The organism is Pseudomonas sp. RA_35y_Pfl2_P32 (assembly GCF_963970735.1).
Classification (GTDB): domain Bacteria; phylum Pseudomonadota; class Gammaproteobacteria; order Pseudomonadales; family Pseudomonadaceae; genus Aquipseudomonas.
Genome location: NZ_CAXAQF010000001.1, coordinates 283538 through 397294, shown reverse-complemented (window position 1 = coordinate 397294; position 113757 = coordinate 283538). Strand labels below are relative to the sequence as shown.

General features: G+C 59.5%; 116 protein-coding genes (2 of these 116 only partly in view). 47 read left to right on the top strand and 69 right to left on the bottom strand.

Features of this window, described 5'->3' with window-relative positions; translation table 11 throughout:
• Both AACY45_RS01930 and AACY45_RS01925 read right to left on the bottom strand, forming a co-directional pair.
• Positions 1–438 carry the 5' portion of a substrate-binding periplasmic protein gene (locus tag AACY45_RS01930; protein WP_339543887.1) on the bottom strand. It extends 357 nt beyond the left edge of the window, so only the first 438 of its 795 coding nucleotides appear in the window; it begins with the start codon at positions 436–438; its stop codon lies beyond the left edge, outside the window.
• 104 nt (positions 439–542) lie between these two features.
• Complete coding sequence (locus AACY45_RS01925) at positions 543–1166, bottom strand: TetR/AcrR family transcriptional regulator (protein WP_339543886.1); 624 nt, start codon at positions 1164–1166, stop codon at positions 543–545.
• Between the two features lie 176 nt (positions 1167–1342).
• Here AACY45_RS01925 and AACY45_RS01920 point away from each other — a divergent pair, with 176 nt between their 5' ends.
• From AACY45_RS01920 to ppnP, 8 genes are all read left to right on the top strand, one after another.
• On the top strand, positions 1343–3136 hold the full coding sequence (locus tag AACY45_RS01920) for an acyclic terpene utilization AtuA family protein (protein ID WP_339543885.1): 1794 nt from the start codon (positions 1343–1345) through the stop codon (positions 3134–3136).
• A gap of 12 nt (positions 3137–3148) precedes the next feature.
• Positions 3149–4018 (top strand): SDR family oxidoreductase, encoded by an 870-nt coding sequence (locus AACY45_RS01915; protein WP_339543884.1) that lies wholly within the window; start codon positions 3149–3151, stop codon positions 4016–4018.
• 3 nt (positions 4019–4021) lie between these two features.
• A complete protein-coding gene (atuC, locus tag AACY45_RS01910) occupies positions 4022–5638 on the top strand; it encodes a geranyl-CoA carboxylase subunit beta (RefSeq protein ID WP_339543883.1) in 1617 nt (538 codons plus the stop codon).
• Positions 5639–5662: 24 nt separating this feature from the next.
• Positions 5663–6820: a citronellyl-CoA dehydrogenase gene (gene atuD / locus AACY45_RS01905; RefSeq protein WP_339543882.1), complete on the top strand. Its 1158-nt coding sequence runs from the start codon at positions 5663–5665 to the stop codon at positions 6818–6820.
• Positions 6817–7614 carry an enoyl-CoA hydratase/isomerase family protein gene (locus tag AACY45_RS01900; protein WP_339543881.1) on the top strand — a complete coding sequence of 266 codons (798 nt, stop codon included), beginning with the start codon at positions 6817–6819 and terminating at the stop codon, positions 7612–7614. Before atuD ends, AACY45_RS01900 begins: the two co-directional genes overlap by 4 nt.
• A gap of 69 nt (positions 7615–7683) precedes the next feature.
• Positions 7684–9645: an acetyl/propionyl/methylcrotonyl-CoA carboxylase subunit alpha gene (locus AACY45_RS01895; protein ID WP_339543880.1), complete on the top strand. Its 1962-nt coding sequence runs from the start codon at positions 7684–7686 to the stop codon at positions 9643–9645.
• Between the two features lie 70 nt (positions 9646–9715).
• Positions 9716–10264 (top strand): exonuclease domain-containing protein, encoded by a 549-nt coding sequence (locus AACY45_RS01890; protein ID WP_339543879.1) that lies wholly within the window; start codon positions 9716–9718, stop codon positions 10262–10264.
• Positions 10265–10337: 73 nt separating this feature from the next.
• A complete protein-coding gene (ppnP, locus tag AACY45_RS01885) occupies positions 10338–10622 on the top strand; it encodes a pyrimidine/purine nucleoside phosphorylase (protein WP_095168189.1) in 285 nt (94 codons plus the stop codon).
• 71 nt (positions 10623–10693) lie between these two features.
• Here the strand turns inward: ppnP and AACY45_RS01880 are convergent, their stop codons facing one another.
• Together AACY45_RS01880 and AACY45_RS01875 are read right to left on the bottom strand one after the other, a co-directional pair.
• Positions 10694–11500 (bottom strand): MOSC domain-containing protein, encoded by an 807-nt coding sequence (locus AACY45_RS01880; protein WP_339543878.1) that lies wholly within the window; start codon positions 11498–11500, stop codon positions 10694–10696.
• Between the two features lie 145 nt (positions 11501–11645).
• Positions 11646–12581 carry a chemotaxis protein CheV gene (locus tag AACY45_RS01875; protein ID WP_339543877.1) on the bottom strand — a complete coding sequence of 312 codons (936 nt, stop codon included), beginning with the start codon at positions 12579–12581 and terminating at the stop codon, positions 11646–11648.
• A 550-nt stretch (positions 12582–13131) separates the two neighbouring features.
• On the opposite strand from AACY45_RS01875, the gene AACY45_RS01870 reads away from it, so the two are divergent.
• The 3 genes from AACY45_RS01870 (at position 13132) to AACY45_RS01860 (ending at position 15392) form a co-directional block, all read left to right on the top strand.
• Positions 13132–13602 (top strand): hypothetical protein, encoded by a 471-nt coding sequence (locus AACY45_RS01870; protein WP_339543876.1) that lies wholly within the window; start codon positions 13132–13134, stop codon positions 13600–13602.
• Between the two features lie 240 nt (positions 13603–13842).
• Positions 13843–14736, top strand: a complete 894-nt coding sequence (locus tag AACY45_RS01865; protein ID WP_339543875.1) for a sensor histidine kinase — start codon at positions 13843–13845, stop codon at positions 14734–14736.
• Positions 14733–15392, top strand: a complete 660-nt coding sequence (locus AACY45_RS01860) for a response regulator transcription factor (RefSeq protein WP_339543874.1) — start codon at positions 14733–14735, stop codon at positions 15390–15392. The genes AACY45_RS01865 and AACY45_RS01860 overlap by 4 nt, the downstream gene beginning before the upstream one ends.
• Positions 15393–15400: 8 nt before the next feature.
• On the opposite strand, the gene yegS is transcribed toward AACY45_RS01860, so the two are convergent.
• A complete protein-coding gene (gene yegS, locus AACY45_RS01855) occupies positions 15401–16294 on the bottom strand; it encodes a lipid kinase YegS (RefSeq protein WP_339543873.1) in 894 nt (297 codons plus the stop codon).
• A 309-nt stretch (positions 16295–16603) separates the two neighbouring features.
• Between yegS and AACY45_RS01850 the strand changes: the two genes are divergently transcribed.
• Positions 16604–16795 (top strand): hypothetical protein, encoded by a 192-nt coding sequence (locus tag AACY45_RS01850; RefSeq protein WP_339543872.1) that lies wholly within the window; start codon positions 16604–16606, stop codon positions 16793–16795.
• Between the two features lie 42 nt (positions 16796–16837).
• Here AACY45_RS01850 and AACY45_RS01845 read toward each other — a convergent pair whose 3' ends face one another.
• Positions 16838–18025 (bottom strand): molybdopterin molybdotransferase MoeA, encoded by a 1188-nt coding sequence (locus tag AACY45_RS01845; protein ID WP_339543921.1) that lies wholly within the window; start codon positions 18023–18025, stop codon positions 16838–16840.
• A 22-nt stretch (positions 18026–18047) separates the two neighbouring features.
• A complete protein-coding gene (gene moaB / locus AACY45_RS01840; RefSeq protein ID WP_166590180.1) occupies positions 18048–18587 on the bottom strand; it encodes a molybdenum cofactor biosynthesis protein B in 540 nt (179 codons plus the stop codon).
• Between the two features lie 81 nt (positions 18588–18668).
• Here moaB and mobA point away from each other — a divergent pair, with 81 nt between their 5' ends.
• Together mobA and AACY45_RS01830 are read left to right on the top strand one after the other, a co-directional pair.
• Positions 18669–19271 (top strand): molybdenum cofactor guanylyltransferase MobA, encoded by a 603-nt coding sequence (mobA, locus tag AACY45_RS01835; RefSeq protein ID WP_339543871.1) that lies wholly within the window; start codon positions 18669–18671, stop codon positions 19269–19271.
• A 76-nt stretch (positions 19272–19347) separates the two neighbouring features.
• Positions 19348–19569, top strand: a complete 222-nt coding sequence (locus tag AACY45_RS01830) for a YgdI/YgdR family lipoprotein (protein ID WP_166590178.1) — start codon at positions 19348–19350, stop codon at positions 19567–19569.
• A gap of 100 nt (positions 19570–19669) precedes the next feature.
• Here AACY45_RS01830 and AACY45_RS01825 read toward each other — a convergent pair whose 3' ends face one another.
• The 5 genes from AACY45_RS01825 to AACY45_RS01805 form a co-directional block, all read right to left on the bottom strand.
• Complete coding sequence (locus AACY45_RS01825; protein WP_339543870.1) at positions 19670–20560, bottom strand: pseudouridine synthase; 891 nt, start codon at positions 20558–20560, stop codon at positions 19670–19672.
• 84 nt (positions 20561–20644) lie between these two features.
• Entirely contained in the window at positions 20645–20974 is a 330-nt protein-coding gene (locus AACY45_RS01820; RefSeq protein ID WP_339543869.1) for a transcriptional regulator, read from the bottom strand.
• A 71-nt stretch (positions 20975–21045) separates the two neighbouring features.
• The gene (locus AACY45_RS01815; protein WP_339543868.1) at positions 21046–21477 is read right to left on the bottom strand and encodes a LexA family protein; all 432 of its coding nucleotides are present in this window, start codon (positions 21475–21477) and stop codon (positions 21046–21048) included.
• A 105-nt stretch (positions 21478–21582) separates the two neighbouring features.
• Positions 21583–21819, bottom strand: a complete 237-nt coding sequence (locus AACY45_RS01810) for a glutaredoxin family protein (protein ID WP_339543867.1) — start codon at positions 21817–21819, stop codon at positions 21583–21585.
• A 76-nt stretch (positions 21820–21895) separates the two neighbouring features.
• A complete protein-coding gene (locus AACY45_RS01805; protein ID WP_339543866.1) occupies positions 21896–23104 on the bottom strand; it encodes an ammonium transporter in 1209 nt (402 codons plus the stop codon).
• A 324-nt stretch (positions 23105–23428) separates the two neighbouring features.
• Here AACY45_RS01805 and AACY45_RS01800 point away from each other — a divergent pair, with 324 nt between their 5' ends.
• From AACY45_RS01800 to AACY45_RS01765, 8 genes are all read left to right on the top strand, one after another.
• Positions 23429–23743, top strand: a complete 315-nt coding sequence (locus AACY45_RS01800; RefSeq protein ID WP_339543865.1) for a DUF883 family protein — start codon at positions 23429–23431, stop codon at positions 23741–23743.
• Between the two features lies 1 nt (position 23744).
• A complete protein-coding gene (locus tag AACY45_RS01795) occupies positions 23745–24134 on the top strand; it encodes a phage holin family protein (protein WP_095168154.1) in 390 nt (129 codons plus the stop codon).
• Complete coding sequence (locus AACY45_RS01790) at positions 24131–24472, top strand: hypothetical protein (RefSeq protein ID WP_166590170.1); 342 nt, start codon at positions 24131–24133, stop codon at positions 24470–24472. Before AACY45_RS01795 ends, AACY45_RS01790 begins: the two co-directional genes overlap by 4 nt.
• A gap of 115 nt (positions 24473–24587) precedes the next feature.
• Entirely contained in the window at positions 24588–25919 is a 1332-nt protein-coding gene (locus AACY45_RS01785) for a deoxyguanosinetriphosphate triphosphohydrolase (protein WP_339543864.1), read from the top strand.
• A gap of 263 nt (positions 25920–26182) precedes the next feature.
• On the top strand, positions 26183–26581 hold the full coding sequence (locus AACY45_RS01780; protein ID WP_339543863.1) for a response regulator: 399 nt from the start codon (positions 26183–26185) through the stop codon (positions 26579–26581).
• Positions 26582–26836: 255 nt separating this feature from the next.
• Entirely contained in the window at positions 26837–27463 is a 627-nt protein-coding gene (locus AACY45_RS01775) for a response regulator transcription factor (protein WP_339543862.1), read from the top strand.
• A gap of 8 nt (positions 27464–27471) precedes the next feature.
• Positions 27472–31092 (top strand): transporter substrate-binding domain-containing protein, encoded by a 3621-nt coding sequence (locus AACY45_RS01770; protein WP_339543861.1) that lies wholly within the window; start codon positions 27472–27474, stop codon positions 31090–31092.
• 125 nt (positions 31093–31217) lie between these two features.
• Positions 31218–34166, top strand: a complete 2949-nt coding sequence (locus AACY45_RS01765; protein WP_339543860.1) for an HD domain-containing phosphohydrolase — start codon at positions 31218–31220, stop codon at positions 34164–34166.
• Here AACY45_RS01765 and AACY45_RS01760 read toward each other — a convergent pair whose 3' ends face one another.
• Positions 34167–34649 carry a GAF domain-containing protein gene (locus AACY45_RS01760; RefSeq protein ID WP_339543859.1) on the bottom strand — a complete coding sequence of 161 codons (483 nt, stop codon included), beginning with the start codon at positions 34647–34649 and terminating at the stop codon, positions 34167–34169.
• The gene (locus AACY45_RS01755) at positions 34646–35536 is read right to left on the bottom strand and encodes an ATP-binding protein (protein ID WP_339543858.1); all 891 of its coding nucleotides are present in this window, start codon (positions 35534–35536) and stop codon (positions 34646–34648) included. Before AACY45_RS01755 ends, AACY45_RS01760 begins: the two co-directional genes overlap by 4 nt.
• Before the next feature lie 161 nt (positions 35537–35697).
• Between AACY45_RS01755 and AACY45_RS01750 the strand changes: the two genes are divergently transcribed.
• Positions 35698–38019 carry a hybrid sensor histidine kinase/response regulator gene (locus tag AACY45_RS01750; RefSeq protein ID WP_339543857.1) on the top strand — a complete coding sequence of 774 codons (2322 nt, stop codon included), beginning with the start codon at positions 35698–35700 and terminating at the stop codon, positions 38017–38019.
• Here the strand turns inward: AACY45_RS01750 and AACY45_RS01745 are convergent.
• The 3 genes from AACY45_RS01745 to msrB form a co-directional block, all read right to left on the bottom strand.
• Positions 38003–38464 carry a MarR family winged helix-turn-helix transcriptional regulator gene (locus AACY45_RS01745; RefSeq protein WP_339543856.1) on the bottom strand — a complete coding sequence of 154 codons (462 nt, stop codon included), beginning with the start codon at positions 38462–38464 and terminating at the stop codon, positions 38003–38005. The two genes, AACY45_RS01750 and AACY45_RS01745, sit on opposite strands and share 17 nt — an antisense overlap.
• Positions 38461–38946, bottom strand: coding sequence for a glutathione peroxidase (locus tag AACY45_RS01740; protein ID WP_339543855.1), 486 nt, complete (start codon positions 38944–38946; stop codon positions 38461–38463). The genes AACY45_RS01745 and AACY45_RS01740 overlap by 4 nt, the downstream gene beginning before the upstream one ends.
• A gap of 151 nt (positions 38947–39097) precedes the next feature.
• Positions 39098–39493: a peptide-methionine (R)-S-oxide reductase MsrB gene (gene msrB, locus AACY45_RS01735; protein ID WP_339543854.1), complete on the bottom strand. Its 396-nt coding sequence runs from the start codon at positions 39491–39493 to the stop codon at positions 39098–39100.
• Positions 39494–39717: 224 nt separating this feature from the next.
• Here msrB and AACY45_RS01730 point away from each other — a divergent pair, with 224 nt between their 5' ends.
• A complete protein-coding gene (locus AACY45_RS01730; RefSeq protein WP_339543853.1) occupies positions 39718–40929 on the top strand; it encodes a pyridoxal phosphate-dependent aminotransferase in 1212 nt (403 codons plus the stop codon).
• Between the two features lie 315 nt (positions 40930–41244).
• Positions 41245–42132: a protease HtpX gene (gene htpX / locus AACY45_RS01725; protein WP_095168127.1), complete on the top strand. Its 888-nt coding sequence runs from the start codon at positions 41245–41247 to the stop codon at positions 42130–42132.
• A 170-nt stretch (positions 42133–42302) separates the two neighbouring features.
• Here the strand turns inward: htpX and AACY45_RS01720 are convergent, their stop codons facing one another.
• Positions 42303–42959, bottom strand: a complete 657-nt coding sequence (locus AACY45_RS01720; protein ID WP_339543852.1) for a thiopurine S-methyltransferase — start codon at positions 42957–42959, stop codon at positions 42303–42305.
• A 103-nt stretch (positions 42960–43062) separates the two neighbouring features.
• Between AACY45_RS01720 and AACY45_RS01715 the strand changes: the two genes are divergently transcribed.
• Positions 43063–43830, top strand: a complete 768-nt coding sequence (locus AACY45_RS01715; protein ID WP_339543851.1) for a DODA-type extradiol aromatic ring-opening family dioxygenase — start codon at positions 43063–43065, stop codon at positions 43828–43830.
• Between the two features lie 90 nt (positions 43831–43920).
• Here the strand turns inward: AACY45_RS01715 and AACY45_RS01710 are convergent, their stop codons facing one another.
• Positions 43921–45594 (bottom strand): DEAD/DEAH box helicase, encoded by a 1674-nt coding sequence (locus AACY45_RS01710; protein WP_339543850.1) that lies wholly within the window; start codon positions 45592–45594, stop codon positions 43921–43923.
• A gap of 421 nt (positions 45595–46015) precedes the next feature.
• Here AACY45_RS01710 and AACY45_RS01705 point away from each other — a divergent pair, with 421 nt between their 5' ends.
• Entirely contained in the window at positions 46016–46807 is a 792-nt protein-coding gene (locus AACY45_RS01705) for a crotonase/enoyl-CoA hydratase family protein (protein WP_339543849.1), read from the top strand.
• A gap of 54 nt (positions 46808–46861) precedes the next feature.
• Here AACY45_RS01705 and AACY45_RS01700 read toward each other — a convergent pair whose 3' ends face one another.
• Positions 46862–47617, bottom strand: a complete 756-nt coding sequence (locus AACY45_RS01700; RefSeq protein WP_339543848.1) for a spermidine synthase — start codon at positions 47615–47617, stop codon at positions 46862–46864.
• Positions 47618–47773: 156 nt separating this feature from the next.
• Here AACY45_RS01700 and AACY45_RS01695 point away from each other — a divergent pair, with 156 nt between their 5' ends.
• Positions 47774–49120 carry a class II 3-deoxy-7-phosphoheptulonate synthase gene (locus AACY45_RS01695; RefSeq protein WP_339543847.1) on the top strand — a complete coding sequence of 449 codons (1347 nt, stop codon included), beginning with the start codon at positions 47774–47776 and terminating at the stop codon, positions 49118–49120.
• Here the strand turns inward: AACY45_RS01695 and AACY45_RS01690 are convergent.
• Positions 49002–50348, bottom strand: a complete 1347-nt coding sequence (locus AACY45_RS01690) for a winged helix-turn-helix domain-containing protein (protein ID WP_339543846.1) — start codon at positions 50346–50348, stop codon at positions 49002–49004. The genes AACY45_RS01695 and AACY45_RS01690 overlap by 119 nt on opposite strands.
• A gap of 74 nt (positions 50349–50422) precedes the next feature.
• Positions 50423–50647 (bottom strand): DUF1127 domain-containing protein, encoded by a 225-nt coding sequence (locus AACY45_RS01685; protein ID WP_339543845.1) that lies wholly within the window; start codon positions 50645–50647, stop codon positions 50423–50425.
• A 97-nt stretch (positions 50648–50744) separates the two neighbouring features.
• Between AACY45_RS01685 and AACY45_RS01680 the strand changes: the two genes are divergently transcribed.
• Entirely contained in the window at positions 50745–51599 is an 855-nt protein-coding gene (locus AACY45_RS01680) for a LysR substrate-binding domain-containing protein (RefSeq protein ID WP_339543920.1), read from the top strand.
• Here AACY45_RS01680 and AACY45_RS01675 read toward each other — a convergent pair.
• Positions 51589–52338 carry a sulfite exporter TauE/SafE family protein gene (locus AACY45_RS01675; RefSeq protein WP_339543844.1) on the bottom strand — a complete coding sequence of 250 codons (750 nt, stop codon included), beginning with the start codon at positions 52336–52338 and terminating at the stop codon, positions 51589–51591. The genes AACY45_RS01680 and AACY45_RS01675 overlap by 11 nt on opposite strands.
• A 106-nt stretch (positions 52339–52444) precedes the next feature.
• Here AACY45_RS01675 and AACY45_RS01670 point away from each other — a divergent pair, with 106 nt between their 5' ends.
• The 3 genes from AACY45_RS01670 to AACY45_RS01660 all read left to right on the top strand — a co-directional run bounded on the left by AACY45_RS01670 (position 52445) and on the right by AACY45_RS01660 (position 54563).
• On the top strand, positions 52445–53401 hold the full coding sequence (locus AACY45_RS01670; protein ID WP_339543843.1) for a LysR family transcriptional regulator: 957 nt from the start codon (positions 52445–52447) through the stop codon (positions 53399–53401).
• Positions 53402–53470: 69 nt separating this feature from the next.
• Positions 53471–53932: a MarR family winged helix-turn-helix transcriptional regulator gene (locus tag AACY45_RS01665; RefSeq protein WP_339543842.1), complete on the top strand. Its 462-nt coding sequence runs from the start codon at positions 53471–53473 to the stop codon at positions 53930–53932.
• Positions 53933–54143: 211 nt separating this feature from the next.
• Entirely contained in the window at positions 54144–54563 is a 420-nt protein-coding gene (locus AACY45_RS01660; RefSeq protein WP_339543841.1) for an organic hydroperoxide resistance protein, read from the top strand.
• Between the two features lie 75 nt (positions 54564–54638).
• On the opposite strand, the gene AACY45_RS01655 is transcribed toward AACY45_RS01660, so the two are convergent.
• Both AACY45_RS01655 and earP read right to left on the bottom strand, forming a co-directional pair.
• Entirely contained in the window at positions 54639–55208 is a 570-nt protein-coding gene (locus AACY45_RS01655) for an elongation factor P (RefSeq protein ID WP_002554550.1), read from the bottom strand.
• A gap of 48 nt (positions 55209–55256) precedes the next feature.
• Positions 55257–56390 carry an elongation factor P maturation arginine rhamnosyltransferase EarP gene (gene earP / locus AACY45_RS01650; protein ID WP_339543840.1) on the bottom strand — a complete coding sequence of 378 codons (1134 nt, stop codon included), beginning with the start codon at positions 56388–56390 and terminating at the stop codon, positions 55257–55259.
• 122 nt (positions 56391–56512) lie between these two features.
• Between earP and AACY45_RS01645 the strand changes: the two genes are divergently transcribed.
• Both AACY45_RS01645 and AACY45_RS01640 read left to right on the top strand, forming a co-directional pair.
• On the top strand, positions 56513–56914 hold the full coding sequence (locus AACY45_RS01645) for a hypothetical protein (protein WP_339543839.1): 402 nt from the start codon (positions 56513–56515) through the stop codon (positions 56912–56914).
• A 2-nt stretch (positions 56915–56916) separates the two neighbouring features.
• Positions 56917–57399, top strand: a complete 483-nt coding sequence (locus AACY45_RS01640; RefSeq protein ID WP_339543838.1) for a GreA/GreB family elongation factor — start codon at positions 56917–56919, stop codon at positions 57397–57399.
• 5 nt (positions 57400–57404) lie between these two features.
• On the opposite strand, the gene cysB is transcribed toward AACY45_RS01640, so the two are convergent.
• The 5 genes from cysB to AACY45_RS01615 all read right to left on the bottom strand — a co-directional run bounded on the left by cysB (position 57405) and on the right by AACY45_RS01615 (position 61360).
• Positions 57405–58379, bottom strand: coding sequence for an HTH-type transcriptional regulator CysB (gene cysB, locus AACY45_RS01635; RefSeq protein WP_339543837.1), 975 nt, complete (start codon positions 58377–58379; stop codon positions 57405–57407).
• 113 nt (positions 58380–58492) lie between these two features.
• Complete coding sequence (locus AACY45_RS01630) at positions 58493–58993, bottom strand: universal stress protein (protein ID WP_339543836.1); 501 nt, start codon at positions 58991–58993, stop codon at positions 58493–58495.
• Positions 58994–59087: 94 nt separating this feature from the next.
• Positions 59088–59993, bottom strand: coding sequence for a 5'-nucleotidase (locus AACY45_RS01625; protein ID WP_339543835.1), 906 nt, complete (start codon positions 59991–59993; stop codon positions 59088–59090).
• 21 nt (positions 59994–60014) lie between these two features.
• Positions 60015–60977: a putative 2-dehydropantoate 2-reductase gene (locus AACY45_RS01620; RefSeq protein ID WP_339543834.1), complete on the bottom strand. Its 963-nt coding sequence runs from the start codon at positions 60975–60977 to the stop codon at positions 60015–60017.
• Positions 60974–61360 carry a thioredoxin family protein gene (locus tag AACY45_RS01615; protein ID WP_339543833.1) on the bottom strand — a complete coding sequence of 129 codons (387 nt, stop codon included), beginning with the start codon at positions 61358–61360 and terminating at the stop codon, positions 60974–60976. Before AACY45_RS01615 ends, AACY45_RS01620 begins: the two co-directional genes overlap by 4 nt.
• Between AACY45_RS01615 and AACY45_RS01610 the strand changes: the two genes are divergently transcribed.
• Complete coding sequence (locus tag AACY45_RS01610) at positions 61359–61802, top strand: PilZ domain-containing protein (protein ID WP_339543832.1); 444 nt, start codon at positions 61359–61361, stop codon at positions 61800–61802. The two genes, AACY45_RS01615 and AACY45_RS01610, sit on opposite strands and share 2 nt — an antisense overlap.
• A gap of 132 nt (positions 61803–61934) precedes the next feature.
• A complete protein-coding gene (locus AACY45_RS01605) occupies positions 61935–63011 on the top strand; it encodes a 3-deoxy-7-phosphoheptulonate synthase (RefSeq protein ID WP_339543831.1) in 1077 nt (358 codons plus the stop codon).
• 61 nt (positions 63012–63072) lie between these two features.
• On the opposite strand, the gene AACY45_RS01600 is transcribed toward AACY45_RS01605, so the two are convergent.
• Positions 63073–63354 (bottom strand): GNAT family N-acetyltransferase, encoded by a 282-nt coding sequence (locus AACY45_RS01600; RefSeq protein ID WP_093422070.1) that lies wholly within the window; start codon positions 63352–63354, stop codon positions 63073–63075.
• 634 nt (positions 63355–63988) lie between these two features.
• Here AACY45_RS01600 and oprI point away from each other — a divergent pair.
• Positions 63989–64240: an outer membrane lipoprotei OprI gene (gene oprI / locus AACY45_RS01595; RefSeq protein ID WP_003172710.1), complete on the top strand. Its 252-nt coding sequence runs from the start codon at positions 63989–63991 to the stop codon at positions 64238–64240.
• A 121-nt stretch (positions 64241–64361) separates the two neighbouring features.
• Here the strand turns inward: oprI and AACY45_RS01590 are convergent, their stop codons facing one another.
• From AACY45_RS01590 to AACY45_RS01580, 3 genes are all read right to left on the bottom strand, one after another.
• Positions 64362–65330, bottom strand: a complete 969-nt coding sequence (locus tag AACY45_RS01590; RefSeq protein WP_166590141.1) for a L,D-transpeptidase family protein — start codon at positions 65328–65330, stop codon at positions 64362–64364.
• A gap of 99 nt (positions 65331–65429) precedes the next feature.
• Positions 65430–65723 (bottom strand): hypothetical protein, encoded by a 294-nt coding sequence (locus tag AACY45_RS01585; RefSeq protein ID WP_027620143.1) that lies wholly within the window; start codon positions 65721–65723, stop codon positions 65430–65432.
• A gap of 58 nt (positions 65724–65781) precedes the next feature.
• Entirely contained in the window at positions 65782–66387 is a 606-nt protein-coding gene (locus AACY45_RS01580; protein ID WP_339543830.1) for an arylesterase, read from the bottom strand.
• A gap of 10 nt (positions 66388–66397) precedes the next feature.
• Between AACY45_RS01580 and AACY45_RS01575 the strand changes: the two genes are divergently transcribed.
• From AACY45_RS01575 to greB, 3 genes are read left to right on the top strand one after another with little or no spacing between them, the layout of a single operon-like run.
• Positions 66398–67081 carry an ABC transporter ATP-binding protein gene (locus tag AACY45_RS01575; protein WP_339543829.1) on the top strand — a complete coding sequence of 228 codons (684 nt, stop codon included), beginning with the start codon at positions 66398–66400 and terminating at the stop codon, positions 67079–67081.
• On the top strand, positions 67081–69585 hold the full coding sequence (locus tag AACY45_RS01570; RefSeq protein ID WP_339543828.1) for an ABC transporter permease: 2505 nt from the start codon (positions 67081–67083) through the stop codon (positions 69583–69585). Before AACY45_RS01575 ends, AACY45_RS01570 begins: the two co-directional genes overlap by 1 nt.
• A 34-nt stretch (positions 69586–69619) precedes the next feature.
• Entirely contained in the window at positions 69620–70117 is a 498-nt protein-coding gene (gene greB, locus AACY45_RS01565; protein WP_095168093.1) for a transcription elongation factor GreB, read from the top strand.
• Positions 70118–70120: 3 nt separating this feature from the next.
• Here the strand turns inward: greB and AACY45_RS01560 are convergent, their stop codons facing one another.
• The 3 genes from AACY45_RS01560 to AACY45_RS01550 all read right to left on the bottom strand — a co-directional run bounded on the left by AACY45_RS01560 (position 70121) and on the right by AACY45_RS01550 (position 72635).
• A complete protein-coding gene (locus tag AACY45_RS01560; protein WP_339543827.1) occupies positions 70121–70429 on the bottom strand; it encodes a class I SAM-dependent methyltransferase in 309 nt (102 codons plus the stop codon).
• A 246-nt stretch (positions 70430–70675) separates the two neighbouring features.
• A complete protein-coding gene (locus AACY45_RS01555) occupies positions 70676–71110 on the bottom strand; it encodes a DoxX family protein (protein WP_339543826.1) in 435 nt (144 codons plus the stop codon).
• A gap of 103 nt (positions 71111–71213) precedes the next feature.
• Positions 71214–72635, bottom strand: a complete 1422-nt coding sequence (locus AACY45_RS01550; RefSeq protein ID WP_339543825.1) for a transglycosylase SLT domain-containing protein — start codon at positions 72633–72635, stop codon at positions 71214–71216.
• 233 nt (positions 72636–72868) lie between these two features.
• On the opposite strand from AACY45_RS01550, the gene AACY45_RS01545 reads away from it, so the two are divergent.
• The 3 genes from AACY45_RS01545 (at position 72869) to AACY45_RS01535 (ending at position 75723) form a co-directional block, all read left to right on the top strand.
• Complete coding sequence (locus AACY45_RS01545) at positions 72869–73681, top strand: TatD family hydrolase (RefSeq protein WP_339543824.1); 813 nt, start codon at positions 72869–72871, stop codon at positions 73679–73681.
• An 88-nt stretch (positions 73682–73769) separates the two neighbouring features.
• The gene (locus AACY45_RS01540; RefSeq protein WP_339543823.1) at positions 73770–75251 is read left to right on the top strand and encodes a methyl-accepting chemotaxis protein; all 1482 of its coding nucleotides are present in this window, start codon (positions 73770–73772) and stop codon (positions 75249–75251) included.
• Positions 75252–75360: 109 nt separating this feature from the next.
• Positions 75361–75723 carry a terminase gene (locus tag AACY45_RS01535; protein WP_339543822.1) on the top strand — a complete coding sequence of 121 codons (363 nt, stop codon included), beginning with the start codon at positions 75361–75363 and terminating at the stop codon, positions 75721–75723.
• A gap of 2 nt (positions 75724–75725) precedes the next feature.
• Here AACY45_RS01535 and AACY45_RS01530 read toward each other — a convergent pair whose 3' ends face one another.
• The 3 genes from AACY45_RS01530 to AACY45_RS01520 form a co-directional block, all read right to left on the bottom strand.
• A complete protein-coding gene (locus AACY45_RS01530; protein ID WP_339543821.1) occupies positions 75726–76523 on the bottom strand; it encodes an acyl-CoA thioesterase in 798 nt (265 codons plus the stop codon).
• Between the two features lie 223 nt (positions 76524–76746).
• Positions 76747–77514, bottom strand: coding sequence for a CHAD domain-containing protein (locus tag AACY45_RS01525; RefSeq protein WP_339543820.1), 768 nt, complete (start codon positions 77512–77514; stop codon positions 76747–76749).
• Between the two features lie 88 nt (positions 77515–77602).
• Entirely contained in the window at positions 77603–77881 is a 279-nt protein-coding gene (locus AACY45_RS01520) for a hypothetical protein (RefSeq protein WP_339543819.1), read from the bottom strand.
• 213 nt (positions 77882–78094) lie between these two features.
• Between AACY45_RS01520 and AACY45_RS01515 the strand changes: the two genes are divergently transcribed.
• Positions 78095–79132, top strand: coding sequence for a patatin-like phospholipase family protein (locus AACY45_RS01515; RefSeq protein WP_339543818.1), 1038 nt, complete (start codon positions 78095–78097; stop codon positions 79130–79132).
• A gap of 22 nt (positions 79133–79154) precedes the next feature.
• Here AACY45_RS01515 and AACY45_RS01510 read toward each other — a convergent pair whose 3' ends face one another.
• The 6 genes from AACY45_RS01510 to kdpF form a co-directional block, all read right to left on the bottom strand.
• Complete coding sequence (locus tag AACY45_RS01510) at positions 79155–79847, bottom strand: response regulator (RefSeq protein ID WP_339543817.1); 693 nt, start codon at positions 79845–79847, stop codon at positions 79155–79157.
• A 48-nt stretch (positions 79848–79895) separates the two neighbouring features.
• Entirely contained in the window at positions 79896–82547 is a 2652-nt protein-coding gene (locus AACY45_RS01505; protein WP_339543816.1) for a sensor histidine kinase KdpD, read from the bottom strand.
• A gap of 65 nt (positions 82548–82612) precedes the next feature.
• Complete coding sequence (gene kdpC, locus AACY45_RS01500; protein WP_339543815.1) at positions 82613–83164, bottom strand: potassium-transporting ATPase subunit KdpC; 552 nt, start codon at positions 83162–83164, stop codon at positions 82613–82615.
• A 54-nt stretch (positions 83165–83218) separates the two neighbouring features.
• Positions 83219–85276, bottom strand: coding sequence for a potassium-transporting ATPase subunit KdpB (kdpB, locus tag AACY45_RS01495; protein ID WP_339543814.1), 2058 nt, complete (start codon positions 85274–85276; stop codon positions 83219–83221).
• 22 nt (positions 85277–85298) lie between these two features.
• Positions 85299–86993 (bottom strand): potassium-transporting ATPase subunit KdpA, encoded by a 1695-nt coding sequence (gene kdpA, locus AACY45_RS01490; RefSeq protein ID WP_339543813.1) that lies wholly within the window; start codon positions 86991–86993, stop codon positions 85299–85301.
• Positions 86994–87001: 8 nt separating this feature from the next.
• Positions 87002–87091 (bottom strand): K(+)-transporting ATPase subunit F, encoded by a 90-nt coding sequence (gene kdpF, locus AACY45_RS01485; RefSeq protein WP_095168066.1) that lies wholly within the window; start codon positions 87089–87091, stop codon positions 87002–87004.
• Between the two features lie 276 nt (positions 87092–87367).
• Here kdpF and rfbC point away from each other — a divergent pair, with 276 nt between their 5' ends.
• Both rfbC and AACY45_RS01475 read left to right on the top strand, forming a co-directional pair.
• Positions 87368–87913 carry a dTDP-4-dehydrorhamnose 3,5-epimerase gene (rfbC, locus tag AACY45_RS01480; protein ID WP_339543812.1) on the top strand — a complete coding sequence of 182 codons (546 nt, stop codon included), beginning with the start codon at positions 87368–87370 and terminating at the stop codon, positions 87911–87913.
• Between the two features lie 176 nt (positions 87914–88089).
• On the top strand, positions 88090–88257 hold the full coding sequence (locus AACY45_RS01475; protein ID WP_071554261.1) for a DUF2897 family protein: 168 nt from the start codon (positions 88090–88092) through the stop codon (positions 88255–88257).
• 52 nt (positions 88258–88309) lie between these two features.
• Here AACY45_RS01475 and AACY45_RS01470 read toward each other — a convergent pair whose 3' ends face one another.
• Both AACY45_RS01470 and AACY45_RS01465 read right to left on the bottom strand, forming a co-directional pair.
• Positions 88310–89161, bottom strand: coding sequence for an urea carboxylase-associated family protein (locus tag AACY45_RS01470; protein WP_339543811.1), 852 nt, complete (start codon positions 89159–89161; stop codon positions 88310–88312).
• Between the two features lie 15 nt (positions 89162–89176).
• On the bottom strand, positions 89177–89830 hold the full coding sequence (locus AACY45_RS01465) for a GntR family transcriptional regulator (protein WP_339543810.1): 654 nt from the start codon (positions 89828–89830) through the stop codon (positions 89177–89179).
• 176 nt (positions 89831–90006) lie between these two features.
• Between AACY45_RS01465 and AACY45_RS01460 the strand changes: the two genes are divergently transcribed.
• Positions 90007–90564 (top strand): TetR/AcrR family transcriptional regulator, encoded by a 558-nt coding sequence (locus AACY45_RS01460; protein WP_339543809.1) that lies wholly within the window; start codon positions 90007–90009, stop codon positions 90562–90564.
• A 9-nt stretch (positions 90565–90573) separates the two neighbouring features.
• Here the strand turns inward: AACY45_RS01460 and AACY45_RS01455 are convergent, their stop codons facing one another.
• The 21 genes from AACY45_RS01455 to rpsA all read right to left on the bottom strand — a co-directional run.
• The gene (locus tag AACY45_RS01455; protein ID WP_339543808.1) at positions 90574–91368 is read right to left on the bottom strand and encodes an SDR family NAD(P)-dependent oxidoreductase; all 795 of its coding nucleotides are present in this window, start codon (positions 91366–91368) and stop codon (positions 90574–90576) included.
• A gap of 219 nt (positions 91369–91587) precedes the next feature.
• A complete protein-coding gene (locus AACY45_RS01450; protein ID WP_339543807.1) occupies positions 91588–91923 on the bottom strand; it encodes a ComEA family DNA-binding protein in 336 nt (111 codons plus the stop codon).
• Between the two features lie 113 nt (positions 91924–92036).
• Positions 92037–94031, bottom strand: a complete 1995-nt coding sequence (locus AACY45_RS01445; RefSeq protein ID WP_339543919.1) for a polysaccharide biosynthesis protein — start codon at positions 94029–94031, stop codon at positions 92037–92039.
• 86 nt (positions 94032–94117) lie between these two features.
• Complete coding sequence (locus AACY45_RS01440; RefSeq protein ID WP_339543806.1) at positions 94118–95152, bottom strand: MraY family glycosyltransferase; 1035 nt, start codon at positions 95150–95152, stop codon at positions 94118–94120.
• A gap of 2 nt (positions 95153–95154) precedes the next feature.
• Complete coding sequence (locus AACY45_RS01435; protein WP_339543805.1) at positions 95155–96117, bottom strand: UDP-glucose 4-epimerase family protein; 963 nt, start codon at positions 96115–96117, stop codon at positions 95155–95157.
• Positions 96114–97244, bottom strand: a complete 1131-nt coding sequence (locus AACY45_RS01430) for a glycosyltransferase family 4 protein (RefSeq protein ID WP_339543804.1) — start codon at positions 97242–97244, stop codon at positions 96114–96116. Before AACY45_RS01430 ends, AACY45_RS01435 begins: the two co-directional genes overlap by 4 nt.
• Positions 97241–99199 (bottom strand): asparagine synthase (glutamine-hydrolyzing), encoded by a 1959-nt coding sequence (asnB, locus tag AACY45_RS01425; RefSeq protein ID WP_339543803.1) that lies wholly within the window; start codon positions 99197–99199, stop codon positions 97241–97243. The genes AACY45_RS01430 and asnB overlap by 4 nt, the downstream gene beginning before the upstream one ends.
• A gap of 176 nt (positions 99200–99375) precedes the next feature.
• Entirely contained in the window at positions 99376–100464 is a 1089-nt protein-coding gene (locus AACY45_RS01420; protein WP_339543802.1) for a glycosyltransferase family 4 protein, read from the bottom strand.
• A gap of 84 nt (positions 100465–100548) precedes the next feature.
• Complete coding sequence (locus AACY45_RS01415) at positions 100549–101484, bottom strand: glycosyltransferase family 2 protein (RefSeq protein WP_339543801.1); 936 nt, start codon at positions 101482–101484, stop codon at positions 100549–100551.
• Positions 101474–102694, bottom strand: a complete 1221-nt coding sequence (locus tag AACY45_RS01410; protein ID WP_339543800.1) for a hypothetical protein — start codon at positions 102692–102694, stop codon at positions 101474–101476. The genes AACY45_RS01415 and AACY45_RS01410 overlap by 11 nt, the downstream gene beginning before the upstream one ends.
• Positions 102651–103913: a flippase gene (locus tag AACY45_RS01405; protein ID WP_339543799.1), complete on the bottom strand. Its 1263-nt coding sequence runs from the start codon at positions 103911–103913 to the stop codon at positions 102651–102653. Before AACY45_RS01405 ends, AACY45_RS01410 begins: the two co-directional genes overlap by 44 nt.
• 148 nt (positions 103914–104061) lie before the next feature.
• On the bottom strand, positions 104062–105087 hold the full coding sequence (locus AACY45_RS01400) for an NAD-dependent epimerase/dehydratase family protein (RefSeq protein WP_339543798.1): 1026 nt from the start codon (positions 105085–105087) through the stop codon (positions 104062–104064).
• A 566-nt stretch (positions 105088–105653) separates the two neighbouring features.
• Positions 105654–106931 carry a Vi polysaccharide biosynthesis UDP-N-acetylglucosamine C-6 dehydrogenase TviB gene (gene tviB / locus AACY45_RS01395; RefSeq protein WP_339543797.1) on the bottom strand — a complete coding sequence of 426 codons (1278 nt, stop codon included), beginning with the start codon at positions 106929–106931 and terminating at the stop codon, positions 105654–105656.
• Between the two features lie 382 nt (positions 106932–107313).
• Complete coding sequence (locus AACY45_RS01390; RefSeq protein WP_339543796.1) at positions 107314–108378, bottom strand: LPS O-antigen chain length determinant protein WzzB; 1065 nt, start codon at positions 108376–108378, stop codon at positions 107314–107316.
• Between the two features lie 132 nt (positions 108379–108510).
• A complete protein-coding gene (rfbA, locus tag AACY45_RS01385) occupies positions 108511–109401 on the bottom strand; it encodes a glucose-1-phosphate thymidylyltransferase RfbA (RefSeq protein WP_339543795.1) in 891 nt (296 codons plus the stop codon).
• On the bottom strand, positions 109398–110291 hold the full coding sequence (gene rfbD / locus AACY45_RS01380) for a dTDP-4-dehydrorhamnose reductase (RefSeq protein ID WP_339543794.1): 894 nt from the start codon (positions 110289–110291) through the stop codon (positions 109398–109400). The genes rfbA and rfbD overlap by 4 nt, the downstream gene beginning before the upstream one ends.
• Entirely contained in the window at positions 110288–111364 is a 1077-nt protein-coding gene (gene rfbB, locus AACY45_RS01375; RefSeq protein ID WP_339543793.1) for a dTDP-glucose 4,6-dehydratase, read from the bottom strand. The genes rfbD and rfbB overlap by 4 nt, the downstream gene beginning before the upstream one ends.
• 214 nt (positions 111365–111578) lie before the next feature.
• A complete protein-coding gene (locus AACY45_RS01370) occupies positions 111579–111821 on the bottom strand; it encodes a lipopolysaccharide assembly protein LapA domain-containing protein (protein WP_339543792.1) in 243 nt (80 codons plus the stop codon).
• 27 nt (positions 111822–111848) lie between these two features.
• Positions 111849–112145, bottom strand: a complete 297-nt coding sequence (gene ihfB, locus AACY45_RS01365; RefSeq protein ID WP_007899751.1) for an integration host factor subunit beta — start codon at positions 112143–112145, stop codon at positions 111849–111851.
• A gap of 170 nt (positions 112146–112315) precedes the next feature.
• Positions 112316–112597: a hypothetical protein gene (locus AACY45_RS01360; RefSeq protein ID WP_339543791.1), complete on the bottom strand. Its 282-nt coding sequence runs from the start codon at positions 112595–112597 to the stop codon at positions 112316–112318.
• A gap of 210 nt (positions 112598–112807) precedes the next feature.
• Positions 112808–113757: the 3' portion of a 30S ribosomal protein S1 gene (gene rpsA / locus AACY45_RS01355; RefSeq protein ID WP_014337228.1), read on the bottom strand. The gene runs 745 nt beyond the window's last position; only the last 950 of its 1695 coding nucleotides appear in the window; its start codon lies beyond the right edge, outside the window — the gene reads right to left on this strand; its stop codon occupies positions 112808–112810.

Below are 113757 nucleotides of genomic sequence, written 5' to 3'. Positions count from 1 at the left end.
GTGATAGCCGTTGAACAGGGCGAGCCGTTTGTCCCGCAGGTCGGAGAAATAACTTTGCTCACGCTCGGGACGCCGTTGCGAGACGAAAATCTCTGCATCCTCCAGGCCCATGTCGACGGCGGTGTGCGGGACATCCTTCCAGCCCCACTGGGGATTCTCGAAGATCGCCACGTCGATCCGGCCCTGCTTGAAGTCACCGAAGCGCCGCGGAATGGAGGTAGGCACCTGGACAAATTGATAGTCGCTTTGCAACTGATTGAGGGCGACGATCAGTTGCGCGAGTAGGCCGGTGTCGGCACCGGATTCGGGGCGAATGGTGTAGGGCGGGAAATGCGCCGCGCCGATGCGCACCAGTTGTGCGGCCGAACTCGGCGCTACCGACAGCACACCCAGCGCCATCAACAACATCCGCGAAGCCATCCGAACTGGCGAATACATCAACCCACACCACCCCTGAAAATAGACCCACCTGAATTAAGCTAGGCGGTTTCGCCCACTAAGACAACGCGATGGTGGCTATTTAATGCATTTTGCCCAAATCATCATGCTTGCGTCAGCACCAGGATCAGCGCCTCATCGGCCAACTGGTCGAGGTTCATGCTGCCATCAGGGCGAAACCAGGTGGTGGTCCAGGACAACGCCCCCGTCAGGAAACGTCGGGTGATGAACAAGTCTCCGCGAATCAGGCCGGCGTCCTTGGCCTCCCCCAGCACCTGCAGCCAGATCTGCTCGTAGATGTCCCGCAGCGCCAGCACTTGGGCCTGCCCGTCTTCGGACAACGAGCGCCATTCGTAGACCAGCACCGCCATCGCCTCGCCACTACCGCCCATGATCGACTGCAACTCGCAGCGGATCAGCGCCAGTACCCGCTCGCGAACGCTGGTTGCCTGCGCCAGGGCGGCGCGCATCAACGCGGTGTTGTAGCGAATGGTTTCCTCCATCACCGAACGCAGGATCTCGTCCTTGCTCTTGAAGTGATGAAAAATGCTCCCGGACTGAATCCCCACCGCGCTGGCCAGGTCGCGCACGGTGGTGCGTTCATAACCCTTGTTGCGAAACAGGTGGGCCGCCATCTGCAGCAGTTTGCCGCGAGCACTGTCCGGATCGGTCAATTGCCCGTTGTCGACCAACTCGCGCATTACCAGCAGAGCTTTTTGCTCGTCCACCCAATCTCTCCTACAGTCGCTCGAACCCAGTGCACACACCACAAATGCCGTGGCTGGCGCGGGCAATTTAAGCCGCCGAAGGAAACCAAGCAAGCGCTCGGGTAAAAGTCCCGCCCGGGATTTACAAACCAAGCGCTTGCTTGGTAGTCTCGAACCACTTCTGTCGGAGGCTTGCCATGAACAAGACGGTTCGTATCGGATGCGCCAGTGCCTTTTGGGGGGATACCTCGACCGCTGCCGCCCAACTGGTGGAAGGCGCCGCCCTGGACTACCTGGTCTTTGACTACCTGGCAGAAATCACCATGTCATTGCTGGCCGGGGGGCGCATGAAAGATCCCCAGGCCGGCTACGCCAGCGACTTCGTCGAGGTCCTCAGCCCGTTGCTCGGGCAAATTGCCGAACAGCGCATTCGGGTGATCAGCAACGCCGGCGGGGTCAATCCTCTGGCCTGTGCCGCCGCCTTGCAGCGCGCCTGCGACCAGGCCGGTGTACCCCTGAAGATCGCCGTGCTGCTGGGCGATGACCTGCAACCGCAGTTCAAGCAACTGGCCGCCAGTGGCGTGCGGGAGATGTTCAGCGCCGCGCCCTTGCCGCCCGTTTGTGTATCGACCAACGCCTACCTCGGTGCTCCCGGCATTGTCGAAGCCCTGCGCCTGGGGGCGGACATCGTCATCACCGGCCGGGTCGTGGACAGTGCAGTGGTCAGCGCGGCGCTGGTGCATGAGTTCGACTGGTCGTGGCACGACTACGACCGCCTGGCCCAGGCAGCACTGGCCGGGCACATCATCGAATGCGGCGCACAGTGCACCGGCGGCAACTTCACCGATTGGCAGCAGGTGCCGGACTACGAGCACATCGGCTTTCCCGTGGTCGAGGTCAGCGCCGACGGCCAGTTCACTGTCAGCAAGCCCGAAGGCTCCGGTGGTTTGGTCACGCCCTTGAGCGTGGGCGAACAATTGCTGTACGAGATCGGCAATCCACGGGCCTACCTGCTGCCGGACGTGATCTGCGATTTCAGTCAGGTCAAACTCCAGCAGCAGCAGGGCCCGAACCGGGTCCAGGTCCACGGCGCCAAAGGCCTGCCGGCACCGGCGCAGTACAAGGTCAGCGCCACCTACCCGGATGGTTTCCGTTGCACCGCCAGTTGCCTGATTGCCGGAATCGACGCCGTGGCCAAGGCGCGCCGCGTGAGCGAGGCGATCATCAACAAGACCGGGCAAATGTTCAGCCAGCGCGGTTGGGCGCCCTACAGCGAAGTGCACATCGAACTGCTCGGCAGCGAGGCCACCTATGGCCCCCACGGGCGCCGCCAGGACAGCCGCGAAGTGGTGATCAAACTGGCGGTGCGGCATCCGAACAAACAGGCACTGATCCTGTTCTCCCGGGAAATCGCCCAGGCCGCTACAGGCATGGCGCCGGGCCTGACCGGCATTGTCGGCGGTCGCCCTACTGTCTACCCGCTGATCCGCCTGTTCTCGTTCCTGATCGACAAAAACGCCTGCACCCTGCAGGTCGACCTGCAAGGCCAGCGCCACCCTTGCGTCCTGCCCACCCTAGACCCCCTCGATAGCACCGCCCTCCCCCTGCCCTTTGCTGCGCCTAAACCCCAGGGCCGTGCCGATGCCAGCGTGGCGCTGGTGAAGCTGGCGGTGGCGCGCTCCGGTGACAAGGGCAATCACAGCAACATCGGGGTCATGGCCCGCGCGCCCGAATACCTGCCGTGGATCGCCGAAGCGCTGACACCCGAGGTGGTCGTCGACTGGATGAGCCACGTGCTCGACCCACTCCACGGGCGAGTCGAGCGCTGGTACCTGCCAGGCAGCCACAGCCTCAATTTCCTTCTGGAAAACGCCCTTGGCGGCGGTGGCGTGGCCAGCCTGCGGATCGATCCACAAGGCAAGGCGTTCGCCCAGCAACTGCTGGAAATCCAGATTCCGGTGCCGCAAAGCATCGCTGACCAAGTCAACTAGAGGGCTGTCGCCGTGGCTTTTGATTCGATCTTCAAACCCGAGCTGTTTGCCGGTCAAACCATCATTGTCACCGGTGGCGGCAGTGGCATCGGCCGCTGCACCGCCCACGAACTGGCAGCCCTTGGCGCCCACGTGCTGCTGGTGGGACGCAAGGCGGAAAGACTGCAGCAGGTCGCCGCTGAAATTACCGCAGACGGTGGCCAAGCCAGCTGGCAAGCCTGCGACATTCGTGAGGAAGACGCGGTCAAGCAACTGGTGAGCGAGCTGATCAAGGCCCATGGCCCGATTCACGGCCTGGTCAACAACGCCGGCGGCCAATACCCGGCACCACTGGCGTCGATCACCCAGAAAGGCTTCGAGACGGTGATGCGCACCAACCTGGTGGGCGGTTTCCTGATGGCCCGGGAGGTGTTCAACCAGTCCATGTGCAAGACCGGCGGCGCCATCGTCAACATGCTCGCCGACATGTGGGGCGGCATGCCGGGCATGGGCCATTCGGGGGCGGCGCGCTCGGGCATGGACAACTTCACCAAGACCGCCGCCTTCGAATGGGGCTACGCCGGAGTCCGGGTCAATGCCGTGGCCCCAGGCTGGATTGCCTCCAGTGGTATGGACACCTACGAAGGCGCGTTCAAGGCGGTGATCCCGACCCTGCGCGAACATGTGCCACTCAAGCGCATTGGCAGCGAATCGGAAGTCAGCGCCGCCATCGTGTTCCTGCTCAGTCCGGCAGCGGCCTTTGTCAGCGGCAGCACCCTGCGCATCGACGGTGCGGCCAGTCTCGGCAGTCGGGCGTGGCCACTGCACAAGGCCCAGCACAGCGAGTCCTTCAATGGCTTTCACCGCGCCTTCCTGCCCGATGTACTCAAGGATGAGGACTGAGCAATGCCCATGATCGAATCCCAACTCGCCCCCCACAGCCCGCAGTTCGCGCAGAACCGCGAGGCAATGTTGGCCAGCATCGAGCAGGTCCGCCAACTGGAGCGCAATCTGCTGGCCAAGGCCGCCGAGGCCAAGGCGAAATTCGACCGGCGCGGGCAACTGCTGCCGCGCGAACGCTTGAACCTGTTACTGGACCCCGGCGCGCCGTTTCTCGAACTGGCGAGCCTGGCCGGCTATAAATTGCACGACGACAAGGACGGCAGCCAGGCCGGCGGCGGCTTGATCGCCGGGATTGGCTATGTGTCCGGGGTCCGGGTGCTGGTGGTGGCCAACAACAGCGCGATCAAGGGCGGGACCATTTCCCCCAGCGGCCTGAAAAAATCCCTGCGCCTGCAACAGATCGCCATGGAAAACAAACTGCCGGTGATCACCCTTGCCGAAAGCGGTGGCGCCAACCTCAATTACGCCGCCGAGATTTTTGTCGAAGGCGCACGCAGCTTCGCCAACCAGGCGCGGATGTCGGCCATGGGGCTGCCGCAAATTACCGTGGTGCACGGCTCCGCCACCGCCGGCGGCGCCTACCAACCCGGACTGTCGGATTACGTGGTGGTGGTGCGCGGCAAGGCCAAGCTGTTTCTCGCCGGCCCGCCGCTGCTCAAGGCCGCCACCGGGGAAATCGCCACCGATGAAGCCCTGGGCGGCGCCGAAATGCACGCGCAGACCGCCGGCACCGCCGAGTACCTGGCCGAGAACGATGCCGATGGGGTGCGCCTGGTGCGCGAGATCGTCAGCCTGCTGCCGTGGAATGCCCGCCTGCCGCAGCCCACCCGCCCCGACTTCGATGAACCGCTGTACCCCATCGAGGACCTGCTGGGGCTGATTCCCGCCGACCCGAAAAAACCCTACGACGTACGTGAAATCATCGCGCGGATCGCCGACGGTTCGCGCTTCCTGGAGTTCAAGGGAGAGTTCGATCAGCAGACCCTGTGCGGTCATCTGAAAATCCAGGGGCGGCCCTGTGGCTTGATCGGCAACAACGGCCCGATCACCCCGCAAGGCGCGAGCAAGGCGGCGCAGTTCATCCAGCTGTGCGATCAGAGCCAGACCCCCCTGCTGTTTTTCCACAACACCACCGGCTTCATGGTCGGCACCGAGTCGGAGCAGCAAGGGGTGATCAAGCATGGCGCCAAGTTGATTCAGGCCGTGGCCAACGCCCGGGTACCGAAACTGACGCTGGTGGTCGGCGGCTCCTACGGTGCCGGCAATTACGCGATGTGCGGCCGCGGTCTCGACCCGCGCTTTATCTTCGCCTGGCCCAACAGCCGTACTGCGGTGATGGGCGGCGCCCAGGCCGGCAAGGTGTTGCGCATCGTCACCGAGGCCAGGCAGCTCAAGGATGGCCTGGTCCCGGACCCGAAAATGCTCGACATGCTGGAGCAGGTCACCGCGCAGAAACTCGACAGCCAGTCCACCGCCCTCTACGCCAGTGCCAACCTGTGGGATGACGGGCTGATCGACCCACGGGACAGCCGCACGCTGCTGGGCTACCTGCTGGATATTTGCCAGGAGGCCGCGGTTCGTCAGCTACAACCCAACAGTTTTGGTGTCGCCCGGTTCTAGTCCGGCCAAAGGAGAACAACAACAATGATCTTTACCCAGGAACACGAAGCCCTGCGCCGCACCGTACGCCAGTTTGTCGACAGCCAGATCAACCCCTACGTCGATGAGTGGGAGAAGGCCGGGCGTTTCCCGATCCACGAGATTTTTCGCCAGGCCGGCGAGCTCGGTCTGCTGGGTATCAGCAAACCGGAAAAATTCGGCGGCATGGGTCTGGACTACAGCTATTCGATCGTCGCGGCCGAAGAATTCGGCACCATACATTGCGGTGGGATTCCCATGTCCATCGGTGTGCAGACCGACATGTGCACCCCGGCGTTGGCGCGCTTCGGCTCCGATGAGCTGCGCGAGCAATTCCTGCGCCCGGCCATCAGCGGCGAACAGGTCGGCTGCATTGGCGTCTCGGAAGTCGGCGCCGGCTCCGATGTCGCCGGGCTGAAGACCACCGCACGCAAGGACGGCGACGACTACGTGATCAACGGCAGCAAGATGTGGATCACCAACTCGCCGAGTGCCGATTTCATCTGCCTGCTGGCCAACACCTCCGACGATAAGGCGCACATCAATAAGTCGCTGATCATGGTGCCGATGAACACGCCCGGCGTCAGCCTCGGTTCGCACCTGGACAAACTGGGCATGCGCAGCTCGGAAACCGCCCAGGTGTTCTTCGATGACGTGCGCGTGCCGCAACGCTACCGCATCGGCCACGAAGGCGCCGGGTTCATGATGCAAATGCTGCAATTCCAGGAAGAACGCCTGTTCGGCGCGGCCAACATGATCAAGGGCCTGGAGTATTGCGTCGACAGCACCATCGAGTACTGCAAGGAACGCAAGACCTTCGGCAATGCCCTGATCGACAACCAGGTCATCCACTTCCGCCTGGCCGAACTGTCCACCGAGATCGAGTGCCTGCGGGCGCTGGTCTATCAAGCCACCGAACAGTACGTCAAAGGCCAGGACGTCACCCGCCTGGCGTCCATGGCCAAGCTCAAGGCCGGTCGCCTGGGCCGGGAAGTCAGCGACAGTTGCCTGCAGTACTGGGGCGGCATGGGCTTCATGTGGGACAACCCGGTGGCCCGCGCCTACCGCGATGTGCGCCTGGTGTCGATCGGCGGGGGGGCCGACGAAATCATGCTGGGGATCATCTGCAAACTGATGGGCACCCTGCCCGGGAAGAAAAAATGACCGCCCTGCCCGATTGCCAGACCCTGCTGCTGGAACTGCACAGCGGCGTGTTGCACATCACCTTGAACCGCGCCGATTGCCGCAACGCCATGAGCCTGCAGATGGTCGCCGAGTTGCATGCGGTGCTGGCGGCGGTCCGCGATGACCGCCAGGTACGCGCGTTGGTGCTGGGCGGCGCCGGCGGGCATTTCTGTGCCGGCGGTGACTTGAAGGACATGGCCAACGCCCGAGCCCAGGGCGCAGACGCCTACCGTGAACTGAACCGAGCCTTCGGCGCGCTACTGGAAGAAGCCCAGCACGCGCCCCAGGTGCTGATCTGCGTGTTGCAGGGTGCGGTGCTCGGCGGCGGCCTGGGCCTGGCCTGTGTCAGCGACATCGCCTTGGCCGACCACAAGGCGCAGTTCGGCCTGCCGGAAACCAGCCTGGGGCTGCTGCCAGCGCAGATCGCGCCCTTTGTGGTGCAGCGCATCGGCCTGACCCAGGCCCGGCGCCTGGCCCTGACGGCAGCGCGGTTTGATGGGCATGAAGCACGGCGCCTGGGGCTGGTGCATTTTGTCGAGCAGGATGCGCAAGCCCTGGCCGAACGCCTGGACGCCGTACTCGAACACGTCCTGTGCTGCGCGCCGGGGGCCAATGCCGCGACCAAGGCCCTGCTGCTGGCCAGCACCGAACAACCATTGGGGCCACTGCTCGACCAGGCTGCCGAGTGGTTCAGCACTGCGGTGACAGGCGCAGAAGGTGTCGAGGGCACCCTGGCGTTTGTACAGAAACGCAAACCTGGTTGGGCGCCCTGAACACATCGCGCTCCGTCCGCTCGCGATAACGCCCTCAAAGACGCCGCATTCACCAAGGGGAACCCGACCATGCCCACCCTGCGCAAAATCCTCATCGCCAACCGCGGTGAAATCGCCTGCCGTATCCAGCGTACCGCCCAGGCCCTGGGCTATCGCACGGTGGCCGTCTTCAGCGATGCCGACGCCGGCGCCCTGCATGTCCGGATGGCCGACGAAGCCGTGCACATCGGCCCCGCAGCGGTGGCCCAGTCCTACCTCAATGCCCAGGCAATCCTCGACGCCGCACGGCGCAGCGGGGCCGACGCGATTCACCCCGGTTACGGCTTCCTCTCGGAAAACGCCCCGTTCGCCCAAGCGTGCGCCGACGCCGGGCTGACCTTTATCGGCCCCAGCCCCGAGGCCATCGAACTGATGGGCAGCAAACGCCTGTCGAAGATCGCCATGCTCGCCGCTGGCGTGCCGTGCATCGCCGGCTACCAGGGCGCCGAGCAGGACGATCAGACCCTGGTGCGCGAAGCCGAGCGCATCGGCTATCCGTTGATGATCAAGGCCAGCGCTGGCGGTGGTGGGCGCGGCATGCGCCTGGTGCACGAGGCCGGCCAGCTACCGGAGCAACTGCGCACTGCGCGCTCCGAAGCCCTGAATGCCTTTGGCAGTGCCGAGCTGATTCTGGAACAGGCACTGGTTGCTCCGCGTCACGTTGAAATCCAGTTGTTCGGCGACCAGCACGGCCACCTGATCTATCTTGGCGAGCGTGACTGTTCCATCCAGCGCCGCCATCAGAAAGTCATCGAAGAGACGCCTTGCCCGGTGATGACCCCGCCGTTGCGCCAGGCCATGGGGGAAGCCGCACTCACGGCGGCGCGTGCGGTCAATTACGTCGGCGCCGGCACCGTGGAGTTTTTACTCGACAGCCGTGGGCACTTTTACTTCCTGGAAATGAACACCCGGTTGCAGGTCGAACACCCGGTCACCGAACTGATCACCGGCCTGGACCTGGTGGCCTGGCAACTGCAGGTCGCCGCCGGATTGCCCCTGCCATTGCGCCAGGAGCAGGTCGAACTCAAGGGGCATGCCATGGAGGTGCGCCTGTATGCCGAAGACCCGGCGCAGGCTTTCATGCCGCAGACCGGGCGCATCCACCACTGGTTGCCAGCGCTGCAAGAAGGCGTGCGCATTGACCATGGCCTGCTCGAAGGCCAGCAGGTCAGCCCGTACTACGACCCCATGCTGGGAAAAATCATCGCCTATGGCGCGACCCGCGAAGAGGCCCGGCGCAAACTAGTGCGGGCCGTCGAAGACACGGTCCTGCTGGGGGTGCAGACCAATCAGCGCTTGCTCGCCGCCTTGCTGGACCATCCGCAGTTCATAGCCGGCGAGTTCAGCACCGGTTTTATCCCCGAGCATTTCAGCGCTCACCCTAGCTTGCACCCCCACACCCCCAGCGCTGAAGAGCTGGCGATCGCCGCGGCCTTGTTCTACCAACAGTCCGCCCAGGTACACTCCACCAGGCTCACGGGCTGGCGCAACAATGCCAGTGCCCCACTGCAACAGCAGATCGGCCTGCAGGATGCCCGTTGGCCTGCGCAAATAACGGTGCTGGCCGAGGGCCAACTGCGCATTGAGGTGGCCGGGCAAACGCTGCACGTGAAGCGGCTGGAGATCAGCCCGCACTCAGCCTATCTGGAACTCGATGGTCTGCGCCGGCGCTGTGCCTATGCCTTGGTCGATGGCCAACTCTGGCTGGGTACCCGCCCCGGCGCCCTGCTGCTGCAGGACCAGACCCTGGCACCGGTGCGGGGCCAGGCCACTGCCAGTTGCGGAACCCTGAAAGCGCCGATGGACGGAGCGATCGTCGACGTGCTGGTCAGCGAAGGCGCACAGGTCAGCAAAGGCCAATTGCTCCTGGTGCTGGAGGCGATGAAGATGGAACACCCGCTCAAGGCCGGCATCGATGGCGTGATCAAATGCTTGCAGGTCAGCCCCGGCGACCAGGTGAAAAATCGTCAGATTTTGTTGGAGGTTGAATAAGCCTCTAGGCGGATCCGCCGGGGTTGGCTACGCTCAGCCTCATCAGTACGCGGATATCAGGAAAGCTGCGATGCCTCATTGGCTGGTAATTGATCTCGAAGCGACAACTGATGACGGCGGCTGGCCTATCGAAGAGATGGAAATCATCGAAATCGGTGCCACCCTGGTCAACCGCCAGGGCCGCGAGCTGGACCACTTCCAGCGCTTCGTCCGGCCGTTGCGACGGCCCTTGTTGACCCCCTTTTGTCGAGAGCTGACCCACATCACCCAGGCCAACATCGACGCGGCCCAACCGCTGGCAGATGTCTGGCTGCAGTTCGAACGCTGGCTGGGCCAGCATCACACTCGCCTGGAGGGCTGGGTCAGTTGGGGCGACTACGATCGCAAACAGTTGCTCCAGGAATGGCAGCGCCTGCAACTCGACAGCGCCCTGGCCCGAGTGCCGCACATGAACCTCAAGCAACGCTTCGCCAAGGCCCGCCGCCTGGAGCGGCCACTGGGCCTCAACGCGGCCCTGCAACTGGCCGGCCTGCAGTTCAGCGGGCAACAGCACCGGGCCCTGGAGGATGCGCGCAATACTGCCCGTTTGTTACCGCTGACCCTGCCCGCCACGCCGTGAGAGCAACAGGTGACGGGCGAAAAGGCCTTGTGCATACTGACCGGCCTTTTTAGCCCTTTTCGAGGAATCGCCCATGTTCAAAGTCAACGAGTACTTCGACGGCACCGTCAAGTCGATTGCTTTCGGCACTGCCGAAGGTCCGGCCACCATCGGCGTCATGGCGGCGGGCGAATACGAATTCGGCACCAGCCAGCGCGAAATCATGCACGTGGTTTCCGGTGCCCTGACCGTCAAACTGCCTGACAGCGACGATTGGCAAACCTTCGCCGCCGGCAGCCAGTTCAATGTTCCGGCCAACAGCAAGTTCCAGCTCAAAGTGGCGGTCGACAGCGCCTACCTGTGCGAATACCGCGGCTAAGCGTTATCGCGGCACCATAAAAAATGCCCGTGTCCTGCGACACGGGCATTTTTCGTTGTGCACCCAGGGGATTACTCGAGAATCGTCACTGGCATGCCGACTTCCAGCCGACCATTGCCGTCATTGACCAGGTTCTGCCCGAACATCGCGCCATCTTCTTGCGCGCGGTACTTTTGCAAGGTTGCCAGCGGCTCGCGGTCAGCACTACGTTCACCGGTCTGCGGGTCGATGGTGGTCAGGATGCAGCGCGAGCACGACTTGACCACCCGGAACTCGACATCGCCAATGCGAATCCGTTTCCAGCCGTCTTCGGCAAACGCTTCGCCGCCCTCGATCACCAGATTGGGCCGGAACCTGAGCATCTCCAGGGGACGGCCGACCCGTTGCACCAGGTCATCGAGCGAAGCCTGGCCAATCAACAGCAGAGGGAAGCCATCGGCGAAGGCGACTTTATCGTCCTCCTTGCCATAGCCGGCCTGGGTGGTGCGGGCCAACGCCTCGGGGACTTGCACCAGGCGCGTCGGCTTGCCGATGAACGCGCTGACCCAGGCAGCCGCGGCGTCACCGGCGTCAGGGACCCGCAAGGTGTCGCGCCAGATGGTCACGCCACGCCGTTCGGCGTCGTCCACCGGCAGGGCCACGTCAATCGGCGAATGCCCGGGCGCCGCCAGTGTCAGGCCACCCGTGGCATTCCACAGGGCGGACAATTGGCTCATCTCGGCGACCGCCCGTTGCGTCAGAAACCGCCCACTGGCCTCGTCCACCAGCATCCAGCGGCGGTCACCGGCCAGCCCCAGCTTGTCCAGGTGCGCCTGTTGCAGGACTTCACCCTTGGCGGACTTGAGTGGATAACGGTACAGCGCGCTCAGACGCAACATGGCCAGCTCCCTGATGGACAAAAACGCCACCCTATACGAGCTTGATCGCCGAATCAAAGGCCGGGCGGCTGCCAATGCCTTGTAGGCACTGATTTCGTGGCGCCTGCATCACCAGCAGGCGCGCGCGCCCTGGGCCTTGGCCTTATCAGGCCGGGACTTCGTCGAGCATCAACCGCTGGCGCACCACGTCCACCAGTTTGTCGGGCTGAAACTTGGAAAGGAAGTTGTCGCAACCGACCTTCTTCACCATCGATTCGTTGAAACTGCCGGACAGCGAGGTGTGCAGCACCACGTACAGCCCCCGCAAACGTGGGTCGTTGCGGATCTCGGTGGTCAGGCGGTAGCCGTCCATTTCCGGCATTTCCGCGTCGGTGAAGACCATCAGCAGCTTCTCGGTCATGTCCACCCCACTGTCGGCCCAGGTCTTGAGCAGCTTCAAGGCCTTCAGACCATCGCTGGCGATGTGCATTTTCACCCCCAACTGGCTGAGAGTGTCGCGCATCTGCGCCAGTGCCACGTTGGAGTCATCCACCAGCAACACTTCACGATGACGGGCTCGTTCCAGCACCGGATCCTCGAGCTTCGCGCGCGAGACCTTGGTGCTGTAGGGCACGATCTCGGCCAGGACTTTTTCGACGTCAATGATCTCCACCAACTGCTCGTCGACTTTGCTGATGGCGGTCAGGTAGTGCTGGCGACCGGCGCTGGTGGGTGGCGGCAGAATGGCTTCCCAGTTCATGTTGACGATGCGGTCCACGCCGCCGACCAGGAACGCCTGCACCGAACGGTTGTACTCGGTGACGATAATGGTGCTGTTGGGACCAGGTACCAGAGGACGCATGCCAATGGCCTGGGACAGGTCGATCACCGGCAGAGTCTGGCCACGCAGATTGACCACGCCACAGACAAATGGATGACGATGGGGCATCAACGTCAGCTTGGGCAGTTGCAGGACTTCCTGCACCTTGAAGACGTTGATCGCGAACAACTGCCGACCGGCCAGGCGGAACATGAGGATTTCCAGACGATTCTCACCCACCAGTTGGGTGCGTTGATCTACCGTGTCGAGAATGCCGGCCATTATGACTCCTGGGTTTTACCGATGAATTCACTCAGGCAAGGTATCGGCGGCTGCCAGCACTTCTTGACCCTGGCGTATCGGGCTTGGTGAAAAATTTGATGCCACATTGACATCATGCTCTACTGAACGAGCCTTCGCCGGTGCCAGACGCTCAGAGACTAGCGCGCGCCCATCAGCCTTCCCTGCCGCGCATCAGGGAAACCCCTAGATGCAATCAGGACTCGCCTGATATTCGTGATATCCATTAGCCATTAATGTGACGGCATTCTCATTGCATGAATGGAGTCAGGCTTTTGTTGTTGATTGCGGAGCCACCGCCAGGCCCTCTTTACCCCCCGTCAAAACATTCAGCGAGAGCCTCACGACGCCGTGCCGCCGTTGTTCGTTGTGCCCCCCCTCCCGTCAACGCTGCGGCCCTGTGTGCAATTAATAGGGACTTGCCGGAAAAACCGGAACCGTCCTACAGACTCTGTGCATTTGCAGACAGTAACTTAGCCCCGTTCACCAGACGCCCGATTGCCCTACCTGACTCGAAGTCGTGGAGAAAAGCATGTTGATCGAACGGAATAACTGGAACCCCCGTCTGCCTGAGTTCCTGATTGAAGCCGAAACCCTGCTGGCAAAATCGGAAGAGTGCCTGGCGCACCTGCAGTTGATCAAAAACGACCCGGACGCCATCCATTGCCTACTTGGCACCTTGCTCACCCTGGCCAATCGCGCGGACGTCCTGGCGCTGGGTGCCATCTGTGCATTCGCCCGCTCCATTCACGCCGTGCTCAGCCGGGGACAAGGACAGATCGAACTGCATGACCAGGCACTTGGTACGTTAAAGGCGTGTTTGACGCTGATCGCCTGGCAGCTGGAACTGGTCGATCTGCATACCGGCGAATTGCGCCTCGACAGCACCGAGCAGGCGTCTTTGCTCGAGGCTTTCGTGGCGCAAATCGACTGCGTGCCCGTTCCGCTCGGCGCGCCGACCAGCGGCTTGGCCTACCCCCCCATGGCTGCCAGGCGGGCCTGAGGTACGTCATCAAGATGACGTCGGGATGACATGCGCAAGCGCGACCAACCGCACCTGAGGTGGTAACATGCGCACCAATTAATTGACGCTACAGAAATGACACTCTGAACCCCGGCCCCTGGCGGCGGGAAGTGCAAGGCTCTACTTTGCCCCTCAGACTGCTCTGATTTGCAGCCGCCCGCTCCAGTCAATCACCCTGACCGGCCAGCCCACAGCGAACATTCATGGGTTCCCTGCGCCATGCACGCCAGCCTCAAATCAGTCATGAACTGGCGCCCCTCCCGACAGGCAATACACCGCTTGACCCTGCTGCTTTGCCTGGGCACCGCATTGGGTTGCCTGCTGGCTTACTCCCTGTCCAGCCCGGTACCACTGACCTTGCTGGTGTTGAGCCTGGTGGCGGCAATCGGCGTATTGCGCCAATACCTGCGCTTGCGCAGCGCCATCAAGTTTCAGCCCCAGGAGCTGGCGGACCGCTTGCTGCAGGTCCAGGAAAACGAACGTCATCGCCTCAGCCGTGAATTGCATGACGACATCGGCCAGTTGCTCACCGCAGCAAAACTGCAAAACGAATGGCTCAAGCGCCGCCTGCCGCCAGAACTGCACAGTCACTGCAGCCTGCTCGGCGAAACCCTGGAGGACACCCTGGCCAAGGTGCGCGACATCTCCGCCGTACTCAACCCTCGGCAACTGTCGAGCCTGGGCCTGGAAGCCAGTTTGCGCGCCCATCTGCTCAAGACGCTGGCCAACAACAACCTGCACTGGAGCCTGGAATGCCAACAGCCATTGGCAGGCATTCCAGAACAAATGGCGGTCGCGGCGTTTCGCGTCAGCCAGGAAGCCATCACCAATGTGCTACGCCACGCCCAGGCCGAGAATCTGCTGATCCGTTTGCAACGTACGCCTCAGGGATTGGCACTGTTGGTCAGTGATGATGGCGTGGGCTTTTGTCCTGCCGCGTGTCCCCGCCGCGAAGGACAACGCGGCATGGCGGGCATGGCGGAGCGGGTCGAGCAGTTGGGCGGCCAGTTGAACATCACCAGCAAACCGGGCAAGGGGACACGGATCGACGCCCTTTTCCCCTGGGCACCCCGCACACTCGAACGAGCGGCCACGAATAAGGTTCCCCATTGACTTGTAACTTGCTACTGGTGGATGACCACTCGCTGATCAGGGCCGGCGTGCGGGCGCTGGTCATGGATATTCCCGGCTACGCAGTGATTGGTGAAGCCGACGATGGGGCCCAGGTGCTCGAGATGGTGGAGGTCTTGAACCCGGACATCATTGTCCTCGACCTCTCGATGAAGCAGGTTGGCGGGCTCGACGCGCTGCAAAGGCTCAAGGTGGTTCATCCGAAGAGCAAGGTGCTGATCCTGTCGATGCATACCGACCCGACGCTGATCATGCGCGCCCTGGAGTCCGGCGCTCATGGCTACCTGCTCAAGGACACCACGGCCACGGAGCTGGCACACGCCCTTGAAGCCCTGCGCAATAACGAGCGCTACCTGAGCCCGGCCATCGCCCACACTGTGATCGACCAGGCGCTGGCACGGGCGCACAGCCCTCAGGCAGCCACCGTCGATAGCCATAACCTGACCGCGCGGCAACTGGAAATCCTGCGGCTGATCGTGCGCGGCAAATCCACTCGCGAGATTGCTTCCGGCCTGGGGCTGAGTATCAAGACCGTGGAAACCCACCGCTCGCAAATCATGAAGCGCCTGCAGATCTACGAGGTGGCGGGGCTGGTGCTGTTTGCCGTGCGCGAGCGCATCATCAGCCTCGACGACTGACCCGGCTCTCACGCTTTGAGCAGCGGCGAATCCGCAGGTAGATGCACACGCAAGGCGCCAGGACGCACCGAAAAGCGCAGGCTCTCGCCTTCCAGTGGCTCACCGTCAAGATTGATGTAGAGCCCTTCCGAGACCTTGATCTCGACCCATGGCAGGCGTGCGCGGACAAACATGTTGTCGATGCCCCAACCGTCCGCCAGGAGGTCCTTGAGCGTGCCCACGACATCCTGCGGGGCCGGAAGGATGCTGACATCCAGTAGGCCGTCGTTGGCCAGCGCCTGCGGACACAACTCATGCCCACCCCCGGCCTGCCGGCCATTGCCGATCCCCAGTGCCAGTAGTTGGCCGTGCCAGTGAAAATCGGGACCTTGCAACTCGCCATAGGCGGCATGCAACTCGCTGAAGCGCGAGAGTCCGGTGAACAGGTATGCCGCCCCGCCCAGCATCTTCTTCAAGTCTTCAGAGGTGTTCGCCGTCACCTGGCTGCCAAATCCGCCCGTCGCCATATTGAGAAACACCTGACCACTCACTTCCCCCAGGTCGATTGGTTGCGCCGGTACGTCCAGCAACGCCAGAGCCTCTCGCGGTAGCAGGGAAACCCCGGCCGCCCGCGCAAAGTCATTGGCGGTGCCCAACGGCAGCAGCACCAGGCTGGCTTGATCGGCCTGCGCCGCCAGGGCTTCAGCGATATCGCGCAAGGTGCCATCGCCCCCTCCGGCAATCAACCGGGTATAGCCCGCAGCCAGCGCCTCTTGCACCAGACGCTGGGCATCACCGGCCTCCCATGTCAGGCGCACCGCCAACTCCCAGCCTTGCTCGCGCTTTTCCTCAACCGCCGAGCGGACCTCTTCGTTGAGTGCCTGCTTACCATGCAAAATCAATAGCGCCTTGCGCTCACTCATCGTCATCTCTCCGGTTGATCAAAGGCCTCTGGCCAATGTTGACCGCACACGCGACTGAAAGAGCCCTGGGACGCGATAGGTTTCGAGTTTTTTCTTACAGCCTGTGACGAATCAGCCTAATTGACGCTGAATTGATATTGGAACACCTTGTGTCCAGGCACCTCAGGAACAGATTGGTAATACACAAGGAAGTGAATGCTTATGAATGGCCCCGTCCTCCAGGCTCTGACCCGCTCCACTGCAAAAACACCTGCATCGCCGGCCTCTACGGCGACCCGCTGCACGTCCATAAAAGCCAAAGGAAGCGACATGGAACCTCGTATCGCAGAACTGGAGACCCATCTCAAGTCCCTGCACAAGGACCTGCACCAGGCTCGGGGCGAGTTACAAGCCATCAGGTACAGGCTTGCCTACTCGACCGGCACCCTTATCGCGATCATCGGCCTCGTCAGCTGGATTGCCAACAGCCGTTTCGATCAACTGCTGACGCGGCTCAACTGAGCAGCCACCCGGCCCAGGCTGCTGCCTGGGCCGGGTGGCTGCTCAGCCAAGCACTTCACTCAATGGAATGAAGTTCACCCAATCACCTTCGACCAGAGTGCGCTCTTCCAGCACCTCGACCAGCCCTTCGGCCCACGCGGCACTGCGCAAGACGCCGGAGCTCTGGTTGCGGTAGATAATCGCCCGCCCCTGCTCCAGGCGTCCGCGCAGGTACTCGCGACGGTTGCCGGCCTTGGGCCAGGCAAACCCAGCCGGAACCTGGAACTGCAGCGGGGTCACATCCCTCACGCCCTGGCGCCGCAACAGGTAGGGCCGCGCCAGTAAGGCGAAGGTCACCAGGGTCGACGCCGGATTGCCCGGTAAACCGATCACCGGCACACCTTGAAAGTGCCCAAACGTCAGGGGCTTGCCGGGTTTGATCGCCAGTTTCCATAACGCCAGCTCTCCCGCCTCGCGCAGTGCGATGCCGAGAAAATCCGCTTCGCCGACCGACACACCGCCCGTGGAGAGGATCAGGTCGACGCTGCCCAGTTGCGCAAGGCGCTCGCGGGTGGCCAGCAGGTTGTCCGGCAGAATGCCCCCGTCCAGCACCTCGCAACCCAGACGCTGCAACCAGCTGCACAGCAGCACCCGGTTGCTGTTGTAGATCTGCCCAGGCCCCAACGCCTGCCCCGGCTCCACCAACTCGTCCCCGGTCGACAGCACTGCGACCCGCACTTTGCGAACGACCCTGAGCTCGGCATTGCCCAATGAGGCCGCCAGGCCGAGTTCGATCGGCCCCAGGCGAGTACCGGCACTCAGCACCTGTTCGCCCACTGTGGTTTCCTGACCTTGTGGGCGGATGTTCTGCCCGACGTGCAGGGGCTCGCGAAAGCGCACACGCTGATCAGCCAGGACCTCGGTGTTTTCCTGCATTTCAACGCAATCCGCGCCGGCCGGCACCGGGGCGCCGGTGAAGATTCGCGCGCAGGTGCCGGGGGCAAGCGGCTCGGGGGCCATCCCGGCAAAGATTTTCTGGCTGACGGGCAAGGGTTCGCCTGTCCAGTCGGCGACGCGCAAGGCGTAGCCGTCCATGGCACTGTTGGGCCACGGCGGCAGATCGAGGCTCGAAAGCAGATCCTCGGCGAGCACACGCCCCTCGGCGGCCGCCAGCGGCAGGCGGTCGCACTCGACAATCGGTGAGGCCTCGGCCATCTCCAACAGGCGCGCCAATGCCACCTCGACCGGCATCAAGCTGCCGGTCTTGCCTGGCTTACCCACGGGATTCACAAGGTGCCGCCTGCTTCAAATGGGCGACAAAGTTGCACGGCCGATGACGGACGTCCAACTGCTCAGCAAGGATTCCATCCCACCCAGTGCGTACCGCGTTGGTGGAACCCGGCAGGCAGCACACCAGGGTGCCATTGGCCAGGCCGGCCAGCGCGCGGGACTGCACCGTCGAGGTGCCGATGTCCGCCACCGATATCTGGCGAAACAACTCGCCGAAACCGTCGACCTGCTTGTCCAGCAGGCAACTGACAGCTTCCGGGGTGCTGTCGCGTCCGGTGAAGCCCGTCCCGCCGGTAATCAACACCACTTGCACCACGTCGTCGGCAATCCAGGTAGCCACTTGCGCACGTATTTTGTACAAGTCATCTTTGAGCAACACCCGTGCAGCCAGATGATGGCCGGCAGCGCCCAGACGGTCGACAAAGACCTGTCCCGAGGTATCGGTTTCCAGCGTGCGAGTGTCGCTGACAGTCAGCACCGCGATGTTCAGCGGGGCGAAAGGTACATCAGCCTTGGCTTTCATAGGCTCGTCCAGTTGTAGGAGAAACAGCCCGGTGTTATATCACAGCGCCCCCTTTTTTTGCCGCCCCGATGGAGTAGCGCCATGCCCTTGACTGTTCAGTTGCCGCCCTGCTCCGTCCTGTTGCTGGCGGGCGGACGCGGCCAGCGCATGGGTGGCCAGGACAAGGGGTTGCTGGAGTGGCAGGGCCGGCCATTGATCGCCCATCTGCACCAGTTGACGCGCGGTTTGACCGATGACCTGATCATCTCCTGCAACCGCAATCGGCAGCAGTACGCGGCCTATGCCGACCAACTGGTGCAGGACGAGATTGCCGACTTCCCGGGCCCACTGGCGGGCATTCGCGCGGGTCTGGCGGCGGCCCGGCACCCCCATCTGCTGGTGCTGCCGTGTGATGTGCCGCGCATTGATGCCGAGCTTCTGTACGACATGCGCGAAGTCGCCAGTCAGAATCCGGCCACACCTTTGATGCTGCGCCAGGGTGAACACTGGCAGCCGTTGCTGTGCGTGATCCCGGTAGCGCTTGCCGAGGCGTTTGAACGCGCCTGGAATACCGGCGAACGCAGTCCTGGGCGTATCATGCGTAATCTGGGCGCGTTGGCCTTGCAGTGCCCGGAGCAGGATCAGCGCCTGGCCAACCTCAATACGCCTGAGCTGTTAAGCCTGCACGCCCGCATACCAGAATGACGGCGCCAAGGAACTTGCCGACGTGCAACACGTCTCAACTTCAGTATTTAAAAGAATTCATTTGCGGAGATATCTCATGACTCAACGGACCCTCGCCACTTTCATGCTTGCTCTGGGCCTGGCCACCCTTGCTGGTTGCTCCTCGCCTGCAGTCATCACCTTGAATGACGGTCGCGAAATCCAGTCTGTCGATACCCCTAAATTCGATTCCGACTCGGGCTTCTACGAGTTCGAACAGCTGGACGGCAAACAGACCCGCATTAACAAGGATCAGGTTCGCACCGTTAAAGACCTGTAAGCCTCGGCCTATACGGGTTGCACGACAATGCCCGCCCTGCGCGGGCGTTGTCGTATCTGGGAGGAGGAAAAACCTGCTGCGCGACAAATGTGGCGAAGCTTCACCAGGCCAGTCTGATCCGACTTTCGAAAACCCGCTCCACGCCGCTCAGCGGATCGCTGAAGCGCAACCCCTTGGCCAGCAGCTTCAACGGGTTGGCGTAGTCGTCCTCGACATCCTTCAGTACCTGTGGATAGAACGGGTCATTACAGATGCTCGCCCCCAGCGCCGTCATGTGCACCCGCAACTGATGCTTCTTCCCGGTGACCGGGGACAAGCCGTATCGCCAAAGGTCGCCGTTCTTTTCCAGGACCTGCACCGCCGTTTCAGTATTGCTCGCCCCGGGGCCTTCCTGCATGCGAAAGAAGGGTTCGCCATCCACCAGCCGGCTTTTGTGTACCAAAGGGAATGTCAGTTGGGGCAACGCCTGGGCAATGGCTTCGTAGTATTTGTCGATCTGCCGGGTTGGAAACAACGACTGATACGCCGAGCGGCTTTGCGGATTGGCGGAAAACAGCACCAACCCGGCGGTGTGTCGATCGATGCGATGCAATGGCACCAGGTGGGGATTGTCCAGGCGACGAATCAAGCGGCGCAGCAGGGTCTGCTCGACGTATTCCCCTGCAGGTGTCACCGGCAGGAAATGGGGTTTGTCCGCCACGACCAGGTGTTCATCGGCATACAGGATCGTTTCCAGCACCGGGATGGCCTTTTCGTCCGGCACTTCGCGAAAGTAGTGGATTCGCAGGCCTTCTTTGTAGGCCAGGTCCAGGGCAATCGCCTGGCCCTGAGCATCCAGGACACGACCACGGGCGATCCGGTCCAGCCACTGTTCGCGCCCGATGGCACTGAAGTGTTCGCACAGGCAGTCAAGCACGGTAGCCCAGGACCCCGGAGGCAGGTACAGCGTGCTGGCCTGGCTGTGGGCGGCGGAAAACGATGAAGAGGACATACACAAGCTCTGGCCGTTAATGCAGGCGGGCATTATCCAATAACCGCCGGAACCTACCTAGGGGAGATTGCATGCCGTCCCGGATCAGGCACCACAGGCTGCCACCGACTCGCGCAAGGCCGCAGCCTCGGTGAACTCTTTCAACCAGCGCAGAACCTCCACCGCTTCCCAGCGCCCGGGGTCATAAAGTGCGTAGAGCAACCCCTGATAACCCACCACATCCAGTTGCCGGTGATAGCCAGCGCGCTGAAACAAGGCTTCGATCTCCGCGAAGCAGGTATTGAAATGCAATTTGTTGAACGGGGTCTTCCCTTCTGTCACCAGGCCATCGAGCCGTAGCTCCAGGACCGCCTCACGCACCACGTCAGCCGACATCCGGTTCACGCTGGCTTTCAATTGTTCAACATTGACCATGCTGCATCACTCCTGTTTCGTCTGCGCCCGCTGATGCCTGACGCTTTATGCAAAAGCCTGCTGGGCCGCCCTCAGCCACGTCCCACATAGCTGATCACCCAGAGCACCACGCCCCAGATCGGGGCCGGATCGAGATCGTCGAAGGCAACCGAGGCCACCGAGGGCCGGGCGGCCTTGAGCAGCAGCCCACCCTTGGGATCGGCTGCCAGCAAGCGTACGCAATATTCGTTGTCGCCATCGAGGTGAGCCACCACGTATTGATCCTGAACCGGCCTGATCGAACGATCGACGATCAGGCGGTCACCGGGATAGATACCAAAGCCCAGCAAGCTGTCGTCTTCCACCAGCACTGCACGTACCTGGGGCGCGTCCAGGCCGACGATCCGGTCGAGGGAGAAACTCTGGCCGCGATCTTCGACGGCACAATGCACGGCGCTGAGGCTTAGCTCATCGGCATCGGGCAAGTGCAGGCGTTGGGTACTGGCGAGCAAGGTGAGGGACATGGCGGCCTCCCGAATAACTGTATGCGCATACAGTAAACGAAATTCAGGACTGACGCCAATCCATGACGGGGGTGACACGACAAACGGAGCGCCTGGCGCCAGGGTTCAGCCCAGGAAGGCGACGACTTGATCAGCGTCGAAGGGCCAGCCCAGCTCCGCGCCGGTATCGACCCGGCGCAGCACCGGGATCCGCAGGCCATAGGCCTCGAACAGTGCGTCGCTGTCGGCGATGTCCACCAGCTCCACCAACAGGCCGTGCTCCACCAGCGGCATCAGTTCCTCTTCGGCGACTTCACACAGGTGGCAGCCAAGGGTGCCGAACAATTGGCATTCAGGGGGCATGACAGACGGACCACGAAAGAATGGGTGTTCATTCTAGGCCGGCCACCCCAAACCGTCGAGCGCAGGGCGTCCGCCATCAGTCCTGACTGACCGCGCCGATCTTGTGGATCGACAGGTCAGCACCGTAGTACTCCTCTTCCTGGCTCAGGCGCAGTCCGTGCAGGCGCTTGATCACGCCGTACACCAGCAGCCCGCCGAGTAACGCGATGACGATGCCCAGCGCCGTACCGATCAGTTGACTAATCAGGCTGACGCCACCCAGGCCGCCCAATACTGTCTGGCCGAAGATCCCACAGGCGATGCCACCCCAGGCACCGCACAGGCCGTGCAGCGGCCAGACACCCAGCACATCGTCGATCTTCCATTGGTTCTGCGCCGCAATAAAACACCAGACAAACAGGGCACCGGCAATGGCTCCGGTGACCAATGCGCCGACCGGGTGCATCAGGTCGGAGCCAGCACAGATCGCCACCAACCCGGCCAGCGGACCGTTATGCAGGAACCCGGGGTCGTTGCGCCCGACGACCAAGGCCGCCACGGTGCCGCCGACCATCGCCATCAACGAGTTGACCGCGACCAGGCCACTGACCCCTTGCAGCGTCTGCGCACTCATGACGTTAAAGCCAAACCAGCCAACGATCAGAATCCACGAGCCAAGGGCCAGGAACGGAATGCTCGACGGCGCAAACGCCACCAGTCGACCCTCGCGGTAGCGCCCGTTGCGTGGCCCGAGCAGCAGCACTGCCGCCAGGGCCAGCCAGCCGCCCATGGCGTGCACCACCACGGAACCGGCGAAGTCATGGAAGCTGGCGCCAAACTGTTCCAGCAACCAGGCCTGCAGGCCGAAATTGCCGTTCCAGACCATGCCTTCGAAAAACGGGTAGATAAACGCCACGATCAACGCCGTCGCGCACAGTTGCGGAACGAAACGCGCCCGCTCGGCAATCCCTCCCGAAATGATCGCCGGAATGGCCGCTGCAAAGGTCAGCAGGAAAAAAAACTTCACCAGGCCATACCCGTGATCGGCACTGAGCACGGCGGCCGGTTGCAGGAAATTGACGCCGTAGGAAATCCAGTAGCCTATAAAGAAGTAGGCCAGTGTCGAGACCGCAAAGTCGCTGAGGATCTTCGACAAGGCATTGACCTGGTTCTTTTGCCGAACCGTACCCACCTCAAGGAAGGCGAAGCCGGCATGCATGGCCAGGACCATCACCGCGCCGATCAGAATGAACAGGGTATTGGAGCTATGGACCAGGGTGTCCACTGCACTTTGCAAATTTTCCATGGGGTTGGCTGACCTTCAAACCGCAAATAGCACCAAAGCAGTTCGTCGAGCCTGGGCATGCACCAAGTTGATACCTTTCCGGGTCTGGACCCGGTATGACGGCGAACCGTTTTGGCGCAAAGACTTCAACGCGATCAATCGTTGCCTAGATGTTGCCGCGAGTTTCGATTATTTGAGTTATGGTTTTCGCCAGGCATGCCCGTTTCAGGACAATGGAAGCGGCCGGCGCACCAAGACATAGCAAAAGCTGTACCAGTCATTTGCACTGAACCTTAGTGCAGGGCCCATACTCGAACCTTTGACACGCCACTTATGGAGATCACCATGGTCAGCAAAACAGCAAAGTCTGCTCAAGAAATTCTGATGGATGATTTTCAGACTCTGGTCAGCGACACCGAACGCTTGCTGGAGCACACCGCGACCCTGGCAGGCGATCAAGCCGACGAATTGCGTGGCCAGATTCATCAGAGCCTGTTGCGTGCCCGTGAAACCCTGCAACTGACCCAGGACTCCCTGACCGAACGCGGTAAAGCCGCGGTCACGGCCACCGAAGACTATGTCCAGGCCAACCCTTGGCAGTCCGTCGGGATTGCCGCCGGTGTCGGCTTCCTGATCGGTCTGCTGGCGACACGGCGCTGATATGGCTATCGGTGAATCCGGCTCGTCCGAGACTGGTACTGGCTCCTCGCCGCGACGCCTGGGCGCGGCTTTTCTGGGCTTGCTGCACAGCCACGTAGAGCTGTTCGGCATTGAATTGCAGGAGCAGAAAGCCCGCACAGTCAGCCTGCTGCTGTTTGCCGGCCTGGCCTTGGTGTTCGCCCTGCTGTTGTTGGTGGGAATTTCGGCGCTGGTGATGATTCTGCTCTGGGATACTTACCGGCTGACCGCGATCATTGGCCTGTGCGTGTTCTATGCGGCGGCCGCGCTGTTTTGCGGGATGCGCCTGAAAGCGGCGATTTTTGACGAGTCCTCGCCGTTCCACGCGACCCTCGAAGAACTGGCCAATGACCGGGAGCGCCTGCTGCCATGAACCTGCCTGAAATCCCGAAGAACAGTTCGCGCAAGGAAATGCGCAAGGCCCTGCTACGCCTGCGCATGGAAATGCATCGCCAGGAAATCCGTCACGAGTCGCAACAATTGTTGCAGCCCCTGCAGCGTGTACGCGGGATGGGCCAGAGTTTTCAAGACGGCCTGGGCATCAAGCATGCGCCACTGTGGGGGGTCGCCGCGGTCACACTGCTGGGCTTCCTCACGGGCAAGGGCGCCAAGGGCGGCGGCATCCGCAGTGCCACCCGGCTGGTCAGGTTGGGCACTACACTTCTGCCGCTGATCCGACTGGTGCTACAGGGCGCCTCGCGCAAAAACTGATGGGCACTCCATCGGCGTCCCGAGCGACCCTCTCCCCCGAGAGGGTCGCTCGGGCTTGCAGCCTGGCGCTTGAACCGGGAAGCTAGCGCATCAGTCACCTACGGAGAGATCAGCCTTGGATTGGCAGACCCTGCTTAACCGTGAACGCCTTGGCAAACCGGTGCACAGTCCGGAAGAGCTCGGTCGCAGCCCCTTCCACAAAGACCATGACCGGGTAATTTTCTCCGGGGCTTTTCGTCGCCTGGGCCGCAAAACCCAGGTCCACCCGGTCCACAGCAACGATCACATCCACACGCGCCTGACCCACTCGCTGGAAGTCAGCTGCGTGGGCCGCTCGCTGGGCATGCGAGTCGGTGAAACCATCCGCAGTGCGCTGCCCGACTGGTGCGAGCCCAGTGACCTGGGGATGGTGGTGCAATCGGCCTGCCTGGCCCATGACATTGGCAACCCACCCTTTGGCCACTCCGGCGAGGACGCCATTCGTTACTGGTTCCAGCAGGCCGCCAACAAGGGCTGGCTGGATGCAATGACTGAAGTCGAACGCAACGACTTCCTCAATTTCGAGGGCAATGCGCAAGGCTTCCGGGTACTGACCCAGCTGGAGTATCACCAGTTCGATGGCGGTACCCGACTGACCTACGCCACTCTCGGGACCTATCTCAAGTACCCTTGGACCGCGCGGCATGCCGATTCACTGGGTTACAAGAAACACAAGTTTGGCTGCTATCAGAGCGAACTGCCCCTGCTCGAACAAATTGCCCAGAAGCTGGGCCTGCCGCAACTGGAGGAACAACGCTGGGCCCGGCACCCCCTGGTCTACCTGATGGAGGCCGCGGATGACATCTGCTATGCGTTGATCGACCTGGAAGACGGCCTGGAAATGGAGTTGCTCGAGTACGCCGAGGTCGAGTCGCTGTTGCTGGGGCTGGTGGGCGATGACCTGCCTGAAACCTACCGTCAACTTGGCCCCAATGACTCACGTCGGCGCAAGCTGGCGATATTGCGCGGCAAGGCCATTGAACACCTGACCAACGCCGCGGCGCAGGCCTTCGTCGAGCAACAGGACGCCCTGCTGGCGGGAACGCTGCAAGGTGACCTGGTGGAGCACATGCATGGCCCGGCCAAACGTTGCGTGTTGAATGCCAAGGACATGGCCCGCAAGAAGATCTTCCAGGACAAACGCAAGACCCTGCACGAAATCGGCGCCTACACCACGCTGGAGATACTCTTGAACGGGTTTTGTGGCGCCGCGCTGGAGCAACACGGCGGAGGTACGGCCTCGTTCAAGAACCGACGCATACTCGACCTGCTGGGAAACAACGCGCCTGACCCACACGGTCCACTACACGCCTCGTTTCTACGCATGATCGACTTCATTGCCGGCATGACCGACAGCTATGCCAGCGAAATGGCCATGGAAATGACCGGACGCTCTAGCCGACCGTAATCCCTTCCATCCGTCGCGCCCGCTTATGGGGCCGCGACGGGTGATTACAATCGCTGGCTTATTCGAAGAATCTTCCTACAACTTGCACTGAATCGAATGACCGTTGAGGCATCGGCATACATACAACTTCACTTCTACGCTGAAGACTATGATCAAGCGATTATTCAACGGTAGATGTTCAGCAACAAAAAAAAGATAATCCTGACCCTATTAAAGCGCAACGCTGTAGCCCCCAAGCCCCTTCAGTCGCCCAGGAAAGTTAAATGTTCACTTACAACTTGCGCATCCTCCTGGTGGAAGACCACCCCTTTCAACTCATGGCTACACTCTGCCTACTTAACAGTTACGGCTTCACCCAAGTGACTACCGCAGACACTGCCGACAATGCCCTGCAAAAGATGAACCAGGCACATCCGCCCTTCGAACTATTACTCTGCGACCAATGCCTTCCGGATCTCACTGGCCTGAAACTGATTGGTATTGCGAGCCTGCAGGGGCTTATACAGCAAGCCATACTCCTGAGCAGCCTTAATAGCCACGAATTAAACACGTTGAAAAAAGCCGCCGATGAACAGCGCTTGCCCTTACTCGGCTACCTGGCGAAACCGCTACAAAAAACCGAACTTATAAACCTGCTGGCGCCAGACCCGAGGAACCGCTGAGCATCTTCAGCACGGGCAGTACACCGCACGGACTTTCCCCGCCTATTTGAAATCCCTCCTATTGCAACTTACAAGGATAAACATTGGCCACCGACAGCATACTTCTTCCTGATATTCCTCCCCGCCGCGTAATCCCTCGCCTTCTCTTATGTAGGACTCGTCCTATATTGCACTCTCTCCCCCCTCGGTTCATACGTCGCTCCTGCTATCTGAGCTAATGTGCTCGCTTTATTCGCGCACGTATGGGACTTGATTATGAACACCGTTTTTATTGTCGACGATCACCCCGTCATTCGCCTCGCTGTTCGTATGTTGCTAGAACATGAAGGTTACAAAGTCGTCGGGGAGTCTGATAACGGCGTCGATGCCATGCAAATGGTTCGCGAATGCATGCCTGATCTGATCATTCTCGATATCAGCATCCCTAAACTGGATGGCCTGGAAGTTCTTTCGCGCTTCAACAGCATGAACACGCCCCTCAAAACCCTGGTACTGACCGCACAGAGTCCGGAACTTTTCGCCATTCGCTGCATGCAATCCGGCGCATGCGGGTACGTCTGCAAACAGGAAGACCTGAGTGAACTGGTAAGCGCCATCAATGCCGTATTTTCCGGTTATCACTACTTTCCCAGCCAGGCATTGAACCCATCTCGCAGCAATGACGAATTGTGCGCTGAACTCGACTTGTTCAGGTCCGTCAATGACCGCGAACTGATGGTCCTGCAATTGTTTGCCCAAGGTCGCAGCAACAAGGAAATTGCCAAAGGGATGTTTCTCAGTAACAAGACTGTCAGCACCTACAAAAAAAGGCTCATGCAGAAACTCAAGGCAAAATCCCTGGTGGAACTCATCGAAATGGCAAAACGAAACGCTTTAGTGTGAGAGACAGGATGCCCAGGTCTTTAAAGGACTATTTGTTGTATTTGAGTGTCGGCTTTTGTCTGAGTACCTCTGTCTGCCTGGCAGACCCCGAAACCGGAATTTACTCGCTGCTCAGTCGCTCGACCGCCAGCCCCACGGATGTGCAACTGGAGCCTTCGCAACGACAGTGGATCCAGGACAGAGCCGAACTGATCCTGGGGGCTTCGGCGCCCGACTATCCGCCGTTCGACTTGACGACCCGTGGCCAGGACTATGAAGGATTCACCGCCGATTACGCGGGCATCATCGGCAAAAGCCTGGGCCTGCCTATCAAGATCCGGCGCTACCCTTCCCGGGAAGCAGCCATCCAGGCACTGGAAAACGGCGAGGTCGACCTGTTGGGCACGGCCAACGGCTATGAAGCCAGACAATCGAACATCGCCCTGTCGATCCCCTACGCCGTTGACCAACCGGTCCTGGTCACCCGGGAGACCGAAACCCGCTCGCTGACCGAGGGCCTGGCAGGCATGCGCTTGAGCATGGTCTATCACTACCTCCCTCTGGAAGAGGTCACGGCCCTGTACCCCAAGGCCATCATCACACCCTACCCGTCCTTTCAGAATGCGATCAATGCGGTGGCCTTCGATCAGGCCGACGTGTTTCTGGGCGATACCATTTCCACTCACTTCACGATCAACAAGGGCTATCTGAAAAACGTCAGGATGGCCAACTTCGGCAAACACGAGGCCTACGGTTTCAGCTTTGCCGTCAAGCAGGACAACCAGGATTTGCTGAACCTCATCAACGAAGTCCTGGCAAGGGTGCCGGCCCGCGAGCGGGAAAACATCGCCAAACGCTGGAGCGCCGGCAGTGACATCCTGCTGACGGACCGCAAACTGCAGTTGAGCAACCGTGAAGAACGCTGGCTGGCGCAACATCCAGTGGTGCGAGTCGCCGTCAACGATGGGGCTGCACCACTGACCTTCTTTAATGCCGATGGCAGCTTGCGGGGGATAACCGCCGACTTGCTGGAACTGATCAGGCTGCGTACCGGGTTGCGTTTCGAGCTTCATCGCAGCCCAAGCGAACGCGCCATGATCAACCTGATAGAGGAGGACCGCGTCGACCTGATTGCCGCCATTGCTCCCAGTGTCGAGCGCGAGGCACGCCTGAGCTTCACCCGGCCCTACCTGGAGAGCTCCTATGTACTGCTGAGCAGCAAGAAACCCGGCAGTCCGACGGATCTCGAGCAACTGCGCGGCAAGCGCCTGGCAATCACCGAAAACAATCCATTGCGCGACTACCTGCAGCGTGAGCACCCAGCCATCCACCTGGTGCAAACGCAGGACGCCTTCAGCGCCGTGGAGTTGCTTGCCAAGGGCCAGGTGGAAGGCGCGGTTGAATCCCTGATCATTGCCAACTACTTCATCGCTGCGCAATTGTTCGAGGACCAAGTGCAGATCAGCGCAACGGTCGGCACACAACAAGCCACGGTTTCCCTGGCCACCGCCCGCGGTGCACTCGAGTTGAGCACCATCCTCGACAAGGCCCTGCTGAGCATCGCCCCGGACGAACTGGGGATCATCAACAGCCGCTGGCGTGGCTACATGGGTCCCGCCAGTGGGACCTGGCACAACTACCAGCGCCAACTGTCCCAACTGGTGATCGGCAGCAGCCTGGTACTGCTGATGCTCCTGGCCTGGAATGCCCACATGCGCCGGCAGATCAGGCAGCGACAAAAGGCAGAGCGGGCCCTCAATGACCAGCTTGAGTTCATGCACACGCTGGTCAACGGAACGCCCCACCCCATCTACGTGCGTGACCGCCAGGGGGTCCTGCAAAGTTGCAATGACAGTTACCTGCAAACCTTCTGCGCCAAGCGCGAGGAGGTGATCGGCAAAACCGTCATGCAAGGCGCCATGAGCAACGCCTTTGAAGCCAAGGAATACCAGGCGGACTATCAGCGTGTGGTGGCCGAAGGCGTGCCGATGCTGCTCGATCGTACCCTGCATATTGGCAGCACCAAGCTGACGATCTATCACTGGATCCTGCCCTACCGGGACTCCACGGGAGAGGTCCAGGGCATTATCGGCGGCTGGATCGACATCAGCGACAGACGCCAACTATTCGATGATCTCAGGTCCGCCAAAGAACGCGCCGATGAAGCGAACCGCGCCAAGAGTACCTTCCTGGCCACCATGAGCCACGAAATCCGGACGCCGATGAATGCAGTAATCGGCATGCTCGAACTGACCCTCGAACGTGACGAGCATAACCTGCAGAATCGTCCCGCCATTGAAGTGGCCTACAACTCGGCCAAGGACCTGCTGGAGCTCATCGGTGACATTCTCGACATTGCCCGAATCGAATCCGGTCACTTGAGCCTGGCGCCCGAACGGGTCAATCTCGGCGAAACCCTGGAAGCGGTGGTACGGGTCTTTGACGGACTCGCACGACAAAAAAAACTCGCGCTGAGCCTCGACTTTCCCGACGCGATTGCGCAGCCGGATGTGCTGACCGACCCTCTGCGCCTGAAACAGATAGTGTCCAACCTGATCAGCAATGCCATCAAATTTACCGAACAGGGAGACGTCAGCATCAGTGTCCGGTTGTTGCCGGTCGAGGGGGCCGAGCACCGACAGATGGTCATGTGCATCACCGACACCGGGGTCGGCATCAGTGCGCACGACCAGCGCTTGTTGTTCGCACCCTTTGCCCAGGCGCAACACCCCGGGCAAATGGCCAGGAGTGGGGCGGGCCTGGGCCTGGTGATCTGCCGCAACCTGTGCGAAATGATGGGTGGCAACCTGCAACTGAGCAGCCAGTCAGGCGTCGGCACCGAGGTGCGGGTTGAACTGCCCATGACGCCACTGCCCGATGCATCCGCGCAGGAACGGCTACCGGCGCTGGTCGCACCGGTCCAGGACAGCTTGAGCGTGCTGGTGGTCGATGACCACCCGGCGAACCGCCTGTTGATGAGCCAGCAACTGGGGTTCCTGGGGCATCGATGGGTCACGGCGAACAATGGTGCAGAAGGATTGCTGGCCTGGCAGGAGGGCCATTTCGACCTGGTGATCGCCGACTGCAACATGCCAGTGATGAATGGCTATGAACTGGCCCAGGCCATCCGCAGGATCGAGTTCGATGAGCAACGTCCACCGTGCACAGTGCTCGGTTTCACCGCCAACGCCCAGCCAGAGGAAAAGCCTCGATGCCGCGAGGCGGGAATGAACGATTGCCTGTTCAAGCCCATCAGCCTGGCGACACTCAGCCAATGCCTGGAGACCCTGCGGCCGCTCAATGCAGAACCGGCCTTCAGCCTGCAGAGCCTGCAAGCACTGACCGGTGGCGACCCCTCGCTAGTGCGGCGTCTGCTCACCGAACTGCTCAACAGCAATCGCCTCGATCGACAAGAACTGCTCGATTTGTCGCCAACCAGCGGGCGCGAGTCATTCATCGACATTGCCCACAAAATCAAAGGCGCGGCACGCATCGTCCAGGCGGCAAGACTGATGGACAGCTGCGAGGCGCTTGAAAGGATGTGTCACGAAGCATTCGCCGAGGCCAGACTGGCGACCTGCACCGAAGCGATACACCAGGCCATGCTGGAACTGGAGAAAGCGCTGCAACGAGAGATTGCTCAGCAATGACCGGCCTGACACTTCCCGGGCCGCAGCCCTGGCCCTTGGGCAGTCTCAAGGATTCACGGCAGACCGTTGCACCATTAACTATGCTTATTCGCTGAGCCGTGCGTATCGACTAAGGAGAGCCCGCAATGCCCAGCCCACCACGCCCGGACGAGCGCCGATTGCCATTACACGTGCATATCAGCGTGATGTTCACCCTGTTGCTGCTGTTCACGGGCGTTGTGCTGGGGATTTTTAATTATCGACAAACCACCGAGATCATCCTCTCCAGCAGCGAGAAGTTGTTCGAACGCATCGACCAGGATGTGCGCAGGGACCTGCAAACCACCTACCAGCCCATTCGGCGACTGCTGAGCCTGTTAGCGGAAGGCGCCGCGATTCAGGGGACGGACCTGGCGCACCGATTGCCCCTGCTCAAACCCTTCAGCCAGTCCCTCAGGGACAACACCGAGCTGGCATCCCTCTACGTCGGTTACGCCGACGGCGATTTTTTCATGGTCCGGCCATTGCGCAGCGATGAACTGAAGAAAAACCTGCGGGCACCGGATGCCGCCGCCTTTCAGGTCTGGAGCATCGATCGCGACAGCCTGACCGGGCAAACCCGCTCACAATCACTGTTCTATGACGCGACGTTGAACCAGATCGGGCGCCTGGACAATCCGCAGGAGGCCTATGACCCGCGCACCCGGGCCTGGTTCGACGGGGCCAACAGCAGCGACGAGCAGATCACCACCGAGCCCTACATCTTCTTTTCGACCCACAACATCGGTACTACGCTCGCCCGCCACAGCGGCCCCAACGCCGTAGTGGGTGCCGACCTGACCCTGGCCCAATTATCCGCCACCCTGGCCAAGCACCAGGTGACACCCGGCACCGAAGTCGTCCTGTTCGACGGCGACGGCAATGCCGTCGCCTACCCCGACAGCCGCAAGCTGATCGTCGATGATCAAAAGGCCCATCTGGCCAAGGTCAAGGACTTGAGCCCGGCCCTGGCAGCCCTGTGGTTGCATCCGGCCAGCGGCAATCGCCTCGAGGCCGGCAATCGCCAATGGATCTTCGCCCGCAGCAGCATTCAGGAAGGTGGCCCGCGCGGGCTGAATCTGGCGGTGATGGTTCCTGAAGAGGAGTTGCTGGTCAATGCCTATCGAATGCGCTGGCAGGGCGCCCTGCTGACCCTGGCCATCTTGTTGCTGTGTGTCCCCCTGGGCTGGCTGACCTCCCGCATCCTGGTCAAGCCACTGCGCGTACTGGTGCAGGAAGCCGATGCGATCCGCAGTTTTGATTTCAACTACCCGGTCGCGCGCCGCTCGCCGGTGCTGGAAGTCGACCAGCTCAGCGTTTCCATGGCCCGCATGAAAGAAACGTTGGCCAGCTTCTTTGAAATCACCGACAGCCTGTCGGCAGAAACCCGCTTCGAGCCGCTGCTGCTACGAGTCCTGGCGGAGACCGTGAAGATTGGCCAGGCCCAGGCGGGGCTGATCTACCTGCGGGAAAATGAAGGCAACCGCCTCGAGCCCCATGGCTTGTTCATCGAGGGTGAATCCCGCGACCTTTCGGCGTTCAACATCAAGGGGCACGACCCCGACGACACCCACGCCCCTGCCTGGCTGCACCCACTGGCGAGCCAGAACGCCCTGGTGACGACCCTGGGATTCGAGCAGGCAGATGACCTGCAAGGTGTACTGCTGGCACTGCAGTGCCCCAGCGTGCACCTGATCGGCATTCGCCTGCACAACCGCCATAACGAAACCGTCGGCGCTCTGGTCCTGCTGCTGGCCGACAGCGGCGCCCAAGCGGACCAGGAGAAGCTGCGCCCCGACCGGATCGCCTTTATCCAGGCGGTCTCCGGCGCTGCGGCCGTCAGCATCGAAAGCCAGCGCCTGCAGCACAAGCAAAAACAGCTGCTGGACGCCTTCATTCAGTTGCTGGCAGGGGCGATTGATGCCAAGAGTCCCTATACGGGCGGCCACTGCCAACGGGTGCCCGCACTGACCCTGATGCTCGCCCAGGCAGCTGCCGCGAGCCAGGCACCGGAGTTCGAGCGCTACAATCCCACCGATGATGAGTGGGAAGCCTTGCACATTGCCGCCTGGCTGCATGACTGCGGCAAAGTCACCACTCCCGAATACGTGGTCGACAAAGCCACCAAGCTCGAGACCCTCACCGACCGCCTGCATGAGATCCGCACCCGCTTCGAGGTACTCAAGCGCGATGCCTGGATCGACTACTGGCAGGGCCTCGCCCAAGGGGGTGACGGGCAGTCACTGGCCGATGCGCGCGACACCCACCTGGCCACCCTTGACGACGATTTTGCCTTTATCGCCCGCACCAACCTGGGGGGCGAGGCCATGGCCGAGGCCGATCTGCAACGCCTGCACACCATTGCTCAACGCACCTGGACCCGCACGCTGGATGACCGGCTGGGGCTGTCCTGGGAGGAAAACCGCCGCCAGGCGCGCACCCCGGCGCCCATGCTGCCGGTCAGCGAGCCGTTGCTGGCTGATAAACCCGAGCACCTGTTCGAGCGCAACAGTGCCGAGTTGATGCCCACGGACAATCCCTGGGGCTTCAAACTCGACGTACCGCCGTACAAATACAACCGCGGCGAGCTGTACAACCTGAGCATCACCCGCGGCACGCTGACCCGCGAGGAACGCTACATCATCAACCATCACATGGTGCAGACGATCCTGATGCTCAGCCACCTGCCCTTCCCCGGCCACCTGAGCAACGTCATGGAGATTGCCGCCGGGCATCACGAAAAAATGGACGGCTCTGGTTATCCGCGGCAACTCACACGGGAACAGATGAGCCTGCCGGCGCGGATGATGGCGATTGCCGACATCTTCGAAGCGCTGACCGCCGCAGATCGCCCCTACAAGAAGGCCAAGACCCTCAGTGAGGCCTTGGGCATCATGGCGTTCATGTGCCGTGATGCCCATATCGACCCACAGCTTTTTGCGCTTTTTCTCGAGGAGCAGATCTATCAGCAGTACGCCGACAGATACCTTGAGCCGGCACAAATCGATGCCGTGGACCGGCAAAGCCTGCTCGCCAAAGCAGGCCTGGCTACTTGATCAGCAGTCGGTCAGGCGCAGGAAGATCGCCGCCAGTTGCTCAATGCCCACCTGGTCAGCAACGCTGAAGCGCGCCAGAGAGGGGCTATCCAGGTCCAGCACGGCAATCAGTCGACCGTCCTTGACCAGCGGCACCACCAGTTCACTGTTCGAGGCGCTGTCACAGGCAATATGCCCGGCGAAGGCATGCACATCCTCCACCCGTTGAGTCGTGAGCGTGGCCGCAGCGGTGCCGCAAACACCCCGCCCAAAGGGGATCCGCACACAGGCAATCTGGCCCTGGAACGGCCCGAGCACCAGCTCTTCATTGCGGTTGAGGTAGAACCCCGCCCAGTTCAGATCATCGAGCTGATGGAACAGGAACGCCGAGAACTGCGCGGCGTTGGCGATAAAATCTCGCTCATCGGCCAGCAAGGACTCCAGCTGTGCGCACAGCAGGCCATAACCCTCCAGGCCCGCACCGCTCTTTTGCAAATCGATCATGCCTGCTGCTCCAACAACTTGAGGCCAACCCAATAGCGGGCAAACTGGTAGGCACAACGCCCGTTGCGGTTACCGCGGCCGGTGGCCCAGCGCACCGCGAGGATATCCAGCTCTTCATCACGCTGCCAGGTCAGCCCGGCCTTGGCGGCCAACTCGCCAACCCAGTGTTCGACCACGTTGAGGAAGTGCTCCTGGGTGAAGGGATAGAACGACAGCCACAGGCCAAAACGATCCGACAGTGCGATCTTGTCCTCCACCGCCTCACTGGGGTGCAGTTCGCCGTCGACCCTTTTCCAGTTTTCGTTATCGCTTTCCTTTTCCGGCACCAGGTGGCGGCGGTTGGAGGTGGCATACAGCAGGACGTTGTCCGGGGCCTGCTCCAGCGAACCGTCGAGCACACTCTTGAGCACCCGGTAGTCGCCCTCGCCCGCCTCGAAGGACAGGTCGTCACAGAACAGCACGAAGCGTTGCGGCAACTTGGCAATCTGCTCGACCACCCGCGGCAGGTCCGCCAGGTGATCACGCTCGATCTCGATCAAGCGCAGCCCGCCCTTGGCGTGCTCGGCCAACAGCGCGCGCACCAGCGAAGACTTGCCCGTTCCCCGCGAGCCCCAGAGCAACGCATGGTTAGCAGGCAGGCCATCGAGGAACTGGCGCGTGTTGCGGCCCAACTGCTCCAGTTGCTTGTCGACCCCGATCAGGTCGCTCAGGCGCATGTCCAGGCTGACCTGAAGCGGTAGCAGATAACCGCTGCGCCCCTCGCGCTGCCAGCGGGCAGCCAGGCAGTGTGTCCAGTCGATGGCACTGCGCGGCGCTGGCAGCAGCGGCTCGATACGAGCCAGAACCGCATCAGCGCGTTCAAGAAAGGCATTCAATCGAGAGTCCACGTCTTCTCCTCAAGGCAGTTCACAGTAATGATGGGCAGACCGACCCGGTCCTGGCGCCAGCCGCCCCGAGTCGCGAGCCAGAGCGCTGCACGCGTGGGCAAAACCCGGTAACGATCAGCTATGCTTGGCCCAGAAGGGAAACGAAAGTGGTTCAGCACCCGATGGATATCACGTTCACTAACCGCCTGTCCTATAAGCAAGCCAAGCTCACCGTGCTGGTCGGTTTTGTCCTGGGTATGCTGCTGAGTCTGCTGCAAATAGGCATCGATTATGCCAGCGAAGATGCTTCCATCAACCGGGAAATATTGTCGTTGCTGGAAATCAGCCACAGTCCCGCCTCCCGGATCGCCTACAACATCGACGCGGAACTGGCCCAGGAGTTGACCCTCGGCCTGTTGCGCTCCCCAGCGGTGATTGGCGCGCGCCTGACCGACAATAACAATACCGTGCTGGCCAACGTCAAACGTGCCCCTTCAGCCAGTAGCTACCGAGTGATCAGCGACTTCCTGTTTGGTGCCGATCGCCAGTTCAAGGAGCGGCTGTTCCTCGAGCACTTGCCCGATGAGTCCCTCGGTACCCTGGAACTGGAGGTCGACACCTACGCCTTCGGCAGCCGATTTTTGCGCCGGGCCGAAGTCACCCTGCTCAATGGTTTCGCCCGCAGCCTGATCCTCAGCGGCATTCTCCTGGCGTTGTTCTATGTGATGCTGACCAAGCCGCTGGTACGGGTCATTCGCGAACTGAGCACGCGTGACCCGCGCCTCCCCGAGCAACCGCCACTGGAATGCCCGACGCACCACCAGAACGATGAAATCGGGGTGCTGGTCAAGGTGGCCAACCAGCAATTCGAAAGCATGACCACGGAAATCCAGCAGCGGCGCGCCGCCGAAAATCGCCTGACCGACTACCTGGGGCAACTGGAGTCCATCGTCTCGTCGCGGACCGCCGAGCTGAAAGCGATCAATCAGCGCCTGACGTCCTCCAACGAGGAACTGGAGATTGCCCGCCAGACCGCCCTGGACATGGCGCAGACTCGCTCGGTGTTTTTGGCCAACATGAGTCATGAGATCCGCACGCCCCTCAACGGCCTGCTGGGCATGATCGCCTTGTCCCTGGACAGCCCCTTGAATGCCGAGCAGCGCCAACAACTGTCGATTGCCCACGACTCCGGCAAAGTGCTGGTGGAACTGCTCAACGATATTCTCGACCTGTCGAAATTCGATGCCGGCCAACTAGAACTCGAACACATTCCCTTCGACCTCGGCTCATTGATCGAAGACACCGCCAACCTGCTTTCGCAGAACGCTGCGCCCAGTGTCGAACTGACCTGCCTGATCGATCCGCAATTCCCCGCCCAGGTGATCGGCGACCCGACTCGGGTGCGGCAGATCGTCAGCAACCTGCTGTCCAATGCCCTCAAATTCACCCGCTTTGGCCGAGTCGATGTGCGCCTCAGTACACGGGAAGATGGCGTCAGGATCGAAGTCTGCGACACCGGCATCGGCATTGCCCAGGATGCCCAGGTCAAGATCTTCCAGCCCTTTACCCAGGCCGGCGCCGGCATTACCCGCCAGTTCGGCGGCACCGGGCTGGGGCTGGCCCTGACCTTCAACCTGTGCAATGCCATGCAGGGACGCCTGAGCATCAGCTCGGAATCGGGGTTTGGCAGCCAGTTCTGCGCCGACCTGCCACTGCCCCTACACACGCACGCCAGCCCTGTGGCCCGCCTGCACGGTAACGTCGTGGCCATCACCCCGGCCAGCAGCGGCCTGGCCGAATTGTTGCGCAGCCTGCTGCCCGGATGGGGACTGGACTACCAGCAGCGCAGCCTCGATGACGCTTTGCATGGACTCGACCCGGATGTACTGATTACCGACTGCCCGCAATGCCTGTTCGGATTGCGTCCGACCGTCAAGGCGCCCATCTTGCTGGTGACGGCCTACGGCAACTTCATGCCCAGCGAAGAAAGCGCTGCCCTCGCCCCCCTGCAACAACAAGCCCGCCCGCTGGCGCGTAATGCGTTGTACCAGACCTTGCGTCGCGCCTTGAATGTGGCAAGCGGCGGGGATAGCCCTGCGCCCGATCACCCGCCATCACCTCCACGTCGTGGGCGAATCCTGTTGGTGGAAGACAATCCGGTCAATCAACTGGTGGCCAAAGGCATGCTGAGCAAACTGGGCAGCGACGTGATTGTGGTGTCCCACGGCGCCGAGGCACTCGACCAACTGGAACTCGGCCACTTCGACCTGGTGCTCATGGACTGCAACATGCCGGTCATGGACGGCTATGAAGCCAGCCGGCATATCCGGCGCAGCGGCCGCTGGCCGGACCTGCCGATCGTCGCCTTGACCGCCAATGCCATGCCCGAGGAACGGGAGCGCTGTCGCGCGGCTGGGATGAACGACTACCTGGCCAAACCCTTTCGCCGCGAGGAACTGGCCGCGTTGCTGGACCTGTGGATACCGCTCAGGAAAGCCCCTTGATCTGCGCCAGCAACTGATCGAGGCCCGCGCGCAATTGCGTCAGTTGCTGCAGGTCGATGCCGCTGTCGCACAGTAACCTGGCCTTGAGCGGCCCGACCTGCTCTCGCAGGGCAACACCGGCTGGCGACAAGCTCAGGTGCACTTCACGCTCGTCCCGCGCCGAGCGCTGGCGCTGCACGAACTGCATATGCTCCAGGCGCTTGAGCAAGGGCGTCAGCGTTCCGGAATCCAGCGCCAGGCGTTCGCCCAACGCCTTGACGGTGGGTTGCTCAGGCGGCTGTTGCTGCCACTCCCACAACACCAGCATCACCAGGTACTGCGGATAGGTCAGGCCCAGGGGCTCGAGCAAGGGCTTATAGCCCCGGATCACCGCCCTGGAGGCCGCGTACAGTTTGAAACAGAGCTGGTTATCCAGCGCCAGCGAATCAACGGACAGGTCATTCATTTGAGCAGGACTTCAATCTCGCGCGTCAGGTCCTGGGGTTTGGTCGCGGGGGCAAAACGCTTGACCAACTTGCCGTCCTGACCAATCAGGAACTTGGTGAAGTTCCATTTGATGCCCTGGGACCCCAACACCCCGGGTGCGCGCTGCTTCAACTGGACAAACAACGGATGGGCGTCACGGCCATTGACGTCGATTTTTTTGAACAGGGGAAAGCTGACGCCGAAATTCAGTTCGCAAAACTCGGAGATCGCCTCCTCGTTGCCCGGCTCCTGCTTGCCGAACTGATTGCAGGGAAAACCGAGCACCACCAGGCCTTGATCCTTATAGGTCTGCCACAACGCTTCCAGTCCCTTGTATTGCGGGGTGAAACCACACTTGCTGGCGGTGTTGACCACCAGCACCGCTTTGCCGGCGTAGTCGGCGAGGGTCTTTTGCTCCCCCTTGATCGTAGTGCATGGGATGTTGAGCAGGTTGTCGGTCATGGGGGGCTCCGGATAGTAGGCGGTGACAATAAACATAGCGATCAATTGGATTGCGTGCAATTTAATTAACCGAAAGCCGACCGGCACTACCGGCTGGCTAGCGAGCATTGGTTGCCTGGGGCAGACTTTCGCCGGCCAGCCAGCGTCTACCTCATTCGCGCGGGACCAAGTCCAGGCACACGGAGTTGATGCAATAACGCAGGCCAGTAGGCGGCGGGCCATCCGGGAACACATGCCCCAGGTGCGCCTCGCATTTGGCGCAAACCACTTCAGTGCGGATCATGCCGTGGCTGACATCGCGGATTTCGACCATGGCACTGGCGCCGATCGGCTCATAGAAACTCGGCCAGCCGCAGCCGGAATCGAACTTTGCCCGGGAGTCGAACAGCGGTTCATTGCAGCAGATGCAATGATAGACACCCGCGGTTTTGGTCGCGTTGTACTTGCCCGAGAACGGTCGCTCGGTGCCCTTGAGACGGCACACGTTGTACTGCTCCGGATCGAGCATGGCCCGCCACTCTTCCAGGGTTTTCTGGATCTTTTCCATCGTCCTACCTCAGCAACTGAAAAAGCCCGATCTGTACCTTTTCCACGGATCGGGCGGCACGTATGATTGCGCCTCGTCAAACGCCAGTCTGGCAGCCGCGTTACACGCATTCAAACGGATTTTGGTGCACCGCTCCGAGGCGCCGGGCTCGTGTGAGAACGCAGGATTCCCAGTACGGTAGTGCATACAACGTCTGGATCGTTCATTTTCGGGAACACATCGCCATGCAGGTCAGCAAATCGAACAAGCTCGCCAACGTCTGTTATGACATTCGCGGCCCGGTGCTCAAGCACGCCAAGCGCCTGGAAGAGGAAGGCCATCGCATCCTCAAGCTGAACATCGGCAACCCGGCGCCCTTTGGTTTCGAAGCGCCTGATGAAATCCTCCAGGACGTCATCCGCAACCTGCCGACCGCCCAGGGCTACAGCGACTCCAAAGGCCTGTTCAGCGCTCGCAAGGCCGTCATGCAGTACTACCAGCAGAAGCAGGTCGAAGGTGTCGGTATCGAGGACATCTACCTGGGCAACGGCGTTTCCGAACTGATCGTGATGTCGATGCAGGCCCTGCTCAACAATGGCGACGAAGTACTGGTTCCAGCGCCCGACTACCCGCTGTGGACTGCCGCGGTGAGCCTGGCCGGCGGCAACCCAGTGCATTACCTGTGCGACGAACAGGCCGACTGGTTCCCTGACCTGGCGGACATCAAGGCCAAGATCACCCCCAACACCAAGGCCCTGGTGATCATCAACCCGAACAACCCGACCGGCGCGGTGTACTCGCGCGAAGTCCTGATGGGCATGCTCGAACTGGCTCGCCAGCACAACCTGGTGGTGTTCTCCGACGAAATCTACGACAAGATCCTGTACGACGACGCTGTGCACATCTGCACCGCCTCGCTGGCGCCGGACCTGCTGTGCCTGACCTTCAACGGCCTGTCCAAGTCCTACCGGGTGGCGGGTTTCCGTTCGGGCTGGATCGCCATCTCCGGGCCCAAGCAACACGCCCAGAGCTACATCGAAGGCATCGACATGCTGGCCAATATGCGCCTGTGCGCCAACGTGCCGAGCCAGCATGCGATCCAGACGGCACTGGGCGGCTACCAGAGCATCAACGACCTGGTGCTGCCCCAGGGGCGTCTGCTGGAGCAACGCAACCGGACCTGGGAGCTGCTCAATGACATTCCGGGCGTCAGCTGCGTGAAGCCGATGGGGGCGCTGTACGCCTTCCCGCGGATCGACCCGAAAGTCTGCCCGATCCACAATGATGAAAAATTCGTGCTCGACCTGCTGCTCTCGGAAAAACTGCTGGTGGTGCAGGGCACGGCGTTCAACTGGCCATGGCCTGACCATTTCCGCGTCGTGACCCTGCCCCGCCTCGACGACCTGGACATGGCCATCGGCCGGATCGGCAACTTCCTGAAATCCTACCGCCAGTAACCGACCTGCTGCCGAGGCGGGTACTCACCCGTCCTCGGTGATTGATTCAGCAACATATCCCCCGCCTTTCGACTACCCTCTGCGCCTTGTGTGCTGGCGCGGCCTCAATTGTGGCTGCAACCCAATAGCCACGGGCATTGCGCAGGGAAAAACCGGCCCAATATTGCGTGAGGTGATACGAGAAATGTCCTGCAACCCACTAGAATCTGGCTGTAGGACACAGTTTGAAATAGTCACTCGGTTGAATAGCCCGGTGCAGCACCTTATATACCCCGCAGTAAGCTACATCTTTAGCATGAGGAGATTTCTACAACCATGATGCGCATCCTGCTGTTTTTGGCCACTAACCTGGCGGTCGTGCTGATTGCCAGCATCACCCTGAGCCTTTTCGGCTTCAACGGGTTCATGGCGGCCAACGGGGTTGATCTCAACCTCAATCAGCTGCTGATTTTCTGTGCGGTCTTTGGTTTCGCCGGTTCCCTGTTCTCGCTGTTCATCTCCAAGTGGATGGCGAAGATGAGCACCAGCACCCAAATCATCAGCCAGCCGCGCACTCGCCATGAACAATGGTTGTTGCAAACCGTTGAGCAACTGTCCCGCGAAGCCGGGATCAAGATGCCTGAAGTCGGTATTTTCCCGGCTTACGAGGCCAACGCGTTTGCCACCGGCTGGAACAAGAACGATGCACTGGTCGCAGTCAGCCAGGGCTTGCTCGAACGTTTCTCGCCAGACGAAGTGAAAGCGGTCCTGGCCCACGAGATCGGCCACGTAGCCAACGGTGACATGGTCACCCTGGCGCTGGTCCAGGGCGTGGTGAACACTTTCGTGATGTTCTTTGCGCGGATCATCGGCAACTTTGTCGACAAGGTGATTTTCAAGAACGAAGAAGGCCAAGGCATTGCCTACTACATCGCGACCATCTTCGCGGAACTGGTGCTGGGCTTCCTGGCCAGTTCGATCGTCATGTGGTTCTCGCGCAAACGCGAGTTCCGTGCCGACGAAGCCGGTGCCCGCCTGGCCGGTACCAGCGCCATGATCGGCGCCCTGCAACGCCTGCGCTCTGAACAAGGCCTGCCAGTGCACATGCCGGACACCCTGAATGCCTTCGGCATCAACGGTGGCCTCAAGCAAGGGTTCGCTCGCATGTTCATGAGCCACCCGCCGCTGGAAGAACGTATCGACGCACTGCGTCGTCGCGGTTGATCAGACCAGCGTAACAACAAAAAGGCCCGCAGCGATGCGGGCCTTTTTTGTTTGCCTTGAGGACAGGGTTGCTTGCCAGGGCCCTTCGCGAGCAGGCTCGCTCCCACCCTGGCGGGTGTCCCGTCCAATGTGGGGCCTGCTCGCGATAGGCCGGCACAGGCAACACAAAGCTAACGAGGAGAGATCCGGTACACCCGCTCCACCAGCCGTGTCACCCCGGCCTGCAGGAACTTCCAGCTTTCACCCAGCACATCCTGCTCCTGCAGCACCTGCAGGCACCAGAAGCGACCCAACGACTGCTGCACCTCGTCATCCTTCACGGCAAACGGTGGCCCTGGCAGCTGTGCCTGATCGTAATCAAGGGTTACCAGTAATCCCCGAAACTCGGCCGGCAAGATCTGTTGCAGGTGCGCGCCATAACGCTCGCGCATCGGCGGCGGCAAGGCAATCAGTGCCGCTCGATCGTACAGCGCGGCACAATCGATCACATCGTGCGCCGCCAGTGCAAAAAAATCGCCACACCACAGCTCGATGGCCCCGGCACGATAGACCTTGAACGCCCCCACTTCGCTCACCTCAGGCGCCAGCTGCTGCTCGCTGAAAAAGTCTTCGACGGCCTTCTGCGAAATTTCAATCCCGAGCACCTGGTGCCCCTGCCCTGCCAGCCATAGCAGATCCAGACTCTTGCCACACAGCGGGACCAGCACCCGCACCCGCGCAGGGATCGCCAGGTCCGGCCAGTGGCGCTGCAAATACGGATTGACTTGTGGCAGGTGAAAACCGATCTGGTTCGAAGCCCATTTCTTGTGCCAAAACTCCGGCTGCATAAATCACCCTGAAAATTCGATCAATTTGCCCTAAAACTTATATTAGATTTAGATCAATGATCTGACTGAAGATGCAGCCATCTTACCGCTCAGGATCTCTCCCATGTTCCCCAGCCTGTTTATCTCCCATGGCTCACCTATGCTGGCGCTGGAGCCCGGCGCCAGTGGACCGGCACTCGCGCGCCTGGCCAGCGAGTTGCCAACCCCCACGGCCATAGTGATCGTCTCCGCGCACTGGGAAAGTCGAGACATACGGGTCAGCAGCGGCGCACAGCCAGAAACCTGGCACGACTTTGGTGGCTTTCCTGCCGCCCTGTTCGCCGTGCAGTACCCCGCACCCGGTCAGCCCGAGCTGGCGGCACAGGTCGCCGAACGGATCATGGCTGACGGCCTGCCGGCGCAGCTCGACGGGCAGCGCCCGTTCGATCATGGGGTCTGGGTGCCGTTGTCGCTGATGTATCCGCGTGCCGACATCCCCGTGGTGCAGGTATCGCTGCCAAGCCACGCCGGCCCGGTGCTACAGACCCGGATTGGCCGCGCACTGTCCAGCCTGCGCCAACAGGGCGTGCTGCTGATCGGCTCCGGCAGCATCACCCACAACCTGCGGGAACTGGACTGGCATGCCGGCCCCGAAAGCATCGAGCCTTGGGCCCGTGAGTTCCGTGACTGGATGATCGACAAGCTGGCGGCCGACGATGAAGCGGCACTGCATGACTACCGCCAACAGGCGCCGAACGCGGTACGCAGTCACCCGAGTGACGAACACTTGTTACCGCTGTATTTTGCCCGCGGTGCCGGGGGGGCGTTCAGCGTGGCGCACACAGGTTTCACCCTGGGCGCGCTGGGCATGGACATCTATCGGTTTGGTTGACCACTGAACCTCGCCGGCAAACAGCAGGCAAAAAAAATCCCCGAACCAGTCGGGGATTTTTTATCGCAGATCAATCAGCCCGAGGGCGGATCAATCTTCGCGGTAGCGGCGCAGTTTCAGCTGCTTACCGGCAACACGAGTGTCCTTCAGCTTGGTCAGCAGTTTCTCCAGACCATCTTCCGGCAGCTCTACCAGCGAGAAGCTGTCACGCACCTGGATGCGACCGATTGCTTCGCGCGCCAGGCCACCTTCGTTGAGGATGGCGCCCAGCAGGTTCTTGGCGGCGATACCGTCACGCGCACCCAGCGCGGTACGGCAACGAGCACGACCTTCGGCCAGCGGGATCGGCGCACGACGCTCACGATCACCACGGTCCGGACGATCACCGGTACGCTCTGGACGGTCGCCACGCGGTGCATTGTTCGGCACCAGAGGACGTTCCTTCTCGATCGCGGCCAGGGTCAGCGCTTGACCGTTGGTAGCCTTGCGCAGCAGGGCTGCGGCCAGGGCACGTGGGCTGCAACCGATGTCGGCGGTCAGGCGATCGAGCAGATCACCGTGGGTCGACTCGGCATCAGCCACCAGCGGCGCCAGGCTGTTGGTCAGTTTCTTGATGCGCGCATCGAGAACGGCCTGAGCGTCCGGCAGGCGAACTTCAGCCACTTTCTGCCCGGTTACACGCTCGATCACTTGCAGCATGCGGCGCTCACGCGGAGTCACCAGCAACAGTGCACGACCTTCGCGACCGGCACGGCCAGTACGGCCGATACGGTGAACGTAGGATTCCGGATCGTACGGCATGTCAACGTTGAACACGTGAGTGATGCGCGGAACGTCCAGGCCACGAGCCGCAACGTCGGTCGCCACAACGATGTCCAGACGGCCATCCTTGAGGGAGTCGATCACGCGCTCACGCTGGTTCTGGGCAATGTCACCGTTCAGCGCAGCGGCTTTGTAGCCTTTGGCTTCCAGGGCGCTGGCCAGGTCCAGGGTCGCTTGCTTGGTCCGCACGAACATGATCAGTGCGTCGAAATCTTCCACTTCCAGCAGGCTCAATACAGCCGAGGTCTTCTGGTCAGCGTGAACCAACAGGTGAGCCTGTTCGATCGCGGTAACGGTCTGGGTCTTGGTCTGGATCTTCACGTGTTGCGGATCGCGCAGATGGCGTTCGGCAATGGCACGGATCGATTGCGGCAAGGTGGCCGAGAACAGTACGGTCTGACGGGTCGGTGGCAAGGCCTTGAAGATAACTTCCAGGTCGTCCATGAAGCCCAGTTTGAGCATTTCGTCGGCTTCGTCGAGAACCAGGTGGTTCACGGTCGCCAGTACTTTTTCGTCGCGACGCAGGTGGTCGCACAGACGGCCCGGAGTGGCGACAACAATCTGTGCGCCATTACGGATTGCTTTCAATTGTGGGCCCATCGGCGCGCCGCCGTAGACAGCCACAACAGTTACGCCTGGCATTTGCTTGGCGTAGGTTTCAAAAGCGGTTGCAACTTGCAGCGCCAACTCTCGGGTTGGCGCCAGGATCAGGGCTTGCGGCTCGCGCTTTGCAGGATCGATGCGATGCAGGATTGGCAGGGCGAACGCAGCGGTTTTACCCGTACCGGTTTGCGCCTGACCAATCATGTCGTGACCGGCCATAATGATCGGGATCGATTGCTGCTGAATAGCCGAAGGCTCTTCGTAGCCGGTCGCGATGACGGCTGCCAGAATATTCGGATTAAGATTAAAAGCGGCGAAGCCGCCGGTTTCCTGGGTCATGGGTCTGCCTCTAAGTGCATCCGCAAAGACCCATGCTCCAAAGCTGCGCGTGCCGTGTTGAGACTCAAGAGTCGCCCTGGCAGCTTTGTCGGCGGGGATTTGCGAAAACGAATGAATGAAAAGAATCGTCAAGGAAGAGTCCGCAGTGCGGACGTGCAGCCGAAGCTGACTTCGGGGAATTGCTCTGCCTAAACGCGGCCCGGCTAAAGGCCGGCGCGCACTATACCGGAATTCCCTCAAAAAGGGAGCTTTTTTTATCGGCAAACGCCTGTGAACGCAGGAGTGTCACAGCTTTTGTGGATATTCGCGCGACGGTCTATTTTTCAAAGGCCCGGCCCTGCTGGTCATCACGCTAAAACGGTTCATCTTGCAGGCCGGGACCTTTGGTCCGATACCTCCTTCCCTCCCGAGGATTTACCCCATGAATCAACCGGATAAGAGTCGTGTCAGCCGAGAACGACGGGGGCATGTCCTGCTGATCGGGCTGGATCGGGTCGCCAAGCGCAACGCATTTGACCTGGACCTGCTGAACGCCCTGAGCCTGGCTTATGGCGAATACGAAGCCGACCCCCAGGCCCGGGTCGCAGTGGTGTTTGCCCATGGCGAACACTTTACCGCCGGCCTGGACCTGATGAGTGCCAGCGGCTCACTGGCAAAGGGCTGGCAGGTTCCGCCTGGCGGCTGCGATCCGTGGGGGGTGTTCGTCGGGCCGAGGGTCAGTAAACCGGTGATTGTGGCTGCCCACGGCTATTGCCTGACCATTGGTATCGAGCTGATGCTGGCGGCGGACATCAACCTGTGCGCCAGCAATACCCGCTTTGCGCAGATGGAAGTCCAGCGCGGGATCTTTCCCTTCGGCGGCGCCACCTTGCGCCTGCCTCGACTGTCGGGCTGGGGCAATGCCATGCGCTGGCTGTTGACCGGTGACGAGTTCGACGCCCACGAAGCATTGCGCCTGGGGTTGGTGCAGGAGGTCATGGCCAGTGAGGATCTGCTGCCGCGCGCCATTGAACTGGCCGAACGCATCGCCCGCCAGGCACCGCTGGGGGTTCGAGCGACATTGCAGTCGGCGCGCCAGGCCCACATTGAGGGTGAAGCGGCGGTAGCGGCGAGTTTGCCGGCGCTGGCCAAGGCACTGCTCAACAGCGAGGACGCCAGGGAAGGCGTAAGGTCGCTGATCGAAAAACGAGCGGGAGTGTTCAAAGGCCTCTAGGCAATCGCGAGCGGGCTCGCCCACGGGACGAGGGTATGACCGGTCAACTACTCGTTATGTCGCGGGACGAATGGCCTTGATCAGGTTCTGCAACGAGTACCCCAGGCGCGGGGCCAGGGCTTCGGCGCGAGCGGTCAACCCGTGCATGTCCAGTTCCTGGTCCAGCTCCGCGGGCACGATCAGGATCACATTGCCCTCCTTCACCGGCAGCTCCCAGTAGTGACGGTGATACAGCCCGCGCAGCAGCGCCGCGCCCAATGGTTTGCCGTCATCAGTGGCCCATTGATTGATCACCAGCCAACCGCCCGGATTCAGGCGTTTCTGGCAATTCTCCAGGAAATTCCACGCCAGGTGCCCGACACCCGGCCCGACATCGGTGTAGAGGTCGACGAAGATCAAGTCCGCCGGCTCGGCGGTTTCCAACAGTTCGAGCGCATCGCCAATGCGGATATACAGACGCGGATCATCGTCCAGGCCCAGGTACTCGATGGCCAGGCGCGGTACATCCGGGCGCAGTTCGATGGCTTCTACGTCTTCCAGGGGCAGGAACTTCAGGCACGCCTGGGTCAGGGTCCCAGCGCCCAGACCAAGGAACAACGCGCTGTCCGGCTGTTCGTGGCACAGCGCGCCAATCAGCATGGCGCGGGTGTAGTCATACTCCAGCCAGCTCGGGTCAGCGGTGAACACGCAGCTCTGCTCGATGGCGTCGCCAAATTCGAGGAAGCGATAATCCGCCACTTCCAGCACCCGGATCATGCCGAACTCATCGTGCACTTCGGCGAGCAGATGCTCGACGCGCTCCTCAGTCATTTCGTCTCCTGGTCGTTGCCCGGCCAGTCCCGGGGCAACGTTATCATTCGTTCCGCGTTACGCGGCAAAGGCGCGATTGTCGACCAAGCATCGCCAGCAGGTCACGTACTAATTGCTGATAACATGAGGTCCCGTGCGTAAACACTAGAGACCGTGATGAGCCAACCCTGGAGTCCTGACAGCTGGCGCGCCCTGCCGATCCAGCAACAACCCCACTACCCGGACGCGGCGCACCTGCACGCCGTCGAGCAAAGCCTGGCCAGTTATCCGCCCCTGGTGTTTGCCGGAGAGGCCCGGGAGTTGCGCCGTCAGTTTGCCGAGGTGACCGAAGGTCGTGCGTTTCTGTTGCAGGGCGGTGACTGCGCGGAAAGTTTTGCCGAGTTCTCGGCGGCCAAGATTCGCGACACCTTCAAGGTACTGCTGCAGATGGCCATCGTCATGACCTTTGCTGCCGGCTGCCCGGTGGTCAAGGTCGGGCGCATGGCCGGGCAATTCGCCAAGCCGCGCTCGGCCAACGACGAAACCATCGATGGCGTGACCCTGCCGGCTTATCGGGGTGACATCGTCAACGGCATCGGCTTCGACGAAAAAAGCCGGGTGCCGGACCCAGATCGCCTGCTGCAGTCCTACCATCAGTCCACCGCCACCCTGAACCTGTTGCGCGCCTTCGCCCAAGGCGGTTTTGCCGACCTGCACCAGGTACACAAGTGGAACCTGGACTTCATCGCCAACTCGGCGCTGGCGGAAAAGTACAGCCACCTGGCCAACCGTATCGATGAAACCCTGGCCTTCATGCGCGCCTGCGGTATGGATTCGTCGCCACAATTGCGCGAGACCAGTTTCTTCACCGCCCACGAAGCCCTGCTGCTCAATTACGAAGAAGCCTTCGTACGGCGCGACAGCCTGACCAACGACTATTACGACTGCTCCGCCCACATGCTGTGGATCGGCGACCGCACCCGCCAGCTCGACGGCGCCCACGTCGAGTTCCTGCGCGGGGTCAACAACCCGATCGGGGTCAAGGTCGGCCCGAGCATGAACACCGATGAGCTGATTCGCCTGATCGACGTGCTCAACCCGGACAACGACCCGGGCCGCCTGAACCTGATCGCCCGCATGGGCGCAAACAAGGTCGGCGATCACCTGCCGCAACTGATTCGTGCCGTGGAGCGTGAAGGCAAGAAAGTGCTCTGGAGCAGCGACCCGATGCATGGCAATACCATCAAGGCCAGCAGCGGCTACAAGACCCGGGATTTCGCGCAGATCCTCGGTGAGGTGAAGCAGTTCTTCCAGGTTCACCAGGCCGAAGGCACTTACGCTGGCGGTATTCACATCGAGATGACCGGTCAGAACGTCACCGAGTGCATCGGCGGCGCACGCCCGATCACCGAGGACGGCTTGTCGGACCGCTACCATACCCACTGCGATCCACGGATGAATGCCGATCAGTCGCTGGAGCTGGCGTTCCTGATCGCCGAAACCCTGAAGCAGGTTCGCCGCTAAATCGGGGTGCAACCCGCCAACGCCACCCGCAACCGCGCGCCGCACTGGCGCGGGGGCAATTGAGTTGAATCTGCGCCAGGCCCAACCAGCCCGCCATCCGGCGCAAGCTGTCCGCCAGCGCCTGCATGCCCACCTCATCCAGCCCCGGTTGCTCCTCGTGCACTGCGTGCACGGCCAACCGGCCCAACGCCCGTTCTGCCCGCAAGTCCACCCGCGCGGCGATCCGCTCATGGTGCAGAAACGGCAACACGTAGTAGCCATATACCCGCTTGGCCGGGGGCGTATAGATTTCCAGGCGGTAACGGAAATCGAACAGGCGCTCGGTCCGGCTGCGCTCCCAGATCAACGAATCAAAGGGTGAGAGCAAGGCACTGGCACTGACCCGGCGCGGCACTTTCGGCTCAGGCAAACAGTACGCCGGCTGCTTCCAGCCCTGCACTTCACATACCTGCAACGCGCCATCTTCCACCAGCTCTGCCAACGCGCTGCGACACTGCACCAACTCCAGGCGAAAATAGTCGCGCAGGTCCCTCTCAGTGGCCACGCCCAGCGCAGCGGTGGCATGCAGGAGCAGCCCCCGTTGCGCCTCGGCCTCGCTTTGCAGAGCAACGCTGCGCACGGACTTGGGTATCACCCGTTCCGGCAGATCGTAGAGCCGCTCAAAACCGCGTCGCCCCGCCACCGTGACCTCCCCGGCCGCGAACAACCACTCCAATGCATGTTTCTCCACACTCCAGTCCCACCAGGGGCCCGCCCGCTCCTGACGCGTCGACAAACTGCCAGCACCCAGCGCACCCAGCTCCTCCACAGAGGCGAGGACCCGGCGGATGGTGTCCTGTTGCTCCCGCCCGAAACGCGCCAGTTGCTGGTAGATCCCCTCACCTTGCGCCGCCCGCTGCATCCGCCAACGCAGCAACGGATACATCGACAACGGCAGCAATGAGGCTTCATGCCCCCAATATTCGAACAAAGTGCGGCGTCGCCCCTGGCCCCAGGCAGCCTGATCAAGCAACTCGGCTGGGTAATCTCCGAGGCGCGAGAACAAGGGCAAGTAGTGCGAGCGCACCAACGCGTTGACCGAATCGATCTGCAGCACACCCAGGCGCTCGATCAACCGATTGAGCTGGCTCGCCTTGACCGGCGCTGGCGGCTGCCGCCCAGAGAAGCCTTGGGCCGCGAGGGCCAGGCGCCTGGCCTGTTTGAGGGAAAAACTCAGGGAGCTGGTCATGCACCGTCCTTGATCGAGGTTTGCTCCACCTTAATGCCAGGCTGGCAAAACGCCAATGGATCGCTCGGCGCTGGCTACTTGCCCTTACCCATGGGGTCTTCCCAGAAATGCCGCTGCACTTCCTGCTGGATGTCCGCCCGACTCAAGCCGATGTCTTTCAAGGCGTCATCGCTGAGACTGGCCAGCACTGCCCGCTCACGATGCAACTGATACCAGCGCACGAGTTTCTCCAGCAGATGGTGAGAGAAGCCATGGAGTGAAAAATGGTTCAACTGCACATAACCCTTTTGACCTTTCATCGTCTTGCCCTCCGTTGTGGATGGCTCAAGTCTCGCGCCAGGACTAAGATCAATCCAACGAATGTTTCTTATGCAACACATCTCGGAGATTGATGAGTTGAGCGCCTACCCCAGCATTGACACTGATGTCCTGCGCACCTTCGTCGCCATCGCCGACCAGGGCGGTTTCACCCGTGCGGGCGAGTTGGTCAACCGCACGCAATCGGCGGTCAGCATGCAGATGAAGCGCCTGGAAGAGGACGTGCTGCAACGCCAGCTGTTCCAGCGCGACGGCCGCCAGGTGAAGCTGACCGCCGAGGGCCAGGTGTTGCTGGGTTACGCCCGGCGAATCCTCAAGCTGCACAGTGAAGTGTTCAACACCCTGCGCGAACCGCACATGGTCGGCATGGTCAGGATCGGCACGCCTGACGACTATGTCATGCGCTTCCTGCCGGGCATCCTGTCGCGCTTCGCCCAGTCTTACCCGCTGATCCAGATCGAAGTGCACTGCGACTCCTCTGAGCAACTGCTGCAGCGCCAGGATCTGGACCTGTCGATTGTCACCCGCGAACCCGGCAGCGAGATCGGGCAATTGCTGCGCAAGGAGCGATTTGTCTGGGCCCAGGCGCAGTGCTTCAACCCAAACGAGCAAGTGCCGCTGCCGCTGGCAATGTTCAACAGTGACTGTTTTTGCCGGCGCTGGGCCTGTAACGCGCTGGACGCCAGCGAGCGCGAGTACCGGATCGCCTATAACAGCTCAAGCCTGTCGGCGATCATGGCGGTGGTCAGTGCCGGGTTGGCGGTAACGGCCCAACTGGAAAGCCTGATCCCCCAGGACATGCGTATTCTCGGCGAGGCGCAAGGTCTGCCGCAGTTGCCCGAGGCCAGCATCATGCTGCTGCGCAACCTGCATAACCCCTCACCCATCACCGAGTGCCTGGCCGAGCACATTGTCGAAGGCTTCAAACTTTAAAGGCGAGCATCACCGCACACAGCACCAGGAAGGCGCAGAACAACCCGCGCAGCAGGCGTTCCGGCATGGCGTGGGCGATCTTCACCCCCCAACTGATGCTCAACAGACCGCCCGCCGCCATGGGCAGCGCAATGTTCCAGTTCACCTGCTGATGCAGGGCATAGGTGACCAGCGTCACGCCGGTGCTGGGCAAGGCCAGCGCCAGCGACAGGCCCTGGGCCACCACTTGTGTGGTGCCAAACAGGCTGGTGAGCACCGGCGTCGCCACCACGGCACCGCCCACGCCGAACAACCCGCCCATGGCGCCCGAGGCCGCTCCCAGGACACCCAACCAGGGCCATGGGTAGCGCATCTGTGCACTGGGTGTGGCGGTCGCCATGAACATGCGCAGCAGGTTGTAGCTCGACAGCGCCACCAGAAAGGCCACAAAACCGATACGCATGGCCTGGGCATCAATGCCCACCGCCCAGATGGAGCCGAGCCAGGCGAAACAGAAGCCCATCGACGCCAGCGGCAGGGCATGACGCAGTTCGATGCGAGTGCGCTGATGGTAGCGCCACAGCGCCAGCATCACATTGGGCACCACCATCACCAGCGCTGTCCCTTGAGCAATCTGCTGATCCAGGCCGAACAATATGCCCAGCACCGGAATCGCGATCAATCCACCGCCGATCCCGAACAATCCACCGACAGTGCCCAGGGCAGCCCCTAATACCAGATACATCGCCAACTCAATCACAATTCATCTCCTCCCCATCAGGCTGTGCATCCTACGCAGTCGCTCCTAGCGGGGAAACGCACAGCAACGCACAATGGCTGTGCCAAATCTGCATAAGTAGATCCTCATGAATCCCAACGCGCTCACCGACCAACTGGGGCTTTTCCTCGACGTCGTGGAAACCGGCAGTTTTTCCGCGGCGGCCCGCCGCCATCCACTGACGCCCTCGGCTGTCGCCAGGCGCATCGACAGCCTGGAGCATGCCTTGGGCAGCCAGCTGTTCGTGCGCACCACCCATGCCGTTCGCGCCACACCCGCGGGCCTGGCGTTTGCCGAGCGGGCCCGGCGGATAGTCAGTGAATTGCGCCTGGCCCGGGCCGAGGCGGCTTCCTTGAGCAGCGCGCCAGAGGGCCTGATTCGAGTCGATGCGCCTGCAGCCTTTGGGCGGCGCCACCTGGCACCGGTGATTGCCGACTTTCTACAAGTCTATCCGGGGCTTGACGTGCAATTGCACTTGATCGACAGCTTCGTCGACATGCAGGGCTTGAACCTGGGCAAGGTCGACCTGGTGCTGCGCGCCGGGCAAATGGCCGATACCCGCATGGTGGCCACCCCCCTGGCGAGCATGGTGCGCATTGCCTGCGCCAGCCCCGCCTACCTCAAGCGGCGCGGCGTTCCCAAGCATCCCGAGGCATTGAGCAGCCACGACGGACTCGACTGGGATGGCCTGGCACCGCCCTTCGCCTGGCGCTTCGAGCAGGACGGCCAACTGCACTTGCATCGTCCGCAGCGCATCCGCCTGAGCGCCAACAATGCCGAAGCGCTGCTCTACGGCGCCCTCGCCGGCCTGGGCATTGCGCACCTGCCGACCTGGCTGTGCAGCGAATACCTGCTGCGTGGCGAATTGCTGCCGCTGTTCTGCGACAGCGGCTTGCCCAAGTCGGAGAACACCGGCATCTATGCCCTGCGCCTGGAGCAGCAAGCCAACTCCCGCACACGTCTATTGCTGGAATACCTCAAGAGCCGTTTCAGCCCGATCCCGCCGTGGGACCTGGCCTTGCAGCGCGACTTCAGCAGGCTCTAGCCGAAAATTATCTGGCGCATTAAAGACTCGCCCGCTAGATTCATGACCATCATCGATCAAGGTTCAGACATGACCCGCCAAAGCGCCACTCCGGACAACTGCGACAACCTGCTGCTGGACAACCAACTGTGCTTTGCCCTGCATTCCACTTCGTTGCTGATGACCAAAGTCTACAAACCCTTGCTGCAAGCCTTGGGGCTGACGTACCCGCAATACCTGGCAATGATGGTGCTGTGGGAACAGGACGGGCTGACTGTCGGCGAGATCAGCGCCCGCCTGCTCACCGACCCCGGCTCCCTGACGCCATTGCTCAAGCGCCTGGAGGCCGAAGGATTGCTCAGCCGCACTCGCAGCCGCGAGGACGAGCGAGTGGTGATTGTCGAACTGACCGAGCAAGGCCGCGCCCTTCGACAGAAGGCCCGGGAAGTCCCACCGTGCATCCTCGGCGCCAGCGGCCAGACCCTGGCGCAAATGCGCAAGCTGCAGGAAGACTTGCAGAATCTGCGCCGCCATTTGCAGGACAGTTTGTAGCTGGCCTGTCCCGTGTCGCTTGTTGGATAGCCTTCGCAGGCAAGCCTTGCTCCTACAGGATCTGGGCTGGCAGGTGGAGCGGCGTACAGACGAACGGGCCATGTAGTTTTGCTTTATATCTTGCGCGCAAAATATTAACGCGATAAATTTATTTCGCAGTTACTTGGCGCGCAAACATTTAGCGCAAATCACATCCAGCGAGGTCCCTTCCATGCAAACGCTCTACACCGCAGTCGCAACCGCCACCGGTGGCCGTGATGGCCGCGCCGTCTCCAACGACAACATCCTCGACGTCAAACTCGCCACCCCCAAAGCACTGGGCGGTGCTGGCGGTGCAGCGACCAACCCTGAACAACTGTTCGCCGCTGGTTATTCGGCCTGCTTCATCGGTGCGCTGAAATTCGTCGCCAGCCAGAGCCAGCGCAAAATCCCCGATGACGCCTCGATCACCGCCCACGTCGGCATCGGCCAGATCCCCGGCGGTTTTGGCCTGGACATCGACCTGCATATCAGTCTGCCTGGCCTGGAACACCCGCAGGCACAAGCGCTGGTGGACGCCGCGCACCAGGTTTGCCCTTACTCCAACGCCACCCGTGGCAATGTCGATGTACGCCTGCACGTCACCGTCTGAGTGCCTGGTACTTTCCAGACGCGCAGAAAAAAGCCCGACACAAGGTCGGGCTTTTTTTGCCTACAAGGACTGCGCTTATTTAGCACGGCCTTTGTAAGAACCGCCTTCGCGGGTATCGATCTCGATCATGTCGCCGATTTCGATGAAGTCAGCAACCGACAGCTCGGTACCATTCTTCAGTTTGGCAGGCTTCATCACCTTGCCGGAAGTGTCACCGCGAGCGGAACCTTCGGTGTAGTCAACCTGACGCACGATAGTGGTCGGCAGCTCTACGGACACCAGACGGTCTTCGAAGAACACGGCTTCGCAGACGTCGGTCATGCCTTCTTCAACGAATGGCAGAACGCTTTCGATGTCTTCGGCGTTCAGCTCGTACATGGTGTAGTCAGTGGTGTCCATGAACGTGTAGGTGTCGCCGCTGATGAAGGACAGGGTCGCTTCTTTGCGGTCGAGGATCACGTCGTCCAGTTTGTCGTCGGCGCTGTAAACGATCTCGGTCTTGTAACCGGTCAGCAGGTTTTTCAGCTTGGTCTTCATGATCGCGCTGTTACGACCGGACTTGGTGAATTCAGCTTTCTGAACCAGCCAAGGGTCGTTTTCGAGACGGATCACCGTACCGGGTTTCAGTTCTTTACCAGTTTTCATTGCGAATATCCGAATTTGGATGGGATTTACAAAAATCTAGGCCGCGTATCATATCCAATTTAGGTAAAACTGCACCAGCGCTGAGGCAAGATCGGCCTGTAACGACTGTTCCAGACACCAGGCGCGGGCGTGATTTTGTAGTTCAGGCCAGTGCTCCTGGGCGCTGATCCAGGCAGGAGCCATCCCCTCACCGCTATTCCAGGCTCGCCACAACCCCTCTAGCGCCGCGCGTGCCGCGGGTGACAGGGCTTTGGTATACAGGGTCAAAAAGGCGTCAAGCTTGTCCAGGTGGGCCTCTTCCTCCTGCTGGTAGATATGCCACAGCATCGGACGAGCGGCCCATTGCGCACGGACGAACGAGTCTTCGCCACGCACCGCGTTGAAGTCACAGCACCACAGCAGCAGGTCGTACTGGTCCTGGCGGACGAACGGCAACACCTGCACGGTCAAGGCTCCCCGTTGCTGTACCGCCCCGACTGACAGTTCCTGCAGCCCCAACCAGCGCGCCACATCCCCGAGGATTCGCCCCTCTGGCACCAGCAGATGAGTGGCCTGAGACGCGTTCGCCATGACGTCCAGCCAATCGGCCAGCCCGGTATTCTCGTAGGCAAACAGGGAGATCAGGCGTGCCCCCTCAGTGCGCTCCACTCCCAGGCCTTGCAGGAACTCACGCTGCGCCAGCGGGTTGGCTTGAAACCGCTCGCGCCGTGCCAGCAACTCGCGTTCGCGCAGCAACCCTCCCGTGCCCGGCTGGAACCCTGGGAAAAAAAAGTACTTCTGCACATGCTGGAACTTCACCGACGGCAGGCCGTGACAGCCGACGATCCAGTCTTCGGCGCTCAAATAGTCGAGGTTCATCCACAGTGGAGTCTGCTCGCGAGCCGCCATCGCCTCCATGTAGGCATGCGGCAATTGACAGGCGAAGGCGGCGACCACCACGTCGGCGGCGCCCGTCGCTTGCCAGTCCGCCGGCCAGTGACGCACGTCCACCCCTTGCTGCCATTGTTGGCTCGCGCCGACATCGAGTTCCGGGCACAGGCGCTCGAACGCCCGCAGGTCATCGACCCACAAGCGCACCGTGCAGGGATGCTCGGCCACCAGTTGGCGGGCCAGGCGCCAGGTCACGCCGATGTCGCCGTAGTTGTCGACGACCGTACAGAAAATATCCCAGTCGACTTTCATGCCGGGCTCCGTGGGCAAAGACGTCGATTGTCCGCATAAATCGTTGCGCGCAGAAGGGCCGACGGCGATTAATCTTCATGCGACAATCCACGCTTGCCCATTTGCCCCGCCAGGAGGCAACGATGCCGTACCGCCCACCCACTCGCCGCACAGTGTCCATCACCCTCAACCCGCTGCAATTGATCGGCAGCATTGCCCTGGGTCTGTGGCTGGGGTTTGTCGCTATCGCCCTGACGGCCTGGCTGCTGTCCAAACTGTTGCCCGCTGCACAGTTGGCCCCCTTGGCTGACGTGGTGCGCCCGGCCACCCAAGCCAAGCCGGTGGCGGCGCAACCGGCAACGGATAACCAGATGTTTGAGCAGTACAAGAGCCTCCTCAACCAACAGGCGCAGCAGGAAGTCCTGGATCAGGCGCGCAACGACCCGCGCAATCACACCAATCCCACCTGCCAGTTCTGGTTGCAACAAGACCGCACCGTCCCCAGTGACAAAAGCCGCAGCAACGTGCTGCAGTTCTGCAATTGATCATGAATAAACAGAACGTACACCAGTTGCTGCTGGAAAAGCTGGCGATCGATTTCGACGTCGCCCAGCGAGCGGCGCAGACCGCTTATGAAACCGCGACCCACGAAGAAAACATCGCCGAGAACAAGTACGACACCCTGGGGCTCGAAGCTTCCTACCTGGCGGCGGGCCAGGCCAAGCGCGTCGAGGAAATTCGCCAGGCGCTGACGCTGTGCCAGAACATGCCCCTGGGTGCGTATGACGCGCAGCAGGGCATCCAGATCGGCAGTCTGCTGGGCCTGGAGGACGAGCAAGGGCGCCAGCAGTGGTTGTTCCTGGCGCCGGATGCGGCAGGATTGAAGGTCTATCTGGTGGGGCAGTTGATTACCGTCATCACCCCGCGCTCGCCACTGGGCAACAGCCTGCGGGGCAAGTTCGAGGGCGATGAGGTGGAGATCGTGGTGGCGGGCACTCGGCAACAGTTCACTGTCACCGAGGTCGTCTGAAGGACTCAGTGAACCGGCAGTTCAACGCCGTCGAACAGTTCTTCGAGTTCCTGCTTGTTGTGGCACTGGATGGCCTTGGCCATGACTTCGCGGGTCAGGTGCGGGGCAAATTTCTCGATGAAGTCGCACATGAAGCCACGCAGGAAAGTACCGCGCCGGAAACCGATCTTGGTCACGCTGGACTCGAACAGCTCGCTGGCATCGAGCACCACCAGATCGTTATCGAGCTTGGTATCGACCGCCATCTTGGCCACGATCCCGACGCCCAGGCCGAGGCGCACATAGGTCTTGATCACATCGGCGTCAGCGGCGGTGAACACCACCTTCGGCGTCAGGCCACGGTGGCTGAAGGCTTCGTCCAGTTTCGAACGGCCGGTGAAACCGAAGACGTAGGTCACGATCGGGTATTCGGCCAGGGCTTCGAGGCTCAGCTTCGGCAGCTTGGTCAGCGGGTGCCCCTGGGGCACCACCACACAACGGTTCCAGCGGTAGCACGGCATCATCACCAGGTCGCCGAACAATTCCAGGGCTTCGGTGGCAATGGCGAAGTCCACGGTGCCGTCGGCGGCCATTTCGGCGATCTGCATCGGCGAGCCTTGGTGCATGTGCAGGGCGACATCAGGATATTGCTTGATGAAATTGCTGATCACCGGCGGCAGGGCATAACGGGCCTGGGTGTGGGTGGTGGCAATCGACAGGGTGCCTTTCTTCTCGTTGGAGAATTCCTGGGCGATCTGCTTGATGCTCTCGACCTTGCGCAGGATTTCGCCGGCGGTGGTGATGATGCGCTCACCCGCCGGCGTGACGCGGGTCAGGTGCTTGCCGCTGCGTGCAAAAACCTCGACGCCCAATTCGTCTTCCAGCAGGCGAATCTGCTTGCTGATGCCCGGCTGCGAGGTGTACAGGCTTTGGGCAGTAGCCGAAACGTTGAGGTCGTGGTGCGCCACTTCCCAGATGTAGCGCAATTGTTGAAGCTTCATATGAATCCCTCAAAGCAGATAGACGCCACGGGCATCAGCGACGGTATATAACTATATTAATGGTTTGAAGAATAAATCTAGAACTTATTTATCAAAAGGCCAGCATTCTCGCCTCAAATGTCCCCGTGCCGCCGGCGCTGTGACAGGGGCACCAGGTACACCGGCACCTGCGACAACTGCAACACCCGCGCGGCCGTGCGCCCCAAGGGGGTTTCCCCTCCGCTGCCATGACTGTGACTCCCTAGGATCAACAAATCCACCGAGAGTTTCTGCGCCTGTTCGAGAATCACCTGCGACGGATCGCCCTGGAACACCCGAACCGATTGAATGAGCTCCAGGTCCTGCTGCCCCTCCCCCAACTCTTCACGAAAACTGTCCAGCACCCGCTGCTCGATATTGGCCATCACCGTACTCAGGCCCTGGCTATGAAACTCGTTGAGGGCCTGTTCGTCGAGGTAGCTCTGCAACACCGATTCAGCGAACAGACCCATCGGTTCAACCGCGTGTACCACATACAACTCGGCCTTGAACGTTCGGGCCAATGCCAGTGCATGTTGCATCACAAAAGGAGCGTAAAGGCCGAGGTCAGTGGCATACAGCATCGAATGAATCATGTGACCTCCTCGAGTGCCTGAATGGCGGAGATTGCTTGAGCTTAGCAGTGCTGCGCGCAGTTCGACGTACCGCGCAAGCTGCTCAACGGACGGCCTAAACCTTCAGTTCGTTGCTGATGCCGTGGGGCACGTGCCCAGTGGCCACGACTTCGCGGGCCAGTTCGCAGTGGCCAGCCTGGTCGTCGAAAAACACATCGGCGGCGAAGGCTTCGAGAAATGCCGACTTGGTCAGGCCACCGAGAAACAGTGACTCATCGAGGCGGATATCCCACTCGCGCAGCGTGCGGATCACCCGCTCATGGGCCGGCGCCGATCGTGCCGTCACCAAGGCGGTACGGATCGGACACTGGTCTTCGGGGAACTCGCGCTGCAAGGCATTGAGTGCGGCCAGGAAGCCCTTGAACGGCCCCCCGCGCAGCGGTTCACGCGCGGCCTGCCGCTCACTGGCCTGGAAGGCTGCAAGACCACCCGCCTGGTACACCCGCTCCGACTCATCGGAAAACAGCACCGCATCGCCATCGAAGGCGATGCGCAATTCTTCGCTGGCCGCCCGACTGGCGCCTCCCGACAGAATGGTCGCGGCGGCGAAGCCGGCGTCCAGTGCACTGCGTACATCTTCAGCGTGAGTGGAGAGAAACAGGTCGCAGCCAAATGCCTTGAGGTACGGATAGGGACTGCGGCCACCGACAAACGCCGCCCGGGAAATCGCCAGGCCGTAGTGATGGATCGAGTTGAACACACGCAACCCGGTGTCGGCACTGTTACGCGATACCAGCACCACTTCGACCCGAGCCTTGCCCAGGTGCGCATTGAGGTTCAAGAGTTTCTGCACCAGGGGAAAAGCATCGCCCGGCTCGAGGATCTCGTCTTCATGTTCGATCTGGTACTGCCGGTACGCTTCGACGCCGCTGGCCAGGTAGACCTTGTGGCTGTCGCTGAGGTCGAACAACGCTCGCGAGGAAATCGCCAGGACCAGTTTGTCGTCGATGCCTTTTGCCATGTGTCCCCCCGGACTAAAACTTCAGCGGTTACGCCCATCAATAAAACACAGGGCCTGATACAGGGCTTCGATCTTCGGCATCGGGCAACCCGCCGCCTGAGCCGCCGCCAAGGGCCGGGCGTAGATAGCGTCCAATTCCAGCGGCCGCTGCTGCAGGAAATCGTGGTACATGCTCGGCCAGTAGTCGGGCATTTTCTCGGTAACCTTGAACAGGTGCTCGGCATATCCCGGTGGCATGCTGTGCCCACAGGCCTGTGCGCCCTGCACCACCTCAGCCATCAGCGCCTGCACCAGCTCGCGACTGTGTTGGTCGGCCATCAAGGGGCTGGTGCTCGCCCCGAGCAGCACCGACAAACCGTTATAAGGAACATTCCAGACCAATTTTTGCCAACGCGCCTGTTGAAGATTGGCCATGGCCTGGGAATCGAGACCAGCGGTACGAAACAGCCCAGCACCGTGCTCGACGATCTGCTGGCGTGCCGCCACATCGGCCATCACCGGGCCACTGTGATAACCCACATGCACGGCGCCCAGCGCCTGGTGTTCGATGATGCCGGGGCCTGCGCGATGCACGCAGATGAAACACAGGCCACCGAGCAGGTGCAGCGAATCGGGCAGCAACTCACGCAAGCCGTCCTCGACATCCAGGCCGTTCTGCAGCAGCAGGACCTTGGCGCCCGCTGCCGCGGCCTGGATAATCGCCGGCGCCAGCTCGCGGTTGCTGGTGGTCTTGGCGCCTACCAGCAGCCAGTCGCAAGGCGGCATGTCTTCAGCGGTGTTGTAGGCCTGGACCGGGTTCAAGGCCAGGGCACCGAACGGGGCACTGTGCAACTGCAGGCCACACTCAGCCACCGCAGAGAATTCGCTGCGCAACAGAAAATGCACGTCAAATCCGGCCCGCGCCAACATCACGCCGTAAAACCCACCAATCGCCCCGGTGCCGATAATGCCGATTCTCGGCGGTTGTTCTGCGGTTACTGTCATGGCAATTCCTCTGGTTCCCGACTCAGCGCCAGCCCCACCGCCGCGTTCAGTTCAGTGCGGGTGAGGCGCGCCTGGACTGCGCCAAAAAACTCACCGTCGCGCACTACAAACAGCGCCGGCAAATGAAAGACCTGATAACGCGCCACGGCGCCCCCGTTGTTGCCGGCATCGATCCAGCACAGGCGGTCGACAGCCAGCTCGAGGGCGGGCAACTGGACACGTGCCCAACGGCAACTGGAGCAGCCGACACTGGTGAAAATCACCAGCGAGACACCACTCATCGCCAACAGCCGTTGGTCGGCGTCGAAATCGGTCAGCTCGCATTCGACCACTATACTGGGGGAAACACTGTCGAATGACCGACACTTGGAGTCCGCGTTCATGGGGCGTTTTATTCCTCATCCTGACGATGTGCCCGTCGAGTTAACGTTGCGCAAGCACCAGTGTATTTCTCGGCAAGAGCTGCACACTATCAGTCTCGGCGGCGTGGCTTGCAATTACCACCGCGCCTGGCGCAAGGGAACGGCACTGGAAGTGCGCATGCCGACCCTCAGCGAACATGTCTGCTACCTGGGTTACGTGGCCTGGTGCCTGCGACGCAAGCGTGGTTACCTGGTGGGCATCGCTTTCATCGACGAGCAGACCCTGTTCAAGGCGCGCATGGGCGAGCAGGTCTGCCAGATCGAGCGTTATTGCCGCCAGCAGGAGCAGCAGCGCGAACCACAAGGCGTCCAGGCGCTGGCCCTGCAATGGGTCGATCAACATGCCACCGAGTACTCCCACGAGACCGTTCGCCAGGCTTTTGCCACGCCCACGCTGGATTAAACCCGCGCCTGCCCATTGTCGAGCCACCGCCTAACGCGCTAAGGTTCGGCTCCCCGCTGCGCTTAAATCATGCTGTGCTCCGCCGCGCGGGGATCGCTGGCGGCCGGCACCCGTGACCTGACGAGTAACACGATGGCTGATTTACCGATCAATGACCTAAACGTCGCCTCCAACGAGACGCTGATCACCCCTGACCAGCTCAAGCGTGATATCCCCCTGAGTGACGCTGCCCTGCAGACCGTGACCAAGGGCCGCGAAGTGATTCGCAATATCCTGGATGGCACCGACCACCGCCTGTTCGTCGTAATCGGGCCCTGCTCGATCCACGACCTCAAGGCCGCACACGAATACGCCGAGCGCCTCAAGGTCCTCGCCGCTGAAGTGTCCGACACCCTATATCTGGTCATGCGGGTCTATTTCGAGAAACCACGCACCACGGTCGGCTGGAAAGGCCTGATCAACGATCCCTACCTGGACGACTCGTTCAAGATCCAGGATGGCCTGCACATTGGTCGCCAACTGCTGCTGGACCTGGCCGAGATGGGCCTGCCCACCGCGACTGAAGCCCTTGACCCGATCTCCCCGCAGTACCTGCAGGACCTGATCAGTTGGTCGGCGATCGGCGCGCGTACCACCGAATCCCAGACTCACCGGGAAATGGCCTCTGGCCTGTCCTCGGCCGTCGGCTTCAAGAATGGCACCGACGGTGGCCTGACCGTTGCCATCAACGCCCTGCAGTCGGTCTCCAGCCCGCACCGGTTCCTGGGGATCAACCAAGAAGGTGGCGTATCGATCGTCACCACCAAGGGCAATGCCTACGGTCACGTGGTCCTGCGCGGTGGCAACGGCAAGCCGAACTACGACTCGGTCAGTGTGGCGCTGTGCGAGCAGGCGCTGAACAAGGCCAAAATCAAACCGAACATCATGGTCGACTGCAGCCACGCCAACTCCAACAAGGATCCGGCCCTGCAACCCCTGGTGATGGAGAACGTGGCCAACCAGATCCTGGAAGGCAACCAGTCGATCATCGGCCTGATGGTCGAAAGCCATTTGAACTGGGGTTGCCAGGCGATTCCCAAGGACCTGGCCGAGCTGCAATACGGTGTGTCGATCACCGACGCCTGCATCGACTGGTCTGCGACCGAAACCACCTTGCGCAGCATGCATGCCAAGCTCAAGGATGTGCTGCCTAAACGCGAGCGCACCTGACCTGCATTCAGCGCACACAAAAACGCCGGGCTCAGCCCGGCGTTTTTATTGGTAACCCTGCTCAGAGCTTGGCGGCATGCCGCTGATGACGCTCCATGTAGCGCTCCACGTAGGAGCACGAGGGGATAACGGTGTAACCCATCTGTTCCGCGTACTCGAGCGCCTGCTCGGTCAACGCGGCGGCAATACCACGGCCACGCAGCGCGTTGGGTACGAACGTGCGATAGATATCCAGGGTCTGCTTACCCAGGTCCATATAGGTCAGGTAGGCACGATGACCGTCCACATTGGTCTCGAATTGATGACCAGCCTGGTCATGGTGGATGGACAACGCCTCGCTCATCACTACTCCTCGCGGGTCTTTGACTGACCCCTACCTTACCGATGTTTGTCCGGCGAAGGAACCTCTACGCCACCCCGTGCCGGTCGGACACCGAGAAAAACCGTCCTGATCCCCGCCGCCTGGCACGTACCAAATAGTAGGCACCAAAGGCACAAATGCTCAAGGCGCGCTCGTCACGATGTCGGTGGCGGGGGTTCGGCACGGGTTAACGTCGAGGGGGTTCGACCAAAGCTCTTGAGCGGTCGATCACCTGAACATTGCCGGATATTGAGACTTAAGACGTGCGCCGGTAGTTAAAGTCACCGCTAACATGCAAAAGTGACGTGAAACGACGCACAATTCCTCAACATAAGTGTAGACGAATCAATATAGAAGGACTTTAGGCTGATACTGCGTAACAGCCATGAGGGTAGCCCCGGCTTTCAAGCAGCTCGCTCAGGACGGGCTTCGCAGCTGTACACTTTTTATACAGCTCGATTAAAAGTTGCTCGAAAAAGAATCAGCGCCTACAATTTTTTTTGCTTCTTGCTCTACGTCAGTTTACTTACTAAAAGTAATGGGTAGTATGTACGCCGGCTGTTTCCTCACTCTGAGGTGACCGCCAATTAATAGAAAGTCCTTGAAGGGGAACACGATGAACAACGTTCTGAAATTCTCTGCTCTGGCTCTGGCCGCAGTTCTGGCTACCGGTTGCAGCAGCGTATCGAAAGAAACCGAAGCACGTCTGACTGCTACTGAAGACGCAGCAGCTCGCTCCCAAGCTCGTGCAGACGAAGCTTACCGTAAAGCTGATGAAGCTCTGGCTGCTGCTCAAAAAGCACAACAGACTGCTGACGAAGCTAACGAGCGTGCTCTGCGCATGCTGGAAAAAGCTAGCCGCAAGTAATAGTCCTTCGGGATTGTTATCAAGCCGACCCATTTTTGGGTCGGCTTTTTTATTGCCCGCAGTTTCTGCAGGCCATAAAAAACCCGCCGGGGCTGGCGTCCCGGCGGGTCTTGTGAAGCGCTTACTGCAGCTCGAGCGGCGTGCTCGACACCAGCGGCGTGCCAGTGCCCGGCACTGCGATTTCCACCGGCAGGCCATCTTCGGCCGCGACCACGTCACGCACCACATCCCAGTTCATGCGCATGTTGCTGGTGATGTCTTCACGCTTGAGCATGGCGTTGATCACCGCCGTGTGCTTGTCGACCACCGACGGGTTGCCTTTGTCATCGATTGGCGTATGCGCCTCCAGATACACCTTGCCCCCGCTCATACCGAACTTGTAAGGGTCGTTGAGGATGCGCACCGAGGTACCCACCGGCACCATACTGGCCATTTCCAGCACGTTGTTGTTGAACATGCGGAAGCAGCCGTGACTGGTCCGCATGCCAATGCCGAACTTCTTGTTCGAACCATGGATCAGGTAACCCGGCGTGCCCAGGGTGAACTTGAAAGGTCCCAGCGGGTTATCCGGGCCGGCCGGCACGACGTTCGGCAACGGGTCGCCATCGGCGGCGTGCTCAGCCTTGATCGACGCGGGCGGGGTCCAGGTCGGGTTGGGGGTCTTGGCGATGATACTGGTGTGGGCAATCGGCGAACCCCAGCCTTCCCGACCGATCCCCAGGGGGAAGGTGTAGACCACGTTGCGGCCTTTAGGGAAGTAGTACAGGCGATACTCGGCCAGATTGATCACGATGCCTTCACGCGGCCCCGGGGGCAGGATGAAACGTGTTGGCAGGATGATTTCGGTGCCCGCGCCCGGCAACCAGGGATCGACACCCGGGTTGGCCGCGACCATTTCCGAATAACCCAGGTCATAGGTGGTGCCCAGGTCGGCGAAGGTATCTTCGTACTTGGCCTTGATCACTTGCACCTGGCCGACGATATCTTCGCCCGGCGGCGGCAAGGGCAGCTCCAACGCTGCAACGGGACCGGCCACGCACAGGGCGGCAAGAGACAGGCAGCGGGCGACGGCAGGAAAGCGCGACAACATCCGGAAAATCCTTTGCATGATCGACAGAGGGGGTAAAACCGCGATTGTACACCGCCGTCCAGGGATTCGGGGAACCGGGCGACGGTCGCCGCGCCGGGGTTACAACTCGAAACGCAACTCCGGCCAGATCGGCGAAGTGCCGCGTTTTTGCGACTCCAGGATCGCCCGGCACAACGAGCACAGGCGCTGGTCCTGGAATACCCGGCGATCCACGCTGGACCAGCGCGGTTGCGCCGGCAGCAACGTACCGCACAGGGTACGGTCGGCCGAGCCGCCCAACTCCAGTTGACGCGTCACCAGATGCACCCGGACTTCCTGGCAGGCGAACAGATCCAGCTGCTCGTCAGGCTCGATCAGTTGGTAGGCAAACAGGGACCAGGCAGGACGCGGCATCGGGGGCTCCAGATCAGGGGGGCGCCACATTAGCCGAAAGCCTGCCGCTAGAAAAGCATCAAAGCAGGGGTTTTAGCGTTGGCCAGACATTTTCCAGCAACTTGCCCTGTGCCGCGCCGGCCGGGTGAATGCCATCGGCCTGCATCAGCTCGGGCTTGCCGCCCACACCGTCGAGAAAAAACGGCACCAGCGCGACCTTTTTTTCCGTCGCCAGGTTGCTGTAGACCTGGGCAAAGGCCTGGGTATAGCGCACACCATAATTAGGCGGCAACTGCATGCCCAGCAACAGCACCTTGGCCCCGCTGTCCCGGGACTGGTCGATCATCGACGCAAGATTTTGTTGCAATTGCGTGGGCGGCTGTCCGCGCAGGCCGTCATTGCCCCCCAGTTCCAGCACCACCAGCGCCGGCTTATGGGCTGCAAGCAGCGCTGGCAGCCGCGCCTGGCCACCGGCACTGGTGTCGCCACTGATGGACGCGTTGACCACCGTAGTGGTGAAACCTTCGTCCTTGAGCCGCTGCTCCAGCAGCGATACCCACCCCTGCCGGGTATCCAGGCCGAAAGCCGCGCTGATACTATCGCCAACGATCAGGACAGTACCCGCCGCTGCGTTCTGGGCCATGCACATCAAGGCCAGGCCAGCACTCAAAAACCACACACGCATCGGACTCTCCATGGGCGCAAGCATTCTCACTGCGCGGAACCTTAGCAAAGTGGTTCCCAGCGCGGAAGGTGAACTGACCATCCTGCACCAACTCAGCCTGGAACTGAACAAGGGCGACAGCCTGGCCATCGTCGGCAGCTCCGGTTCCGGCAAGTCCACCCTGCTGGGCCTGCTCGCCGGCCTCGACCTGCCCAGCAGCGGCGAAGTCACCCTGGCCGGCCAGGCCTTGAGCCAACTGGATGAAGACCAGCGTGCGCGCATCCGCGCCGAGCATGTGGGGTTCGTGTTCCAGTCGTTCCAGTTACTGGACAGCCTCAACGCCCTGGAAAACGTGATGCTGCCGCTGGAACTCGACGGTCGCAAGGACGCCCGCGAACGCGCCACCGAACTGCTGCGCCGGGTCGGCCTGGGCAAGCGCCTGAGCCATTCGCCACGCCAGCTTTCCGGTGGCGAGCAACAACGCGTGGCGATCGCCCGGGCATTTGCCGCCGAACCCGATGTGCTGTTTGCCGATGAACCCACCGGCAACCTCGATACCCATACCGGCGAGCACATCAGCGACCTGCTGTTTGAACTCAACAAGGAAAGCGGTACCACCCTGGTGCTGGTCACCCACGACGAGCGCCTGGCGCATCGCTGTCACCGCCTGATCCGCCTTGAAGCCGGCCTGTTGGTCGCCCCCCTGGAGCCTTGATGGCACGTTTGCCGCTGTTGCGCCTGTTCAGCCTGGCCATTCGTCAATTGCTGCGCGATGCCCGCGCCGGCGAACTGCGGGTGCTGTTTTTCGCCCTGCTGGTGGCCGTGGCCGCCAGCACCGCCATCGGCTATTTCGGCGCGCGCCTCAATGGCGCAATGCTGTTGCGCGCCACCGAATTCCTCGGAGCCGACCTGCTACTCGAAGGCAGTTCGCCCGCCCGCCCCGAACAGATCCAGAGCGGCAAGGACCTGGGCCTGCAACACGCCCAAGTGGTGGAGTTTTCCAGTGTCATCGCCACCGACCAGGGCATCCAGCTGTCGAGCATCAAGGCCGCCGACGGGGTCTACCCGCTGCGCGGCCAGCTGAAAAGCGCGCCCGCACCGTTTGCCCCGGAAGAAGCCGGCGGCAGCCCGCAACCGGGTGAAGCCTGGGTCGAGGCGCGGCTGCTGACTGCACTGGACCTGAAGATCGGCGACAGCATCGACGTCGGCATGAAGACTCTGCGCCTGAGCCGTGTCCTGACCTACGAGCCGGACCGTGCCGGTAACTTCTACAGCCTCACGCCGCGGGTGATGATCAACCTCACCGACCTGGAGGCCACCGGCGTGGTGCAACCCGGCAGTCGGGTCAGCTACCGCGAACTCTGGCGTGGCGACGCCGCCGCCCTGGCCACCTACCGCGAGCAACTCAAGCCCGGCCTGGCGGCGAACCAGCGCCTGCAGGACGCCCGCGATGGCAATCGACAAATCGGTGGCGCGCTGGGCAAGGCCGAACGCTACCTGAACATGGCGAGCCTGGTGGCAGTGCTGCTGTCTGGGGTCGCGGTGGCGCTGTCGGCGACCCGTTTTGCCACCCGCCGTTTCGACGCCAGTGCATTGTTGCGCTGCCTGGGGTTGTCTCGCCGGGAAACCCTGGTGCTGTTCAGCCTGCAACTGACCGTGCTGGGGTTGCTCGCCAGCATCAGCGGCGCCCTCATCGGCTGGTTCGCCCAATTAGGGTTGTTCGCCCTGCTCGGCGACCTGGTGCCCAGCGACGTGCCGCCTGGCGGCCTGCTACCGGCCATTGCCGGGATCGGCACCGGGCTGGTGGCCCTGGCCGGCTTTGCCCTGCCGCCGCTTGCCGCCCTCGGCCGGGTGCCGCCTTTGCGGGTGCTGCGTCGCGACATGCTGCCCATCCCCACCAGCACCTGGATGGTCTATGGCGCCGCGCTCGGCGCACTCGGCCTGATCATGTGGCGCCTGAGCCTGGACCTGGTGCTGACCTTCGCCCTACTCGGTGGTGGCGTACTGGCTGCGCTGGTGCTCGGCGGCTTGTTGCTGCTGGTGCTCAAAAGCCTGCGCCGCCTGCTGGCCCGCGCTTCCCTGCCCTGGCGCCTGGGCCTGGGGCAATTGCTGCGCCACCCGCTGGCAGCGGCCGGACAGTCCCTGGCTTTTGGCCTGATCCTGCTGTCGATGGCACTGATCGCCCTGCTGCGTGGCGAGTTGCTCGACACCTGGCAGAACCAGTTACCCAAAAATGCACCCAACTATTTCGCCCTGAATATCCTGCCCGCCGACAAACAAGCCTTCACCGATCGCCTGATCGAACTGTCCGCCCAATCCGCGCCGCTGTACCCGGTGGTGCCGGGGCGCCTGATCAGTATCAATGGTGAGCCGGTCCAGGGGATTGTCAGCAAGGACTCCCAGGGTGATCGGGCGGTCCAGCGCGACCTTAGCCTGACCTGGGCAGCACAACTGCCGGCGGGCAATAGCATCACCGCCGGCAATTGGTGGCCAGCCCAGCCGTCCGACGACATCCCCGGGGTTTCAGTCGAGGGCAAGGTGGCCGAGAGCCTGAAGCTCAAGCTCGGCGACCACCTGGTGTTCACCGTGGGCGGGGTCAACCGCGAAGCCCGGGTCACCAGCCTGCGCAGCATCAACTGGGACAACTTCCAGCCAAATTTCTTCATGATCTTCCAGCCCGGCACCCTGCAGGACCTGCCCGCTACCTACCTGACCAGTTTCTACCTGGCAGCCGGTCACGATCAGCAGATCATCGACCTGTCGCGCGCCTTTCCGGCGGTAACCATTCTGCAAGTCGAAGCCCTGTTGGCGCAGCTACGCAGCATCCTGGGCCAGGTCACCCTGGCCGTCGAGTATGTGCTGCTGTTTGTCCTGGCAGCGGGCATGGCCGTGCTGTTTTCCGGATTGCAGGCGACCCTCGATGAACGCATTCGCCAAGGGGCCTTGCTGCGTGCGCTGGGGGCCGAACGGCAACTGCTGGTCAAGGCCCGACGGATCGAGTTCGGTTTGCTGGGTGCGGTCAGCGGCCTGCTCGCGGCCATCGGCTGCGAACTGGTGAGCCTGGTGTTGTACCGCTACGCCTTCGACCTGGCCTGGCATCCCCACCCGTGGCTGTTGTGGCTGCCGGTGATCGGTGCCTTGCTGGTCGGCGGCGCCGGGGTCTTTGGTACGCGCCGGGCATTGAACGCCAACCCGCTGACAGTGCTGCGCGAGGGTTGATAGACTCGATGCTTTCCCAGCAAAAGACATTCCCATGAGCCGCTATCGCCCTCCCCGTCCTGCCGGCACCGCCCTCATCACTCCCGAGGGCGAAGCGCGGATGCGTGCCGAGTTCCACGAACTCTGGCATGTCCGCCGCCCCCAGGTGACCCAGTCCGTCAGCGAAGCCGCCGCCCAGGGCGACCGCTCGGAAAACGCCGAGTACACCTACGGCAAAAAAATGCTGCGCGAGATCGACAGCCGGGTACGGTTTCTCACCAAGCGCCTGGAAGCGCTCAAGGTGGTCAGCGAAAAACCCAGCGACCCGAACAAGGTCTACTTCGGCGCGTGGGTGACCATCGAGGATGAACAGGGCAAAACGTCGCGTTATCGCATCGTCGGCCCAGATGAACTGGACCTCAAGCAAGGCCTGATCAGCATCGACTCACCGCTGGCACGGGCCCTGATCGGTAAAGCGCTGGATGCCGAGGTGCGAGTGCAAACGCCGGATGGCGAGCAGTTCGTGTACATCACGGCCATCGACTACCCCTGAAGGCTAGCGACGGGCAATCAGCCCCTGGCGGGCGACACGGGTCAGTTGACTGATCATTTCACCCGCTTCTTCGGCGCTGGGGGACTGGATAACGGCCAGGTCAAAGCTGTCACTGGCAAAACGCGCCAGCGACTCACCGTCGTCGACAAACTGGATCAGGAACGCTGCCGGGCCACCGTTGCGACGTGGCCAGCCATCCAGATAGCGCAACAGCGTCGGCTGGTGATTACCGCCCAGGAGGATTTTCGGGTTGCGTTGGGTCAGGTGAGCCGTGATCGGCGCGGGGCGTACAGAGGGGTGCAGTGCATTCATCTTGTCGTGTCTCAGCCTCAAAAATCTGCATGGCAGGTGAGAGGCAACACCGAACCAGCGCTTTAGCGGTACTTCAAAGCCTGCTCCAGGCTTCTATCGGCAACTAAATGAGTCACCTGGCGCCCCGCAAGTAGCTGTTTAAATCGGCGCATGGCAGCATCCTAGAGAAGCCGACGGGACAGTGTCAAGAATCTGCAGCAACAAAAAAGGCCCGCGTATGCGGGCCTTAGTCGTGAGCCAGAGCACTCAGCCGGCGATGGCGCGATCCACCGACAGCTTGCCGGCACCTTCGAACAAGACCGCGATGCTACCGCCAAGCAATGCCAGGGCAAACTCATAGCCGTTGTTGGCCATGAACAGCCCGTTGCTGATGTGCACCGAGAAAATCGCCACCAGCGAGAGGAAGGTCAAGCCCAGGGCGGCCGGACGCGCCAGCAAGCCAATGATCAGCGCCAGGCCCCCGAAGAACTCGGTACCGCCGGCCAGGATCGCCATCAACTGCCCCGGTGCCAACCCCAGGCTTTCCATGTACTGCGCAGTCCCGGCGATGCCATAGCCACCAAACATACCGAACAGTTTCTGCGCACCGTGGGCGGCGAAGATGATGCCGACGAAGATCCGCAGGACCGTCAGGCCGTAGCCGGCGCGGGTGAAAAGTACCTTGTTGATCAGTGTGCTCATGCTCTGTCATCCATAGTGAGTGTGTGTGGGTTGGTCGCTATATTAATCGGTAAAACCCATGTTAAAAGCGCAAAAAACCCGCCATATCAATCAGTTTAGTTGATCATTTGCGACTGGCAACTTTTTGCCCCGGGGCCTCCAGTGACTCCCGCTCCCGGTCGTAGGCCAGGTAGTACTTGTTCACACTATTAACATAGCTGACAGGGCCCATCCCCACCTGCTCCATGGCAATGCGCTCGACCTGGAAGAACCACTGGTTGGGATTCAGCCCGCGGCGCCGCGCCTCGGCACGCATTCCCTGGACCCGCTCCGGGCCAATATTGTAGGCGGCGAGGATGAACGCCATGCGCTCGCGCTCATTGAGCTTGGGACTGGCGAAAAACTTGCGGCGGATCAGGGCCAAATACCGGGCACCCGCCTGCACATTGTTGTCCAGGGACTGGATGTTATTGACCCCGACCCGTTGCGCCGCCGAGGGCGTGATCTGCATCAGCCCGGTCGGCCCGCTGCCGCTTCGGGCGCTGGGCTCCAGCGATGATTCCTTGAACGCCAGGGCTGCCAGGTTCAGCCAGTCCAGGCCTTGTTCGTTGGCATGTTTCTGCAGCACTGCGCGCACTTTCTCCAGACGTTGCCGATCGTTGCGGGCCAGCGGGTTGCGTACCTGGTACAGGCGCCGATAGATCCGCAGGAACGCCACATCCTGGTCGGAGGGTGCTTTATAGGTGGTGAGAAAGCGGTCGATGCTGGCCCGCAGCATCGAGGCATCACGGTGCACGAACCAGAACTCTTCGCCCGGCTCGTTGATCAGCACCTGCCGGTCGAAGCGCAATTTGGGCAGGACCTTGCCCCAGCGCTCGGCAATGGGTTGCTCGACAATGGTCAGGTGAAAAATCCCGCCCTGGACCATCTCCAGCACATCCTCCACAGCGAGGCTAGGGTCTACCCACTCGATCTTCACCGGTGGCAACTTGTGCAGCGCGAGTTTCTGGTTGATCTGGTTGATCGCCTCCCCGGCGGCACTGCCGGTGGGCAGTGCCAGGGTTTTGCCCGACAGCTGTTCAAGACGGGTGTAGCGCCGCTCGCCCTTGATTCCTACCAGCAGTAACGGCACATTGCTGACAATCGGCTCACTGGCGCTGACCGCCCGCACTGTCTGGGCGTCGAGCAACTCGCCCGGGGCCACCAGGTCGCCTTCGCCGCGTTGCAGCGCACCGAGTAATTGATCCTTGGCCTTGGGAATGATCTTCAGGGAAATGTCCTGGCCATCGCGGGCATGGCCATTGAGGTATTGCTCGAACGCGCGCAGGCGATGGTATTCCATGCCGATGTTCTGGCCCTGGACTTGCGCGGAGCTGTTGCGACTCTGATTGACCAACACCCGCAGCACACGACTGCTGCGGATTTGCGCCAGGTCGCGGACCTTGCCCGTCGGCACAACCTCCACGGGCCCGGCCAAGCGCGCCATTGCCGGCAAAGGCACGAGTAGCGACAGGCACAGCAGGAATAAAACCGGGAGTCGCGTCATCCGTTCTCCGGAAAGAATACTGTCCCGCTGCACAACAATAGGTGCAGCAGGTCGACAGAAACAGAGCGCCTGGAGCGCTGGCAACGAGCGAAAGAGCGGGCTGCGTGCCTGATAACATCAGTCGAAGTGCTCCTGCGGCATCAAAAGACAGCGTTAACTCTTTGTAGTTCTTGGTTTTTCTTATAAATCTTGAGCTCTGGTATGCTTTCCGGCCGCATCCCCAGGGTAGCACCATGCAACTCATCGATATCGGCGTCAACCTGACCAACCCCAGTTTCGCCGACAAACACCAGGCGGTGCTGGACCGCGCCTATGCGGCAGGGGTCTGCCAACTGGTCTTGACCGGCACCAGCGTCGAGGGCAGTGAACAAGCCCTGCAACTGTGCCAGCAACTGGATGAAAGCACCGAGCGACTGTTCTGCACCGCCGGTATTCATCCGCACTCGGCCAGCGACTGGAATGCCGACAGCGCGCGACGTCTGCACAGCTTGCTGAAAGAACCGAACGTGCGGGCAGTGGGGGAATGCGGGCTGGACTTCAATCGCGACTTCTCACCGCGCCCTCAGCAGGAAAAGGTCCTGGAAGAACACCTGGCCCTGGCGGTCGAGTTGCAGTTGCCGGTGTTCCTCCATGAACGAGACGCCAGCCAGCGCCTGCTGGAGATCCTGCGCGACTTCCGCGACCAGTTACCGGCCGCCGTGGTGCATTGCTTCACCGGGGAAAAAAAGGCGCTGTTCAGTTACCTGGACCTGGACTTGCACATTGGCATTACCGGCTGGATCTGCGACGAGCGTCGTGGCACCCATCTGCACCCGCTGGTGCGCGACATTGCCCGCGGCCGCCTGATGCTCGAGAGCGATGCACCCTACCTGTTGCCGCGCAGCCTGCGACCGAAACCGAAGAACGGACGCAATGAACCGGCCTACTTGCCCGAAGTGCTGCGCGAAGTGGCGCTGCATCGGGGCGAGAGCCTGGAAGACCTGGCAGCCCACAGCACCGCCTGTGCCCGGGCGTTTTTCGGCTTGCCCACCCCTACCCCCTGCTGACTTGACCCACATCAACACCCAACCGCCTCGATAGCGGCACAATGATGGCACCTTGCCAATGTTGTTTCCGCTATCAGAGAAGACCTCCATGGGTGCCTGGCTTAGCAATATCTCGCTGAAATACAAGTTCTGGGCGGTCAATGCCGTCGCCTTCGTGACCACCCTGCTGCTGGTGCTGTACGCCGTGCAACTGGAGCAACAGGCGCGCAACGAGGCGGCCCGGCAGGCGGCCGGTGCTCAAGCGCAAGTGCTCCGTGCCTGGCCCGCTGACCAGCCGCTGCCCGCTAACGACACGCTGCTGAGCTTCAGTCCAGGGCAGACTCCCACGCTCGATGACCGCCCCCTGCCGCAATTGAGCAACGCCAGCGGCTGGGTCTCGATCAATGCCATGCCGTTGTTCGGCGACCACCTGTTGATCGGCGCCGAGGTCCTGTCCCGGACCACTGGCGAACGCACTGCCGTCCTGGCCTATGGCCCGAGCCTGACGCAGGTGTTTGCCGAGCGCTTCGTCAACTACGCGGCGGCCGTATTGATCCTGATGCTGGCAATGCTCGGCGCCTCCCAGTTGTTGATCCGTTTTCTGCTCAGCCAGCTCAACACCCTCAAGGATGTCATGCTGCATGTCGAGAAAACCGGTGACCTGTCGGCCCGCGTGCCGCTGTCCTGCGCCGATGAAGTAGGCCAGATGGCCAGCGCGTTCAATGCCATGCAGGCCGGCTACCAGCGCGTGGTCAACACCGTGGCCCACACCGCTCGCCAACTGGATGTCGGTGCGGCGCGCCTGGCCAACAGCATGAGCGACGTCCGCCAGGGCATGCTTGGCCAGCAAAGTGAAACCGATCAGGCGGCAACCGCGATCAATCAAATGTCCGCCACGGTCTACCACATCGCCCAGCATGCCGGCGCAACGCGGGACCTGTCGCAAACCGCCGACGACCTGGCAGGCAGCGGCCAGGAGGTGGTGAGCCGCGTGCAGCACTCCATTGCCGGGCTGTCCACCGGTGTGCAGCAGACCGCCGGTATGATCCAGCGCCTGGCCGAAGACAGCCAGAAGATCAACAGCGTGGTCGGCGTGATCCACAGCATCGCCGAGCAGACCAACCTGCTGGCCCTCAACGCCGCCATCGAAGCGGCCCGCGCCGGTGAGATGGGCCGAGGTTTTGCCGTGGTCGCCGACGAAGTGCGCAACCTGGCCAAGCGGGTCCAGGCCTCGACCGATGAAATCACGCGCATGGTCTCGGCCCTGCAAGCGGGCACCCGCGACGCGGTGGATTTCATGCAGGAGAGTTCCTTCAAGGCCGACGACTGCGTGCAGCAGGCGCAGGAAGCCGGCAGCGCCCTGGCTAAAATCACCAGCGCCGTGGCGCAGATGCGCGAAAGCAACACGCAGATTGCCGTGGCAGCGCAGCAGCAGAGCCAAGTGGCTGAAGAGATGAATCGAGCGGTGGTGAGCATCCGTGACGTGACCGAGAACACCGTGGCACAGACCCTGGACTCGGCCACCACCAGCGACGAGTTGGCGAAACTGGCTGGCGAGCTGAACCAGGCTATCGGCCAACTCAAACTTTAGAAGCCATCACGGGGCGGCTATCACCTCGATAGCCAACCTTGATTCGCCGCCTGCCAGGACCCGACCTATTCTTCAATCATGTGTTGCACACGGATCGAGGAGTACCTTCATGGGCAAACGTCACCCCAATCTTCCCGCCTGGCAATGGCGGGCGTACCCGAACAATCACCAGCACCCGACCAACCTGGTTCTGCACCTGATCGCCGTGCCGTTGTTCATCCTGGGCTTTTTACTGATTGTCTGCGGGGTGTTCAGCCTGAGCCTGGCCAATGTCGCCATCGGCGTTATCGGTTTGCTGGCCGGACTGGGCTTGCAACGCCACGGTCACCGCCTGGAAGCCCAAGCGGCCGAACCCTTTACTGATCGCAAGGATGCCGTCTCGCGGCTTTTGGTCGAGCAGTTCTTGACCTTCCCGCGTTATGTCTTGAGCGGCGGCTGGTGGCGCGCCTGGCGCGAACGTCACCGCCGCTAGGCTTAGGCGAAGATCGTCACCGTCTGCCGGCTCAGGGCAATCAATTGGCCCTCCGGGCTCCACAGGGCGGCAGCGGCATGGCCGTAGCCGTCACGGGCGTGTTCGATCTGCACATAGTACTTGCACCAGTCCTGGGTGCTCAGTGCCAACAACGGCTGCACGAACTCGATGGTCCAGGTCAGGGTACTGCCGGCCGCGGGCTTGTTCAGGTGCGGCAGCAAAGCTGGGGGCCAGGCGTCCACCAGTGCCAGGATGTGCGCTTCGGACACTGCCTCGGCATTGACTTCATCGCGCAAGCGCACCCAGCCGCCCATGTCGCGCGACTTGTTGCCGGTGAAGGGTAAGCCGCCGATACTCCAGCGCATCGCCAGGTGGCGCATGAATTCTGGCGTCACGCCCTTGATGTAAGGCAACTCCTGGCACTCGTCCCAGTGCTTCATCGGCGGTGCTGGCGCGGCCAGCACCTGGACCTCGGAAGGGCGTGGGGCGCCGAAGCTGCCCTGAACCAGCGTCACCACCTGGCCGTTCTGCACCGCCCGCCCCAGCACCTGGCTGACCGCCTTGCCTTCGCGCAGCACCTCGACTTCGAAACGGATCGGCACACCAGGCTCGGCCGGGCCGACAAAGGTGATCGCCAGCGAGCGTACCGGGCGCTCTGCCGGGACCTTGGCGCGCATGGCTTCATACTGCAAGGCGGCGACCAGCCCACCGAAACTGGCGCGACCCTGCGCCCACTGCGCCGGAATGACCAACTCATCAGGGGAACGGCGCACGGCGTCGAGTAATTCGCTAAAGCGCATGGCAACCTCAAGACAGGGGGAAAGGACTGCAGGATCTTAACCAGCCCAAGCGCTCTATACAGCACCTATTCCGGCCAAAGTGCCCGACAGATAGGCCGCCCTCCACCACTGCGCCCATCCATCAACGGCCGCAGGACGCTCATTCGACTTGGCAATACCGCTGGGGGAGCTACGCAACCCAACGCAGGCGGCGCCAGCGGCTACAAAAATACCGGCGCGGGATTCAGGATTTGAAGCAGGCTGTGCTCAACTTGTCGAGCACTTGATCGGCACGCGCCTCAGCCTTGCTCATGGTCTGTTGCCAGACCGCCACGCACGGCAGCAGATCGGACTCATGCTCGGCCCTGGCCAGCCATTGCCAGCAATCGTGCCAATCACCCAAGGCAGCCTGCGCTGCCTTGAGCCGTGGCATGGCGGTTTTGGGTAAACGGTCCAGTTCCGGGTAGGCTTCGATGGCGTAGCGTACTCGCTTGATCAGCAAGCGCAGGCGATGGCGGTCATGGGCCGGATCGTGCAGGGCCTTGTCCAGGCTATCCCACTGTTTGGCCAGGCGCTTCTCGATGCGGATGCGCAGGCGCTTGAGCAGCCCCTGGCGCTGGGAGGCGCGCAAGAACCGTGGAAAGGCATCGAGCACCATCAACAGTTTGGCCAATTGGGCACTACCGGCCACCGCCGGATAGGCTCGGGCCATCTGCCGCATGCGTTGCTCGGCCGCAGTGGCTTGACCGTGGCTGAGCAGATAGGCCGCCAGCACTTCGCGGTCGCGCAACGGGGTGGTCAAGGTGCCCACGTCCGCCGCCGCCGTTTCCAATTGCTCGACGCCGGGCAAGCCACGCAAGGGGCGCAACAGGCTGCGTAACCGGCGCACCGTGGTGCGCAAGTCATGCAATGCCTCCGGGTCAGTGCTGGCACTCAGGCGTGCCTGGCAAGCCAGCAAGCGCACATGCAGGCCCAACACTTGAACCACCAATCGATCCACCAACGCAGACATCCCGTTCTCCCCAGTCAACCCACTCATCCCCACCACTCTACGCTAGGCGCAATAGCGGCTGTCGGTATTGCGCCAGGTCATGGATGGCTTAGCGACCGGCGCGGGATTCGCGGATATAGAACCGCGCCTTCTCGGCCTTGTTGGCGCAGCCTTCAAAGGCTTCGAACTGTTGCTGGGTCTTGGCCCCGGTCAGCAGCGACAGGGCCTTGGAGTAACTCACGGTGCCAGCAAACCCTTCGGCCTTGGCCAGGTCCAGTTCCTTCCATGCCGAATCCAGTTGGTTGGCGCAGCTGTCGCGGTACGCCGTCTTGCCTGCGCAACCGGCCAGGACCAACGCAATCAATGGCAGACAGATCCATGCTTTCATCAATGACACCTCAAGGTAGAAATACAATCGTGCAGGGTATGACGGTCAACGCGGCTAAAAGTGCCTTGGCCCATCGCTGGAAACTATAGCGTCGGCGAGAATACCCATGCGCCGTCATCCAATGTCGAAAAAACGACTGCTTGTGTCTGTGTGATTGAAGCACGCCCCTGAAAGGGTGCATTGTTAAAACCTGTTTGGCGAAGGATCAAGTACATGAAAAAGCGTGTCGCACTGGTGCTCGGCTCCGGTGGCGCCCGGGGCTATGCCCATATCGGGGTCATCGAGGAAATTGAACGACGAGGCTACGACATCGCCTGCATCGCTGGTTGTTCCATGGGGGCCGTGGTGGGCGGCATCTACGCCGCTGGCAAACTCAACGATTACCGTGACTGGATCGAAAGCCTGGACTACCTCGATGTACTGCGCCTGGTGGACGTGAGCTTTCGCCTGGGGGCCATACGCGGCGAAAAAGTCTTTGGACAGATCCGCAAGATCGTTGGCGAGATCAATATCGAAGAGCTGCGCATCCCCTACACGGCCGTGGCCACCGACCTGACCAACCAACAGGAAATCTGGTTCCAGGAAGGTTGCCTGCACCAGGCCATGCGTGCCTCGGCGGCCATTCCGAGCCTGTTCACCCCGGTGATGCAGGGCAATCGCATGTTGGTGGACGGTGGCTTGCTCAACCCGCTGCCGATCGTCCCCGTGGTCTCCAGCCACTGTGACCTGATCATCGCGGTCAACCTCAACTCCACCAACCAGAAGCATTATCAGTTGCCAGTGATCCAGCGCCCCGCCGCGTTCAAAAGCCGCTTCGACAGCCTGATCAACTCCCTCGGCTCGCACCTGCCGTTCCGCCGCAAGCAGGCCGAACAATTGCTCCTGCTGGAGCAGGAAGCGTTGCGCAGCGAAGCCGCCGAGATCAACCCCTGGCTCGAAGGTGCCGAACCCGAGGCCCAGCAACCCGCAGCCGCTCCGGAAAACGAAGGAGCGCCCAAGTCGGCGACCGGCTCGTTCATCATCGACAACGTCGGCCCCGCCTCTTTGCTCGACCTGATCAACCAGAGTTTCGAGGTCATGCAAACCTCCCTGGCGCAGTACAAGATTGCCGGTTATCCACCGGACATCCTGATCAACGTGCCAAAGCGGGTCTGCCGGTTCTTCGAGTTCTACAAGGCCCCGGAGTTGATCGCCCTGGGACGGGAGATTGCCCGGGACACCCTGGATCGCTACGAGAGTGAGCGCGATTGAGCACCCGCTGACGGGGCACGATTCAAGCGTCGCTCAACAACCGATACCCCACCCCCGCCTCGGTCACGATGAACCGAGGCCGGGTCGGGTCGTCTGCCAGTTTCTGGCGCAGGTGCCCGACCACGATCCGCAGGTAGTGACTGTCCTCGACATGGGTCGGGCCCCAGATATCCTTGAGCAGTTGCTGCTGGGTGATGACCCGTCCGGCGTGGCGCGCCAGTTGCGCCAGCACCGCATACTCCTTGCGGGTCAGCGCCACTTCGACACCGTCGAGCAGGACGCGGCGGTACGCCAGGTCCACCGTCAGCGGGCCAAGGGTCAGCACCGCTTCCGGCGCCTGGCCAGCGGGCGCCTGGCGCAATAGGGCACGGATACGCGCAAGGAACTCCTGGATGCCGAACGGCTTGGTCACGTAATCGTTGGCGCCGCCGTCCAGGGCCTCGACTTTCTGCCCTTCGCTGGCACGCACCGACAACACCAGCACCGGTACTTTCGACCACTCGCGAAATTCGCGCAGGACCTGTTGCCCATCCATGTCCGGCAGACCGAGGTCGAGCACCAGCAAGTCCGGTTTGTTCAGCGCGGCCTGGGCCAGGCCTTCGGTGCCCGTGCCGGCTTCCAGCACTTTGTAGCCCTGGGAGGCCAGGCTGATGCGCAGGAACTTGCGGATCTGCGGCTCATCGTCGATGACCAGGATGGTCGTGGTCTGGCTCATGGTTTCCATTCAACATAAAGAACTGGCGACAGAGTAGCGCAGCCCGCCTCAGGCTTCACTTTCCAACCCCGGTTGGGCCTGCAACGGCAGGTGCAGGGTGATGCTGGTGCCACGGCCGTTGAGACCATCGGCAACGCTGATGCGCCCGCCGTGGGCACCGACCATGCCCTGACAGATCGCCAGGCCCAGCCCTGTGCCCTGCCCGCCCCGATCCCCGCGGGCGGCGGTGTAGAACATGTCGAAAATCTTCGCCCGCTCCTCTTCGGGGATACCCGGGCCTTCGTCGCTCACCGAGAAAAACAGCTCGGTGTCCGTCGTCCCGGCACTCAGTTGCAGATGGCCCTGGGCCGGGGAAAACCGTGCGGCGTTTTCCAACACATTGACCAGCGCCTGCTCGATCAGCGCCGCGTGCACAAACAGCAGCGGCAGCTCACTGGGCACCAGGACACTGACCTGCAACGGCGCCAGCACCGCGCGCAAGCGATTGAGCGCACTGCCGACGATATCGGCCGGCGACACCCAGTCGCGCGCCAGCTTCAGCGCGCCATGGCCAAGCCGGGTCATGTCCAGCAGGTTCTGGATATAGCGGTCCAGCCGTTCGGCTTCATCGCGCGTGCCTTCAAGCAGCTCGCGCCGATCCTCCAGGGGGATCGCCTCGCCCAGCGCCAGCAAGCTGTCGATGCTGCCGCGCATGGACGTCAGCGGCGTGCGCAGATCGTGGGACACCGACGCCAGCAAGGCGCTGCGCAACTGTTCGGTTTCACCGTGCAGGCGCGCGGCCTCCAGGTCTTCGGCCAATTGGGCACGGGCCAGGGCTTGGGCCAGGGGCTGGCTCAGCGCCGTCAGCAAGCGTCGACGCTGCCCGCTGAGCGACTCGCCTTCGCGCGGGCACACACCAAGCAGGCCCAGCGGACCGTCGTCGACCGACAACGGCCACCACCACCAACGCCCGAACGGCAAGGTTCCAGTGCCCGCCCCCGCCGGCTGATCGTGTTGCCAGGCCCACTCGGCAGCCGCGCGCTCGGCTTCGGAGAACTGCAAAGGCCCGCCGGTTTCCACCTTCCAGCCGCCCTGCCCGTCACGGTTGACCAGGCACAATTGCAGATCATTCCAACCCACCAGATGCTGTGCCGCCGCACTGACCACCGCCTGGCGGTCGGTGGCGGCGGTGAGTTTGCGCGACAGGTCGAGCAGCTCGCCGGTCTCTTCCTGGGTGTCACGCAGGGCCTGCAGTTGCCGACGCTGACGCGCGGCGAGGTTGCCGGTGAGTGCCGCCATCAGCAGGAAAAACAGCAAGGTCAGCACGTCTTCTTCGCGCTGGATGGCAAAGGAGAAGTTGGGCGGGATGAACAGAAAATCGTAGGTCAGGAACGACAGCGCGGCGCACACCAGCGCCGGCCCCAGACTACTGCGCACCGCCACCAGCAGGACTGCCGCGAGAAATACCAGGGAGATGTTCGGCAGTGGCAGCAGGCTCGAGACTACCCACGCCAGGGCGCAGGCCAGCAGCGTAGCCAGCGGTGCGAGGGCGTAGTCGAACCAGACCAGGGCCTGGGGCGAACGCTGGCGCGGCGCGTGCTGTTGCTCATCGCTGTACAGCACGTTGATTTCCAGGCCTCGGGCATTGCGCAGCAGGCGCGAGGCCAGTCCACCACCAAACAACCGCCGACGCCAACGCGCACGGGACTGGCCGACCAGCACCAGGCTCGCTCGCCGCTCGGCGGCGTGCTGGATCAGGGTTTTGGCCACCTCGCCGGCACGCAGCAAGACCACTTCGCCGCCCAGTCGCTCGGCCAGTTGCTGGGCGCTTTGCAGGCGCAAGCGCGACTGTTCGTCGCCCACGCTGCCGTTATCCACATGCACCAGGCTCCACGGCAGATGCCGACGCTGGGCCACTCGGCTGGCGTGACGCACCAGGCGTTCGGCCTGGGCATCGCCGTCGACCCCCACCAGCAAGCGCCCCCGCACTGCTGGCGCGGCCTGGCCCAACTGGCGGTAGCCACGGCTGAGGTCGTCGTCGACCTGGGCCGCTGCGGTTTGCATTGCCAGCTCGCGCAACGCAGTGAGGTTGGTCTGGGTGAAGAATGCGTCGATCGCCGCCCGTGCCTGCTCGGGCACATAGACCTTGCCGTCACGCAGGCGCTCAAGCAGTTCACGGGGCGGCAAGTCGATCAGCAACAGCTCGTAGGCTTCCTGCAGCACCCAATCGGGCAGGGTCTCGCGCACCTGCACGCCGGTGATACCACGCACCTGATCATTGAGGCTCTCCAGGTGCTGAACGTTGACCGTGGTGTAGACATCGATACCGGCTGCCAGCAGCTCCTGGATGTCCTGCCAGCGTTTGGCGTGTCGACTGCCGGGGGCATTGCTGTGGGCCAGTTCGTCCACCAGCACCAGTTTTGGGCGGGCCTTGAGCAGACCGTCGAGGTCCATTTCCTCGAGCATCACCCCACGGTATTCCGAGCGCAGCAACGGTTGTTGCGGCAAACCGCCGAGCAAGGCCTCGGTCTCCGCGCGACCGTGGGTTTCCACCACCCCGGCCATGACCTTCACCCCCTGGCGCAGTTGGCCATGAGCGGCCTGCAGCATGGCGTAGGTCTTGCCGACGCCGGGTGCCGCGCCGAGAAAGACCTTGAGCCGGCCACGCCCGTCGTGGGGGAGATCGGCTAGCAGTGCGTCGGCGCGGCCGGAGTCGCTCATGGGGGGCTCTTCATTCAGGTGGTTGGGTAGTGTCGATCAGCTCTTCTTCGCGGGCCCGCCAGCGCCTACAACGGCAGTTGTTCCAGTGCCCGGTTCAATTGCAGCACATTAACCACCGGCGGACCTACCAGCGGCTGTTCGATATGCGCGTTGAGCAATTGGCGCAACGTCGCCACCGGCACATTACGCGCAGCGGCAACCCGCGCCAGTTGATAGGCAATTGCGGCCGGAGGCAAGTGCGGATCGAGGCCGCTGCCGGAAGTCGTCAACAGCGCCAATGGCACCGGGCCCTGGCCTGGGACCAAGAGTTTGTTGGCCTCATCGATAACCCGCGTGGCCAGCGCCGGATTGCTCGGTGCCAGGTTGCTGGCGCTGCTGGAAACGGTGGCAAAGGCCCCCGCCGAAGGCCGTGGATGGAACCAGGCATCACCGACGAAATCCTGGGCGATCAACGACGAGCCGCGCACCTTGCCATCAGCATCGCGCACCAGGCTGCCATTGGCCTGGTCCGGGAAGGCGACCTGGGCCACGCCGGTCACGAGCAGTGGATAAGCGACGCCGGTAATCAGGGTCATCAGAACTAGCAGGCTCAAGGCCGGGCGAATCATTGTGGACATGTCACACCCCTCAATTCAGTTAAAACGCCACGCACCAGGCGTGGCGCAGGACCGTTACACCAGATGCAAGGCGGTCAGCAGCAGGTCGATCAACTTGATGCCCACGAATGGCACCACCAGCCCGCCCACGCCGTAGATCAGCAGGTTGCGGCGCAACAGATGGGCGGCACTGGCTGCGTGCACCCGCACCCCACGCAAGGCCAGCGGAATCAGCGCGACGATGATCAGGGCGTTGAACACAATGGCCGAGAGGATCGCGCTCTGCGGGCTGCTCAGGTGCATGATGTTGAGCACCCCAAGCTGTGGATAAATCGCCGCGAACAGCGCCGGCAGGATGGCGAAGTACTTGGCCACGTCGTTGGCGATGGAAAAGGTGGTCAGCGCCCCGCGCGTCACCAGCAACTCCTTGCCGATCTGCACCACGTCCAGCAGCTTGGTCGGGTCGCTGTCGAGGTCGACCATGTTCGCCGCTTCACGTGCGGCCTGGGTGCCGTCGTTCATGGCCATGCCAACGTCAGCCTGGGCCAGGGCCGGCGCGTCGTTGGCGCCATCGCCACACATGGCCACCAGGCGACCGTCGTTCTGTTCATGACGGATACGCGCCAGCTTTTTCTCCGGCGTGGCTTCAGCCAGCACATCATCGACGCCTGCCTCCGCCGCAATCGCCGCCGCGGTCAGTGGGTTGTCGCCGGTCACCATGACGGTGCGGATCCCCAGCTTGCGCAGTTCGGCAAAACGCTCGCGAATCCCCGGCTTGACCACGTCCTTGAGATGGATCGCACCCAGCAGCCGACCGTCGGCGCAGACCAGCAACGGCGTGCCGCCGCTCTGGGCGATCTTGTCAATTTCCCGCGACATCGGTGGCAGCAGGTCGGCACGGTCCTGACCGACAAAGGCCAGCAGTGAATCCACCGCGCCCTTGCGGTAGACGCGTCCTTGATAGTCGACCCCGGACAACCGGGTTTCGGCGCTGAACGGCACAGCGGTCAGGGCCTCGGCGGCCGGTTCAGGCTGTGGATAAAGCCCGCGCAGATACTCGACGATCGATTTACCTTCGGCCGTGTCGTCCGCCAGCGAAGCGAGCAACGCCCCTTCGGCCAGCTCCTTGGCGCTGACCCCAGGCGCGGCATAGATGGCCGCGCAACGCCGGTTGCCGAAGGTGATGGTGCCGGTCTTGTCCAGCAACAGCACATGCACGTCACCCGCCGCTTCCACGGCACGGCCAGACTTGGCGATCACGTTGAGCCGCACCAGGCGGTCCATGCCGGCAATCCCGATGGCCGACAACAAGCCACCGATGGTGGTGGGAATCAGCGTCACCAGCAGCGCCACCAGGAACACCAGCGGCAGGTTGCCATTGGCGAAGTGGGCGAAGGGCTGCAAGGTCACGACCACCACCAGGAAAATCATGCTCAGGCCGATCAGCAGGATATCCAGCGCCACTTCGTTCGGGGTTTTCTGGCGCTTGGCGCCTTCGACCAGGGCAATCATCCGGTCCAGGGTCGACTCACCCGGGTTGGCGGTGATGCGCACCAGCAGCCAGTCGGACACCAGCCGAGTGTTGCCGGTGACCGCCGAACGATCCCCCCCGGACTCACGGATCACTGGGGCGGACTCACCGGTAATCGCCGCCTCGTTGACCGCCGCGATGCCTTCAGTCACCTCACCGTCCCCCGGGATCATTTCCCCGGCCTCGACGCGCACCACATCACCTTTGCGCAGGCTGGCGGCGGGCACTACCTGAAAGCTGCCATCGGCCTTTTTGCGGCGGGCACTCAGGCCCTCACTGCCGGCCTTGAGGCTGTCGGCGCGGGCCTTGCCACGACCTTCGGCCAGGGCCTCGGCAAAGTTGGCAAACAGCACGGTGAACCACAGCCACAGGGCAATTTGCGCGGCGACAAAGGTGGGCACCGCGGTGTCCGGGATAAAGCACAGCACCGTGGTGAGGATCGCCGTGAGTTCGACCACCAGCATCACTGGCGAACGCTTGAGCTGGCGCGGGTCGAGCTTGACGAAGGCTTGCACCAGCGCCGGCCGCCACAGGGCCGAAATCGCGGTTTTCGGTTGTTCCGGGGCCTTGGTGGCCACGGGTTTGGTTGCGGGCATATTCATCATCCAGCTCCTATAAAGTGGCTCAGAAGCCCAGGCTCAAGTGTTCAGCAATAGGGCCCAGCGCCAGGCTCGGCAGGAACGTCAGGCCACCCACCAGCAAAATGGTCACGGTCAACAGGGTGACGAACAGCGGACCATGGGTCGGGAAGCTGTTCTGGCCAATCGGCGCGGCCTTTTTCTGCGCCAGGCTGCCGGCCAGTGCCAGCACTGGCAGGATGTAGCCGAAGCGCCCGATCAACATGCCAAGGCCCAGCATCAGGTTGTGGAATGGCGTGTTGGCACCCAGGCCGGCGAAGGCCGAACCGTTGTTGGCACTGGCGGAGGTGTAGGCGTAGAGCAACTGACTGAAGCCGTGGGGTCCCGGGTTGCTGATGGTGGCCATGGGGCCGGGCAAGCTGGCCGCCAGGGCGCCCAGCACCAGCACGCCTACCGGCATCACCAGCAAGGTCACCACCAGCAACTGCACTTCCCTGGCCTGCAACTTCTTGCCCAGGTATTCGGGGGTTCGGCCAATCATCAGGCCAGCGAGGAACACCGCGATCAGCACGTTGAGCAACATGCCGTAGAGACCGGCGCCAACGCCGCCGAAGATCACTTCGCCGACCATCATGTTGATCATCGCAACCATGCCGCTCAGCGGGTTGAGGCTGTCATGCATGCCGTTCACCGAGCCGTTGGAGGCGGCCGTAGTGGTCACCGACCAGAGCACGGTGGCGGTGGTGCCGAATCGCGCTTCCTTGCCTTCTTGCGGCGCACTCTGCTCCACCGCCGCATTGTCCAGGCCAGGGTTGGGCTGGTACTCGGCCCACAGCGATACGCTGCCGCCAATCAGGAACAGCGCGAGCATGCAGGCGATGATCGCCCGGCTCTGGCGCAGGTCCTTGACGTAATGGCCGAAGGTGAACACCAGCGCCGCCGGGATCAGAATGATTGAACTGACTTCGAACAGGTTGCTCCAGGCGCTCGGGTTCTCGAAGGGATGCGCCGAGTTGACGCCGAAGAAGCCACCGCCATTGGTCCCCAGCTGCTTGATCGCAATCTGGCTGGCGGCCGGTCCCAGGGGGATGACCTGGTCGACGCCTTGCAGGGTCAGCGCATTGACGTACTGGGCGAAGGTTTGCGGCACGCCCTGCCAGACCAGGAACAACGCCAGCAGCAGGCACAACGGCAGCAGGCCGTAGAGGGTGGCGCGGGTCATGTCGACCCAGAAGTTGCCCAGGGTCTGGGCCGACTTGCGTCCGATACCCCGGCACAACGCAACCAGCACGGCCAGGCCGGTGGCGGCGCTGACGAAGTTCTGCACGGTGAGGCCGACCATCTGGCTCAGGTAGCTGAGGGTCGCCTCACCACTGTAGGACTGCCAGTTGGTGTTGGTCATGAAGCTGACGGTGGTATTGAACGCCTGGGTCCATTCCAGCCCCGGCAGATTCTGCGGATTGAGCGGCAGGTAGTTCTGCAGCAGCAGGATCGTGAACAACAGCAAAAAGCCCGCCAGGTTGAATGCCAGCAAGGCCAGGGCGTACTTCTGCCAGCTCTGTTCGCTGTGGGGGTCAACCCCGGCTACGCGATAACAGCCACGCTCCACGGGTCCCAGGATCGGTGACAACCAGGTCCGCTGGCCCTCCATGACTTTGTAGTAGAAGCGTCCCAGGAACGGTGCCGGAATCAGCACCAGGGCGAAAAAGGCCAGGATCAGCCAATAGTCATAACTGTGCATAGCCGCTCCTAGCTCCGGTCGGCGCGCAACAACGCGACCAATAGATAAATGAACAGTCCCACCGCCAGCAGCAGGGACACCCCGTCCAGAATGTTCATTGAGTTTCTCCGAGTTACGGCCTGTTGCCGCGTGTGGAGTCATTGTTGGCAAAGAGGGCGTAAAGGAGCGAGATCAAGGAGGTTGGCGGGGCATAAAAAAAGCGTAAAGAATGGGCTCTGGCGAGTGCCTGCGCGGGATTTGCGGGGCGTAGCGAGGCTCAATCAGCCGCGAGACTTGCCCCCCCATCCCTTGGCAAGTGTCAGCATTTACGCTCGCACACCACCGCTACTTCAGGCGAGAATGCCGACCATCGTCGTCTATTGCGGGAGAACATGATGAATGTAGTCAACACCGATCTGCCGGGTGTTCTGATTATCGAACCGAAGGTGTTCGGTGACGAACGTGGGTTCTTTTACGAGAGCTTCAACGCGAAGGCGTTTGAACAGGCGACAGGCCTGGACACCCAGTTCGTTCAGGACAACCACTCGCGCTCACAAAAGGGCGTGTTGCGCGGCCTGCATTACCAGCTGGAAAACACCCAGGGCAAGCTGGTGCGTGTAACGGCGGGCGAGGTATTGGACGTGGCCGTGGATATTCGCCGCAGCTCCCCACACTTCGGGAAATGGGTCGCGGTGCACTTGTCCGCCGACAACCATCGCCAGCTGTGGGTGCCGGAAGGTTTCGCCCACGGTTTTGTGGTGCTGAGTGATTTCGCCGAATTTCTCTACAAGACCACCGACTACTACACCCCTTCCGCCGAGCGCAGTATTCGTTGGGACGACCCGGACCTGGCGATCGACTGGCAACTGGATGAGGTCCCGCAACTCTCCGCCAAGGACCAGGCAGCCGCTTTGTTCAAGGACGCCCAGGTATTCGATTGAAGCCTGCGTCTTGGGCAACAGCGCAGCTCGATGTCATGCCGAGCGGACGTTGATCAGGTGATCCTGGCGCAACAGGCCTAGAATGGAACCACGGAGAATCGTTGTGACTCAAAGTGGATATGCACGGCATTGTCGCGAAACCGTTCGCCTCGATGCCTGCCCTTAAGGAGAGCCCTATGCCCTGGTATGCCTGGTTGATTCTGGTGGTTGCGATCGGATCGATCGTCGGTGGTCTGATGATGTTGCGTGACACCGCGAACAAGGTCGAGTTGACCGATGAGCAACGTAAACGCGTGGCTGAGCGTAACGCGGAAATGGACGCCAAGGACGCTCAGGATCGTTGACCCTGGCGCCGGCCGGGATCATGGAGCCCAGCATCCCGGCCGCCTCCCGCGCCTACTCCTGCCAATCTGCCTTGGCGATATGCAGCCCGTGCAACCCTTTGTACGCCGCCCGTTCAGGCTGACTCCAGCCTTGCAGCAAGTCATCGTCCAGGCGATAGATTTCCACCCCCAGTGGCCGGCAGACACTTAACGGATCCTGGGCATCCGGCCCCCACATCGCCAGCGACAAATCCCCTCCCGGGCACGTCGACAGCGCGCACAGCAGATCGATCTCGGCAAAGAATTCCAGGTAGTCGCCTTTGCGCGCCGGGCAAGCTTTCATGAAATACAGGTCATCGTGGTTAAGTCCTGTGCACTGGAAGATGTTCAGCACGTCGTGCACGTCGAACTCGGTCAAGCCATGGGGCAGCACCGCACGGGTCAGGTTGGAGTGACAGTGGTGGTGAAAGTCTTCGCCGGTGAGCATTTTGTTCACGTAGGGATCGCAGCGTGTGCCCAGCAAGTCATGCAGGCGACCGCCGTGTTCGTCGATTCCGTAGTCGGCTAGGCTATCGTCGGTGATGGTCACCAGTGGCCTGAGAAACGGCAGGTTTGACCAGAGCCGATCATGGGTGCTGACATGGGCCCCCTGTAGCTGCCGGGTCCTCGCCGCCCACAAGCGCTCGCGCGGATCGTGGGCATTCCAGACGTTAAAATCCCCCACCTGCGGGCCGACAGGCGTGGTCACCCGAAACACATGACCGGCGGGAACGTGCCAGGCGCGACCGGTACGAATGGGGACCTCGAACTGCTCGATCAGCGTGCGCCCACCCGGGGTATCGCGGATTCGCTGGTAAAAGGCGGTATCGACCTGCAGTGCTGAACCCTTACTGACCTGATAGGCCGCGGGATAGTCTTTGTACATGGCGTGATTCCTCGATCAGTGGTGCGAGCCGGAGTTGAATACCTCGAGCAGTTGCTGCTCGGAGTCGTCCAGGTAAGCGCTCAAGGCTTGGAGAGCGGCCGGTCGGTCGTTCTCGATCAGTCGCTGATAAATCAGTCGGTCACGCGCCAGCCACGGCGCCTGGAACCTGGATTCATCCGGCGCAGCGCTGAACACCAGGCGCAACTGCGCAACGACGTTAGTAAAGAACTCGTCGAACAACGGACTGCCCAGCCGTCCGACAATCCGTTGGTGAAAGCGCAGGCTATGGGTACCGACGGCTCGCCAGTCCTCGCGATCACGGGCCAGTTGCGCAGCCTCGATGGCCTCGCGCATGAGGGCCGATTGCGGCTCCCGCAGCGGCCGACTGGCGGTGATCCCCTGCAGCTCCAGGGTGCGGCGGACCCGGAACAAGTCCCGCACCTGATCTGCGCCGGGCTGGCGAACCATCACCCCCTTGTGCCGCACGTAGCGGACCAGGCCTTCCTGGCCCAGGCGATGCAAGGCTTCGCGAATGGTGTTGCGCGAGGCGCTGTAAGCCAGCACCAGGTCCGCCTCGATCAACGCCTGGCCCGGCAGCAGGCGTCCGCCAATAATGTCGGCGCGCAGTTCCAATGTGATGTGGTCAGCCAGGGAGAGGCCTTCACTCATACTCGTCACCTCGGGATTGTTGAACAATCGTCGGGAAGTGAGTAATCACTATTCGTGCCAGTTGATGAGTGCATGAAGGGGGAATCTGGACGTATCTGCATGCTTTTTAGAAGTAGAAGTACAGTCACCATTCCATTTAGCTTGGTTAATATGGCGCATTGCCGTGGAGATCAACGATGCGCTACTCGCAGGACCATAAAGCCCAGACCCATCAGCGCATCATCAAGGAAGCAGCTGCACGCTTTCGCCGCGACGGAATCGGTGCCACTGGCCTGCAACCCCTGATGAAAGCCCTGGGACTGACCCATGGCGGTTTTTACTCGCACTTCAAGTCCAAGGACGAACTGGTCGAAAAGGCCCTGCAAGCGGCAGGTGAGGAAGTCAGCGAGCGTTGTGCAGCGCTGTTCGCGCAAGAGCATCCCCTCCCGGCCTTTATTGACACCTACTTGTCCGAGTGGCACAAAACCTCCCCCCACGAGGGCTGTCCCCTGCCCACCATGTCGTCTGAACTGGGTTTGCGCGGACAGGCCAGCCCTACCAGCGATGCCGTGCTCAATGCGCGCTTGCAGCAGGTCGAGCACGCCCTGGGTACCGAGGAGGCGGCTGACCAGAGCCTGATCATCATGTCGACCCTGGTCGGCGCCCTTCTGTTGTCTCGCAGCGTCGAAAGCCCGGATTTGGCCCAGCGAGTTCTCGACGTCACGCGTGAGCACCTGAAAAAGCTGGTGGAGTAACGACCTGCCCTACTTGTAGCGAGCGGCGGCTGCATTTCTCGACAGGTTCGGCGCCAAGACGTGACGCGCGGTAACAAACGCATCCCAGTCTGCGGCATCAGGTAGCGAAGGAATGCTGATCAATTCCCCTTGGTCAAAACCCGACAAGGCGGCGTCAACCATCTCCCCTGCTTCCATGACCATCTCTGCCGGTATGGCGCTGGCGTCCATTCCGGAGCGTTCCCAGATTTCGGTACGCGTCACCCCGGGCAGCACCGCCTGGACTTGCACCCCGGTTCCACTGAGCTCGGCGTTGAGCGATTGGCTCAGGCTCAACACGTAGGCCTTGCTCGCACTGTAGGTGGCGTTGAAACGCTCGGGGATCAGGGCGACCACCGAGGCCAGGTTGATAATCGCCCCGCGCCCCGCCGCCGAGAAGCTCGCCGCGGCTGCCGAGGCCAAACGTGTGACGGCGACCACATTGAGTTGAATCATCCGCTCCAGTTGGTCCAGGTCGGCACCTGCCAAGGGCCCCTCCGCCGCCACCCCTGCGTTGTTCAGGAGCAGGCTGATGCGGGGGTCAGTACGCAGGCGCTGTTCGACAGTGACCAGGTCAGCCTTGAGCGTCAGATCGGCCTTCAGCACTTCAACGTCAATGCCATGCTCAGCCCGCAAACGGGATGCCGCGCTTTGCAGTCGTGGCTCATCACGCGCCACCAGTAACAAATCGAAACCACGCGCCGCCAAACGCTCGGCATAGATCGCACCAATACCGGAAGACGCCCCCGTGACGAGCGCCTTGCCGTTGGACTGAACAGAACTCATGGCTGTACTCCTGGAAGATGCCGCAAGAAAATTGATCGCCAGGCTCAGGGCTGCTGAGACAGGCGGCGAATCAATTATAGTCATTATCCAATCGCAATATTACAGGCGTAATTTTTCGTTTCCGACAAAGGGTCAGCCCCTTCTTTTACCTGCCAATCTCCAGTCGCGCAGACAAAAAAGGCCGGTCTATGACCGGCCTCAGTGCGGGGCGCTCGGGTATCAGTTTACTTCCAGGCGGTCGCGGTTTTTGTCCAGAAGCGTCTTGCCGATGCCCTTGACCTCCAACAACTCATCCACCGAAGCGAACGAACCGTTACTGTCACGGTAGGCCACAATGGCCTTGGCTTTGGCCTCTCCGATTCCGGAGAGGTCTCGCTGCAAGGTCGCTACATCGGCTTTGTTCAGATTCACCCTGGCCGCTATCTCTGGAGATGCCATCGGCATCGTTGCAGGAGCAGGAGCGATTTCGGGCTTAGTGGCGGGGGCAGCGATTGCTGCAACTGAGACACTGGTCAACAGGGCGAAAACCAGAGAGGGGAAGTAGCCTGTACGCATAAGTGACGCTCCATGACTTTGTTGAGAGAGAAGCAGCTTTTCCAAAGCTGCCTCCCAAACCTAGGTCATGGTGGGTTTCTGTCAAAAATGTGTGCGTTGCAGAGTATGTAGCATCAGGGCTCAAGGCGTCGTTGCTGGTAGATCCAGTCGACGATCTCACCATCTGGGGTATAGCCGCTGACGGTTTCGCGCAGCAGTTGGCGAACGCGCGCGTAATCGTCCTGTTCTACGGCACTGAGTAACTCGTTGAGTTTTACCTTGAGTACATCCCAAGGCATATGATCCTCATTGGCGCTCATGATCATCGGGTGTTGGGTGGCGGACACGTTGTCGCCGATCAGCAACTCCTCGTAAAGTTTTTCGCCAGGACGCAACCCCGTGAACTCGATGGAAATATCACCGTGCCGGTTTTTTTCTGAGCGAACACTCAAGCCGGAGAGGTGAATCATCTTCTCGGCCAACTCGACGATTTTTACCGGTTCGCCCATGTCCAGAACAAACACATCGCCGCCCTGCCCCATGGAGCCGGCCTGAATCACCAGTTGCGCGGCTTCTGGAATCGTCATGAAGTAGCGAGTGATCTTCGGATGGGTAACGGTCAATGGACCGCCGGACTTGATCTGCTTGTGGAACAGCGGAATGACCGAGCCGGAAGATCCCAGGACATTGCCAAACCGGACCATGGTGAAGCGCGTGTTATTAACTCGCGACACATTATCCGAGTCACCAAAGAGTACTGGTGCAACCTCACGGCTCAGTGCCTGCAGCGTCAGTTCGGCAAGGCGTTTGGTGCTGCCCATGACATTGGTCGGACGCACGGCCTTATCGGTGGAGATCAGCACAAAGTTGGCAACCCCTGCTTGCAGGGCGGCCTGGGCGGTGTTGAGGGTGCCGATCACATTGTTCAGAACGCCTTCGGCTATGTTGTGCTCGACCATTGGCACGTGTTTATAGGCGGCGGCATGGTAGACCGTATCAACGCGCCAGGTTTTCATCACATCCAGCAGCTTGTCCGAATTGCGCACAGATCCGAGAATGGGTAACAGACGAACCGGCAAGGATTCGCGGGCGATGCGCTGCTCCAGTTCAGACAAAATACTGTAGAGATTAAACTCTCCGTGATCGAACAGTAAAAGTGTCGTTGGCTGCAACGCCAGGATTTGCCGGCATAGCTCTGAACCGATGGAACCACCGGCCCCGGTGACAAGAACCGACTGCCCCTTGATGCAATGCTCAAGCAACTCTTCCTGAGCTGGCACAGAGTCGCGCCCCAGCAAGTCGGCGATATCGACTTCCTGAATATCATCGACTTTGACTCTGCCACTCGCCAGATCCATAAAGCCCGGCACGCTTCGAACATGCAATGGGAAGCCCTCGAGGAATGTGAGGATCTCCCGGCGGCGGCCTCTGTTCGACGATGGAATGGCCAGCAGAATCTCCTGCGCTCCCGTGACATCGATCATGCGCTGAATATGCTTGGGCTTATAGACATGCAGGCCTGAGATAACACGCTCGGCAATACCATTGTCGTCGTCGATAAACGCCACCGGCCGCATGACTCGCCCCATGCGCAATGCGGCTACCAGTTGGTTTCCCGCAGCACCCGCGCCATAGACCGCGACCCTGGGCAGACCATCATCCCGGCTGGCAAAGGGCACATGCTGAACGGCGGTGAACCAATCCCCCAGAAAATACTGGCGCATGGCCAAACGTAAGCCGCCGATCATGATCAGGCTCAACCACCAGTAGTTGAAGATGATCGACCGGGGGACGATACTCTGATGGTTGCTGTACCAGTAAACGATGACTCCCAGGAACAGCGAAGACAAGCTGACGGCCTTGATAATGGCGATCAGCGCATCGTTGCCGAAATAGCGCATCACCGCCCGATACATGCCAAAACGGATGAACAGCGGTATTGCAACAATGGGTGCCATCAGGAAAAGCCAGGAATGGACAATAAATGGATTCACCATTTCATCGATGCCCAGGCGAACGACAAACGCCAACCATAGGGCAGCCCACACCAGAACAACGTCAGCCGAAACCTGTACCAGTCGCTTCTGGCGGCGTGGCAGCCCTAACAAAAAGGCTCGTAACCTATCCATAAACGGTTCAAACACCTTGTCCTGCTCCTAAACTGGATATGACGCGATCATTGTAGCTTTCTGAACAAAGCCATCACCTGAAAAGCTCAACTGGAAGATCCGCAAGCGGGTCGCTCGAGTTGTCCGGCGTGGAATTTCACAGCAAGAATGACCAATGGGATGTAGGCAATCACCAACCCCACAACACCATCAAGCCCCCAGAAGGTTACGCACAAAGCGATGGGCAACAACCACAACAGATTAATTGCACCTACCGCCAGGGTGACAGGCAAGTGTTTGCCAAAACGACGAGAGGCGAACTGGTACGCGTGACTGCGGTGAGCCTCGTAGACTTTGTCGCCGCGAATCAATCGACGCATTAAGGTAAATGTCGCGTCAACGATAAAAACGCCCAAAAGAATCAGCCACGCCCACAATAGAGCTGATGACTCCCAGGCCGCCTGCAGAGACAATACACCCAAGGCAATGCCCAGAAAGCCACTCCCGGCATCGCCCATAAATATACGTGCCGGTGGGAAGTTCCAGTACAGGAAGCCTAGAACCGCCATGGCCAGAATCAGCGGCCCCCATATCAGGGTGGGCGTACCGTTGAGCCAATAAAGCAGACAGGCACCCAGGCACACACACAGCGCTTCTACGCTGGCAATACCGTCGATGCCATCCATGAAGTTGTAAAGATTGAGCACCCAGACCAGATAAATGGCCGCAAGAACATGGCCGAACCAGTGCAGGTCCAGGCTCAAGCCAAAAAATACGATCGGAGGCAAACCTCCCAACCATGCCAAGGCCCATATAGCGGCACTGAAATGCCCGAGCAAGCGCCAGCGTGCCGCGATATGACCGTGGTCATCCATGAAACCAATCACGGCGACCAAAGCGCCTGCGCCACCTACAGCGATCAGTTGCGTCCATGGGACCAAGCCGATCGCACCAAGGATGGGAAGCGCAGCCAGAAAGGCAACGACTATCGCGACGCCCCCACCACGAGGGGTTGGAATGGAGTGAGAACTTCGCGCATTGGGAATATCGATAATGCTTCGACTTAGCGCATAGCGACGCAACGCTGCCGTCAGCACCAGGGAAAGTACGGCAATTGCCGGAATCAACCACAAATAAATCATTATTATTGATGTTCCTTAAAGTGTAACGCAGTGGCCGTCAGTGCCTGATCAACACTGATTGGCGGCGTCCATCCCAGAAGCGTACGAGTCTTTGTAATATCGACCTGTAACGATCCGCAGAGTCGCTGGGAAAGCGCTTTTTTCCCCAATAATGTAGCTCCAGTCTCAAGTATCCAGCTCGGCACCGGAAGCAGTCGAGCCGGTTTTTGCAGCGCGTTAGCCATCTTGCTCAGCAAAGCTGTAGTGGACAGGTCATCGCCGTCACTGACCAGAAAAGTCTGGTTGGCCGCTGCTGGGTGACTGATACACGTCAGTACCAGATCTACCAGGTTATCCAGCGCAACCAGGCTTCGGCGGTTATGAATGGCACCAAAAGGCAGGGGTATGCCCTTGCTCAGCCAGCGCATCATGTTCAGGAAGTTGGCCTTGACGCCTGGCCCATAGACCAGGACAGGACGGATGATCACAACTTCCATACCGGTCTGCGCTGCCAATTGACGAAGCCCTTGCTCCGCTTCCATCTTCGAGATGCCATAAGGATCGGCGGGAGCGGGAACATCATCAGCGGTGTACGCGGTACCAGGCTTCGTCCCTTCACCATTGACTTTGATCGAGCTGATAAAGATGAAACGCTTGACCCCAGCGGCGACTGCTTGGCGAGCAAGGCTCAAGGTCCCATCTACGTTAACTTTTCGAAACTCTGCCAGTGGATCACATGCGCCATCATCCATTACATGAACCCGTGCCGCACAATGTACGATCACCTGCACTCCCTGCAGGGCTATGTTCCCCATCAAGCCCTCATCGGGCATCAAAACCGGAGAGACATTGAAGGGTAAATGGGCGCCTCGCGACCGAACAAGCCCCAACAGTGCTGTATCGCTTGACTCCACTAAACGCTTAAGGACACCCGAACCAACAAATCCGGAAGCGCCTGTAACCAGAACTGTTCTCTCCGAATTCAAGGCGTACGCTCCAATTTGGAATAGATATCCAGGTGCTGCTTTACAATTTTGTCGATTGAAAACTCACTTTCAGCCAGCATCCGCCCAGCATGCCCCATCTTTTGACGCATTCCAGAATCATTTAAGAGCACTTCTATAGCATCAGCCAATGCTAGCGCATTCCGCACGGGGACCAATAAACCGGTAATACCAGGCTCAATCGCATCGCGACAGCCAGGCACATCCGTCGTCACCACCGCCCTACCGCAGGCAGCGGCCTCCACAAGCACCCGCGGCAGCCCTTCACGGTACGAGGGAAGAGTTACTATATGAGCCTCTCTGAACAGGTTCGCGATATCCTTTCGAAAACCGGGCAACTCTATGAAGCCCTCCTGTCGCCAGCTCTCAAGCTCATCGACGGTTATCGTCGCTGGGTTTCCAAGGTCTAGATCACCAACCAGCTGAAACCGAGCGTTCACTCCTCGCTGACGCAGAATTCCAACGGCCTCGACGAACTCCAGGACGCCTTTATCTCGAAGAAGCCGTGCAGCCAGACAAACAACCGGAATGCCGCTAGCTTCCGGGACCTCCGTATAAGAAGCCAAATCGACTCCGGATCCGCGGATCATCTCAACCTTCACAGGCTCCAGCGCGCCCATGCCAACTAGTACATCGCGATCGTCAGGATTTTGAAATATAACCCGTAGGTTTTTCTTCCCCAGTGCAAAGCGATACAAGGACCTGATTACTCGCCGTAATATCGTGGCCTTCAATCCCTTAGCTAGAAAAACAAAACCAAGGCCGGATACAGCTGCAACTACGCCCTTTACCGGTGCCAACCTCGCCGCAATACCGCCATAAAGCACCGGTTTGATCGTCACCAAATGCAAAACATCGGGTTTGAGACGCCAGAGCAATCGCCAAATCGAGACTAGAGATACAAGTTCACCAAAAATATTTTTCCCGCTGCGAGATAGTGGCAACTCATGATGAACAAACCCAAAATCGCGTATCTGTTCCACTGCAGGACCTGGCATCGAGGCAATCTGTACCTCATAACCCGCTTTTTTTGCGCCTTGTGCGACAGCTAGGCGGTGCGAAAGAAAAAATGCAGCGTCATTCACAACAATTAATAAGAGGGAGTTCATGCCTGCTCACTCAACCATGCTTGAAACATAAGCACATTCCACAAATGGTGCTGCCAATTCCGTCGACCTGACAAATGCTCATCCCACATCTGACGAATAGGAGCGGGATGAAAGTAACCTTCCTGGCGAAGTCGACTCGCGTCAATCAATGACTCCGCCCACTCACGCAACGGCCCACGTAGCCAGCTATCGAGTGGTACACCAAAGCCTTGCTTCGGACGTTCTATCAACGCCTTCGGAACATGACGATACAAGACCTCCCGCAACAGCCACTTACCTTGCCCATTACGGATCTTGAAATCGAGCGGCATACGCCAAGACAGTTCGACGATACGGTGATTGATCATAGGTACGCGCGTTTCAATGGAAGCGGCCATCGCGGCACGGTCAACCTTAACCAAAACATCATCGGTCATGTATGTCTGAGCATCCATGGCCATCATCCAGTGCTCAAAACTGTCCGTCTTAGGCCAGGCCGCTGGATCCGTGAGCAAAGTTAGAGGCTCTATTGCTCCAATGACAATACTGGCGGGATCTTTCCAGTGACTAGTCAATTGATGGAAGAAGGCATGATTATCTGAAAGGGCAAGGACATCCGCGAGTTTCTGTGCCTTGTCACCCGGTGACGCGATGTGTAACCGCTTCGGTAAGATGGGACTAACCCGCTTGTACAGACTGTCCCACGTCGATGGTGAAAGTGATCGCAACACATGAGCCGCCACATGGCGAGCAGGTTTCGGCAAACGACCCATCTGCTCCCAAACTTTTCGTGCAGTCAAATAGCGGTTATACCCGCCGAACAGCTCATCACCACCATCACCGCTGAGCACAACCTTCACTTGTTCACTCGCCATCTTACTCACCAAAAATGTCGCGATTTGGGAGCTGTCGGCAAATGGCTCGCAGTACATCGTCGGTAATTGAGGAACCACATTAAGTGCGTCCTCTGGGCGAACATACAACTCGGTGTGCTCCGTGCCAAGATGACGAGCAACTTCCTTCGCATGCACGGCTTCGTCGTAACCGTGCTCGTCGAAACCAATCGTGAATGTGCGGACCGGTTGTTTACTTTGTTCCTGCATCAAAGCAACTACAGCACTACTATCCACACCACCGCTCAAGAAAGCCCCTAGCGGAACATCAGCCAACATTTGCTCACCAATACTGCTGCGAAGCTCTTGCTCAAGAAGGTCCACAGCCTGCGACGCACTTCCTTTAAATGGATTGGCGAGACCTTTCTGCACCGCTGTATTTATTTCCCAATATGCTTGAGGCACAGACTGCTTGGCAGCATCGATGTTACCTAAAGGTAATGTTATGTAGTGACCGGGCGAAAGCTTTGAGATGCCTTTATAAATACTGTAAGGGGCAGGTATATAGCTATGCCGCAGCAATAGCGCCAACGAATTGCGATCAACTTCCGCTTCAAACTGAGGATCACGCTTAAGGGCCTTGAGTTCTGAACCAAACAGTAGCGCTTCACCATGCCAACCATAATAAAGTGGCTTTTCTCCCATACGGTCACGTGCGAGGGTAAGTAGTTGCTTCTCGCAATCCCACAATGCAATGGCAAACATCCCGACAGTAGCTTCGAGCGTTTTTTCTATACCCCATGCAGCAAAACAAGCCAGCAGGATTTCGGTATCCGCATGCCCGCGCCACGCAGGGGCCTTACCATCAGCCTCGAGCATCTCACGTAATTTTAGATGGTTATAAATTTCCCCATTGAATACGATCGTATAGCGCCCATTAGCTGAATGCATGGGCTGGTGACCTGCGGGTGTCAAATCCAGGATCGATAGACGACGGTGGCCCAACGCCAACCCAATGCCTTCATCCACCCAACTTCCTGAGTCATCAGGACCACGATGAATGAGTGCGTTATTCATGCTGGTGATTATACTTTGCAATTCATGTTTTCTTTTGCAACTAAAAACACCAGTTAAACCACACATCACCGAGATTCCTTATTCAAATTGACATATATCGCCAACAAAAACCTAAACAGACTCGCAAGTTATGCAAGGATTGAAACGCTATCCGAGCTCATACAATGAATCTCAGCCGACCTGTCTCAATACCAGTTAAGCATAAACCTCGCCACCTACAAAAAGCATAAAAACAGACCAACTTATAACTTAGCGGAGCTTCCGTCAACGATCCCACTAAATATTTTATATAGCGCCTCAACCTGAACGTGAACAGTGTATTTATTCTCCACCGCAGCTCGCCCAGCCCGGCCATAGTGCAATCGCTGATCTGAATTGCCCAAAAGCCTCCTAAAAGCGGACTCCCACTCCACCAAGCTGTCGGCTAATATCCCGCATCGGTTTCCATCGACAATCTCGACATTTACGCCCACTGGAGAAGCGACAACGGGAACACCGGAAGCCATGTACTGAACTAGTTTATAGCCACACTTGCCCTTTTCCCAAGGACCATCAACCAACGGCATGATGCCGACATCCAGTTGTCGAATGAAGTCGACCTCACCTTCCTCTGACCAGGGCAGAACTTCTACGGGAATCCCTGGCAACTCCTCAACAATCTGGGGCGTCGCCCCCATCAGCAAAACGCGAGCTCCAAATTCATCGCACGCACTGAGGAGCGCCTGCCGGATCGCCACAACGTATTTTTGTGTCGAAGGTGAGCCAATCCAACCAATAACTAATGATTCACAAGTAGTATCACGCTTGGTTAAATACCGGTCTTTATCGACTACAGTGGGAACCACCACAACGTCTTTGGCACCTGCCGCTTTCGCACGACTGGCCAGGTAATCGTTTCCGGCAATCACGCATTGAGCGTTGCGCATTACAACATCGATTTTTCGACCCAGGGTTTTGCGAATTAACGAATGTGAAGAAAGATCATAGTTATGAAATATCGCATCATCATAATCCACGACATAGGGCGGTGCAAAAACTCTTAGCAGCCTCTCTACTGTAGCTGGAAAGAAAGGGAACACCTCTTTTTCTATCCAGATAATATCGTACTGTCGAACCGTGAGAATGGTAAAAAAACGCATCAAATAACAATACATTGAACGAAGAACAGGACGCCTACCAGAACTGTATAAACAGTTTAGGTAATCATCATCGAACAAACTTTTAACTACCACTTCAACGCCGCTTTTCTCAAGAAAGGGAATATATTGAAGACAGCGAAGACGACTACTTGCACCCTGTCGAGAATATTTTGACAAAAATAAAATTTTCATGACCAGCCATATCTCATTCAAAAAGCCAACGTGCAAACCGCATCGCGCCAAAATGCTTCTCGAGGCACTCTCAACAATCTGAAACTAGTGTTCATCCCGACTCTTGAAAATCCACCCAGGCAACCAACTAATAAGAAGGCCATAGGCAACCCAGGTTTCTTTTATTGACGATAACGAACCACGTAAAATTGAAATCGCGGTACGCGAAAGTGGCTCAAGTAACAACGTACTTAAAAGAACTAAAGTTGCCCCAAAAAAACCAAAATACTTATATGAATAAATTATTTTGCTACGCTGCGAGTAAAACAGACGCCTCGCCTTAACTTGATCGGAGGTCCCTCCGCCTTTATGGTAGGCTTGGACACTGCTCAAAAACTCTACTCTCCAACCGAGCGCCTTAACTCTTCGCGATAAATCAAGATCTTCCAAGTACACGAAAAATCTCTCATCAAAGCCTTGCAACCGGTCGAAAATCTCCCGCCGAATAAGATAAAAGGCTCCTATCACGTGATCTACAGAACGATCGCTTTCATGATCCCACTCCCTCATAAAGTGACCAAGCTTGGGAATGAAGTGGTCAAGACCTACCGTGTGCGCAAGAAAACCTGTGACCGTTGGAAACCTGGTGCAACTACGTGAAATTTCACCGAGTTCGTCTTTCAGTTGTACCCCGCAGACACCAACATCCTGGGTGTCTGGGCGCTCCATGTAGTCAAGGAGAGATTGTAGCGATGCTGGATAGACGGCCGCGTCCGGGTTGAGAAAAAGAATATACTTCGCATTTCCATGCCGCGCACCCAAATTACAAGCCTTACCAAATCCTAGATTGCTGCCTGCCTCGATTAACTGAACGGCCTTCAACGGTAGTAGCTGCTTTTCCGAACCATCCGTCGACCCATTATCTACGACGATGATTCGCGCTAGATCACTATCACTGCCACGGGCTATTGAAGACACACACTCTAAAACTTGGCTGCCAGAGTTCCAGTTCACTATCACTACATCAATCTTATGACTCACTTTTAACACCCATGCCCTTTTCAGTGCTGCCAAAGCCAACCAGCAAGGCTAAAAACACCCAAAAACTGGTAATATACTGCTGAGTAAAATGCGGGTCCTCAACCATTAACGCCGCCATAATAATTAAAAACCCAAAGAAAACTTTTCGATCACGACGAAATACCGTACGCCCTACGAAAAAAAAGAAACATAGAGTAACCAGAACCGCTGCGAGCGATTGTTCGATTAACGCGGTCATCCAAAAATTATGGGCAGTCAGTTCAAAATAAAACAATGATGAATAGTAGCCAATTGGTTCAAAAGGGTTATCCGCCAGATAATCAATTTTCTCCATCATCGTTTGCAACCTTCCATTCCCGGTCACCAACAGATCAACATCCGTCCTGGACGAAACAAACGTGTCAAAACCGGTCAAATCCCAACCAACGAAAATGACCATATATGCAAAAAAAGCAGCCAGTAAAAAACCTGAGATAGCACCAATCACAATAAGTTGGCGCAGTTTAAACACGACAAAAAATAACAAAAACAACAACAACATATTTGATCTTGAAAACGTCAGGCAAATACCTATACAGATAAGACAAAACATCAGAAAATCAGACTTCCGACGCTCGTCCAAAACCAGGTAAGTCACCGCCGAGAGCAGTAAAACCTGCGCAATTGTATTACTTGCGCCCCATGGCAGAGACATTGCTCCTCCAACATACCGTTCCAGAATCACCTGCTCAATGCCAAGTTCCAGGGATCTAAAGATAAAATTAACAATGAAATACAATGCCAATATTGCGCCTGAGCATATTAATATTCTAGCAAGCATCTGAACTGACAATCGTCGACTTAGCACACTGCAGATCAACCCTAAGTAAAGGACAAAACCAATAACGTTAAAGATGGCCCTTACCGACGATTGAAATGGGCTAAAAGAAAAGACTGTCATGACAAGAATCAACGTTATGTAGAGGAATGGAAAAACAAAAAATCTCCAGTCCACATTAACAAAAAATCGACGTATTACCGGAATGAAGGCTAGCATTGAAGCAATAAAAAAAGGTGTGCCGAAACTTAGCACGCCACCATCTTCAGGGGCGGTGCTAAATGCAAGCAAGATCATGCCAAAGACGAAAAAAATGAGATATTTTGGCAGCGCAATCTTTAACACACCTTCACCGCTTAAATTTAGTAAAATAGAAGAGCCCCAACGAATCAAAAATAACTCGAAGAGTCCATGCTAATGCCGCACCTACAACACCATAATACGTAATAAGTACATACAGAGCCCCTACAAACATAGGCAACTCAATTAGGTGCAGAATGGCCGTTTCTTTTGATCTTCCGGACGCATGCAAAAAAGAGTAGTACATGGAACCAATAGCATTGAAAAACACACCTACGCAAAGAACTCGCCCCACCCAAGTAGACTCATCCGAGACATATTGCCCGACCCAAAGCTTCAATACATAGGGCATTAAAATAGCAATGCAGCCCATTACGCAGAACATGATTATCGATACTTTTACCAGCCACCGATTAAAGGCATGGTGCGCTTTATTTATATCTTCTTGCAGGTAATTAGCAATCACTGGAAACGCTACCGTAGTAATTGCCCCAACCAAGATCAACGCCTGCACCGTTATTTCATAAGGGATAACATAAGCGGTTACTGCCGCCGCCGATATTAGCGTCCCGACAAAAAAACGATCGGCCTGAACTAAAAACGGACTAATAATGCTACTGACTGTAACCCACCCTCCAAACCTAAGGAGTTTGTTAGCTTGATCTTTAGTAAACTTACCGACGCCAGCTGCTCCATCCGAAAGGCACTGGTACGCAAACTTCCGATACATGAACAATGCTATCCCTCGGGAAAGCACCAACGTACCGATCAACCAGTACAACTGATTAGTGAACTGCGCCACTAAGAAGGGTGCACCAAAATTTGCCGCACCTAGAGCAATACGCAAGAAGCTAATATTTTTAAAATTAAGATAAGCCTCGTTCACGCCGCGATAAGTAGCACTGATTGCCTGCATCGGAATCGCGAGCGCCAGTAACAGCAGAGATATCAAAACCTCCGAAATAGTAACAGTTTGCCGCGGTACAAAATTATATCCACCTAGACAACTTCCTAGCACGATCAAAACAAAACCTACTGTACCTATGAGGGTAGTTATTCGAACTGCCGTGCTAATAACATCGGGGATTTCATTTTCACTGTCTCTCCCTCGTAGGGATGCGAGCCTTAGCGTAACTGCACGACCGATCCCCAGATCGAGTGCCCCCGCGTATCCAATCAATCCCCATGCGAGCGCCAGAAAGCCAAATCGCTCAGTGCCAATAACCGAGATCAAGCCTGGAACCGTCAGAGCAGCTATTAGCAGCGGCAAGCCAAGACCTAGGAGATTCCAAAATATATTCTTATATTGCACTGCAACCTCGTATGACTACATTACGCACCGACCCCATAGCCATGCTGAGCATTGTCAGTTTATGCAAACATGGATAAATATACATCAACCGAGGACACTCAATTAGTTACAAAATAATAAACGGCGTAGTCAAAAAATCTATTCGACATCAACTCATCAATGACAAATACCAAGGCATTGCCTTATCAACTCCCGCATAGATATCAAACTCGGGCGCATAACCTAGTATTGTTTTTGCTTTGCTAATATCGGCTTGGGAGTGACGAACATCACCTGCTCGAAACTCGCGATAAACTGGCTCTTTCGCGTAGATCACCCCATGTTTCGATAGACTTTTCTTAAGAGCATCAAACAACTGATTCAAATCAGTTCGCCCGCTGACAGCCACGTTATACACTTGATTCAGCGCAGATTCATCTACAGCAGTTGCAGCCAGCAAGTTCATCTGCACTGTATTTTCAATAAAGCAAAAATCACGACTGGTTTGACCATCACCATTAATAAAGACATCGTCACCCTGTATCATAGCTGACGTCCACTTTGGTATCACCGCAGCATAAGCACCTTCGGGGTCCTGACGTTTGCCAAAAACATTAAAGTATCGAAGGCCTATGGTTTTGAAGCCATAACTGCGAGCAAAAACATCAGCATAAAGTTCATTGACATACTTCGTTACTGCGTAGGGAGAGAGCGGGTTACCAATTACCGCCTCCACTTTTGGAAGAGCCGGATGATCACCATAAGTCGAGCTACTGGCCGCATAAGTAAAGCTCTTTACTTTTGCGTCCCGGGCCGCGACCAACATATTGAGAAAGCCATCAACATTGGTACTATTTGTTGCAATAGGATCATTAAGCGATCTTGGCACCGAACCGAGCGCTGCCTGATGCAAGACATAGTCCACATCCTTACAAGCACTTTGGCAATCTTCAAGTTTGCGAATATCGCCGTTTATAAAACGAAAGCGACTCCACTGCACAGCACTCACCAGACCTTGCACTTCATCGAGATTACGCTGATGACCGGTTGCAAAGTTATCCAACCCTACTACATGCTGATCGAGTTTAAGCAATGTTTCCAATAGGTTGGAGCCAATGAAACCTGCTACCCCAGTGACAAGCCAGGTTTTCGAGTCTGTAGGAAGCGTTTTCTTCAAGGATTCGTAAAAAGTCATATTTAGGATTCTTGTATGAATGTTGTCTGATGAAATCCAGCCGAATAAAGACAGGATTCACGTTGACCACGGCTTTAGATAAAGTCTGACGCGGTCAACGACTTTTGAAGCCATCCTTGGCTGAGCTAAAAACGCTTATTGGATCATAGATCAGACCGTCCCTGTATGAAATCCCAGGCCGCACCCCAAGCGACAAGATCATCGTACGATTCCGATGAGTGGGGGAGCCCGCCCACATCAGTGTAGAGCAACGTTAGAAACGTAGAATTTCTCGGCGAGAGAATTTGATAAACCTGTGGCACATATGCCATCACCTCTTGCTGGCTGCGGGCCCGACCAGACTCGACCCCAGAGCATCAATGTGCAATTTCAGCACGAAAGCCCACACCAAACGACTACCTTACCCTTTCGGATAATACGAGTCGATCTAGCAGCGCTCACGGCGCAGCTGATTAAATTTGCAAGCGTACTCAGCATCGGCAAAGGACATCTGATTCATTGAGGTTCAACCGCCCAGTTCGTGGTAGGCGCGTTTTTCATCAAACCTGATATTTTTCAGTAGGTCCTTAGAGGCGAATGTCAGACTCCGCAGCGCTCAGCAAGTACTTCAGGTCGTATAAGATATGCTCTGCTTTCCCGAACTGACGGATTTTTGCAGCCCCCATGCTGCGAAATTCATTATGAGCAACCGCCAAAACAATACCATCATAAGAGCCTACGACCGGCTCCGTAATAGGTGTAACTCCGTATTCATGTTGCGCTTCGGCAACACTTACCCATGGATCGTAGATATCAACCGCAATATTGTAGTCAGCCAGTTCAGAGACGATATCCACAATTCGGGTGTTACGCAGATCAGGGCAATTTTCCTTAAACGTAAGCCCCATCAAAAGAACACGAGCGCCATCAACTTGAATGCGGCGCTTGAGCATCGCCTTGACAAGCTGAGAAACAACATAAGCGCCCATGCCATCGTTCAAACGACGGCCTGCCAGGATAATTTCTGGATGATAGCCAATCGCCTGCGCCTTATGGGTAAGATAATAAGGGTCAACGCCAATGCAATGTCCCCCAACCAAACCTGGACGAAACGGCAAAAAGTTCCACTTGGTACCCGCCGCCTGCAATACCGCCTCGGTATCTATTCCCATTTTATTGAAAATGATCGCCAGTTCGTTAATCAACGCAATATTCAGGTCACGTTGTGTATTCTCAATAACCTTGGCAGCCTCAGCCACTCTAATACTACTGGCTTTGTGCGTACCAGCCGTAATGATCTGGTTATAAAGTTCATCTACCAGGTCCGCTACTTCTGGCGTCGAACCTGAGGTTACCTTCTTAATGGTGGTGACACGGTGCTCTTTATCGCCCGGATTAATACGCTCCGGGCTATAGCCTGCGAAAAAATCGACATTGAATTTCAGGCCAGAAACCTTTTCCAGCACGGGGACACAATCTTCCTCGGTTGCACCGGGATATACCGTGGACTCGTAGATTACAATGTCACCTTTTTTTAAAACTTTTCCGATAGTTTCCGAGGCCTTTATGAGCGGAGTCAAATCCGGCTGATTATACTGATCGATCGGCGTCGGAACCGTAACAACAAATGCATTGCACAGTCTCAGATCTTCAAGGTTAGCGCCGAATTTTAAAAGGGCAGCTTGTTTAAGCTCATCATCACTGACTTCAAGTGTAGAGTCATGTCCCGCCTTAAGTGCATCAATACGACTCTGGTTTATGTCGAACCCGACAACACTACGAATTTTACCGAATTCAACCGCCAGCGGCAGGCCAACATAACCAAGACCAACAACGGCAAGTTTTATGTTTTCTAGTTTATGCATAAGTAAACGCCTGCTTAATCGGATTAAAATAAATATGACTGTAATACGTCTGTCGCCAACGATCATGACGCACTATACGACCCCAGTTTATCGTTGGTTTCATGAGATACCATGCTGACATGTCAAAACACCACGAAATATCTTTCAAAATGTTCATTCAAAATCCAGCTAGATCCGCAAACGGCAAGCTTGGCTTTCGCCGGATCCAATCGAATGCCCAGAGAGAAGATCAGAGTTTTCGTCCTTGGGACCCTCCAAGGAAAATCGTGGATTAGGTAAACACACTCATTTAAACTTAAACTGGAAACAGTGCATCGCTAAAAAATCAGATCTTGCGGGAGCCCATTTCTAGCCTATCAGAGCAACTAATTCAAACTACTCATTATCGATCACTCACCAGGCGCAGTTCAGTACTGCGACGATACAGCGTTCTGAACAATGCTACGAAAACACCAATCACACCACCCAGCAACATCGCGACAACCAACACCAATGCTTTTTTCGGTTTGACTGGCTTATCTGGTGCCTCAATAGGGCCATCGATGCGAAAAACTGCGACGTCAGCCGGCTTGACAGACAAATCCTTATAGAAGGAGTATTTCATCTGCAAATCCCTAAGATTCTTTATGAAAGGGTCGTCTAACTTTCGCTCTTCAATATTTTTTATTTCGGCCTGAAGTGCCTTACTACCACGAATATAAGTCAGCTCACCACCCATATTCGCTGACACCTCGCCTGACAAGTTCCCGCTAATGATTGGAGGCTTTTCCAAACCAATGGCTTCAGCAATACGGAGCGCTTCGCGCAACTGTATAACAAGATCTTCGCGAACATGTTCACCATTTTCACGCAACGCACTAATCTGCTGCGCAAGATTTCGTGCACGGACTTCCGCCTCTCTATTGACGTTCTCTACCACCTCTCCCACAGCTAAGATCCTTGCCTTGTCTACATAGGCCTTTGCCCACTCTACAGCTTTGGCAGGATCATTGCTTTGCATCGCCAACAGGAAGCGATCCGGAGAGTTTTTGTCTACAAGCGCAATCGTCAAACTCTTGGAAAATCGCTCGTAGAGCCCATCTTGAGAACCCCTACGTTCAGCTTCATTGAGGGACGGGAGATAGTACTCTTCAAAAAAATCTCGACGCAGTGACTCCGCCTGAAGATTACGCAAGAAAACCTCATACACGTACTTCACGCTGTAAGGTGTCAACTCCGACTCATTGGTTCGACCATAGTTCAGGTCGGCAATATCTTTTTGGGTCGGCGGAATGACAAAAGCCTTTGCCTCATAGACAGGCTTACTGAGAAAAGCATAAGCTCCACCAACTAAAGCAAATAACGTAATAATAGTTAAGATCAGCCACTTTTGTTGCCATAGCCCTTGGATGACCTCAATCAGGTCAACGTCGTCATTAGGCCTAGGCTCAGCATGGTTGTTGCGCATTTATCGCGGTTCCCTTCTTAGATTCCAATCAAGATTTAGATTGGGAGTAGTTCACTTATTAGTTTACGCGTAAAGTTGGCCGCCACCCGACTTTGCTATCGGCATTCAAACGCCGATTCAGTGAGACCACCCTTACTGGGACGGCGAATCCAGCAGCTTTTCAAGATACTGTCCGTAACCCGTCTTCTTAAGCTCTTTAGCTTGAGCGCTCAGTTGCTCAGCAGTGATCCAGCCGCTGTTGTAAGCAATCTCCTCCAGGCAAGCCACTTTCAGCCCCTGGCGCTTCTCAATGGTATGCACAAAGTGACTAGCCTCAAGCAGCGAATCGTGAGTACCCGTGTCCAACCAGGCAAAGCCGCGACCGAGCATTTCAACGTTGAGCGTCTGGCGCTCGAGATACACAAGGTTCACGTCGGTTATTTCCAACTCGCCACGCGAGGACGGCTTGATATTCTTGGCAATTTCGACCACATCGTTGTCGTAGAAGTAAAGGCCCGTCACTGCATAGTTAGATTTTGGTTTTAGTGGCTTCTCTTCAATACTCAGCGCGCGACCGGATTTATCGAATTCGACAACACCGAAACGTTCTGGATCTGACACATGGTAGCCGAACACAGTAGCGCCCTGCTGTTGAGTGCTGGCGGAATACAAATTATCTGAGAAGTGCTGACCATAGAAAATATTGTCACCCAAAATCAGGCAGCAAGGGTCCTTGCCAATAAACTCTTCACCAATTATGAAGGCCTGTGCCAAGCCATCCGGACTAGGCTGCTCGGCGTAACTCAACTTGATGCCATACAAGCTACCGTCACCGAGTAACTTGCGAAAGCACGGTAAGTCTTCCGGTGTCGAGATAATCAGGATCTCACGCATCCCAGCAAGCATCAGCACCGACAGCGGATAGAAGATCATTGGTTTATCGTAGATCGGTAGCATCTGCTTGGACACCCCGAGGGTCAACGGGTGCAGACGCGTGCCCGAGCCGCCAGCGAGGATGATGCCTTTACGGTTTATAGTGGTCATTTGTTTAAAACTTCCCTAAGCATTCGGGTTACACCACTTTGCCAATCCGGTAAGTGTAGAGAAAAATTCTCACACAGCTTCTGAGTATTCAATCGAGAGTTCAGAGGGCGGCGTGCAGCGGTTGGATAGGCGCTGGACTCGATCGGATTGATCGACGTCACTGCGAGTTGCTCACCTTGGGCCCGAACGAGCTCGATGACATGAGTGGCATAACCGTGCCAAGACACCTCACCACTGGCGGCCAGGTGATAAAGGCCGGACAACTCAGGGCGCTCCTGGACTTTCGCTATGGCCAGAGCGGTGATATCTGCGATCAGATCTGCACCCGTGGGCGCGCCAACCTGGTCGGCAATAACGCTCAAGGTTTCGCGTTCGTGCGCCAGGCGCAGCATCGTTTTGGCGAAGTTGTTGCCTCGAGCGCCATAAACCCAACTGGTGCGAAAGATCAGATGCTTGCAACCAGAGTCCGTGATGGCCCGCTCGCCCGCAAGTTTGCTGACACCGTAGTGATTGACCGGAGCAACGGTGTCGGTTTCTTTCCAGGGCATAGCGCCCTGCCCACTGAAGACATAGTCCGTGGAGTAGTGAATCAACCACGCGTTTAGCGCCGCAGCCTCTTGCGCCATCACTTCAGTTGCCTGACCGTTCACACGATCAGCCAACTCAGTTTCGGACTCAGCTTTGTCAACTGCCGTATAGGCAGCAGCATTGACAATGACGTCAGGCCCGAGCAGACGAATCGTCCTACGCAGCTCACTGAGGTTGGAGAGATCACCACACAGACCGTCAACGGTATGACGATCGAGAGCGACCAATTCGCCCAGAGGCGCGAGAGAGCGTTGCAGCTCCCAGCCCACCTGGCCGTTTTTTCCCAAGAGTAGGATCTTCATGATTTATTCGAGCGACCGGCGTAGTTCTGGTCAATCCACTGTTGGTAGCTACCGCTTTTTACGTGCTCTACCCATTGTGTGTTACTGAGATACCACTCAACCGTTTTGCGGATACCGCTGTCGAAGGTTTCTTCGGGTACCCAGCCGAGCTCACGCTGGATTTTGCTAGCGTCAATCGCGTAGCGCTGATCGTGGCCCGGGCGGTCCTGAACGTAAGTGATCAGGTTGGCATGCGGACGATGAACGGAGTCCGGGCGCAACTCATCGAGCAGCGCGCACAGAGTGTGCACAACCTCGATGTTTTGCTTTTCGTTGTGGCCTCCGATGTTGTACGTCTCGCCGATAACTCCTTCGGTCACGACTTTGTACAGTGCCCGCGCATGATCTTCGACATAGAGCCAGTCACGCACCTGGTCACCTTTGCCATACACCGGCAACGCCTTGCCTTCCAATGCATTGAGAATAATCAGCGGAATCAGTTTCTCGGGGAAGTGGCACGGCCCATAGTTGTTCGAGCAGTTAGTAACCAGGGTCGGCAGGCCGTAAGTCCGGGCCCAGGCGCGAACCAGGTGATCAGAGCTGGCCTTGCTGGCCGAGTACGGCGAGCTTGGCTGATAGGGCGTGGTTTCGGTGAAGAGATCTTCCGGACCCTCAAGGTCTCCGTAAACTTCGTCGGTCGAAATATGGTGGAATCGGAAACTGGCTTTTCGCGCATCGTCCAGCGTCGCCCAGTACTGACGCGCGGCCTCAAGCAGCGTGTAGGTGCCAATGATATTGGTCTGGATGAACTCGGATGGGCCGCTGATCGAGCGATCAACATGGGATTCCGCAGCCAGGTGCATGATGGCATCCGGCTGGTGCTCACGCAGGACACGTTCGACCTGCTCGCGATCACAAATATCGACGCGCTCAAACACGTAGCGGGCGTTTTGGCTGACTTCAGCCAAAGACTCGAGATTGCCCGCATAAGTGAGCTTATCGAGGTTAACGACGGCGTCATTCGTGTTGGAGATGATATGGCGAATGACTGCCGAACCGATAAATCCTGCACCGCCAGTTACTAAAATTTTCACGCGAAAACGTACCTTTGAGTTGCAGACAGCGTCGCCAACCGAACCACCGTCTAATCCATGAATGCATCAGCCGAGTCTTTTGCCAAGCTTAGCCTGACTGATGTGAAGCCCTATCATTTGCGGACAATTTCAGAATTTTACAGTGAAATGACGTTTTTACTAATGGAAACGGACAGCCAGCGACGAGAGCCCGAGACACACGAAAAACGTTTACCTAGGACAACACCCGCTTTCGCGTCCCCCTGGAAGTCCGGCCCAGGAACCACCCCAATACAGGCCCTATCACCATCCCCACTAGGAGCGTCAGTACCACGACTACCGACAGGGGGATTTGCGGCCCCGCCCAGCCAAGAAACAGCAAAGACACCGACTGCTGGTTTTCTAGCACAAACAGCAGTATCGCCAGCGCCAGCAACAGGACAAAAACGCCAAGCAGTACACGCATCAAGCTACGCATAAGAGATTCCTTGGGTTGCGCAGTCTGTCAAAGCCCCTCCTCCTCTTCCTCATTCACCCGATCCCGAAGCTCTTTTCCCGGTTTGAAATGGGGAACGAACTTTCCATCCAGGCTAACCGATTGACCGGTCTTCGGGTTGCGCCCTACACGAGGCGCACGGTAGTGCAGGGAGAAGCTGCCAAAGCCACGGATCTCGATGCGATCACCGGTTGCCAGGCATTGGGACATTTGTTCAAGCATAGTCTTGATGGCCAGCTCTACATCTTTGGATGAGAGCAGCCCTTGATGGGTGACAATTCGTTCGATCAACTCCGACTTCGTCATATTTTTCCCTTCTTTTTCAAGCAGCTAGATCAGCGCTTCAAAGGTTTTAGCATGCCGAAAGGTATTTGAACAGCCCGCGCTTTGACTTATCTGCATGACCACGACCTCACGGAACAATTGGGATTTTTCAGACAACAAACCAATACTGTCCTTACAAGTTCGCAGCACCATTACCGACAAATCACCAGTATGGTACGCGTGAGGTAACCCGCTGGATTCCAACCGAACGGGTAGTCCTGATCCTCCTCCTTGATATCACTGGACCTGGCAACGACCTTATACCCCTGCGCCTTGCACTCCTTGTCTGCACGCTTGTAGCACCTCTCCCAGCCCGACCCGAGCCCTGAACAATCGATCTCGATTCCGCTTACCCCGCGCATCGCATGGGACTTCACGTTAGTGGTACAGCCTGCCAGAGCCAATACAACAAGCACGACGATAAACCTGTTCATTCGCTTCCTTAGACTGGACGATTTGCCCGACCGCTGTTTGCTTCAGGCTAAGCCTAGCCCAAATAGTGAAATGCTCCGTACAAAGAACCAGACAGCACCGCCTGGAGTTTGTTTCATTGATAACCGACACACCAATCAATCGTCGAAAACTCAAATTCCAGACACAAAAAAGGGCGACCGAAGTCACCCTTTTTAATGGTCTGACAGAACTTAGTTCTGTTTTTCCATCTGTGCACGCAACAGGTCGCCCAGAGTGGTAGGACCAGCAGCAATGTCAGAGGTCGCTGGCTTGTCGCGCAGGCTCTGGATTGCTTCTTTCTCTTCAGCATCGTCTTTCGACTTGATGGAGAGCTGGATTACGCGGCTCTTGCGGTCAACGCTGATGATCTTGGCTTCTACTTCTTCGCCTTCTTTCAGAACGTTGCGCGCGTCTTCAACGCGGTCACGGCTGATTTCGGAGGCTTTCAGAGTCGCTTCGATGTCGTCAGCCAAAGTGATGATGGCGCCTTTAGCGTCAACTTCTTTCACGATGCCTTTAACGATTGCGCCTTTGTCGTTCTCTTGAACGTACTCGGAGAACGGATCGCTTTCCAGTTGCTTGATACCCAGGGAGATGCGCTCGCGCTCTGGGTCAACCGACAGGATAACGGTGTCCAGCTCGTCGCCTTTCTTGAAGCGGCGAACGGCTTCTTCGCCCACTTCGTTCCAGGAGATGTCGGACAGGTGAACCAGGCCGTCGATGCCGCCGTCCAGACCAATGAAGATACCGAAATCGGTGATCGACTTGATGGTGCCGGAGATTTTATCGCCCTTGTTGAACTGGCCAGAGAAATCTTCCCATGGGTTAGATTTGCACTGCTTGATGCCCAGGGAGATACGACGACGCTCTTCGTCGATGTCCAGAACCATAACTTCCACTTCGTCGCCGACTTGTACGACTTTCGAAGGGTGGATGTTCTTGTTGGTCCAGTCCATTTCGGAAACGTGTACCAGGCCTTCAACGCCTTCTTCCAGCTCAGCGAAGCAGCCGTAGTCGGTCAGGTTGGTTACACGCGCGGTAACGCGAGTGCTTTCTGGGTAACGGGCTTTGATAGCAACCCATGGATCTTCGCCCAGTTGCTTCAGGCCCAGGGAAACACGATTACGCTCGCGATCGTACT

Coding starts and splice junctions, on each gene's coding strand:
- AACY45_RS01920 (WP_339543885.1), top strand. CDS start 1,343: ATGAACAAGACGGTTCGTATCGGATGCGCCAGTGCCTTTTGGGGGGAT.
- atuC (WP_339543883.1), top strand. CDS start 4,022: ATGCCCATGATCGAATCCCAACTCGCCCCCCACAGCCCGCAGTTCGCG.
- atuD (WP_339543882.1), top strand. CDS start 5,663: ATGATCTTTACCCAGGAACACGAAGCCCTGCGCCGCACCGTACGCCAG.
- AACY45_RS01900 (WP_339543881.1), top strand. CDS start 6,817: ATGACCGCCCTGCCCGATTGCCAGACCCTGCTGCTGGAACTGCACAGC.
- AACY45_RS01895 (WP_339543880.1), top strand. CDS start 7,684: ATGCCCACCCTGCGCAAAATCCTCATCGCCAACCGCGGTGAAATCGCC.
- AACY45_RS01890 (WP_339543879.1), top strand. CDS start 9,716: ATGCCTCATTGGCTGGTAATTGATCTCGAAGCGACAACTGATGACGGC.
- ppnP (WP_095168189.1), top strand. CDS start 10,338: ATGTTCAAAGTCAACGAGTACTTCGACGGCACCGTCAAGTCGATTGCT.
- AACY45_RS01880 (WP_339543878.1), bottom strand. CDS start 11,500: ATGTTGCGTCTGAGCGCGCTGTACCGTTATCCACTCAAGTCCGCCAAG.
- AACY45_RS01875 (WP_339543877.1), bottom strand. CDS start 12,581: ATGGCCGGCATTCTCGACACGGTAGATCAACGCACCCAACTGGTGGGT.
- AACY45_RS01870 (WP_339543876.1), top strand. CDS start 13,132: ATGTTGATCGAACGGAATAACTGGAACCCCCGTCTGCCTGAGTTCCTG.
- AACY45_RS01865 (WP_339543875.1), top strand. CDS start 13,843: ATGCACGCCAGCCTCAAATCAGTCATGAACTGGCGCCCCTCCCGACAG.
- yegS (WP_339543873.1), bottom strand. CDS start 16,294: ATGAGTGAGCGCAAGGCGCTATTGATTTTGCATGGTAAGCAGGCACTC.
- AACY45_RS01850 (WP_339543872.1), top strand. CDS start 16,604: ATGGAACCTCGTATCGCAGAACTGGAGACCCATCTCAAGTCCCTGCAC.
- AACY45_RS01845 (WP_339543921.1), bottom strand. CDS start 18,025: ATGCCGGTCGAGGTGGCATTGGCGCGCCTGTTGGAGATGGCCGAGGCC.
- moaB (WP_166590180.1), bottom strand. CDS start 18,587: ATGAAAGCCAAGGCTGATGTACCTTTCGCCCCGCTGAACATCGCGGTG.
- mobA (WP_339543871.1), top strand. CDS start 18,669: ATGCCCTTGACTGTTCAGTTGCCGCCCTGCTCCGTCCTGTTGCTGGCG.
- AACY45_RS01830 (WP_166590178.1), top strand. CDS start 19,348: ATGACTCAACGGACCCTCGCCACTTTCATGCTTGCTCTGGGCCTGGCC.
- AACY45_RS01825 (WP_339543870.1), bottom strand. CDS start 20,560: ATGTCCTCTTCATCGTTTTCCGCCGCCCACAGCCAGGCCAGCACGCTG.
- AACY45_RS01820 (WP_339543869.1), bottom strand. CDS start 20,974: ATGGTCAATGTTGAACAATTGAAAGCCAGCGTGAACCGGATGTCGGCT.
- AACY45_RS01815 (WP_339543868.1), bottom strand. CDS start 21,477: ATGTCCCTCACCTTGCTCGCCAGTACCCAACGCCTGCACTTGCCCGAT.
- AACY45_RS01810 (WP_339543867.1), bottom strand. CDS start 21,819: ATGCCCCCTGAATGCCAATTGTTCGGCACCCTTGGCTGCCACCTGTGT.
- AACY45_RS01805 (WP_339543866.1), bottom strand. CDS start 23,104: ATGGAAAATTTGCAAAGTGCAGTGGACACCCTGGTCCATAGCTCCAAT.
- AACY45_RS01800 (WP_339543865.1), top strand. CDS start 23,429: ATGGTCAGCAAAACAGCAAAGTCTGCTCAAGAAATTCTGATGGATGAT.
- AACY45_RS01795 (WP_095168154.1), top strand. CDS start 23,745: ATGGCTATCGGTGAATCCGGCTCGTCCGAGACTGGTACTGGCTCCTCG.
- AACY45_RS01790 (WP_166590170.1), top strand. CDS start 24,131: ATGAACCTGCCTGAAATCCCGAAGAACAGTTCGCGCAAGGAAATGCGC.
- AACY45_RS01780 (WP_339543863.1), top strand. CDS start 26,183: ATGTTCACTTACAACTTGCGCATCCTCCTGGTGGAAGACCACCCCTTT.
- AACY45_RS01775 (WP_339543862.1), top strand. CDS start 26,837: ATGAACACCGTTTTTATTGTCGACGATCACCCCGTCATTCGCCTCGCT.
- AACY45_RS01770 (WP_339543861.1), top strand. CDS start 27,472: ATGCCCAGGTCTTTAAAGGACTATTTGTTGTATTTGAGTGTCGGCTTT.
- AACY45_RS01765 (WP_339543860.1), top strand. CDS start 31,218: ATGCCCAGCCCACCACGCCCGGACGAGCGCCGATTGCCATTACACGTG.
- AACY45_RS01760 (WP_339543859.1), bottom strand. CDS start 34,649: ATGATCGATTTGCAAAAGAGCGGTGCGGGCCTGGAGGGTTATGGCCTG.
- AACY45_RS01750 (WP_339543857.1), top strand. CDS start 35,698: ATGGATATCACGTTCACTAACCGCCTGTCCTATAAGCAAGCCAAGCTC.
- AACY45_RS01745 (WP_339543856.1), bottom strand. CDS start 38,464: ATGAATGACCTGTCCGTTGATTCGCTGGCGCTGGATAACCAGCTCTGT.
- AACY45_RS01740 (WP_339543855.1), bottom strand. CDS start 38,946: ATGACCGACAACCTGCTCAACATCCCATGCACTACGATCAAGGGGGAG.
- msrB (WP_339543854.1), bottom strand. CDS start 39,493: ATGGAAAAGATCCAGAAAACCCTGGAAGAGTGGCGGGCCATGCTCGAT.
- AACY45_RS01730 (WP_339543853.1), top strand. CDS start 39,718: ATGCAGGTCAGCAAATCGAACAAGCTCGCCAACGTCTGTTATGACATT.
- htpX (WP_095168127.1), top strand. CDS start 41,245: ATGATGCGCATCCTGCTGTTTTTGGCCACTAACCTGGCGGTCGTGCTG.
- AACY45_RS01720 (WP_339543852.1), bottom strand. CDS start 42,959: ATGCAGCCGGAGTTTTGGCACAAGAAATGGGCTTCGAACCAGATCGGT.
- AACY45_RS01715 (WP_339543851.1), top strand. CDS start 43,063: ATGTTCCCCAGCCTGTTTATCTCCCATGGCTCACCTATGCTGGCGCTG.
- AACY45_RS01710 (WP_339543850.1), bottom strand. CDS start 45,594: ATGACCCAGGAAACCGGCGGCTTCGCCGCTTTTAATCTTAATCCGAAT.
- AACY45_RS01705 (WP_339543849.1), top strand. CDS start 46,016: ATGAATCAACCGGATAAGAGTCGTGTCAGCCGAGAACGACGGGGGCAT.
- AACY45_RS01700 (WP_339543848.1), bottom strand. CDS start 47,617: ATGACTGAGGAGCGCGTCGAGCATCTGCTCGCCGAAGTGCACGATGAG.
- AACY45_RS01695 (WP_339543847.1), top strand. CDS start 47,774: ATGAGCCAACCCTGGAGTCCTGACAGCTGGCGCGCCCTGCCGATCCAG.
- AACY45_RS01690 (WP_339543846.1), bottom strand. CDS start 50,348: ATGACCAGCTCCCTGAGTTTTTCCCTCAAACAGGCCAGGCGCCTGGCC.
- AACY45_RS01685 (WP_339543845.1), bottom strand. CDS start 50,647: ATGAAAGGTCAAAAGGGTTATGTGCAGTTGAACCATTTTTCACTCCAT.
- AACY45_RS01670 (WP_339543843.1), top strand. CDS start 52,445: ATGAATCCCAACGCGCTCACCGACCAACTGGGGCTTTTCCTCGACGTC.
- AACY45_RS01665 (WP_339543842.1), top strand. CDS start 53,471: ATGACCCGCCAAAGCGCCACTCCGGACAACTGCGACAACCTGCTGCTG.
- AACY45_RS01660 (WP_339543841.1), top strand. CDS start 54,144: ATGCAAACGCTCTACACCGCAGTCGCAACCGCCACCGGTGGCCGTGAT.
- AACY45_RS01655 (WP_002554550.1), bottom strand. CDS start 55,208: ATGAAAACTGGTAAAGAACTGAAACCCGGTACGGTGATCCGTCTCGAA.
- earP (WP_339543840.1), bottom strand. CDS start 56,390: ATGAAAGTCGACTGGGATATTTTCTGTACGGTCGTCGACAACTACGGC.
- AACY45_RS01645 (WP_339543839.1), top strand. CDS start 56,513: ATGCCGTACCGCCCACCCACTCGCCGCACAGTGTCCATCACCCTCAAC.
- AACY45_RS01640 (WP_339543838.1), top strand. CDS start 56,917: ATGAATAAACAGAACGTACACCAGTTGCTGCTGGAAAAGCTGGCGATC.
- cysB (WP_339543837.1), bottom strand. CDS start 58,379: ATGAAGCTTCAACAATTGCGCTACATCTGGGAAGTGGCGCACCACGAC.
- AACY45_RS01630 (WP_339543836.1), bottom strand. CDS start 58,993: ATGATTCATTCGATGCTGTATGCCACTGACCTCGGCCTTTACGCTCCT.
- AACY45_RS01625 (WP_339543835.1), bottom strand. CDS start 59,993: ATGGCAAAAGGCATCGACGACAAACTGGTCCTGGCGATTTCCTCGCGA.
- AACY45_RS01620 (WP_339543834.1), bottom strand. CDS start 60,977: ATGACAGTAACCGCAGAACAACCGCCGAGAATCGGCATTATCGGCACC.
- AACY45_RS01610 (WP_339543832.1), top strand. CDS start 61,359: ATGGGGCGTTTTATTCCTCATCCTGACGATGTGCCCGTCGAGTTAACG.
- AACY45_RS01615 (WP_339543833.1), bottom strand. CDS start 61,360: ATGAACGCGGACTCCAAGTGTCGGTCATTCGACAGTGTTTCCCCCAGT.
- AACY45_RS01605 (WP_339543831.1), top strand. CDS start 61,935: ATGGCTGATTTACCGATCAATGACCTAAACGTCGCCTCCAACGAGACG.
- AACY45_RS01600 (WP_093422070.1), bottom strand. CDS start 63,354: ATGAGCGAGGCGTTGTCCATCCACCATGACCAGGCTGGTCATCAATTC.
- oprI (WP_003172710.1), top strand. CDS start 63,989: ATGAACAACGTTCTGAAATTCTCTGCTCTGGCTCTGGCCGCAGTTCTG.
- AACY45_RS01590 (WP_166590141.1), bottom strand. CDS start 65,330: ATGTTGTCGCGCTTTCCTGCCGTCGCCCGCTGCCTGTCTCTTGCCGCC.
- AACY45_RS01585 (WP_027620143.1), bottom strand. CDS start 65,723: ATGCCGCGTCCTGCCTGGTCCCTGTTTGCCTACCAACTGATCGAGCCT.
- AACY45_RS01580 (WP_339543830.1), bottom strand. CDS start 66,387: ATGCGTGTGTGGTTTTTGAGTGCTGGCCTGGCCTTGATGTGCATGGCC.
- AACY45_RS01575 (WP_339543829.1), top strand. CDS start 66,398: ATGGGCGCAAGCATTCTCACTGCGCGGAACCTTAGCAAAGTGGTTCCC.
- AACY45_RS01570 (WP_339543828.1), top strand. CDS start 67,081: ATGGCACGTTTGCCGCTGTTGCGCCTGTTCAGCCTGGCCATTCGTCAA.
- greB (WP_095168093.1), top strand. CDS start 69,620: ATGAGCCGCTATCGCCCTCCCCGTCCTGCCGGCACCGCCCTCATCACT.
- AACY45_RS01560 (WP_339543827.1), bottom strand. CDS start 70,429: ATGAATGCACTGCACCCCTCTGTACGCCCCGCGCCGATCACGGCTCAC.
- AACY45_RS01555 (WP_339543826.1), bottom strand. CDS start 71,110: ATGAGCACACTGATCAACAAGGTACTTTTCACCCGCGCCGGCTACGGC.
- AACY45_RS01550 (WP_339543825.1), bottom strand. CDS start 72,635: ATGACGCGACTCCCGGTTTTATTCCTGCTGTGCCTGTCGCTACTCGTG.
- AACY45_RS01545 (WP_339543824.1), top strand. CDS start 72,869: ATGCAACTCATCGATATCGGCGTCAACCTGACCAACCCCAGTTTCGCC.
- AACY45_RS01540 (WP_339543823.1), top strand. CDS start 73,770: ATGGGTGCCTGGCTTAGCAATATCTCGCTGAAATACAAGTTCTGGGCG.
- AACY45_RS01535 (WP_339543822.1), top strand. CDS start 75,361: ATGGGCAAACGTCACCCCAATCTTCCCGCCTGGCAATGGCGGGCGTAC.
- AACY45_RS01530 (WP_339543821.1), bottom strand. CDS start 76,523: ATGCGCTTTAGCGAATTACTCGACGCCGTGCGCCGTTCCCCTGATGAG.
- AACY45_RS01525 (WP_339543820.1), bottom strand. CDS start 77,514: ATGTCTGCGTTGGTGGATCGATTGGTGGTTCAAGTGTTGGGCCTGCAT.
- AACY45_RS01520 (WP_339543819.1), bottom strand. CDS start 77,881: ATGAAAGCATGGATCTGTCTGCCATTGATTGCGTTGGTCCTGGCCGGT.
- AACY45_RS01515 (WP_339543818.1), top strand. CDS start 78,095: ATGAAAAAGCGTGTCGCACTGGTGCTCGGCTCCGGTGGCGCCCGGGGC.
- AACY45_RS01510 (WP_339543817.1), bottom strand. CDS start 79,847: ATGAGCCAGACCACGACCATCCTGGTCATCGACGATGAGCCGCAGATC.
- AACY45_RS01505 (WP_339543816.1), bottom strand. CDS start 82,547: ATGAGCGACTCCGGCCGCGCCGACGCACTGCTAGCCGATCTCCCCCAC.
- kdpC (WP_339543815.1), bottom strand. CDS start 83,164: ATGTCCACAATGATTCGCCCGGCCTTGAGCCTGCTAGTTCTGATGACC.
- kdpB (WP_339543814.1), bottom strand. CDS start 85,276: ATGAATATGCCCGCAACCAAACCCGTGGCCACCAAGGCCCCGGAACAA.
- kdpA (WP_339543813.1), bottom strand. CDS start 86,993: ATGCACAGTTATGACTATTGGCTGATCCTGGCCTTTTTCGCCCTGGTG.
- kdpF (WP_095168066.1), bottom strand. CDS start 87,091: ATGAACATTCTGGACGGGGTGTCCCTGCTGCTGGCGGTGGGACTGTTC.
- rfbC (WP_339543812.1), top strand. CDS start 87,368: ATGAATGTAGTCAACACCGATCTGCCGGGTGTTCTGATTATCGAACCG.
- AACY45_RS01475 (WP_071554261.1), top strand. CDS start 88,090: ATGCCCTGGTATGCCTGGTTGATTCTGGTGGTTGCGATCGGATCGATC.
- AACY45_RS01470 (WP_339543811.1), bottom strand. CDS start 89,161: ATGTACAAAGACTATCCCGCGGCCTATCAGGTCAGTAAGGGTTCAGCA.
- AACY45_RS01465 (WP_339543810.1), bottom strand. CDS start 89,830: ATGAGTGAAGGCCTCTCCCTGGCTGACCACATCACATTGGAACTGCGC.
- AACY45_RS01460 (WP_339543809.1), top strand. CDS start 90,007: ATGCGCTACTCGCAGGACCATAAAGCCCAGACCCATCAGCGCATCATC.
- AACY45_RS01455 (WP_339543808.1), bottom strand. CDS start 91,368: ATGAGTTCTGTTCAGTCCAACGGCAAGGCGCTCGTCACGGGGGCGTCT.
- AACY45_RS01450 (WP_339543807.1), bottom strand. CDS start 91,923: ATGCGTACAGGCTACTTCCCCTCTCTGGTTTTCGCCCTGTTGACCAGT.
- AACY45_RS01445 (WP_339543919.1), bottom strand. CDS start 94,031: ATGGATAGGTTACGAGCCTTTTTGTTAGGGCTGCCACGCCGCCAGAAG.
- AACY45_RS01440 (WP_339543806.1), bottom strand. CDS start 95,152: ATGATTTATTTGTGGTTGATTCCGGCAATTGCCGTACTTTCCCTGGTG.
- AACY45_RS01430 (WP_339543804.1), bottom strand. CDS start 97,244: ATGAACTCCCTCTTATTAATTGTTGTGAATGACGCTGCATTTTTTCTT.
- asnB (WP_339543803.1), bottom strand. CDS start 99,199: ATGTGTGGTTTAACTGGTGTTTTTAGTTGCAAAAGAAAACATGAATTG.
- AACY45_RS01420 (WP_339543802.1), bottom strand. CDS start 100,464: ATGAAAATTTTATTTTTGTCAAAATATTCTCGACAGGGTGCAAGTAGT.
- AACY45_RS01400 (WP_339543798.1), bottom strand. CDS start 105,087: ATGACTTTTTACGAATCCTTGAAGAAAACGCTTCCTACAGACTCGAAA.
- tviB (WP_339543797.1), bottom strand. CDS start 106,931: ATGCATAAACTAGAAAACATAAAACTTGCCGTTGTTGGTCTTGGTTAT.
- AACY45_RS01390 (WP_339543796.1), bottom strand. CDS start 108,378: ATGCGCAACAACCATGCTGAGCCTAGGCCTAATGACGACGTTGACCTG.
- rfbA (WP_339543795.1), bottom strand. CDS start 109,401: ATGACCACTATAAACCGTAAAGGCATCATCCTCGCTGGCGGCTCGGGC.
- rfbD (WP_339543794.1), bottom strand. CDS start 110,291: ATGAAGATCCTACTCTTGGGAAAAAACGGCCAGGTGGGCTGGGAGCTG.
- AACY45_RS01370 (WP_339543792.1), bottom strand. CDS start 111,821: ATGCGTAGCTTGATGCGTGTACTGCTTGGCGTTTTTGTCCTGTTGCTG.
- ihfB (WP_007899751.1), bottom strand. CDS start 112,145: ATGACGAAGTCGGAGTTGATCGAACGAATTGTCACCCATCAAGGGCTG.
- AACY45_RS01360 (WP_339543791.1), bottom strand. CDS start 112,597: ATGAACAGGTTTATCGTCGTGCTTGTTGTATTGGCTCTGGCAGGCTGT.